The sequence below is a fragment of the Mesobacillus sp. ABV4_180 genome (assembly GCF_056158485.1).
This window is the reverse complement of the sequence record NZ_JBSWTJ010000001.1, coordinates 2,159,600-2,274,942: the sequence shown is the minus strand read 5'-3', so window position 1 is coordinate 2,274,942 and position 115,343 is coordinate 2,159,600. Positions and strand designations below refer to the sequence as shown.

The following is a 115,343-nucleotide window of genomic DNA, read 5'->3' as shown; positions in this document are numbered from 1 at the left end:
CAGATTGTTCGGGTGTATACTGTCCGATTTGGACAGGCTTTTCAGGATTAGTAATGTCAACCGCCCTTACTCCGCCTGCGTAATGAGATAAGTATAATGTGTTGCCTCTAACCTTCGGATCATGGACAGTATTTGCAAAAGTAGCTCCATCTTCCACATTATCAACTAAATCCGTCTTGAATTCACTTAACAGCTTAGGTTTTGTTTTATCCTTGATATCGAAGATCCTTGTGTAACCATAAGCCTGCTCATATCCAGCTTTGGTTGGATTATACACCTCGCGAGTCTCAATCAGTACCGTACCGCCTTTTGCAAGCGTGGCCGAATGCGCAGAGCCCTGCTGTGTTGATGCATATTCTGTCCTTCCTAGGTATTGAGGATTGTCAGGATGGCTGATATCAAAAATAACGGTACCCAAATCCCACATAGAAACATATGCGTACTTGCCTGTCTCATCAACCATTGTACTATGGTTGAATACCGGGCGTGTCTTGCCGTCAGGAGCGGTCCAGTAATAACCGTCGAAATCATCAGGGACTTCCTCCAGTGATCTCGGATCAAATTCCCATAGTTTTTGAGGTTCTGATGGATTGCTGACATCAACAATCTGGAAATCCTTTTCTTCACCATGGCTGTAATAATCGGCATAAGGGTTAGCTGCCAGTACGATTGCCCGGTTATCCTGAACAGTTAAGTATAATTCGTGAGTCCCTCTCGTTTTCTTGGTAACCTCGTAGAATCCAAGCTTTTTAGGCTCAACTGGATTCGTGACATCATAAAGCAAAAATCCACCCTTGGATTCAGGACTATTATTGTTTAACTGCTGTACGCTCACCACCGCAAGGTCACCCTTGAAGGATGGGGTGTTTACACTTTTCACAATGACCTTTTCCTGCCATGTTCCAGGAATGTCATTATTCGCAAACACGGCAACTTCTTTCGGATTGGCTGGATCCTTCATATCAAAGACGCGGACTCCGCCATTGCCTCCGTTCCTCGTGTGCGTTCCCATATAAGCATAACTTTTATGAGCGTATACATCTGCAAAGCTGTTTTGTTTTCCGTCTTCCCTTACCGTCCTCATCTCAGGGGCTGCAGCTTCATGTAAAAACTGAAGGTTCTTGCTCCCTTCCAACACAGGAACCGCGACATTGCTATATCCTGTTCTCTCGCCTTTTTCAAGATTGACATCACCTAGCTCATCATGGGCAAGGACATTGAAAGGAATCGACGAGAGAGATAATGCGCCTGCTAGAATTAAACTGGAGAACATTCGTTTTTTCTTCATTTTTTTGCCTCCTCCTATGTATTGGATATCACTATATCAGAGGTGAAAACTCTCTATCAATTAAAAAACTGTATATTTTGTAAATTCAGTAAATTTAACCTAAGTATGTAATTTTTTGTTAAGTCATTGGTATCTGTTTCGTTAACCAAAATAGGTAAATGTCCACAAATTAATGCTTGGTTGTTTCCATAACTTCCTGTCTAGAAAAACCTAGTCGAAAGTCAGAGAATTTAGTATGATTAAGGAATGTGATTGTTTATTATTACTCTTAAAAATAGATTGAAGCGAGGATTTTACCATGAGTTTATTGAATGTAGAAAACTTGAGCCATACTTTTGGGGATCGTACCCTTTTTAAAGATGTTTCCTTCCGCCTGTTGGCTGAAGACCATGTCGGTTTGGTTGGTGCGAACGGTGTCGGCAAATCGACATTGATGAATATCATTACTGGACAACTGATTCACGATTCCGGGAAAGTTGAATGGACACCTGGAGTTGAGTACGGTTATTTGGACCAGCATACAGTCCTTACGCCTGGAAAAACCATCCGTGATGTGTTGCGAGATGCCTTCCTTCCCCTTTTCAAAAAGGAAGAAGAACTAAATGAAGTTACTGGAAAAATGGCTGATGCCTCACCTGAAGAGCTTGAAAAATTGCTCGAACAGATGGCTGAAATACAGGATGCGCTTGATGCTGGCGGTTTTTACTCACTTGATATCGAAGTCGAAGAAGCAGCAAGAGGCCTTGGGCTTGATGCGATCGGAATAGATCGTGATGTATCTGCATTGAGCGGCGGCCAGCGGACTAAGGTTTTGCTGGCAAAGCTATTGCTGGAAAAACCTAAGGTTCTCCTGCTTGATGAACCAACCAACTACCTTGATGTTGAGCATATCCAGTGGCTGACAAGGTACCTTAAAGAATATCCATACGCATTTATTTTGATTTCACATGATACTGAATTCATGAACCAGGTATCAAATGTAATCTTCCAGTTGGAATTTTCAAAGCTTTCTCGATATACAGCTACGTATGAGAAATTCCTTGAATTGGCAGAAATCAACAAAAACCAGCATATCAACGCTTATGAAAAGCAACAGGACTTTATCAAGAAACAAGAGGATTTTATCGCGAAAAATAAGGCTCGATATTCAACAACAGGCCGTGCAAAAAGCCGCCAGAAACAGCTTGACCGTATGGAAAGAATCGATCGCCCTGAAACAGCATTGAAACCAACATTTGATTTCAAGGAATCTAGGGCAAGCAGCCGCTATGTTTTTGAAGGAAAGGATTTCGAGATTGGCTATACTCACCCGCTGCTGCCGAAATTGTCTGTCACGATTGAGCGCGGCGAGAAGATTGCGATTGTCGGAATGAATGGTGTCGGTAAATCAACCCTATTGAAGACTATGCTTGGTAAAATCCCGGCATTAAGCGGGAAAATCGAACGCGGTGACTTCCTCTATCCTTCCTACTTTGAACAGGAAGTAAAAGCTGGGAGCATTACACCGATTGAGGATGTATGGGCAGAGTTCCCAGGTATGGATCAGCATCAGGTCCGTGCAGCCCTGGCCAGGAGCGGCCTTAAAAATGAGCACATTTCCCGCCCGCTTAACCAGTTGAGCGGTGGAGAACAAGCCAAAGTCCGCCTTACCAAACTGCTCATGCACGAAAGCAACTGGCTGCTTTTCGATGAGCCGACAAACCACCTGGATATTACCGCAAAGGCAGAATTGAAGCGTGCATTAAAAGCCTATAAAGGCACAATCGTCCTCGTCAGCCACGAACCAGACTTTTATGAAGACTGGGTAACAAAAGTCTGGAATGTTGAAGACTGGGCTTCAAAATCCAATTAATTTTCTTGAACCTGTTGGCATTAGTCGACAGGTTTTTTTGATTAAATTCGCTGGACTTCCTGTAGCTGGAAAAGTATAAAAATATATTCCTGCAAAATCTCTTAGAACTTATACCTTAAAAGGATTGAATTTTAAATGGTATTTTTATAGAAAGGTATTGAGTTATTCTCGAGTTATTGATAAATTTTATACAGTCCATAAAAAATATTTATAAGGGTGATGGCAAATGAAAAAATTGATTACAGTATTAAGTTTACTTATGATATTAGCTCTTTCAGCATGTTCCGGAAATGGTGAAGATCAGGTGAAAAATGAGTCAAATCCTGAAACGATTAAAATTGGAGCGATCCCTGACCAAAATGCAGCCGACTTAAACAGGAGCATGGAGGATTTTGCAACAGACTTAGAAGAGAAAACGGGGTTCAATGTTGAGTATGTCCCTTCTGTTGATTATTCTGCCCTTGTTACTGCCTTTGAGCGAGGAGAAATCCATCTTGCATGGTTTGGCGGACTTACGGGTGTTCAGGCAAGAAACCTGGTGCCTGAGGCTGAAGCATTTGCCCAGAGACCAATTGATGAGAAATTCAAATCTGTTTTTATCACTAAAAAAGATGCTGGGATTGAAAGTCTTGAAGATTTAAAAGGAAAGTCCTTTACTTTTGGCAGTGAAAGCTCTACTTCTGGTCATCTGATGCCTCGCTACTTCATGATGGAAGCTGGCATTTCCCCGGATAAAGACCTTGATGGAAAGCCAAACTACTCAGGTTCACATGATAAGACGTATAAACTTGTTGAATCCGGAGCTTTCCAGGCAGGAGCATTGAATATTTCTGTATGGGAAGCTGCTGTTAAGGAAGGCAAGGTTGATGAGTCGAAAGTGAAGGTGTTTTACACAACTCCTGAGTATTACGACTATAACTGGACTGTGAACAAGGTAGATGAAAAAACGAAAACCAAATTGAAAGAAGCGATCCTTTCAATGACATCTGCAGACAATGAAATTATGAATTTGTTGCAAACTGATAAATTCATTGAGACGAAGAATGATAATTATGAAGCAATTGAAAAGGTCGCTAAAGAACTTAAGATCATCAAGTAGGTGGAATTCATGACCGAAATAATAAGCTTAAAACAATTAACAAAAATCTACGAGCGGAAGATAGCATTATCTTCCCTTTCTTTTTCTGTGAAAAAAGGTGAACTGATTGCTCTCATTGGTCCGAGCGGTGCTGGAAAAACCACATTGCTGAATTTGTTGGCATCTATAATTACTCCGGATCGGGGAGAAATTCTGATTGATGGACAGCAGCTGGCCTGGATATCAGATCAAAAGAAAAGAGCGAAAAAAATCGGTATCATCCGCCAACAGTTTGATCTTGTTGGTGAGCTTCCAGTCATCCATAATGTCCTTGCGGGACGGCTTTCGGAATGGAGTTTTACAAAGTCCCTCCTATCTTTGCTAATCCCTCAGGATAAGGATTATGCTCTAAAGGCACTTGATCGAGTCGGTTTGAAGGAAAAATTATATGAGCGAACCTCGGCTCTTTCTGGTGGAGAACAACAGCGCGTTGCACTTGCGAGGCTGCTCGTCCAGAGTCCGGAAATCGTTCTTGCCGATGAGCCGGTTGCATCACTAGATCCCGCACGTGCAGAAGATATCCTTGAGCTGCTGGTTAAAATCGCTTCAGATGAAAATCAGACACTCATAGCCAGTTTGCATTCAGTCAATTATGCTAAAAAGTATTTTGATCGGCTGATTGCCCTTAAAAATGGGGAGATCTTCTTTGATCTCCCGGCATCTTCAGTTACAGAAGACCATATCAATAGCTTGTACAGATTAAAGGAGCAAGCTTTAAATGATTAAAAAGCGGTTGAAAATAGAACTCCATAAGCGCAAAATCCTCTCGATGATTCTTTTGCTGGTGTTTTTATTGAGTCTTTTTTCCGTAGAATGGAATTGGGATTTGGTTCATAGCGGAGGGTTTGAAACCGCAAAACAGATTCTGGGAGCATTCATTAAACCAGCTATATCGCCTGACATCCTGCTGCTGGCTATTGAAGCGAGCTGGACCACGCTGTCCTATGCTGCAGCAGGTATGAGTCTGGCCCTTTTGATTGCTTTTTTCTTTGGTATTCTTGGCTCAGGAATATTGACTTCAAATCCAAAATTGAAAGCTCTGGTTAAAGTGTTCTTCAGGGGACAGCTTGGATTCATGAGAGCAATCCATGAACTTGTTTGGGCATGGCTTTTTGTTGCATCGATTGGCCTCTCTCCTTTTGCGGCCATCTTTGCATTGGCGATTCCGTACGGCGGGATCCTCGGACGTATTTTTGCGGATATGCTGGAGGATGTTCCGCAAGAACAAATAAAAGCGCTTGAAGCAGCGGGTTCTGCGAGGCTTCAAACTTTAATGTATGGTTATCTGCCTATGGTCAGAGCAAGCATTATCAGTTATGCGATGTACCGATTTGAGTGTGCAGTCCGGTCATCAGCTATCATGAGCTTTGTCGGAATAGGCGGACTTGGATATCAGATTCAATTGAGCCTTGATGACCTGCATTATAATGAAGTCTGGACATTTGTGTTCTTTTTGATCGTTATGGTCATCCTGATCGATGCCTGGAGCAATCAATTGAGAAAGAGGCTGGTTTAATGAAGGGACTGCGAAAAATAAGAATAAACTTTGTTACTGCCTCTATTTATGCATTACTCATTCTGACCACAGGATCATGGATATCGATTTTCTTGTTTGAAAGGGCAAGTTTGTACGAGCTTTTCACAGAACAGAATCTTTTATTTGCAGCCAAATTTTTTAAAGGACTTTTGGGTGTTGCTGAAGAAAATCCGGCGTTTTTCGATCCTGCAAGCTGGAAAAATGCCTTTTCTCTTACAATTGAAACGTTGATGATGAGTATAATGGCAACTGGTTTTGCAACGATTGCTGCCCTGATCACCGTTGTTCCTGCAGCCAGGAATGTAGCGGACGGATCCATTACCCTGGCAAAAAAGTGGTATGGGTGGTTATCCTTTGGAATTGTGCGTGGAGGCTATATCTTTTCGCGTGCTGTACCAGAGCTTGTCTGGGCCATGATCATTATCTTCATATTCAAACCTGGAATCTTGCCAGGCGCTATTGCGCTTGCACTTCATAACTTCGGTATATTGGGCAAACTTTGTGCTGAGGTAATCGAGGATTTGGATTCCCGGCCGATACGAAATCTAGCTTCTTGTGGAGCTGGCCGAGTACAGATTTTATTGTATGGTGTCCTGCCTGCTGCGCTTCCCCGCTTTTTGACGTATATATTATACCGCTGGGAAGTGATCATGCGGACGACAATTGTGGTAGGTTTTGTTGGCGCAGGAGGTCTTGGCCAGCAATTCAAGTTGAGCATGAGCTTTTTCCATTACACAGACATTACGCTATTGCTGATCCTTTATTTGATCCTTGTCTTCGCAGCTGATTTCATTTCTGAAAAAGCAAGAAGTTTCATTAAATAAATCCGGCCATTATTTTGGCCGGATTTTTGCTTATAATAAATCAATATTGTTCAACCCGTTTTCCAGAAAGTATTTTTCGTAACGAGCTTTAAGCTGGAAAAGCCGATTGATTTTTTCTTCGATTGTTGCATTGATGTTGACTTCACGTTTCAAATCAATCGTCGCAAGCTTATGCGTCAGCTGATCCCAGAAGACATCCTCCTCATATTCGTCGATAATAGACTCTACCGTTTCTTTAAGGCTTTCTGATAGATAGTAATATTCTTCTTCGGTGTCAAAGTAAATCTCTTCACTTGCTTCAAAATCCCTTGCCAGTGAAAAAATATACTGTTCCAGATCCTCTGCTTTGCTCACTAGCTCCTGATCGGCTTCAGTAAGCCCTAGCGGCCAGTTTCCAAGCTGCATCAATTTTACCAGCGTTAAATATTGTTCTTTCGAAAGGTCAATTCTCATATAACCCTCCCCTTTCATATGCTTGTTTCATGTATATGTAAGGGAAGCCTGTGATTTTCCTAATTATCTTTACGATAAAATAAAAACAGCAAGCAGATGTCCAATGGCTTGCTGGAATCTGTAAAGTATTTAGTTGCCAATTTTGATTGCTTCTCCTATAAGCTGAATATCTTTATAAATCTCACGTTTCAATTTTTCATCCTCGCACTGTGAGTACTCATCAAACAAACGACCCAATTCCTTAATAAATAGTAGATGCTCCTCGACTGCAACCATACAGAGACCCCTTTACACAGAAGATGACCAGTGGCAATTGCTGTACAATTCTATTTCTGTTGACCAGAATATTTACCCGCTATTGTTCTTTTGAAACTACCTAGTAAGGACATTATATGATTTTCCTGTCCCATTTATGACAACCCGTTTGTTTAAGTGACTTCTCTTTATGGTAAGTATTAGAGAGAAAGAAATAATTATCACAGGGGGTAAATAAATGTGGATCCATCGACCTTTTTTTAAATATGCGACCGGGACGATATTAGTTCTTATTGTTATTTTCCTTTTTGGCAAAATCGATTATTTTGTCTGGCCGCTGCAAAACTTCATTATGGCTATATTTTTTCCAGTCCTGATTTCAGGGCTTATCTATTATATCTTAAGAAAACCGGTCAGGTGGCTTGAAGGTTTCATGCCAAAAATCGTCAGTATTTTGCTTGTTTTTGCTATTGTTATTGGCTTATTTTCGACCTTTTTCTATTTTGCCGGCTCCCTTGTCGGAGAACAGATCAGCGGCTTGACGGAAAACTTCCCCGGAAAAGTGGATGAAATAACCGAGGAATCAAAAAAGGTCATTAATGAGAATAAGATAGGTTTCATCAACGCAGATCAAATCAAACAAAAAGCTCTGAATTATCTTAGTACGGTGTCACAGAATCTGGGAGAGAATATTATGACGATATTCTCAGTGCTGACAAGTGTGGCGACGGTCCTGGTTGTCGTTCCGTTCCTCGTGTTCTTCTTTTTAAAGGACGAAGAAAAACTCCGGCCGTATATGATCAAACTAATTCCTAATGAACATGAACAAGAAGGCAACAAAATCCTTAAGGATATCGACCGAACCCTCTTCACCTATGTAACCGGTCAATTCATTATTGCGATTGTGGATGGAATACTAATGTATATTGGTTACAAAATTATTGGACTAGACTATGCACTTATTCTTGCAATCTTCACAATGTTTTTGACAGTCGTTCCATTTCTCGGGCCGATTATTGGTGTAATACCGGCATTGTTTGTTGCACTCGCTACAAGTCCGATGATGATGTTCAAGGTGCTGATCGTCCTTGTCATTGTACAGCAGCTTGAAGGAAATCTTGTCACTCCTCAGGTTATGGGGAAAAAACTCAATATCCATCCTATTACAGTAATCCTGCTCCTGATTGCTGCAGGTTCATTATATGGTTTCATCGGGATTCTCATCGCCATTCCGTTTTATTCTGTAGTAAAAATCATTGTTAAGGATGTTTGGAAATTTTATAAGCTGCGTGAGAAAAGAAATATCATAAATCCTGAAACATGATCACAAGACGGCCAGCATTTTTTGCAGCCGTCTTTTTTTTAGGCTTTTATCGAAAAGGTTTATTGCATTCAAAGAAAAATGATTTTACGGCATACTCCTTTTGGCAAAATTGAATAAAAATTCCTTATTTAGGACATTCTATTTGCGATTTGAAAGATAGGAGGATATGCCAATGAAAAGATTCAGCATACAGCTGCTATTTCTGGTTATGACCGTCCTTATGTTCACTGGATGCGGTACTTATACAGATGAAGGAGCGCAAATTAATACTGTAAATGATAATGGGGTACGGATACAAAATGTTCATGAGGAGCAGCGGTTCAACTCCTATGAGCAAACCTACCGGATGCGAGTAGACGAGGATGCCGAGAAGCAAGTGGAGATGCTAAAGGATGTCCAGGAGGCCACAGTCATTACTGTCCAAAGAAAAGCCTATGCTGCTGTTGTTCTAGTGAATAGGAACACAAATGTTGTTCCTGAAGAAGTCAAAAATAAAATCTCTGAGCAAATCAAATCGACTGATGGTGAAATTTCCGAAGTATATATATCAGCAAATGCTGACTTTGTTGTCAGTATGAAAGACTATAGTGAACAGCTTAAAAACGGACGGCCTATCGTTGGACTGACTGAGGATTTTAATGATGTGGTTGAAAAAGTCTTTCCAGGTTCTCGTTAAGAGTAGTAACTTTTTGAGAGTTAAAATATAATCTGCTAACAGTAAAGGACATCGATAAAATGATCGGTGTCCTTTAACTCTTTTATTAGGAAGGCAATCGGGACTTTCCTTCCCTTTTCATGATCTCATCATCAATCATTTTATCGAGTCGCATAATGCTTTGTCTCGCCCGCTCATTGTCAATTTTTCTGTAATGGTGGTTTCCGCCCTCTTCTTCGTCTTTTTCATCTGCCCATTTCACTACTTGCTGAAGCGGTGTCCGGACAATATCATTCGAAGGCAAAAAGGAGTCAGTGTGGAAAAGGATAGCAAGTGAAGTGGCTTTCGCCTGTACGGGGTTTTCACCTAGCCGGATCAGAAGTTTATGTGCTCGTTCTGCTCCTTTTATTGGATGGATATCGTTCTTCCTGTAAAGCTCGTAATCCCATTTGCCGTTGCGATACCAGGTAAAATGTCCAATATCATGAAGAAAGCCAGCTTTGGCTGCTATATCCACGTCCACTTCATGCTCTTTTGCAAGATGGAAAGCATGGTAGGCTACAGCGATTGCATGGGCCATGCCGGATCGTTTCAAGTATTTCTGGGCAATATGGTGTTCAAAAAGATCCAAAATAGTTACATCCCTCATTTCTTTACCTCCTAAGCTGTTGTGAAATGATATTTTTATGATGGTAACAGAATTTGTCCAAAATTGCACTTGATTTACTCTTTTCTAGATTCTCCTGTAAAAACATACAATATTATATAAAAAGAAACTGGCAAAGGATTGGACAATTCCATTCCTTTGCCAGCGTTACTTAGCTCCAATTTTTCAGTTTTGTGCGTATATCCTCTATTATTTTTATGAGGAAGGTCTTCTCCCCTTTGGCTCCTTTTTGCTTATTCCATTCGTTAAAGCTGGCGACGCTGATCAGAATCGATCCGGCGACTAACAAATATCCCCACCAAGGAAGGTTACCCCAGAATGGCCGGGTCTGCATGACTACATTTAGAAGCAATACGCCTGCACCGACAAAGAAATAGGCTTTTAATCGCAGCCACATTCCTGCCAGCATGGAAATCAGCGAAAGTGAACCGAGGATCAAGGCATCATAGACTGTATTGCTGGCCTGGCCATCCTGTATGAGGATAAGCGAGACGATAATCAATACACCCCATTGGATATATCCTGTGAACCTATCCCATTTTCCTTTAGAAATGTACCTTAAAAAGACTACAAGAGCAACGAATGGAAGGACAAATAATTCCCTTTTCCATAACGCTGGGATCTCGAACTGTTCGACACCAGCATAATAAGGGACAAGCAGGTAGGCCCCTGAGATAAAGGAAAGCATTGTTACTCCATTACCATGAACCCTTCCTCTCTGCAGCCATAAGCCTGCAGAGAGTAGCAGCCCATGGATTATTTGTGCCCAGTATGTTTCGGCATTCAACGTTGCAATTGAAACAAAGAATAGAAATGCTACGATTGTAAAAGAATCCAGGCCTCTTATTCCAGATGCTCCGCCTTTTTCCCAAAGGTTCGGATAAATACGAATTCCAATGATGGTAAGCACGATCCCGAATCCGGCAAGAATGGCAATGTCCCATTGTGCTTCAAGTTGAGCCTGGTAAATGAATTGGATTGTGCCGTAAAATACCATCAATAAAGGAACAAGTGAAAGTAAGTCCCATTTTATTCTGTGAAGCAAAATTAAAATGGCGGCTGCGTAGGCAATAGTAATTCCAAAGTGAATCCAACTATACGGGTAAACTCCCAGAAAGCTCGCAACCCCTAAAAGTGAAAATGGTACAAGGTAATACAATGATCTTTGCTTAAAGACAGCAGGTACCATAAACCAGGTTGCGGCAATCAAAATGCTTGCTGTCAGGAATGCGTAGTGTCCGAAATCCTCGCCAGTAAAAAGAGTGATCCCAGTTTTAACTGCTAAGAATAACGTGGTGAAAGCTGCATATAATAAGAATTTTACTTTCCATTCCTGTTTGACGAAGAAAATTGCAGCAGCATAAATACCTGTTGCAATGAGATAGCTCCACATGGCTTCATCCCGGTACATCATAAAGTTTAGCGCCATAATGGGAGAAAGATAGATATGTGCTAACCAGGCAAAACTTTCTGAGAGCTTTCTCTCCCTTTTGAAAAGCAATGCAGCTGCAACCAGTAACAGCCATCCTCCTCCCGGCATTATGATCGTTTCTGCAGTTGTAATGAAATTAAGGACCTCTTCATTAATTGAATCTACCGTGATGATATACCACGCAAGGCTGATGGCTCCGGTCAAATATGAAATCAGTGGCACCTTAGTCGTCTTATAAAGTAGGACTGACATCATGATTCCGCCAAGCCAAATGAAAGATTCTCCATAAATATTTGCAATCGGCATGGTAAATGTGAATAACAGAGCTGCGGCGTAAAGACCATGCGCAGTGAAAAATGCGGTTTTGAAAAGTGGATCTTTATTCAACTTCCTTAAGGTGAAAGCAATACCTAAGAGAAGATAGCCTGCGATTGCAAAATTTCCAGGAACTCCTAACAGAGTGTTATATAGGATTGACTGCGATCGGACCCATTCCCCAAAAGAAGCAGCTGCCAAACCAACCGAGAGAGCTGCTCCCCATTGAGCAATTAATGGAATCAGCGGCCTGGTGTCAATTCTTGTCATGATATAAAATGCGGAGCCTGTCAACGCCAACATCAGAGCCAGCTCCCACCAGTCCATCATCGCAAAAGCAACTAGAACCATCAAAAGCATGATCGCCATTCCGACATCGCGGGAGCCTGTTCTGATTACCTGAAGATATTTGGATTTGAGCTTCCAGCCTATTAGAATGAATAACACAACGCCAATGAAATAAATTGGCAAGGATAAGTTCTCGAACCCAATCCAGTTTCTTAACTTCTGGACAACTTCTAGCATTGCTGAGGCAAGAAAAAAAGGACTCAGGTAGCGGAAGATGATATTTTTATTTGTATTTGCCAAATAGATGAAGTTCACAGAAATCATCAAATATGCTGCGAACAAAATAAATGATGGAGTCTCCGAACGCAACAGCATTCCTTCGGCAGTGATGTATAGAAAGGCAAGACCCGATACGGCTGCGCTTGTGACCTGAAATGCTTTCTTTAAACCGTATTGGTCTTCTATGAACCTTGGAACCAGCAAAAAGACAAATCCAATTAGTGCATAACCGATAACACTGGCATCAGTATAAATCCAATTATCCAGTATTTGATAAGCGCCATATACGAACATTGCGCTGAACACGAAATGATATTCTTTCCGCCCGTTGACGAAAATCATCGAAAGATAAACTACAGCTGTTAAAATCATATTGAAGCCGTTAAAAACGTGATTTTCATAAAAGAAAAGCATCAATAAAGTAGAAAGCACCAAGTTTGCTTGCGAATAGACAACAAGTTCTTTTGTGAATAGCGGAACATCGCCCTTCTTCTTCAGATGATGGCATGCAGCGATGAGCAGCGTATTAAAGACAATCAATCCAAGGTAAAAGCCGTCTGTTTCAAGTCCTATGGCCCTTAGGAAATAGGACGCGCTTATCGTAGACGAAATATAGGTAAACCATACAAATAACCTGGAAGATAATCTTTTGGCTAATAATGAATAAATCGGTATCAAAATAGAACTGCTGAATGCTCCTAAAATAAAACGGCCCTCACCATAAAATGATAAATATGGACCCAGCAATTCAAACCAACCGAGCGATAATGTGAAGATTGGCAGGAACAAACTTCCCAAGACAATAAATGCAAATGCTGTTTTTTCGATTTTCAAAACACGGTAACTTATATAAGCAATGCCATAAAACAAAGCTGAGACAAGTGCAATCGAACCTGCTTTCATCAAGGGGGTCATCGTCTCCCAATTGCTTGTTGCCACAAAAAGACCGCCAATCAACAGCATGATCACACCGATATTCAGTGACCAGGAAATATTCCGTTCACGGATTTCTTCTGCGGTTTTCTTTGGTCGAACCTTAACGGGACGAGGTTTCGGTTGTGATACAACTGCTTTTTCTCCTACACCATGAATACCCTGAACTGCCATTGAATCTGGCATTTCTTCGTTTGGTTTAATGCCTGCGGGTGGTTCTGTTTTTCTTATTTTGTTTGCTTTTTCATTTTCACGCTCTTCCTTCGCCAACAAATCGAGGAAGTAAGCATTATGAGCTTCAGTTACATTTTCATATTGTTCGGATGTGACATAACCTAATTCTTTCAGATTGTAGAGCTCATTGCGAAAGATCCTTCGCCTTTCTTCTTTAGGAGTAAAACCCATTTTTATCCCCCTGTCCCGATTTAATCCATTTTTATCGTTTAGTGTAATTTTACACCTTTTATAAAATAATTCAATATTAATGTTATTAAACTCAAAAGCGATTTTTCGACAAATTTCTATTCCCAGACTGAAAATACACCTTTATAATAAGGTAGATTATTATGGATGACAGTGTATGAAAGAAACCAATTATAGAAGAATGAGGTTTGCAGAATGGCTGATTTTTTTTTGGTTAATGTTTTTGGGCTTTATGGGGACAACAGCAATTTGGTTTTTGATTAAGGGTAAATACAAAAATAATGTGACAAGGCTTGATTTCGTCATTTCGATTATCACCTGGTTTGGCTTATTTGGCTATGTCACAGAATTGGAGTTGCTTACACCACTACTGTGGAAGATCGTCTTTGTTTTTGGGCTCCTTTGGGATGTGTTGTTTACGATTTTCTTCTCTGAACGGTTTGCGGGGGATTTTGGACTGGAGGAAGATGAACCGTCAATGCCTCTCGCAGCTAAGTTGAGCGGATTGATTTTTATTGCGCCTTTATACTATGGAATCTTCCAATATGCATTTTAAAAAACGGCGGAAGCCGTTTTTTTATTGATCCAATTTTGTTATATTAAAATAATCACCTTATTTTCTAGTATAATATCGGGGTTTTTAGGGACAGAACTGATACTTTTCAAGTTATTTTCCACTCGAATTAGTACCAGATCCTATGAGTTTTTATTAGTGTATTTTCCAGAAAGACAATTAGGTCTATTGGACTAAAAAGGTTAAGTTTTGGGGTTTGTATACACTAAAAAACGCCGACCGAAGGCCAGCGTCATTTCTAAAATTCTATTCAAGCGGATACCTGTAAGCTTTAACCACGATCCCATCCTCAGCGGGTATAAAGTCTAATTCTGGTATCCGTTCAAAACCCATTTTTTCATATAAGCTCATTGCCTTCTTCATAAACTCACCTGTGTGCAAACCGATAAATGGTGCATTCTTCCTTTTAGAGCTTGCGATACATTCATTGATTAAGGCAGATGCCACACCTTTGTTCCGGGCTTTTGGAAGCACGGTGAGCATTCTTATTTCTGGATAATCAACTATCTTTGCAACTCCATTGTAAGCATCCATCTTAGCGGGAAACAATGCTACACTTCCAATGATTTCCCCTGCGGTTTCAGCAACCAGGATCTCTACCCCGATGTTTTCATCAGCCTTCGATAAAATCGCATTTTTCAATGCATACCAATGGTCCTTCGGTATATAACTGGCATGTTCTTCATAGGCCGAAACCCTTTGTTCTCTGATTAATGAGTGCTCTTCAGGTAAAGCTGCACGAATTAACAATAATGCTCACCTCTTCTTTCCATATCAATAATTAATGATAACTAAAATGGAAGACATTAGCCTTAGATTTTTTAGAAAAAATGAAAATATTTAGTAATAAATATTTTAGCAGTATTAAAAAAAACCAGCAGTGAGACTGCTGGTTAACATCTATAGAGGCATCAATGCCACTGTATCTTTTCTCTTAAGGTTTTCAACCATCTGAATCCATTTTTCTGGTTTCTTTTCCAGAACGGAGTAATAGGTTGTAAGAAAGTCTGCGATTAAAGCTGCCGGGAGTTCAAGTGTATTCTCGTCTGTTGGCATGAAGCATAAATCGAGTCCTTCTACAGCTTCCCCGTCATTTTCCCATGATGGATGGACGTATTCAAGGTTCAGGCTCTTATAGCCTAGGTGTGATAATACTTCGCGCCTTACAAATGGGTCCATTGTTTTTACGCCGCCAAAATCATGGTCTGTCTTACGGTATGGGTCATAGATTTCAGCGAACATTCCGAATAACTCGGCCCCATTTTGTCCTGCAAGTTCCTGCAGGTCTTCCATTCTCATATTGGCTAAAAATCGCCCGAGACTTAGTCCAGGTTTCCCGACAATCGTGAAATCGGTCATTGCGATGTTCCAGTCTGGATAGTAGCGGTATTCGGTAACTCCAACTACTTCATCTTCATGTACAGCAACAAAAACCCGGATACCCGGATCTTCGAGTGGTTCTTTCCAGAGGCCGAACTCTAATACTTCCTCTGGAGGAAAAACTTCCTTCATTAGATTATGGAGCTTAGTGAAAAGTGGATCTTCAATGCTATTAACACGAATATATTCCATAAAGTATGCTCCTTTTCGAGTTAGATTTTTTCAGTTTCTTCCCAGTCTGGATAAAGGTCCGTACGTCGGTCGCGCCATGTAGTGACTGAACCACGCTCTCTCACTTCGTATAATAGCTCAAGGTCGAGGTCTGCTGTCACGACCATGTCGTCATTGAGTTCCCCTTCTACCTGAAGGCCTCTAGGAGGGAATGGGATATCATTAGGAGTTATGACTGCAGCCTGGCCGAAGTTTGCCCGCATGAAATCGACTGTAGGCAGAGCACCAACTGTACCTGTCAAAACTACATATACCTGGTTCTCGATTGCGCGTGCATGGCTTGTGTATCGAACGCGATGGAAACCATGGCGGTCATCAGTGCACGATGGGACAAAAATGACATCTGCCCCTTTTGCTTTTGCCATTCTGACTATTTCGGGAAACTCAATATCATAGCAAGTCAAAAGAGCGATCGTGCCCTTTTCTGTATCAAATACCCTGAAATCCTCACCAGCACTCATATTCCATTCATTTACTTCAGTTGGGGTGATATGAAGTTTTGCCTGTTCGACAATCCTTCCGTCTGGATAAAACATGTGTGCTACATTATATAGTTTGCCTTCTCTTGAAATGACATGAGTTCCGCCAATGATATGCATGCCTGTTTCCAGTGCGAAATTCTGGAACAGATTTAAGTACTGTTCTGTAAAACCAGGGAGTTCATTAATGGAAAGCCTCGTACCCTGCTCGCTGCCTATTGAAAGCAATTGAGTTGTGAAAAACTCAGGAAACAACACAAATTCCGATCCATATTCCTGAGCAGTTTTTACATAATGCTCACACTGCTGAGCAAACTCTTCAAACGACCTAATCGTGTGAAGGTGGTATTGGACTGCTGATACTCTCATTTTCATCCATCATTCCCCCTGTATCTATAAAAATGTCATCTTGAATTCAAATCTTCGGAAATACGAAAATTATTATAAAGCATTTTACTTTTTATAGATATATTTTTATGAAAAATAGGCGTGGATTTTTTAGTTGATGGCAAAAGTAAATAATTTATATTCTCTTTAGTGACACTCACTTTAAAATTCTTGTTCCTTTCATCAGTTATTTAGAATATAATCTAATTAGATTTTAATCTAATTAGATTATTGTGTGGAGGTTTCTATGTTACAAACAATGAAGGAAGAATTGTCTTATAGGAAATTGTTCTTTGCAGGGATCATCAATGGAATTGGTGACCGTTTCAGCCAAGTTGCCCTTTTGGCTTTAATCCTGCAAATGACTGGTTCAGGACTCTCGGTTGGGATTACTATGGCGCTTCGGATGATTCCCTTTCTACTTTTCAGCCCTTTGAGCAGCAGCTTTGCAAGAAAAATAGGCAGAAAAAAGATTATGATTATTACAGACCTTTCAAGAGCGGTCATTGCGTTATCTTTTCTGGCAATCAACAGCCCTGATGATATGTGGATTGTCTATGCCGGTTCATTTCTGCTTGCATCGGGAGAAGCAATATACTCACCAGTACGGAAATCCAGCATTCCTGCCATCGTTTCATCTAAGTCCTTAAAGCAAGTCAATGCATGGGAACAGGTATTAATCGGATTTGTATTGGTGATCGGAGCACTAAGCGGAGGTATTGTTTCCTATTTCCTTGGGGCAAAAGCAGCATTTTTGCTTAATATTGCTTCCTTCCTTGCTGCTGGTTGGATTCTATCTACAATTCCTTCCCTTGAAGGAAATGAAAAATCCGTGGACAGAGAATCACAAAATCCGGTTACGAACAGGGAGCTATTGTCTGTTATTTCAGCTTCTTCCTTCTTGTTGATGTTAATGCTGTTCGAGCTTGTGATTCCCTTAATTAATGGCATTGAAAATGTTCTGTTAAGTGTATATGCAGTGCAGACTTTCGCTAAAGCCGATTTGGGGGTCGGTGTCTTCTACAGTGCCCTTGGCTTGGGTTTGATAGCTAGCCCCCTGGTAACAAAGGTGATTAATAGGAGGTTTTTATTATTTTCTTTCCTCTGTATCATCGGTGAAGGCTTGTTTTTGGCAACAATCAGCCAAATTAATATGTTTTGGTTAGCTGCTGTATTATTTGGCATGACAGCTGTTTTCAGTGGAATTGGCAACACGCTGCTTGACACGGTTGCCATGGAAACAATCCCCTCGAAATGGCATGGAATGTATTTCGGCCTGTCAACTATGGTTTCAAACACCTTTATCGGGATCTCTATGTTCATGACGGGTGTAGCCTTGGAATGGTTCAATCCTAGATTGGTAGGCTTGTTCGGAGGTATGATGTACATTATGGCTGGGTCAATTTTCCTGCTCTGGTCTTTAAGAATTAAACTTTCCAAAGAGAGAGCTAAATTGTTCGAGAAAGCAATGTGAAAAAAGAACGAGGGGTGCCTCGTTCTTTTTTGCAGATGGATAAAGCTCCTCTTGTTCACGAATTATCTATAAAATTGCATCCGGTAAAGAAAATATCATATTGCTAGCAGATGATATCAACGTGTTATCGAATTCTATCAATAATTGTTGTTCCCTGTCGATTGGCTGGTAATAAAGGTGTGAATATGTTTACCAATTTGTCGTATGGTCGATTTTCCTTTTTCAGTGTCTTGAAGACCGTCAATCAATACAGCAGCATATGCTCTTTTTTTGCCAAAGCTTATGACCCCGCAATCGTGCTCGACACCCGGCAACTCACCGGTTTTATTGCCGATCGTCAGCTGTGGTTCATTCATAGAATAAGCAGGCAGCTTATCTTTGAATTGCTGGTGAAGGAGAAATGAGTGGAAGATTTCTCTGGAATGTTGATTCAAAGATCCCCCTTCGATACCTTCCTTCAGGCAGACTGCAATATCTGCTGCACATGTGAAATTATCAAGGCCGGATTGTCTGGCCTGGAAATCCAGCATTCTGCGCTGCAAGATAGTGTTTTCCATACCTAAGCTGGAAATACTGGCATTGATTCCTTCTATTCCGATTTTGTCGATCAATAGATTAGTAGCACTATTATCTGAAACAACAATCATAAGGGCAAGAAGGTCGTGTATGGAGTGATTTTTGCCTGACAATACCTGAAGCACGCCAGTGTCGCCAATTCTGGTATCATCCCCTATGGTTACTAATTCGCTTTGCATTAAGGTTCCTTTTTCAATCAGCCTGAGAGCTTCGTATAGTATGGGGAGTTTTATTAAACTTGCAGACTGGTAAACATTCCTGCTGTTGAACTCAATAACTTGTCCATCAATTTCCAAAAACAAACTCGCCCGGCCACTGCACCCGACGAGTTCTTCAGATAATCTGTCTTTTAGTTTTTCTATGTTCAAATTTAGTCAGTCCTTATTTGATATTAACAAGCATCTCGTTTTTATCTTTGCTGGTTAATTGGTCATCATATAAATGGCAAGCGACAAAGTGGTCTTTATCGATTTCCTGCCACATCGGTTTTATTTGAGCGCAAACTTCCATTGCGTGCTGGCATCTTGTCCTGAAGACACAGCCGCTCGGCGGATCCATCGGGCTTGGCAGCTCCCCTTCCAGGATAATGCGCTCTCTTTTATCTTCTACATCAGGGTCCGGGATCGGGATTGCAGAAAGCAAAGCCTGTGTATATGGATGAAGGGGCTTTTTGTATAACTGGTTGCTTGCTGTCAGTTCAACGATATGGCCAAGATACATGACACCGATCCTGTTGCTGATCTGTTTTACCATAGATAGGTCATGGGCAATGAACAGATAGGTCAATCCATTTTCTTCTTGCAGTCTTTTAAGCAGATTTACGACCTGGGCCTGAACAGATACGTCCAGAGCAGAAATCGGCTCATCAGCGATAATGAAATCAGGGTCAAGTGCAAGTGCTCTGGCAATTCCAATCCGTTGCCTCTGTCCTCCACTGAATTCATGAGGATATCGATTTGCGTGGTCACGGTTCAGCCCTACATCCTCCAAAAGCTGATAAATCCGTTCCAGCCGTTCTTTCTTATCAGGATACAGTCCATGGACTTCCATGGGCTCAGAAATGATATCCTTTACTGTTGAGCGTGGGTTTAGTGAAGCATATGGATCCTGGAATATCATCTGCATCTGTTTATGGAACTGAAATCTTTCTTTTTCGGACAAGGAGTGAACATCCTTTCCGTTAAAGATGACCTCTCCGTCTGTACGGTCATAAAGGCCAATCATCGTCCTCCCGGCTGTTGATTTTCCACAGCCAGATTCTCCAACAAGCCCGAATGTCTCGCCTTTAAAAATATCGAAAGAAATGCCATCCACCGCTTTAAGGATTTCATTCTTTCCCATAAAAAAATGTTTTTTAAGATTATTAACTCTCAGTAAAACTTCTTTTTCCATTGTTATTCCTCCGAATCAATCCAGTAGCGTCTTGCTGCACAGAGTTCTTTTTCGTAAACTGTCCCTTCAAGTGCAATGATTTCAATATTCTTTCCTGTATTTGGCGAATGGAGCAGCTTGCCGTCGCCGTAATAAATCCCAACATGATGAATTCGTCCTTTTCCTTCTTCATAAGCGAAGAAGAGTAAATCACCTGGCTGAATAGACGTTAGCTGAACTTTCTCACCCGCAGCAGCCTGTTCATGTGCATCCCTTGGAATGATGTAGCCGCTTGCCTTGCACATATTGTAACTAAAACCTGAACAGTCATAGCCATAACTGCTCATGCCTCCCCATAGATACGGCAGGCCAAGGAATTGTTCTCCTGCAGCTACGATTGACTCACCATTCTTTTTAGGAACTTCCTTTTCTGAAGGAAAGATTACGACATCTTCAGCTCTTAGAATTCCAATCCCTGTCGGTGTTTTGACGCGGATTCGGTCGACTATATCCTCAATTACCGGAAGCATTGTCTGGTAGCTGATTTCCATCAGCTTCTCTTCTTTTTCAGAAAATAGCAAAGTTTTTTTAGCTGTTACGACAGCAACTTCCCCCTGCTTTGTATACCAATCTGTTTGTTGGATCAGCTGTGCCTTAGGAATCCAGCCAGGGTAACCACGCTGGTCTTTTCCGGACGGCTGGTCAGGAACAACTACATGTGCCCAGTCATCCACTTCATCGATTATGAGCACTTCCTGTCCAAATAGAATCTGGGATTGAACAAGATTGTCATCACATAATTTGAGTCTTGGCTCATATGTCAGCTTTTCAAGCCAACTGTCCAAATTAATTGTGCCAGATATAGCGTCTTTATCGATCTCCCTTGCGGATTCAGGTGAAGTCCATAAAGTTGCCACAGGAACATTGATCAACCAGATATTATTGCTTTCCATTAGGTACTCCTCCTTCTAAAAGAACATCTTCTATTCCGAGTCCAGGCTGATCCGGTAATGTAATTTTCCTTCTATTATACCTTATTCCGCCTGTGATGGATTCCGTCGCCAGCATCAGCGGTGCATCGAAATCAAAACGGGTGATGTTTTTCTTGCTTGCGGCGAAATGAGCTGCAGCGGTTATGCCAAGACGAGTTTCGATCATACTGCCGACCATGCACTCAATACCGGATGTTTCAGCCATTTGATTGATAATTTGTGCCTGATAAATACCGCCTGATTTCATAAGTTTAATATTGATCAGGTCTGCGCTTCTTCTTTTGATTACTTCAAAAGCCTGCTTGGGAGAAAATACACTTTCGTCAGCCATGATCAATGTTTCTACCGAATCAGTAACCTGTTTTAAACCATTCAAATCCTCCGCTTTTACGGGCTGCTCAACGAGTTCGATATCCAGGCCAAGATCCTCCATTTTACGGATCGCCAGGATTGCATCCTTTGGTTTCCAGCCCTGATTGGCGTCAAGGCGGATTTTAATATCCTTGCCAATGCGGCTGCGGATTTCCTTGATCCTTGCAATATCAGCAGATATCTCACCGATGCCTACCTTTACTTTAAGGACATTAAAACCGCTGCTAACATAAGCAGCAGCGTCATCGCCCATCTCTTCAGGGCTGTTGACACTGACGGTAAAATCGGTTTCAATTTCGTTCCTGAAGCCACCGAGGAACTGATAGAGCGGGAGTTTGCAATTTTGGGAGATACAGTCGTATAAAGCCATATCCACAGCTGCCTTCGCGCTCGAATTGTTAACCAGGATGCTTTTAATTCCCTGGAAGATAGCTTCATAGTTCAAAAGATTTTTCCTTAATAAGTACGGGGTGATTACTTCATTGATTGCTCCTTCGATGCTAGCCATGCTGTCACCGGTGATGACAAGCGTGGGAGGTGCTTCCCCCCAGCCTGAGATCCCATTGTCACAGGTGATCTTTACGAAAACTGCCTCAGCCACAGTAACTGTGCGAAGTGCTGTTTTGAATGGCTTTGTCAAAGGGACAGCAGTACGGAAGGTCTCGACTTTTTCGATGATCATATCTCTATCTCCTTCGTTTCTATTTAATTCCACTCTCGATAAAAAGGGTTTTATCCTGGGTATTCATTCTTGCTTCAGTTCCGAATGGCACTGCGATATGCGGGGAGCAATGCCCCATTTTGAATCCTTTTAGAGCAGGCCTGTCAGCAAGCTTGATGTAGTGGTCCAGTACTTCTTTAAGAGTTAGTGACAACTCTCTTTCTGGTACACAATTATTGAAATCGCCAACAAGGATTCCGGCCGCTTCCTGCAGCTTGCCGGCCATGTATAGTTGGTTAAGCATCCGGTCAACTGCACGCGGTTCTTCGTTTATGTCTTCGATCAGGAGTATTTTTCCTTTTGTATTGATCTCGAATTGCGTCCCCATCGAGCTCGAAAGAAGTGATAGGTTTCCACCTGCCAATGGCCCTTCAGCTGTTCCGGGAACCATTTCTTCTATTGGGGAAAGTGAATAATTGAGGTCTGTAGGTGAAAATAATTGAAGGAAAGTGTCCTTGGAAATCTGGTTGGCCCCTTCTTTGCCAATATCTGAAGCAAGCATCGGACCGTGAAAGGTTACAAGTCCCGTCTGCTGCCTTATAGACGTGTGCAGAAAAGTAATATCGCTGTATCCCCAGAAAACCTTTGGATGATTCTTGATCATTTCATAGTCAATTGCTGATGCAATGCGAGCCGTACCGTAACCTCCGCCAGCGCAAATAATCCCTTTTACTTCGTCATCAAGGAACATCTCATGTAAATCTGTCAATCTCTCTTCATCATTGCCGGCAAGATAACCATATTCCGCATATAATGATTTTCCTAATTTATACTGCAGCCCTAATTCCTCAATGAATTGTAGCCCGCGTTTAAGATTTTCTTTATTTGGAGGACTTGCTGGCGCAATAACAGCAACCGTATCCCCTTTTTTCAGTCTCTCAGGCTTGATTGTCATGGTGAAGCCGGCTCCTTTCTGGACATTACTAATATTTCAAAAGTGTTGAAATTGAGTTAATGATCGTAGATCACTATAAGAATATGTATTATGTATATTTTTAAAGAGTATGTACTAGTAAAAAAGAGGTGTTCCAAGATGAACACCTCTTTCTTAGAAAATAAAGGTCAATTATTACTTCTTGTCTGCCCACTTCAGCTCAAGATATCCAACTGGATGGCGGACAACTCCTGAAACTGCTTCGTTCTGCAGGTATACCTGGTTGTAGAAATGTACTGTGAAGATTGGTGCTTCTTCGAATAAAAGTTTCTCAGCTTGATACATTAATTCGAATCGCTTAGCTTCGTCTGATTCGTTCTTCGCTTGTTTGATCAGCTCATCGTACTTTGGATTCCCCCATCCAGTACGGTTCATAGAATGTCCAGTCTGGAAGTTTTCAAGGAAGTTGATTGGATCTGCGTAGTCAGCAAGGAAAGAACTGCGCGAAAGCTGGTGCTTTAGAGCTTTCTGTTCCTCTGCGAATACGTTCCATTCCATGTTCGCCAGCATGACTTCTACACCAAGGTTTTCCTTGAACATTTGCTGCAATGCTTCAGCGATTTTTTTGTGAGTATCATCTGTGCTATACGTTAAAGTGATTTCAGGAAGCTTTGTGTAGCCTTCCTCTTCCATACCTTTTTTCAATAATGATTTAGCTTCTTCAACATCTGTCTTGTTAAATTCGCCGTTTGCTTCGCGGAAGTCTTTACCAGAAGGATCCTGGAAACCAGGAGAAACAAATCCGTATGCAGCTTTTTCCTGATTCTTTGTTACAAAGTCAACGATCTTCTGCTGGTCAACAGCAAGAGCGAAAGCTTTACGGATATTGACATTCTGGAACGGTTCCTTTGTAACGTTGAAGCGGTAGAAATAATCCCCAGCCTGGTCTTCAACTTTTACCTTTCCATCCTTGAACAACTTATCAGCCAATTCGGAAGGAACGTCAGAGACATCAAGATCGCCAGCCTGGAACATTTGGTACTCAGTGTTTGTGTCATCAACAATTGCCCACTCTACTTTATCAAGCTTTACATTTTTAGCATCCCAATATTGATCGTTCTTTTCCATGACAAACTTTGTGTCATGTTCCCAGCTTGCCAGGTTGAAAGGACCATTGCCAACGAATGATTCAGCTTCTGCGAACCACTCCGGATTTTCCTTTGCAACTTTTTCATTGATTGGGAAGAATGCCGGATTGGCAATGACACTCAAGAAGTAAGCCTGAGGGCTAGTCAAAGTAACTTCGAAAGTCTTGTCGTCGACTGCTTTTACTTTTACGTTATCTGCAGAACCTTTACCACTGTTGAATTCTTCGCCGCCTTCAATAAAATAGCCAAGGAAAGCTGCAGCAGAACCTGTGGCAGGGTCCAATAGACGCTTCCATGCGAAAACGAAATCATTTGCCGTTAAGTCATCACCATTTGACCATTTTGCATCTTCACGGATGTGGAATGTGTACGTTTTGCCATCTTCAGATACTTCCCACTTTTCAGCTGTTGCTTCTTCTGGCTGGTGTTCAGCATTCAGGCGTGTAAGACCTTCCATCAAATTGTTCAAAGCGCTCCAAGATGCAGAGTCGAAACCGATTGGCGGGTCGAAAGAAGTTGGCTCCTGGCCGTTGTTAAGGTATAGAACCTTTTCTCCGCCTTTTTCTTTTTCCCCATTGTCTTTTCCGTCTGTTTCTTTGCCAGCGTTGTCATTTGCGGTACAAGCCGCCAATGTGAACACAAGCATTGCTGCCATCAGCATTGTCAAAAATTTCTTCACTCTGTTTCCCCCTTATGTTGAATTGATTTTTATATCAAAAAGGCAAAGCCTGATTGAACACTATTTGCTTGCGAGCAGCTTTTGGGCTCTTTCGTCCTGAAGCCAGCAGTCGACTCCATGACTTTTTGAGAGCCTGCTTTGGGCAGGGTATACCCTGTCACAAACCTCCATCGCGTATGGGCAACGAGCTGTGAAAGGACAGCCAGCCGGTGGTGAGAATAAGTCCGGAGGTGTACCGCCGATTGGAATCAGGTCGGCACCATCTACATCCAATCGTGGAACTGAGTTCAACAGCCCCTTCGTGTAGGGATGCTGGGGATTGTAGAAGATCTCTCTCCTGTTCCCTGTCTCGACAACCTTTCCGGCATACATGACCGCTATTCGGTCAGCGACCTGGGCAACAACCCCTAAGTCATGAGTGATAAGGATAATGGAAACTCCTGTTTTTTTCTGGATATCCCGGAACAGTTCAAGAATTTGAGCCTGAATCGTGACGTCCAGCGCGGTGGTTGGTTCATCTGCAATCAATACTTCCGGCTGGCAGACCAATGCCATCGCAATGACAATTCTCTGTCTCATCCCGCCGCTGAATTGGTGCGGATATTGTTTTAATCTTACATGCGGACTTGGGATCCCTACCAGATCAAGCATCTCGATCGCAACTTTTTTTGCCTGTTCTTTTGACACCTTCATGTGCTGCAGGATACCTTCTGTCAGCTGGTCGCCAATCGTCAGGGTTGGATTCAATGCGGTCATCGGATCCTGGAAGATCATGGAGATATCGGAACCGCGAATTTTTCTCATTTCCTGATCCTTTAACTTTGTCAGGTCCTTGCCTTTAAAAAGAATCGATCCTCCATCGAATTTACCAGGCGGTTCCGGAATCAATCTCATGATGCTTTGGGATGTCACGCTTTTTCCGCATCCGGATTCACCTACAATCGCAAGAGTTTCTCCTTTATGTAAATCAAAAGTTACACCGCGTACCGCTTTTACTTCACCGCCATATGTCTTGAATGAAACATGAAGGTCTTTTACTTCAAGTACTTTTTCCATGATGCTTACCTCCTTAGCTTCGGATCGAGTGCATCCTGAAGCCCGTCACCTAAAACGTTAAACGAAAACATCGTCATTGAAATGAAGAATGCTGGGAAGAAAAGCCTCCACCAATCTCCAGACAAAATGACCGGCAATGCATCGCTTGCCATTGATCCCCAGCTTGCCAACGGGGCCTGAATTCCCAGGCCAAGGAAGCTTAGGAAGGCTTCAGCAAAGATCGCCGATGGAACGGAAAGTGTCATTTGGACAATAATCGGTCCCATTGTATTAGGAAGCAGATTTTTCCTGATGATCCTTCCGGTTTTGGTTCCGAATGTTTTAGATGCTAAAACAAATTCATAATTCTTGATTTGGAGTACCTGCCCGCGAACAATCCTTGCCATGCCGATCCAGCCTGTAATCGTCAGAGCGAAAATGATTGTGGCAAGGCTTGGACCCATTACAACACTGATGAGAATTACAACCAGCAAATATGGCAGCCCGTAAAGAACCTCAATGATTCTCATCATGAAATGATCGGTCCTTCCTCCTTTGTAACCAGCAATGCCGCCATAGATGACGCCAATCAGGAAATCGATCAGTGCTGCAGCAATCCCGACAAATAAGGAGATGCGCGCACCATACCATGTCCTTGTAAATACATCCCTTCCAAGCTCATCTGTCCCAAACCAGTGTTCACCTGACGGCGGAAGGTTTTGATCGGATAAAACCTGATGATCTACCGTGTAAGGTGAAATGATCGGCCCGAATATCGCCATGAAAGTCAGACAAGATAAAAAGAATAGACCCATCATTGCAAGCTTGTTTTTCAGGAGCCGTCTCCATGCATCCTGCCAATAGGACAGACTGGGTCTGACAACAGCTTCTGCTTCTGATTCGTTTTTTTGGATAGGAGCGAACCAGTCGTCTGGAATTAAAGATTGTGTTTGTGGTTCCTGATGTTTGCGAAGTGCCATCATTTCCCCTCCTTTTTATGAAGCTTGATCCTTGGGTCGAGAATCCCGTAAGCGAGATCAACAAGGAATAACATCATGATCAGCACCGTACTGTAGAAAATCGTCGTTCCCATGATGACAGGATAATCACGCTGGTTGATGCTTTCTACAAAGTACTTCCCCATTCCAGGAATCGCAAAAATCTTTTCAATGACAAAAGTTCCTGTCAATATACTTGCAGCCAATGAACCAAGGATCGTGACTACAGGAAGCAATGCATTTTTCAGTGCATGTTTGAATACGATTTTCACCGGAGATAAACCTTTTGCTTTTGCAGTCCGTATATAGTCCTGAGTCAGAACTTCTAACATGCTTGATCTAGTAAGACGGGCAATAATAGCCATCGGCCCAGTTGCAAGGGCCAATGTTGGCAGGATCATGTGCTTCGGGCTGGTCCAGGTCGCAACCGGAAGGATCTCCCAGGTAACGGCTAACTGCTGGATCAACAGCGTGGCCATGACGAAGTTTGGCACTGAAATACCGACAACTGCGACGGTCATTGCTAGATAATCAATTAGTCCATTATGTCTTAGTGCTGCAATGATCCCCAAAAGGATACCGGAGAAGATTGCAACGATCAGTGTGACCATACCCAGTTCAAACGAAACAGGGAATCCCCTTCCAAGCATTTCGTTAACTGTCTGTGATGACTTTTTGATCGAAGGGCCAAAGTCGAATGTCGCCACTGACTTTAAATATAAGAAGTATTGCACGTATAACGGTTCATCTAGATGGTAATAGCTTTCCAGGTTCTTCTGTACGGCCTCGCTTGTGGCCCGCTCTTCGTTAAAAGGTGAACCGGGGATCGAGTGCATCAGGAAAAATGTCAATGTAATGATGACGAGCAACGTCACCGCCATCGACCCTAGCCTTTTGATTATGTATTGGAGCATTAACTCACTTCCTTAATATGTCTTTAAGCCAATTCTTCTTGTTGTAATAAAACTTATTAGCAAAAAGTCGTTCTCATTGCCAGTTCAGTCATGACAAGCATAGCTTGATAGGCTTCGAGAATATCCTTCGCCTGGTATCGGACAATGGTCGTACCTTCTTCTATCTCAGTCCCGGGCATCAAATTTGCCCACTCTGCCTGTCCATAGTTTGCAAATTCGATTCTAAGAACTGGATTGTCGGGTGGAGTAAGCGGTTTCACTTTATCCAAATTTTTGATGGCCAGTTCTGTTTTTTCAGCCAGTAGTTCGCCTGCTTTTGCAGGTGTTAAGGATCTTGCTGCAGATCTTGAAATCGATTCTTTTACTACAGCGGTTGTGATATTTGGAATCAAAGCCTCTGCTTCACGTGCTGCTCCATCGTCCCCTGCCACCATGATGACTGGTACTCCATAAAACCCTGCTACATACGCGTTAAATCCGAGTTCGCCAATTTGAACATCATTTATATACATGTGACGGACTCCGAAGATCATGGAATGCGACATTACACCCTTCATCGAAGCTCTTGCATGATAGCCGACGAACACTGCACCTGAAAAGCTTTCATCCAGCCCCTGCACCATTGAATATGGTTTTACATCACCAGTGATCAGCTGTGTATCGGGATGGAGATCCTCAATCAAAAGGTTGTTCATTTTGGAATGGCTGTCATTGACAATGACTTCATTACAACCTGATTCGAATGCCTTTGTGATCACATGGTTGGCTTCCTCTGTCATGATTTTCCGTCCGCGTTCATAGTTATGCCTGGACGAGTCTACATGGGTATGATCAACCAGGCCGGTAATGCCTTCCATGTCTACTGATATGTATATTTTCATTTTATTGCCCCAACTTTCTATAAATAATTATCTTAAAATTATAAATAATAAATCTACCAATCGCAACCTTTTCTCCTAGAAATTTCTGTGGCTTCAAAGAAATAGTAGATTTGGCACTGATATCTAAAACGGTCTGAAAATTATTGTTAGAATAATATTTTAGGTGCAATTAGCACGGTTGGGTGGAAATAAAATGGATTTTCTATTGAAACTTGTTTACTAGGGGGAGTTTATTACAGTTTTTTCAAAATAATGGTTTTAATGATGAATCACTAATAAAAAATGAGCGCCAGATTCAGCGCCCCTGTTCATTAAGTTTATGTTTATCCATCAATTCAATGAAATGAGTAAGTACCCTTGCTGTAAGCCCCCAGATGACCTTTCCGTTAGAGCGGTAAAAGTACTCATTCATCGTTCTTGTCTGCCAGTTGTAATTTTCACCACCAATAATGAGATCGAATGGGAATCCGTCCTCCGGTTCAACCTGAAAATTGATCTTGTAGCTGTCAGGCTGGTTCTTCTTAAAAAAAGATAACGGAACAGTGAATATCTCCCCAACTTCCTCTGCATTCGGGGATATGGTTTTTGGGTCCTTTATTCTTCCCGCAAACGGATAAATGATCGTGCCGAAAGCTGAAACCATATAATCGAGCGGAAAAACATCGGTTATCTCAGTCTCCTCAATGCCAAGCTCTTCAGAAGTTTCTCTGATCGCTGCGTTTTGCGGATCCTCTCCCTGTTCAATCCTACCGCCAGGAAAGCAAACCTCTCCAGGCTGCCTTCTCATGGTGAGGGAACGAACCTCAAACAAAATATGGACCTCATTCTCGATTTCCACAAGCGGGAGAAGAACAGCGAATTTCAGGAATCGGTCATGACCCAGAATTGAGGGTGTACGCCCCAATAAAGCTTCTGATATCTGTTTACTATTCATTATTGGAAATCCACACTCCCTGTATCTGTATGTATCTTAATTGTATTACGAAAAAGAAAAGAAAATAAAGAAAATGAACTTCCTGATTAAAAAAATATCAATATATTGTACAAAATTAAAGCAACGGCACGAATGCCGCTGCTTTTGGAGTTATCAACCTGTTGCTCGTCCCTTGATGGCTTTGTATGCTATTAAAATCAAGCCGATTACTAGGAGAATGTGAATGATGCCACCGGCTATTTCAAAAACAAGACCGAGTAACCAAAGAACCAGCAATATCCCAGCTATTGTCCATAACAAAATGAACATCTCCTTTCGTTATTTTCTTATTTTTAAGTTACCCCTCTGAAAAAATTATTAAACAAGCATGCCTTCATGCAGATTTTTTGATTAGTTTAATGTATATATGCAAAACTAAAGAAATCAACCAGCCTAAAGACAGGAGTATGACATGTCAAATTATAAAATATTGTTTTTAGATATTGATGGAACAATTCTAAAGCCTGATGATACAATCGATGATACGACAAAATCAGCAGTAGCCGAAATGAAGAAGAAAAATATTGAGGTTGTTTTGGCTACAGGTCGTCCAATCCATGAAATCGCGGAAATAGCCGAGGAACTTGAAATTTCCTCATTCATTGGATACAACGGTGCTCTTGCAATATATGAGGGCAAGACTATTTTCGCTGAGCCGATGAAATCGGAGGATGTAAATTACATTCTTGAGATAGCCCGTCAAAATGGCCATGAAGTGGTCTTGTATACTGATTCTAAAAATGTTCTGACTGATCCAGAATCTATATTAGTAAAAGCCTTCCTCCAGCAATTCCATCTCCGACAGAATGCTATGTTCAGCGAAGAAGTCATCAACGATATTTTAGGAATGACGATTATTACTGCTGGAAATCCAGGGGCTAAACTTTACAATTTTAGCGGTGGGATTCATTTGTCACAGGTAAATATTGAAGGAATGCAGCATTGCTTTGATGTCATCAGGGACAGGGTCAATAAAGGAGTCGGTGTGAAATTCCTGCTGGATCGCCTGGGAATTGAACGGGAAAGTTCAATTGCTTTCGGAGACGGGATGAATGATAAAGAAATGCTGTCTTTTGCAGGAGAAGGATTTGCAATGGGTAATGCACATCCTGATTTATTCCAGCATGCAAAACATAGAACGACAAGTGTAACTGATTCAGGAATCTATAATGGTTTAAAGACACTTAGGCTTTTGTAGTGAAACAAGGAACCTCATTTTGGGGTTTCTTTTTTTTAGACACCCTCCTTCTTTGGACAGGTAGCCTGCTCTAAAAGAGACAGTGAAGCCTGATTTTAATATTTTTTTGACAAATAAATTTCATGGACATATCATAGTGATATATCAATCCAATATATTGTATTAAGGAGGCCGTTTCTATGTCTATAGAACATTCGATACTGGCTGTCATTAGCTTTCGCCCAAGTTCAGGCTATGATATCAAGGCAGAGTTTGAACACAAAGCAGCTGGATTATATTGGGGACTTAGCTACGGAAGCCTTTATCCCAAGCTTAAAAAGCTGGAAGATGAAGGGTTTATTGTCACCATTGAAGCTGATACTGAAGGTCGCAAGAAGAAATTATTTGAGTTGACAGGAAAAGGTTGGCTGGAATTGGAAAGCTGGCTGGCTCGAACTCCCGAGCCACCCTTAATTAAGGATGAGTTATTCATGAAAATGGCCGCCTGGCATAATGAGATGGATCTAAGCCTGCTTGCTGACCATTTAACAGCAAGGGAAAAGGAATCGGAAGATCTTTTAAGTTATATCCGGTCCTGGAAGCAAAATAACACCTCCTATATTAACAGCGTTGGAATGCTTGCAATGAGATATGCCGAGCTTAAAATTGAAGCTGAACTGCAATGGATTTCAGAGTCCCTTTCAATGATTAAGAATCAAGACTTGCCAGTTAGCCAGGATCCGAACAAACTTGGTGAAAAACAGATGGAACGCAGGAAGGCTGCATTGAGCACAAATCTATAGGAGGCTGTAATTATGAAGACTGGAATGTTTAAACCATTACAGAACAGAGCTTACCGTTCACTTTTCGGTGCCCAGGTGTTTTCTGATCTGGGAAACTGGCTTGATTTTGTCGCCATACAGGTTATCGTTGCTTACCATTGGGGACTCGGTGAAGCAGCCATTGCATCGGTTATCATAGTCCTTGGTCTGCCCTGGGTTCTCATTGGACCATTCGCAAGTGTATTTGTAGACCGTCTTCCTAAAAAAGTACTGATGATTACCTGCCTTATATTAAGGATTCTTTTTGTGGCAGGCCTATATTTCTCACCTAATCTTTATGTCCTGCTGCTTTTTGTATTCCTTAAGGCGACGGTTGCCGCCTTGTATGATCCGGCAAGACAAAGCTCCATCAGACATACAGTCCCTGATGAGGAGCTTCCAGAGGCAGTGACATTAAGCCAGCTTTCAGTCAATACGATGAAAATCGTCGGACCTGCACTGGGCGGTGGACTGATTGCCCTTTTTGGTGTTAAAAGCCCTTTTATTTTTGAGGCTGCAGGTTTCCTGATTGCAGTATTGTTTTTACTATCCTTGCCTAAGATCGAAACAGAATCAGAAATGACCGAAAGCCCATCCAGGGAAAGGAAATTTTCCAAGGACTTTTCAGAAGGTGTTCGTCATATTTTTTCGGTAAAAATACTTAAGGCTGCAATCCTCCTTTCCTCTATCGCCTTTTTCATTATCTTTCTATACGATGGATTGTTTATTTTTGTAGCACAGCAGCTGGGGTTTGGAAAAGAGGAATTTGGCTGGCTGATCAGCTCTGTTGGGTTTGGGAGTGTAATCGGTGCTTTGCTGCTCGGGAAATGGACTCACTGGAAACTGAAACCGATTCAATTGATGGCAGCGGCTTCAGTTTTGAGTGGGATTTTAATCTTAGCCGTAGGGTTAGGTGCAATTGGCCTTTTGGAATTACCGAAGATTGGGTGGATGGCTGGTGCTTTCCTTCTCGGCCTGCTCGCTACAGCCGAAGGGGTCCCGTATGGCTTTGTCCTTCAATCTGAAACGCCAAAAGAAATGATGGGAAGAGTTTCTGCTGCTGCCATGTCACTGCAGACATTTTCAATGCTGGTCGCTCCGGCTGCCGGTGCCCTTCTGGCACAATGGATCGGGGTATCAGGAGTATTAATTGGTGCAGGCATAGCCACCTTCTGCCTCGGAACTACCGTTTTATTTTTTCGTGCAAAACAAACTGCTAAAACTGCAGGATTTAACAGTATTAGCAGTTAAAATTAGCCGTTGTCATTAATGACAACGGCTTAATTATATTAGTCTTTATTTAACAACTCTTCTCCTGCGATTCCTGGATTAGTCATTTCATATGGATTCAGGATCAGGTCAAGCTCTTCTTCCGTCAGGACATCATATGCAAGGCAAAGCTCACGGACTGATTTACCTGTCAAAATGGCTTCCCTTGCTATCCTTGAAACAGCTTCATATCCAAGATGAGGATTGACAGCAGTAATGATTCCTACGCTTCTTTCGACATCCTTTTCAAGCTTCTCTTTATTGGCTTCGATTCCTGCCAGGCAGTGATCTGTGAACACTTTGAAACCATTGTTCATGATGCTGATTGACTGAATCAGATTGAAAACAAGGACGGGTTCCATCACATTCAATTCCAATTGCCCTGCTTCGGATGCCAAACAGATTGTATGGTCATTGCCGATGACCTGGAATGCAACCTGGTTGATGACCTCTGGCATTACCGGATTTACCTTGCCAGGCATAATTGATGAACCTGGCTGTCTAGCAGGCAGTAAGATTTCGTTAAAGCCGACTCGAGGGCCAGAAGCCATCAGGCGGAGGTCATTCGCAATTTTGGACATATTCATCATGCATACCTTCAAGGCTGCAGAAACTGTTGTATAAGCATCGGTATTTTGAGTCGCATCCACTAAATGTTCAGCATTGGTTAGTGGATACCCGCTGATTTCCGAAAGATGGAGAACAACATTTTTAATGTATTTCGGATTAGCGTTCAAGCCGGTTCCAACTGCTGTCGCTCCCATATTCACTTCATACAGATGGCCGCGTGTATGCTTGATTCTCTCGATGTCTCTTTCGACAACACGAGTATAGGCTTCAAATTCTTGGCCAAGACGAATTGGGACTGCATCCTGAAGATGGGTTCGGCCCATTTTAATGACAGCATCGAATTCTCTTGCCTTCTGGGAGAATACATCACGCATGATGTTCATGGTGTCTAAAAGCTGGTCCAATAATGACAGGACGGATAAATGGATCGCAGTTGGAAAAGCATCGTTAGTCGATTGCGCCATATTGACATGGGAATTCGGGCTAAGAGTGAAATAATCCCCTTTTTTCTCCCCAAGCAGTTCCAAAGCACGGTTTGCGATGACCTCATTTGTATTCATATTAATGGATGTTCCGGCACCGCCCTGAATCGGATCTACTATAAATTGATCGTGCCACTGGCCCTGAATGATTTCGTCTGCGGCTTTTACAATGACATTGCCAAGACCTTCGTATAATCTGCCTGTATCCATATTTGCAAGGGCAGCTGCTTTTTTCACCATTGCCATTGCTTTAATCAGTTCACTATGTATTCTATATCCTGTAATTGGGAAATTCTCAACGGCCCGTAAGGTTTGTATCCCATAATACGCATCCTCTAATACTTCCTTCGTACCCAGAAAATCTTTTTCAACCCGGACTTTTAACTCTGACATTTACTACCCCTCCAAAAGCGTGTGATGTTTTTCAGCATTCATCATTTATGTATATTTCGGGCAAGCCTAATTTCGACATTCCATCCAGATATGATTCTATCCATATCCCCCTTGGATTGCAATCTTCTTTGTACATGACTATTGTAAATCAAATTTCGGAATTCATCACGATAAATCAAATAATTTATTCTTTTGCCCCGAGAATAGGAACCGCAGCTGCAAACCATGTATGATTTCTGTAATTTATGCTGAAACAACACTACTTTTGATAGCTTTTGTCATCATGCAGGAAAATAGGAATATCAATGCTGAATTTATCTGTACACCTATTTTAAAACTATAAAAGAAAGGAAAGTGCATGATGACAGACACTCAATTCATGAAGGCGTACACGATTAAAGAGGTGTCCAAAAAAATAAATGTGCCATCAGGTACGATCAGACAATGGGAAAAGGACCTTGCAGGTCTTCTCGTTGTACCAAGGACGAAGCAAGGCGCAAGATTTTATACGGATATTGAAATTAATCTTTTGATTAAAATAAAACAAATGCGTGATAAGAACTTGAGCAAGGAAATGATTCGCGACCTATTACAACGCCACATTGGCAATGGGCCTGTTTCGGCTGTGGATCCGTTTGAAGGTGAAAATGCATTGACGGTTGAATCAACTGTGCCTGTGCCTTCGTATCCAGTAACCCAGGATGGTCATGAGGCTTTTATGGCTGCAATGGAACAATATAAAGAGGCATTGATTGAAGAAGTCAAAGCTGAAATCAGGAACGGAATACGCAAGGAAGTTTTGGAGGAAGTTAAAAAAGAAATCTCGAAAGGCACTTTTACGACAGTAAAAACCCTTTCAGACTCCATTTATAAATCAGGAGAAAGAACGAGCGAACAATTACAGGTGTTATCAGACACTGTATCAAAAAACTCGGAAGAGAATTCTGAAGCGCTCGGAATGATTTCGACCGAGCTTACGAATGTTTCGAAAGGTACTTCTGAATTGAACAAAAGCATTGCGAAGGTTTCAAAAGGTACTTCCGAATTGAATAATAGCATTGCGAAGGTTTCGAAAGGCACGACTGACATGTTTACCAAGCTTTCAGATAATGTCGTGAAAGCTTCTCAAGGAACAACTGAAAAAATAGCTCAGCTAACGGATAGTATTCAGAAGTCATCAAAAGGGACAACTGAAAAAATCTCGAAACTTTCTGAGAGTGTTGGGAAAGTATCAAAGGGCACTTCTGAAAAGATCAATGCTTTATCCGGAAGCATTTCGAATGTTTCAAAAGGTACTTCCGAACGAATCGCTTCATTGACGGCCAGCCTTACGAAAACTTCAAAAGGAACAAATGACAAGATTGGAAAGCTTGAGAGTACTGTTGAAAAGCTTTCATCAGGCACAAACAAAGAATTATCATTATTGGCAAAACGCCTTAATGAAACGACAGAAACTGTTTCTGAGGAATTTAAAATCCTTGCAGATTATGTATCCAACAGCCGTGAAGCAACAAATCAGGAGCTTACGAACCTGAATGAAGTGCTCAATCAGGAACGAGAATTCCTGGTCCAGGCGTTAAAAAGTGAACGGGAAGAATTCCGCACAGAAATCAGGCAGCGGGATGAAATGTTTAAAGAAATGGTCGATAGCTTCAGGGAAACAGCTGCGTCGAAACATACGAGAAGAAACTGGTGGAAGGTTTGGAAATAGTTTGCCAAAGGTGACATATTACCTTGAAAGTTGTAAATAATATTTACACTTAATACTAAAAAAGCATTGATTCATCGTCCTTGCTTTTCAATAGTCTCCCATTACATCCTGCTATGAAAAACTATGAGAGGAGAGTTTTGAGATGAAAAGCTGGTGTCGATTTCTCATCATGGCCTTGGTGCTCATTTACCTTTCTGCAGCACCAATTGAATCGGTAAAAGCAGAAAAACTTAATGGGTTTTTTAAACCGATAAACATATCTCATCGCGGGGCTTCGGGACATGCTCCTGAACATACTATTACCTCGTATGAACTTGGTGCACTCATGAATGGCGATTATATTGAAATCGATCTCCAAATGACCAAGGACGGGGAACTGATTGCCATGCATGATGAAACTCTTGACCGTACTACCAATAAGAATGGCCAGGTTAAAGAGCTTACTCTAGAAGAAATAAAGAAATTAGATGCAGGATCCTGGTTCAATGAGTCATTCCCAGATAAGGCGAAGCCGGAATATATGGGCCTTCAAGTCCCTACTCTACGTGAAGTGTTAGATAGATTCGGTGATGAAGCCAACTTTTACATCGAAACAAAATCACCTGAAGAATATCCAGGGATCGAAGAAAAGCTGATGGAAATCCTGAAGGAATATAATCTTATAGGCGATCAGCAGCCTTTGGGGAAAGTGCTGATCCAATCATTCAGTATGGAGAGCTTAAAAAAAATCAACAATTTGGATGATTCAATCCCGCTCATCCAGTTATTATCATATTACGCACCTGCAGTCATCACAGATAATGAAGTGAACAAAATAAAAGAGTATGCTGTCGGAATTGGCATGCACTATACTTCCATCAGCCCGGGATACGTAAAAAAGGTCAAGAATTCAGGTTTAATGATTTTCCCTTATACAGTCAATGAAAAAGAAGATATGAAAATGCTGTTGGATTGGGGTGTCACAGGAATGTTCACCAATTACCCTGACAGGCTCACAGAAGTGATCAATAGCAGAGGTTCATGAGAAAAAGCTGCTCTTTCAGGCAGCTTTTTCCATGGGTATTTTTATAGATGTTGATTTCCTGTTACGGAGTTATTGATAAAATGATCTATTGCTTCTTTAAAGATTACCTTTTCCTCCAGGAATGGATAATGGTTGCTTTTTTTAAATACGATCAATTGTGAATTGGGAATGAGTTGACTCATTTCTTTTGAGTATTCAATAGGACATTGGACGTCGTTTTGCCCGCACATAATTAATGTTTTGCATTTTACCCCCTTGAGCTTCCGGGTTACATCAAATATAAGCGCTTCCCTTGAAAAAAAATTTAATCTTTTAGAACATAACTTTTTTGAGATATCTTTATTGAAATATTGATTATACATAGCAGGAGTATTTAGCGATAATTTCGTTCTTTGCTTGGTGAGTTCAAAGCGTTCAGAATCAGACAGATATGGAGTTTTTAATTCCTCTATCAATTCTTGCATCACAGTAAATTTGGGATGAGCGGGATTGTAAATACATCCTGGTGATGATGAATAATCCCGGGCTGCAGCTCCTGCCAGGATTAAACCGCTAAGTGAGTCCGAATATAAAATCCCATATAATACTCCGATCATCCCTCCGGTAGAATGACCGGCGAAAGTCCAGCTTTTGTATCCAAGTGCCTCACGTATTGCTTCCAGGTCAAAGACGGCTTCAATCATACTTAATTGATATGCCTCGAGTGCTTTTGCGGAGTTGCCAGCTTCTCTTAAATTGACCAGAATTACCTGATTCTCATCTGTGAACACATCTGAAAAATAATCGCCGGATGGATTAAATTCAGAATAATGATGCGTTACACAAATAGGCCTGCCTTCTCCTTTAATGAATACTTCAAAATCCCCTCTTGAAGTCTGAATCATTCTTCTCTCCCACATCGTCAATTCAACACCAATCCTTAGAAATTTATTTGAAGTTTGCCTAGTGTAAGATGTCTATTAAGTTCTTTTGGAAATATCGCTGACTTTCTCCCTCTGAAATGTCCAATAAACCCACCTTAATGGACATTCCGCAGATGTTCCCTTACTGAAATGTCCAATAAGTGCATCTTAATGTACATTTTGCAGATGTTCTCTCACTGAAATGTCCAATAAATGTATCTTCATGGACATTCCGCAGATGTTCCCCGACTGAAATGTCCAATAAACCCACATTTATGGACATTTTGCGGATGCTCGCCCACTGAAATGTCCAATAAACGCATCTTAATGGACATTCCGCAGATGTTCCCTTACTGAAATGTCCAATAAACGCATCTTAATGTACATTTCGCAGATGTTCTCTCACTGAAATGTCCAATAAACGCATCTTTATGGACATTTCGCAGGTGTTCCCCGACTAAAATGTCCAATAACACCTTTTTCAAGTTACCCCAACATCAATAAAGTCTATTTTTATATCCATCTTCTAATCTCACTTTTATATCCTCTGCTGAGGTGCCTGGAAGTTTGGAGTGGGCAGCAAGTATTTCTGCACCGGATGGCAAGTTCGCTGGGTCGGGCCATAATTCAGGTTTCCACAGGGCTGAGCGTTTCAATGCTTTTCCGCATTGTATATAGCATTCCTCCACCTCGATTATGATTCCAAGCAACGGATTCTTTCCTCCAGCTGCCATCTTATCCAAAAGCTCTGGGTCCAATGTTAAACTGGCTTTCCCATTAACCCTTAGTGTCTCAGACATGCCTGGAATAAGGAATAACAATCCTACTCGCGGATTCGATAAAATATTTTTGAGCGAATCCATTCTTTTGTTTCCTGGTCGATCGGGAATGACCATTCGGTTTTGATCCAAAATGAGGACGAACCCGGGAGCATCCCCTCTGGGCGATGCGTCACTGTACCCTTCTGCGTCGGAGGTGGATAAGATTAAAAATGGCGACTGGGCAATAAAGTTCTGGCAATGCTCGTCAATAAAATGAATGACTTTACGTTTCGCAAGATCGCTTGGCTCACCGAACATGTCTCTTAATTGTTCAAAACTTGTAATTGTATGATTCATCTCTTCATCTCCCTAAATAATTGTTTTTTACTGGATAGGCGGTCGAATTATGTTCACTGGTGCTTCAGCCGCTGGATGTAAAACCGGGTCAAATAAGGTAAGTAAATAGTCAATCTGTTAACGCTGCAAATTTAAGAGGGAAATTTTTTATGTTAAGATGATATTACCACAATATGGATTACAGGAAATTATCAAATAGAAGGGAGGGTTTTGAATATTAACAAAACAGTGACGTCATTTATCCTTGCATTCATCATAGCTTTTGCCGGAGGTTCATTATTCTCCTATCTATTAATTCCGATACCCTGGCTTCTTGGCCCTATGTCTGGAATCCTTCTTGCCTGCAGAATAAAAAAGATCAGTTTATTCTGGCCAATTTTCTTAAGAGATTCGGCTTTAGTAATCGTCGGTTACTCTATAGGACTTTCATTTACTCGAAGCGCGGTTGTCAGCATAGTTGCCAATCTACCAACAATGCTTTTTTTGACAGTTCTCCTTGTTTTATTTGCCGTCATCGTGGCAAAGGTGATTTCAAAACTTTCGGGGGTGGATTATCCAACGGTCCTGACTGGGAGTATACCAGGCGGTCTTTCTCAGATGATCATTTTTGCAGAAGAATCGAAAGGCATTGATATTACTGTTGTAACTTTCATGCAGGTTTCGCGATTGTTAATGATTGTATTTTTTGTGCCTTTCATTATTTTCGGGCCAGTTCTGAACCTGGAGCATAAGACATTTGAAAGTATCAGCTCTGATCCATCAGCAACTAATACTTTAACTCTGCTATTATTTTTAGCTATATGTATACTTGGAGCTTTTATTGGCAAGAAATGGAGCCTCCCTACTCCATTTTTATTAGGTCCCATCCTCGGCACAGCGATCCTTACTAATGCTGGTTTTTCAGGTCCAACACTCCCTTCCTCAGTCCTGGATGCTTCACAGCTGATGATTGGCGGCTATATAGGTATGCTATTGAAACCTGAAAAATTGAAGCGGAAAACTACAACAATCTTACTTGCGTTATTAAACGGATTCTTGATTGTGTCTGGTTCTTTAGTGCTGAGTTTTATATTTTCAGACGTTTTGGACTACTCAATAGTTACAAGTTTCCTGAGTCTGGCTCCAGGAGGCATGGATCAGATGGGAATCATAGCACATGAGGTAAAAGCTGATTTATCAACGGTTACAGGCTTCCAATTATTGAGGCTTTTTTTTATCTATTTTGCAATCCCTCCTCTGTTAAGGTGGTATTTTAAGCGAAGTTCAAGAAATAAAGAGGAATCTCTTTTAGATTGAGGGGTATATTAATTACATATTTTACTTTGCATGGATGGAGTGACCTTATGAATCAATCAATAAATGCCCTCATTAATAAAGCGAAAAAGACCATCAATCAAGCATATGGCCAAGCGAAAGAGACCATCTATTCGATCACTGGAACATCTTCCGCCTCTGTTCAGCAAATTGCTGATTACATCAGGAATCATCCTGACACTAAAGTCGAGAAAAAACAGTTTTTAGGAATGACCCTATCATTTTATGAACTGGACCTGGGAGAAATGAAATACTATTTGGAAACAAATGATTCGAAAATCCTCCAGATGGATGTTTATTCCCATCATCATAATGTAGTATCATATCGCTCATACAGGGACCAATTATCACTAAATACGCCTGTAAAGTTTCCTGATTTACAGGGCTCAAAATAATTAAAAAAAGAGATTCTGCGAAACTCTAAGCAGAGTCTCTTTTTGTTAAGCAGCTTGTGAACCAGTACGAATTATCTCCGCCCTGACAGTAAATCCCTATCATCAGCCATTGGTGGTTCTTCAAGCCATGAATTTTTAATCATGATATTTGCCCCGTCTTCAGCATACATAGCAATTTCAGGAATGAGCGATGCATACTTGATGCCAATATCCTTTCTCGGGCTGTCGGACATGGCTGCGCCATAATTGCCTATTCCTGCTGCAATCATCGCTGACCCATGGAACATGATGAGTTTATCCGAGAATACTTGTGTGGTAGAGTCAGTAACTGCTGAATCCCAGTACATTGGTGCAGGAATATCAATTTGAGTCAGGATATCACCGAACATATCGACATGCTTTTGAGCGATCGTTTTCCAATGGCTGACGTCAAAACGATTTTATGCAGGCCGATGACATCAGGACGAGTACAGATCCCGATAGCAGCACAGTTGGCTGCCATCCCCAATATTGACATATGCCGCAGATACATCATCACAAATGTATCAGAAAAGAGGCGCGGGGCATTGACATTCACATCTTTCCTGGTAAAACCGATTGGATAAGGAAAACCATCGTTATCGAAGATTTCTTTTAAGATGGCAATATTTTTTTCAGATGCATTTATGGCAAATTGGACTACTTCTTTAACGCTCTCGTCATCTGTATTGGTTAAAAAAAAGCTTAAAACACAAATTGAAATTGTATCATTGATAAATTGTGTCCACATGCTGGACATTTCTGCTGCAGTCAATCGAATCTTGGATTTATCCTCCATCTTTCCACCCCAATAAACTGATGTTATAATTATCATCCCTATCACTTCAGTTTTTATTAGTATAATTAAAATATCTTAGGTATTTATGGTAAAAATGACCTATCTATTTATCAAAATATAGTAGAATAAAGATAGTTTCCTATTAGGAGTGAGTACGCTGAGTGATTTATTCATTTTGATCATGGTTGCCGTTGGTTTATCAGTATCGGCAAATTTATTCAGGTTTTATGTAAGCGCTTTTTTAAATAAAATCATTTTTTCTGTCAGTTCCCTAATTCTTGTTCAAGTCTTTGTTGCATTTTATGGTACATCACTTCTAAAATGGACAATCCTATTGTTTATTGGTCTTTCGGGTTATTCCTTTAAAATAATTGGTGGTTTGATTGCTGCTTTGCTAAGCTTTTTAATTGTTTCTCTGCAGACAGAAGTAAACTTCGTTCTTGATTTGGCTGTTTACTTAGCTATTGGTGGTGGATCTGGCTTTGTTTCGAAATATTTAATCGACAAAAAGAAGGATCACCACAGCTGGATGAATATGCTCATGGACCAATCAAAGCATTTGCAAGTGTTCAGGGAGGTCAGCACGACGATGCAGCGGACGCTCCAGCAGGACCTATTATTGAAGGTGATTCTAACTTCCGTCACAGCGGGTCATGGTTTAGGGTTCAACAGAGCGATGATTTTCCTTTCTTCAAGTGAAACGAAATCATTAAGAGGAATAGTTGGCGTCGGCCCTATGGATGTTGATAGAGGGTATGAAGTATGGGAGAAAATTTCAGAAGATAAATTAAAGTTGCGGGATTTAATCGAACATAATTTTGACAGCAACTTTACAGATCCTGAGCTGAATGACATTCTAAAATCACTGGATATACCATATGATGAACACAATATTTTTGGCAGGGCATTAGCTAACCAGAAGCCTTTGATCGTAAATAGCATCGATGTAAATGACACTTCTCAAGTTCTGATTCATACCCTTTTCAGGACAGATGAATTCGCGGTCATCCCCATGATCAATCAGGGTAAAAATATTGGCATCCTGCTTATTGATAATATCGTCAATAATAGGCCGATTACGTTAATGGACACAGAAAATATTCTTCCGCTTGCCAACCAGGCAGCGATCGCTCTCGACCATGCTATGCTCTATGAGCAGATTGAAGAAATGGCTTTGAGGGACGGCCTGACTGGTCTTTTAAATCAACGGGCGTTCCAGACAATTCTTAATGATCATTTCCCTAATGGAAAAGGAAACCGTGTCCCGCTTTCAATCATTATATTTGATATCGATTTCTTCAAAGTATTCAACGATAAAAATGGCCATCTATTAGGAAATGAAGTATTGATGAAGCTTGCCAGGGTGATTGTTGAATCGTTGAGGCCAGGTGACTTTGCCTTCCGTTTCGGAGGAGAGGAATTTGTAGTTCTCCTGCCCGGCACCAGTTTGGAACAGTCTGAAATCATCGCTGAAAAAATCCGTTTTAATGTACAAAATACAAACTTCCCTGGAGAAGAAACGCAGCCTAATGGCACTTTGACAGTAAGTATTGGGACAGCATGTACTGATCACCCATCCATATCTACTAAAAACGAGTTAATCGATTCAGCTGACAAAGCATTATACAAAGCAAAAAACGCTGGGAAAAATACTGTAGTATCTTTTAAGGAGTTCGTTTGCATTGATTGAGTTGACATTTATCTTAGCTTCCCTGATCTTTTTAATGACAGCCGCCCTGACCAGCAGACCTTTTTACAAACTGTCAAGGAAAAACTATTCGAAGCAGGTTACTGAACGATATGGATTCAGTATTTCAGAATTGAATTATTCATATGACCAAATGATCTATTTTATCTCGCTTCCTACCAGTCTGCCATATGTAAAATCTGCTGAAAAAGAAGACCTGGTGATTGAACAGGACTATTCATCGTATTTTTATCCGGTATTAAAAGGAATCAAAATTACATTAAATAAGAATGGTGAAAAGCTTCACCTCGCCTACCTTCCAATCGGAAACTTTCGCCTCCCCCATCTTGATAAATTACAGCATGAAGGAAACATTGATGAACAAACGTATTTGAAAATTAGTACCAGTAAGCTTCTTCACCCCAGTACTCTAAAAGAAGTTCGTGAAGAGGTATATAAACAACTTCAGGTTGGGCGGTATTAAAATGAAAGAGCCAGCAAAAATATGTTGGCTCTTTTCGTTTGCTATAAATAAAAATCACATAACAATAATAATTAGAAACTAGGTAATATCGATCAAGATTTACAATTGGCCGATGTATTGAAGTTCTTCGGTCTGATAAGTTTCAACCGGGCTCTCGAGAATTTTTTTTACATCCTCCAATGTTCTTTTAAGACTAACAGTTTTGCCTTTCTTCCCGGTAAATTCCTCAGCGACAAAGAAAGGCTGAGTAAGGTAAGCTTCCAGCTTTTCCCCTTGCTTGTAAATCTGGAGTTCTGAAGAGGGAAGGCGATCAAGTCCATGGACATTTACAATTGACCTCAATTCACGATAACGTCGCAGTAATTTCTGAGCTCTTTGTTGAATGCTATGATGTAAGGGATCTAAATAGGAGCCCTCTAGGATGGAAGATGTTGAATAGATTGGGTTTACCGCAGGGTATTGATGGCGGGCTGCAAGGTCGGCATCGAATTGCCATAAAGTGTCAAGTGGTCCATATGGAAGGTCTTCATCGACTGCTTCCCCTTTTAAATCAACCAGTAAGGTAGTTACTTCACGAATTCCCTTTTCTTCAAACTTTTCCTGAAGTGTGTACATTTCACCAGCTACCACATATGATCTGTCGGCCGTCAAAACGAAATCCTTGTCTATACCCGTTTTGATCATCACTTCGATAGTTTCTTGAATTGAATTTGTAACGATATCCACGTCATCGAGAATATCATTAAGTTCGGGATGTCCTTCTTTAGGTTTAATGAGAATGGTTGTGAATCCTTCCCTTTTCAAACGGTATAACATTTCAGCCAGAACAACTAATTGCCCCATACCTGGCCTAGCAATAAGTCCCACTGTTCCTCCCTTCGCAACAGGAGCAAATAAGTCCAATGTCTTTATTCCAGTTTCAATCATTTGCACACTCTCCCCTCTTAAGATTAACTCATCCAAAGTACAGCCAGCGAGATCTGCCAGCGCTACAATAGTACGTACCTCTGCTCGGCCAACAGGTATCTTGCCTGTAGACAAATTGGACACCGTAGCTGGTCTTAAGCCAACAGTTTTGGCTGCGGTTGTTAAATTAGGCACTCTCTTTCTTAATAATGAAACATTTAATCTTAGATTTTCCATTTATACCACCTCCTTACTTTTAACAGTAAATTATTTTACTTTAAAAAGCAATGATTATTTTTACTTTTAAAAGTAAAAATAATTACGCTTGAAAATAAGTGTTAATAAATTGTTAATGGGTAAAATAATTGAATCATCATGAAAGAAATGGGGTTTTAAAGATGATTCCTGTTGGTGTTTCGAACCGGCACATTCATTTGAAGAGAGACGATTTGGAAAAACTATTTGGTGAAGGCTTTGAGTTATCGATTGCCAAGGAGCTCTCTCAGCCAGGAGAATTCGCGGCAAACGAAACTGTCAAGGTGATCGGACCAAAAGGTGAATTCCCTGCTGTCAGGATTCTCGGTCCAGTAAGGAAATTCACTCAGCTGGAAATTTCTAAAACAGATTCATATTCCCTGGGTGTCAAAGCTCCCCTCCGCTCTTCTGGAAATATTCAAGACACCCCGGGAATTAAACTGGTTGGTCCTAGAGGAGAATTAGAAATACAAGAAGGTGTAATTGTGGCAGAGCGCCATATCCATATGACACCTGGAGACGCTGATCATTTTGAGGTTAATGATGGAGAATATGTAAGTATCGAGTCAACGGGTGACAGAAGCTTGATTTTCAACAAAGTCCTAATACGAGTTAAGGAAACATATGCACTGGACATGCACATTGATACCGATGAAGCAAACGCATCAGGATTGAAGACTGGTGACCAGGTAAATATTATAAAATAATATATGGCCGGAGCTGCATATGATAGCAGTCCGGCCATTTTATTGCTTCCAACTCTCTTTAAGCATTTCCCTGAAAAATGTGTTGAGTTTTTCTGTGGGATTGGTCTTTTTTCCTGACAGCTGGTTTGCGTAGCTTGATAAATTCTTGATTTCTGTTTCTATAAATTCATCAAGAGCTGAATTTCGATCTGTATCGATCGTTTTACCTGATTGTTTGAAAGCGAGCAGTTTTAAGGCATCCTCTTTGATTTGGCAATCTGGTATTATTGTTAAAAGTTCTATGAAGTTCACTGGTGGTACAGTTTGTTGTTTTTCAATCCATTTCGCTGCCATGATTGACCGGAGAATATACAAGTATAACTTGATCCTCCCTTTTTCTTTTTTTTGCAAGTCGGTAAAATTTCTCTTTGCCAGATTAAGATGATGGCTGATGTATGGCTTTGGCGAGAAGACTTCTTCCTGTAAGGATCTTAATTTCTCAACCGTTTTTCCCTTGTTTACATATACTGTTTTGGAATTCAGCCATTCCAGCAAGGATGGATTGGATTTCCGAAAAAGCCTTAAGGCCTTCCTCAGTTCCCAGCCGCTTACATCCAAAAGTGGATCGACCGGGATTGAAAGTTCATCATGCTTCGGTATCTCAATAACATCTCTTTCCTGGTCAATCGATAAATACCAATCCTGATTATGTATGTAGATAAAACGGATATCATAATCACTGTTCTTGGAAGCAAAGCCAAGAGATCTGCTTCCCCCGTCACAGGCAAAAAGGATTTTGACTTCATAATCCTCTTCGATTTGTTTTAACGCTTTTTCGATATGATCCTTCACTTCTTGAGTCTCCTTTCTACGAGATTATTTCATAGTTTGCCATCTTTCAAAAAGGGTATTAAAGAATATACACATTTTAAGGAGGTAAACAATATGAATGATGAACAGACTAGAGGCGCATTCGACCAGGTAAAAGGTGAAGCGAAAAAACAATTCGGGAAATTGACGAATAACGAATCGATGGAAGCAGAAGGCCGAATGGACAAAGGAAAAGGCAAATTGAAAGAAACTGCGGGTGATCTTAAAGAAGATGTTTCAAGAGCAATTAATCACTCTTCCAGAGATTAAATTAATATAATCAAAAATCCTTTGCTTAATAGCAAAGGATTTTTTTATGAGATAAAAAGGAATAAATTTCACTTTAAGAATTGTCCAGCTCCAGCCCCTAGCTCCTCGAGTCGCCTCCGCTTATTCTAGTGTTAATCTACATTGTTTTTATTCTTCCCTTTTACAAAACGATAGGCAAGATAAGCGAAATACAATGGTGTTGCAATATAAATCAAGTATGGGAATTGGCCATATGTGCCCTTCCATATGACAAACAGCAAGGATCCAAGAAAGATGGTAACGATGGTGCCGTACTTCGGCAGCGGAACTTCCTTAAAGCTCGGAATCCTGATCCTGCTCACCATGAGGAAGCTCAGTGCGGTAAACACTACAGTCGTAACGATATTTGGAATCAAGTCCCCGAAAAGAGTCAGGATGGCCATGATCCCCCCTGCTGCAGTAATTGGGACACCTATAAAATAATTAAGTGAAGATTTATCTGTGCTGATATTGAACCTTGCCAGACGATATGCCCCGAACAATGGAAATAGTCCAGCGACCATCAGGCCCCAAAGGCCGAATTGATAAAAGTATGTATAATAGACCAGGAATGAAGGAGCTACGCCAAATGTGACAATATCCGCCAGTGAATCGAGCTCTTTTCCCAGCTGGGTATCCGCTTTAAGCATCCTTGCAAGCCTGCCGTCCATACTGTCCAGCATCATGCCGATCAAGATTAAGATGGCCGCATTATTAAATTGGCCATTCGCTGCAAATCCAATTGAAAGAAAACCGCAATATAGATTCCCAAGTGTGAACATATTAGGAATCATCTTTGTAAAACGCATCAGTTGTCATCACTCTCCGAAAAATTTCATCAGTAGATTCTTGTCTATTTTTACACCGCAAATAGGTCAATCATGTTTATTTTATATAAGAATCGCCGAAAATATATATCAACTATACCATAATATCTCATCTGATTAGTGATTAATAAGAAAATTTTAAGGATGCTTGTGAATGATCGGTCTATCATAGAATATCGTATAAAAAAGGACTATTAAAATGATTCATCAAATTGTATACTATTTTGGGGCTGGTGAATTATGATTAATAAAAACATGCGACGGCTTAAATTTCTTCTTATAAAGCTATTCAGGATACAAGGTAATGCTCATAATGTCTCCATAGGTTTTACATTAGGCTTCTTGATTCACTTTATACCTTCATTTGGGATGGGGCCGATCTTGTCAGCTATAGGGGCTAAACTTTTCAAAGGTAACCCGCTGGCTGGTTTTATTAGTGGAGTTGCTCTGATTTGGCTTTTTCCGTTTTTATTTTATTTAAATGTTGTAGTCGGAGAAACATTGTTTCCATATGGGATTTTCCCTTCCGCTGCAGGAATGCCTCCTCATGGTTTTAATTTAGATGCCGGAATGCATATAGGCGCTGCTTTTTTTCTTGGCATGATTGTTAACATCATTCTTTTTGGAATGATTGTGTATTACTTAATCTATACCATCATGAGAAAATATCGTTTAAGCTTTCTCTCGATCATAAAAAAATGGGATGTAAAAAAATAGGAGTGAAAAATCAGATTGATTTTTCACTCCTATTTTTTTGGTTTTGTTTGAATGAATTCAATGATCTCATTTTCCGGCCCACGATAGAAAACGGTACTCCACCCGTTGTCTAACTTATATGGACCTTCGTCAGGAATTAGTTGTTTATTCCTTAACTCAATGATTTTTTCATGAAGGCATTCCACTTCGAAACAAAGATGGACATGTTCAGATAATGGTGCTGCTTGCTTTTTCTGAAGTAGTTCAAGCCTGAAGCCCTCCAATTCGAGAAAGAGAATTTCTTCTCCCTGAAAAATAAGTCTGCAGCATTCCTTAAATCCCAGCATCGTTTCGTAAAAAGCCTTTGATGCAGACAATTCATTTACTTCTATTGCAAAATGATGGAATCGCATTACGTTCATCCCCTATTAGAGAATTAAGTTAATATCGCCAAACTCGTGCCAGAGATATCCTTGTTTTATCGCAATTTCATACGCTTCAAAAAGCTTATGGTCTTCAATGAACGCTGTCAGCATATCTAAATGGCTTGCCTTAGGTTCATGGAAACCCGTGATGATTCCATCTACCAGCTGTAATTTATAATCGGATGTTATATACAAATTTGTCCACCCAGCCAGGGTTGAATTGGCAATCGCAGTTTCCAATGCTCGAACTACGGTTGTACCTACAGCGATTACCCTGCCGCCCGCAGCCTTGGCATTTGTTATGGCAGCCATATCTTCTTTTGAAATCACATACTCCTCATAGTGGTTTTCAGGTGAATGAGGCTCCTCCTCATCAAGCAGATAACTCAGTCCAGTATGAAGCTGGAGAAAGGCAATTTTTACGCCTTTTTGCTGCAGTCTTAATAGGAGCTCCCAGCTGAAAGCTCTGCCAGCTGATGGCATTTCGACTGATCCAGGCTGGCTAGCAAAAACCGTCTGGTAGTATTCCAGGTCCCAAGGATGATTAATATATTCATACCTTACCGGTTCACCTATTGAATAGATAGCTTCGAATAGATCCTTTCCATTTAGGCTGAACTGCATGATTTTAAGAGGAGATTTAAAAACTTCCCCAATAACTTTAGCCTTTAATGTTTCAGAAAACTTAAAACAGTCACCGGGTTTTACATTCGAAGCTACAATCAGAACCTCCCATGTTGAGTCATTCTTTTTTCTCGCAAGCCTTAATTCTACGTCCGTTCCGATCACCTTTCCGTTTCTCTGCCACTCTGCTTTTAAAATGGCCGGAATGGTTCTGCTATTGTTAAGCACAAGGATATCTCCTGACTTTAAATAATCTTCTAATCGGAAAAATTGGTCGTGTCTAACATTCCCAGTAACCCTGTCTAATACCATCATCTTAACCCGATCCCGGCGCAGACCTCGCCTTTCTGGCGGAAGGGAAGCATTAAGAGAAGCTGGAAGATGAAAATCATATGGATTTGCCTTTGTTTCCGTCTGCATCATAATTCCTCCCGACTAAACTCTTGAGCCTGGAACCTTTGTCCGTTAACCCCTTTTGACTCATCTGAAGCCAGGTAAAGAAAGACATCGACAACATCGTTCGGATGTGCTAACTCATAATCACAATCCGGTACCGCAAGAGCATGCATTTCTGTATCCATCTCTCCAGGATCGATCATATTCATTCTTACAGTTGTGCCGCTCAATTCATCTGCCCATGTTTGGGTCATCCCTTCAACTGCGAATTTTGAAATGCCATATGCTCCCCAGCCCGCATATCCTACATGGCCAGCTTCTGAAGTTACATTTATGACTGATCCGTTATTCTGTACCAGCATGACGGGAAGTACCCTACGTGTAACCATAAAAGGGCTCATGCTGTTGACCTTGATCACCTCAGCGAAATCTTCTTCTGGATAGTCAAGTAACAGGGGCATTGGACTTGGTCCCAGTATCGAGGCATTATTGATCAGCACATCAATCCGTCCATAGGTTTCAAGCGTCAAAGCAACGAACTTCTCAACATCACGGGGGATCGATACATCGGCTGTAACCGCCAGGACTTCAGCTCCAAGTGATTCCGCTTCCTTTTTTACTCCATCAAGCTCTTTTGTTCTCCGGGCACAAACAGCCAAATTCGCACCTTCCTTTGCGAATTTTAGCACTAGTGCTTTACCCAGCCCTTGTGTAACCCCAGTAATCATGACAACTTTGTTTTTTACCATTATCAAGTTCCTCCTTCGATTTTCTTCTTGTCTTTATCTTAAGATTTTGAAGAAAACAAAACCTCGTAGAGAAGCTTGATATTAACTACGACTTTAGTCTAAGTTTTGTAGGGTGTATCACCTGATATGGGCAAAAAAAGAAGGCTGCAAGATAGCAGCCTACAAAAATGATTAATTTTGGATCAGGTATACAATTGCTTCATAAGGCTTCAACGAAATGGTTGCCTCATAGTATTTGTTTACTTCGTAATTCGAAATCAAGATTTCGTTTTTCTTGCCTTGCAGTTCTGCAGGCACTTCGAAACGCTGTTCCTCATCAGAGAAGTTCAAAAGGACAAGTAATTTTTGCGACTCCCAAGTTCTTGTATAAACATACATACTTTCATCCTCTGGAACCAGGATATCGTAGCTGCCATGGACTATGATCGGATGTTCTTTTCGCAGCTGGATCAATTTTCGGTAATAGTGGTAGATGGAATTTTCGTCCTCCACAGCTTGTTTTGCATTGATTTCTTGATAATTTGGATTCACTTGAAGCCAAGGAGTGCCATTCGTAAAACCACCATGCTCGGTATTGTCCCACTGGAATGGTGTGCGGGCATTATCCCTTCCTTTTACATAGATAGACTCCATCACCTTAGCAGGATCTTCCCCATTTTGAATCACTTTTTCTTGGTACATATTAAGTGTTTCGATATCTTTATAATCATGAATGGAATCAAAGCGGACGTTTGTCATCCCAATCTCTTCCCCTTGATAGATATAAGGAGTGCCTTTCAGCATATGAAGGAATGTCCCAAGCATCTTGGCTGACTCAAGACGGTACTCCTGATCATTGCCGAAACGGGAAACCATCCTTGGCTGGTCATGGTTATTGAGGTATAAGCTGTTCCAGCCTTCTTCCTCAAGCCCCTTTTGCCATTTTGTGAAATTCTTTTTCAGATCTGTAAGCTTCAATGGTCGTAAATCCCATTTTCCTCCTGGTCCTGAATCGAGATCCACATGTTCAAATTGGAAAATCATATTGACTTCTTTGCGTTCCTCGTCTGTATAAAGTTTGGCCAGTTCTACGCTTGCGCCAGGCATTTCTCCAACAGTCATCGCATCATAATGATCCAGAGCTTCACGGTTCATCTCTTGAAGGTACTCGTGAATCTTTGGTCCATTCATGAAAAATTGGCTGCCGGATGCATACGGCTTGCCTTCTGGATTAGGTGCATCTGGCAGGCCTTCAACCTTTGAAATGAAGTTAATGACATCCATCCGGAAGCCATCAATACCTTTATCCAGCCAGAATTTCATCATATCGTACACTTCCTGGCGAAGCTTCGGATTTTCCCAATTCAGGTCTGGCTGCTTTCTGCTGAATAAGTGGAGGTAGTATTCATCTGTCGTCTCATCATACTGCCATGCTGAGCCGCTGAAGACTGATTCCCAATTGTTTGGCTCTTTTCCATCCTTGCCTGGTCTCCAAATATAATAATCACGATAAGGGTTGCCCTTCGATTTTTTTGATTCAACAAACCAATGGTGTTCATCGGAGCTATGGTTGACGACAAGGTCCATGATCAGCTTCATTTCTCTGTCGTGCATTTCTTTTAAAAGCAGCTCCCAGTCTGCCATTGTTCCGAATTCATCCATGATTTCACGATAATCGCTAATATCGTATCCGTTATCATCATTTGGTGATTTATATACTGGTGACAGCCAGATTACGTCGACCCCAAGCCTTTTTAAATAGTCCAGTCTGGAGATGATACCAGGGATATCGCCGATTCCATCACCATTTGAATCCATGAAGCTGCGAGGGTATATTTGATAAATGACTGATTCTTTCCACCATTGCTTTTTCAAAAAAATCACTCCAAAGTTTAATTGTTTATTTTGAGTAAACGTTTACGTCACAGTTAAAACTATATTTTTTTTACACTTTCCCGCTCTGCCACTGAATGTGGCATTATTCTGCTCTCTACCTTTTTCCCTTGATTCATCATGGAAAAAAGCATTTCTGCAGCTACTGTTCCCATTTGTTCCAATGGCTGTGCAACCGTAGTCAAAGGCGGAATCGACATTTCTGCAATCGGCAGGTTATCATAGCCGATAATGGAGAGGTCCTCTGGTATCTTTATTCCCAGCTTATAAGCGGAGGAAATAGCACCCATGGCCACTGCATCACTGGCAGCAAAAACGGCTGTTAGATCAGGGACTTGTTCCAGGAGCTTTGGCAACCCCACTAAACCATCATTAAAAGAAAAACCTTGTGAATAAACAATATTCTCTTCTGCGAAATTCAGGCCTTTATTCAAAAGAGCTTGTTTAAAACCATCAATTCGCGGCTGCCCGGCAATGATATCGTCCCTATTACCACTGATCATGCCAATGCTGCGATGTCCCATTTTTATTAAAAAATCAGTTGCGGTAAAGGAAGCATGCTTATCGTCAACTTTTACAAATGGCAAAGGATATTGATAGGATTCTGTTGACACGAGGACGACTGGTACATTCATCGTTTCAAGCATTTCATAATATTCCTCAGTAATGATCTCACTGACAAACAGGATTCCATCCACTCTCTTCTCCGCTAAAAGCTGTAAATACTTTATCGTACGCTCGCCGTGGGATGAAGTATTGCAAACAATCACACTTGAATCCTGACGATGGACTTCTTCCTCCACTCCCCTGAGGATTTTTGATGAGAACTGGCTCGAAACCTCCGGGAACAGAATTCCGACTGTATTGGATTTGTTGCTGATCAATCCCCTCGCAAAAGCGTTAGGCTGATAGCCCAATAATTTTACAGCTTGAAGCACCTTTTCTTCCGTTGCTTTTGAAAAGCCGCCTTGTCCATTTAAAACTCTTGATACAGTTGCAATGGAGACATTTGCTTTTTTGGCTACATCTTTAATGGTATAACTCATAATCACCCTAACCTTTTACGTAAACGTTTACGTTGCATTTCAATCATAGTATTGTCTGTGTTTTATATCAAGTATTTCTTTAAATCCTGTCCCCCTCAAATTAATGTTCCTCAGTTTTTTTGAAAACGACTATAAAAAGGTTTATTGTAGGCTGTTGGTGAATTAAATAAAAGCCAGAAAAAACAGATAAGGATGATCGAAAGTGAAAATTGGTTTGTTAAGGCATTTTAAAGTAACACTTGGATATCCAAAGAAGTACGTTACATCTGAAGAGCTACTTAAGTGGCAAGAGGAGTATAATGCATCAGATATAGAAGAAGTAGAAATCGAGCATCATGGTCATAAATGGAGCAGATGTTTTTCAAGTGATATGGAACGTGCACAAAGGACTGCCCGCAAAGCATATGAAGGCAACATTGTTCTCCTTGAGGACTTAAGAGAAATGTCTATTTATCCAATTTTCAAATCAAACATCCGCCTTCCTCTATGGCTTCATGTTACATTAATCCGCATTGCCTGGTTAATAGGACATGATTCACAGAAGGAAAGAAAAAAACAAGTTATAGAGCGGATTAACAGGATTCTCGATCAAGCTATGGAACACGGAGATGATCTGCTGATCGTTGGTCACGGCGGCATCATGATGTTCATGAGAAAGGAATTATTAAAAAGGGGCTTTTCTGGACCGAATTTCAACAGGCCCGAAAACGCCCGCCTCTATGTTTTCGAGAAAGAATAACATTCATTTCGCTGCCGCTGTATGAATTTTACCTTTAATGGAAAAAGTAACGACGAGTTAATCAATACAGGGAGGTATTGCAATGGAGAACACGCACGAATTTGTGGAGAAATTACATGAAAACCAGAGGAAAAATGAGCAGAATAAAAAGCGGCAAGGAAAGGAAAATCCAAGCGACAAGCTTCCGAATAAACAGCACTAAACAGAAAATAGACCGCCATTTAGCGGTCTATTTTCCTGTTTGAAAGGAATTACATGTTGCCTATCTGCTTCTGCGGTTTCTTGACCCGCTTCTATTGTTTATGCCTTTTGTTTGGCGATCCCCGGTGTTAGTACGGCTTCTTTCATTCCCCTGTCTTTCCTGCCGATTACTGTCGGAAGTTTCGCTTCTTGTCCGTCCTGCACGAGTTCTTTCTGGACGATCAGGTCTTACCCTTCTCTTTTCATTTGTGTCGGACTGCTTTGGTCGTGGACCATCCGAGAAATTGCTGCGATCGCGGTTTGATCCGTAACCTTCCTTGTTTCTGCGAGTTGGCATTTCATTTCGGCCTTCTCGGTTTTCTCCTGCCTTCTTTCGCGAGAAAGGTTCTCTGTTCACTTTCTCACCACGGTGGTCTCTTTCTGGCTTTCCTTCTTCACGTCTTCTGGATCTAGTATTCTTTCCCTTGAAATCCCCTGTTCTTTGTTTACGAGTTGTGTCTGTAGCTGACTCGGTGTGTGCCTCAGCTTTTCGAGCATTGCCCACGTTTTTCTTTTCAATTTTCATATTAAGCTCTGATTCAATCATATCCAGGAGGGGCCTGTCTTTTGGTGCGTAATAGGTTACAGCGAGCCCTTCACTGCCTGCACGCCCAGTTCGGCCAATACGATGAATGTAGCTTTCTGTATCGAGCGGAATGTCATAATTGAACACATGCGTGACTCCTTCGACATCAAGTCCTCTGGCTGCTACATCTGTTGCGATCAGATACTGGATCTTCGCTTCCCGGAACTTTTTCATTACCTGCTCTCTTTTTGCCTGGGAAAGGTCACCGTGAAGTTCATCGCAGTTAAAATGCATAGCCTTCAGTGCATCATTCAGCTTACTTACCCTTCTCTTTGTCCGACAAAAAATCACACCCAAAAATGGCTGGTACATCCTGAGTGACTCGATTAAATCATTCTGTTTTGCCCTGTCGGTTGTACTGATGGCAATCTGTTTAATATTTTCAAGCGGTGCCTGGGTTTTCTCGACCTGGATGTACTCTGGTTTGTACATATGCTTCTTGGCAAGCTTTTGTATTTCTTCCGGCATGGTTGCTGAAAAGAGCAACGTTTGCCTTGTTTTAGGAGTCTGTTTAATAATATCCTCTACCTCATGTAAAAAACCGATATGCAGCATCTGGTCTGCTTCATCGAGTACAAGAAAATCAGTTTTTGAAAAATCGACTGTTTCCCTGCGGATATGATCGAGCAATCTTCCAGGTGTCCCGATGACAATATGGATGTTTCGCTTAAGTTTCTTCAGCTGTGCTTCAACGTCCTGTCCGCCATACACTGCGAGAATATTTATGCCCTCAAGCTGCTCGATCAGCTTTTGGATTTCACTAGTGATCTGCAACGCCAGCTCCCTCGTCGGCGTGACAATCAAAGCTTGAATATGCGGACTATTGATATCTATTTTTTCCAGGATTGGCAGCACGAAAGCGAAAGTCTTCCCTGTCCCAGTTTGAGACTGGGCAATCACATCCTTGCCATCCAGCAATAAAGGAATCGCCTTTTCCTGTATAGGTGTTGGTTCTGTAATTCCTTGTATGTTTAATGTTTCAGCGAGCCGTTCATTAATGCCTAAAGATATAAAGTTGTTCAATGTCAATCCCTGCTTTCTTTAATCGGTTGAAAATCAGCTTCAACCATCCTTCTCATTATTGCTTTTTGTTTGGTAAAATATCAAGCTTAATTGCCGTAAGAAGTTCTGAATAGGCAATCCATTTAGACAGGTCGAAGCGAAAAAATCGGAAAAGCTGTCAAAATCATGCCTGGATTTAAACACTTTGAAGTAGATAATCGGAAAAGCTGAATGAATCAAACATCTATACTGAGAAGCTCATAATTACTTGAAGTGAATCAATCGAATCCATTGATGTATTTTCCATCTCGTTGTTTCTCCTCAAATTTCAGGCGTCATGCTCGTTTAAATTGGGCAAAATAATAATATGTAGATTTTCAATTTAGCCTGTGGTACGATTTACTAATTGAAGAATAGGAAGTGATTAGGAATGATCAAGATAGAACTGCCATCACCAGATGTGGTGATTACGAGAAGCAAGAAATTAGGAGAAAAGGTTGAGGCCGTGATCAGCAGCGAATATGGCTTCACAGATTACCACCGGATCCCAAGGGATAAAGGCGGAATCATTTTGTTTTTCAACTCTGACGATGAATTGATGTTTGTCGGCAAAGCGCGTAAATTAAGACCTCGAGTGAAAAAACATTTTGAGGACAATGTTTCTCCAATCAAAAATCATCGTCACGAGGTTAACAAGATTGCTTGCATCACGGTACAAGATCCAGTAGACAGAGAAATCTATGAAACCTTTGCAATCAATACGCTGAAAGCAAAATACAATGTTGAAAAAGTGTTTTTTAACCAGGAGTAAACTCTCAAACATCTTTTGGTTTTGATTCCTCTTCAATAGGAGCTCGGTAACATTGAAGCAAAAGAGAGCCTGAAACATATTTTCAGGCTCTCTTTCTATTTAAACCAACCCTTTTCCTTCGATTGGGTGATTGCTTCTATTCTGTTAGTTACTTGAAGCTTATCCAGGATGGTGGATATATAATTTCGGACGGTGCCGGTTGTGATGCTTAGCTGGCCGGCGATTTCCTTTGTATTTTTACCATCAGCAACCAGTTCGAGAACTTCCATTTCCCTTTCTGTAAGCGGATTTTCTTCGCTGTATACATCATCCATCAATTCAGGTGCATATACACGTCTCCCGCCAATCACACTGCGAATCGAACTGGCCAATTCCTCACTTGGGCTGTCCTTCAATAAATAGCCACTTACACCAGCCTTCAAGGCCCTCTGAAAGTATCCTGACCGGGCAAAGGTGGTCAATATGATGATTTTGCAGCCAAGGCCTTTCAATTCTTCCGCCGCTTCAAGACCAGTCTTGCCAGGCATTTCGATGTCCATGATACAGACATCAGGCTTCAGCTGCTTTGCAATTGCAACTGCCTCCTCCCCGTTGCTCGCCTTTCCTACTACATCCATATCATCTTCAAGACTCAACAGGGAGCCTAATGCCCCCAGCAGCATGCGTTGGTCTTCCGCTATGACAATCCGAATCATATAAGCTCCTCCCTGTCCCCTTGCTTCAGAACTTTAGGTATTTTGATTAAAAGAGTTGTTCCATCCGTTGAATTTAGATCAAGGGTTCCATTCACAAATTCAAGGCGCTCCCTCATACCCTGAAGCCCGCTTCCTTTATATAAATCCTCATCCTTGATATTTCCGACGCCATTATCGCTTACTTCTGCACTTAGTTCTTTTTCGGTTTGCTTTATTTTGATGCTGCAGGCAGACGCCTTGCTGTGCTTTACTACATTAGTCACTGCTTCCTTCAGGCACATGCTCAGTATGTTTTCTGAAAGAAGGGATACGTTGATTATATTGAAATCTTCATCGTTACCGACAAACTTGATTTCTGCCGCTTTCAGAATTTGTTTAATATGCACAAGTTCATCACGGACGCGTATTCCTCTCATTTCAGCTACCATTTTTCTGACCTCATTCAATGCAGTCCTGGCAGTCTGTTGAACATCCTTCAATTCTTCCCTTGCTTGATCAGGATCTTTAATAATTAATTTACGGGCCAAATCACTTTTTAGTCCGATTAATGAGAGCTTTTGGCCTAGTGTGTCATGTAAATCACGGGCAATCCGCTGGCGTTCTTCTAATTTTACCAGTTCTGATATCCGCTTGTTTGCATCTTCGAGTTTCTCTTCAAGCTGTCCTCTCTCATTTTTGTTATAAATGCTGAATGGCAGCAGGATGACACTGATCCAGACAATCACAATGATGGGCAGCTGTCTTATAAAAAAGTCCTCCTGCAGGACGATTTCAAAATTGATGACAATCGAGGTGCCAACAAGGTGAATGAAATACAGCACAAGAAAAGGAATCCGGTCTTTAATATTCCCGATAAAATAGGCAATGAAGAAAGCAAAATAAACATAGCTGAACAAGCTGGCAGATGCTATAGAAATCCCGATCAAAATGCACGTCCAAATGTAAACCGTCCAGCCCCTTGAAACAAATGCCAGCCAGTACACCAGGAAAAACAATAAAGTCAGAATGATGCCGACGACTATGCCGATTGTTGTTGGCAATTGCCAAATGAAATAAAAAGGCAATATTCCGAGAATTGTCCATATGTATGGAGATATCCCTGTACTTCTAAGTGAATTGAAAAACCTCTTGAACATATCAATACCTCTGCTTTATGAATAACTGATTCCATTTTACCATAAGAAAAATGGGACGCTTACAAAAAATCTCCCCTCAATCCAGGGTTCTGTTGCAACCATGGTTAAGGGGAGCGGTAATTAAAGTTCAGGCTTTGTCTGAGCCGTTAATTTGCTGCTATGCTGCATCGATTTCAACTCTTTGAAGCTGATGAATTGCTTCGTTCCTTCATCCCAAAGACGGAATCGCAATGAAGTTAAGCTTGTTGAAAGTGTGATTGTCGGCACATTGTGTAAAGGCTTAGTGTTATTGTGAACCTCTTCAAGCTTATAGTTTGGTACACGTGGGCTTAAATGGTGAACGTGATGGTAGCCGATGTTTCCGGTAATCCACTGGAGTACTTTAGGAAGCTTATAATAAGAGCTCCCTTCAACTGCAGCTTTCACGTATTCCCAATCTTTGTCTGCTTCAAAATAGGAATCCTCGAAAGTATGCTGTACATAGAAAAGCCAGATGCCGAACATTCCTCCGATGAAGAAGATTGGTCCTTCTACCATCACGAATGCCTTCCAGCCAATCGCCCAGATCAGAAGCGCAGAGATTCCAAAAATCAATGCATTTGTCAGGTAGGTGTTCAAGCGCTCTTTCATTCTTGCGCCTTTGCGATTGAAACGATTTGTGATTAAGACGATATAAATTGGCCCCAATACGAACATAACAAGTGGATTGCGGTACATTCTGTATGCAAGCTTTTGCCAGAATGGTGCAGCCAAATATTCATCAACCGTCATGACCCAGATATCTCCTGTGCCGCGCTTGTCCAGATTGCTGCTCGTCGCATGGTGGACCGAATGCTCATGTCCCCACTGACTATATGGGAACATTGTGATAACACCGGTAAGTGTTCCCACTACTTTGTTAGCGGTACGGTTCTTGAAAAATGAATGGTGTGTGCAGTCATGGAAAATGATGAAGATCCTGATCATGAATCCAGCTGCAACAACAGCAATCCCTAGTGTCAGTAAAAAGGAAACGGAAAGGCTTTTATATGCCAGAAACCACAATGCCAAAAATGGGATAACCGTGTTTATAATTTGAATGATACTGTCTTTTGTGTTCGAGTTCTCATAAGGGGCGACCTGTTTTCTGAGTTCTTTTGTGTTGTGTGTTGCCATCTTGATAAAAATTCCCCTTTCGGATTTGTAAGTTACCCAAATTATAAATAAGGGAAATGAATTTGTGCAGTAGCAGGTGTCATATATGACACATGACAAATGTCATGTTTCGATAATTTTTTTACTTCGAAATGCTGATTTAATCAAGTTTTTCAGAATTATGACCAGGTAATATTATTTGTTATTAATTTTTGTTGCTGAATTTTTATTTATTCATTAAGTTTGCCATTCCCTTCCTTTGTCCGATGGTTAACTCTAATCGAATATTCTTCTACCCATTTCAGTCCTGCTCCCAATATAATGTTCGATTCTGAAACAATTTCACGAAATGATGGTGGATATCGATTCGTGCGAATATGTTTCATCAGGTTCCTGTGTATCTGGCTATACTCCATCAGATCACAATGGTTCATCCATTGAATGACTGTTTCACTCCTTAGCATGGCAAGAGGATATGCATATTCGATTAAGTTTAGGAGTCTGAATGCCTCTTCCTTCGTCATTTGCTCACTCCCTGCAAGATAAAATCCACATTCATTCATTTTTTCCACTATGGTTGTAAAGATACATAAGTTCATATTCAAAATGAGATTTTACCTGTAGAATGAAAAAAAAGAGATTTCAGAAGGTGAGATTTTGAAAAATGCAATCGTTACGGGTTCGTCAAGCGGATTTGGGCTGTTAATTGCAATTGAATTAGCTAAATCAGGATATCAAGTAACAGCGACTATGCGCGATGTACAAAAATCAGATGCTTTGCTGAGAGTTGCCGAAGCTGAAAAAGTGTGCAGAAATATTAAAGTACTTCCCCTGGATGTTACGTCAAAGGATTCGATTGATGAATTTGCAAAACATTTGGATCTCCTCTCTTCTGTTGATGTACTGGTGAATAATGCCGGATATGCTCAGGGCGGTTTTTGCGAGGAACTTTCAGTGGATGATTATCGACTTCAATTCGAAACGAATTTTTTTGGAGCCGTGGCAACTGCCAAGGCCGTACTCCCACTTATGCGAGAGCAAAAATCAGGATTGATCATCAATATGAGCAGTATCAGCGGAAAGTTTGGCTTTCCTGGATTGTCTGCCTATTCAGCGTCAAAGCATGCACTTGAGGGTTTTAGTGAGAGCTTAAGGCTTGAACTTAAACCATTTGGAATCGACGTCGTACTAGTCGAGCCTGGCTCCTATAGGACAAATATTTGGCAAAGTGTTGAAAATGTTTCCCTACAAGAAAATTCACCTTATGAATCGTCGATGGCTTCGATATTGAATGAGGTGAAAAGTGGTGAAGCTGCCTATGGAGATCCTCTTGAAGTAGCGAAACTGGTCGCGGGGATTGCTTCTTCCAATAGACAAAGTAAACTTAGGTATCCTGTTGGAAAAGGTGTAAGTCGAACGATTTTTTTAAAGAATCTTCTTTCATGGAAAGTGATTGAGAAAATAGTGATAAATAAGCTGAACAATAAATAAGTTGAATGACTCTTTTCAAACGGAAAGAGTTTTTTTCTTTTAATAAAAGGGTTTTTTTACCACTTTGTAGAATTTTAAGAATTCTGAAAGGAGAATTCTTGTGAAAATAAAATCTCAAACCATTTTGAAGGCAGCACAAAAAACTGGCTATTATCTTCTCTTATTCCTGACATCCATACTAGGGATTGTTTTTTTTCTTTCATTTCACTTGGGCTTTGAATTTAAAGGGGACCATGTAGGTTTTAATATTAAAGTCTTTGTCAAGGAATTCGAGAACAACTTCAGGCAATTCGCAGATTATCAATCCATTCCTTTTTTTGAATTTACTGCAAATCCAATGCTAATTGATAGCTTTAAGCATTCCTATAGTATTTTGGGTGTTTCTCTGGCTAGTGTCGTCATAGCTGGCAGCATCATTGCTTTCATTGTCATGCTTTCCCCTTTTAGGGTAAGAAAAAAGATAAAAGCATTCCTGGACTTATTCGAAGGGCTGCCCGATTTGACGTTTATCTTTATCTTAAATACGATTCACATTTTTTTGTACTGGAAATATGATTATAAGTTATTTACAATGTACGGTTTTGGGTCTAATCGTCCATTTACTTTTCCGGTCATTGTTCTCTCGATTTTACCGGCTATCATCTTTGCTATATTCCTTCTTAAAAGTATGGAAGATGAGGAAGATGAATTGTATATCCATGTGGGTTTTTCAAAAGGACTTTCGAAGCTGTACATTTATTCGGTCCATATGATACGCAATGTACTGCCTGTTTTTATGCTGAAATTCCGGGTTATCCTCTACATGCTTTTATCGAACCTGGTGCTTGTCGAAAATATGTATTTTATTAAAGCTTATACTACATTAATATTTTTTGAGATACTGCGTGGAGACCATGTATTGCCTCTAGTTTATATGCTTGTCCTTTTTATTGTGCCGATTTTATTGTTTGAGGCACTTATTAAACTGTTTATTAAAGTTTTTGTTGTAAGGAACCGGGGGGATATTCAATTATGAAAAAAAATAGCTATAAAAGAACGAAAATCAGTCTGGGTATCCTGCTATTACTATTTTTAGGAAGCGTTTTATATAATTTTGTCGGACCAGATGATTACCGTTCAAACCTTCAGGATATTTATGATGGCAAAGGAGAAATCTTAAAACCCCCTCCCCATCCCCCTAACAATGAATATTTCTTAGGGACAGACCGGGATGGACGCGATAATATATTGCTTATCATTGATGGCATTAAATACACGATAATATTAATTGTTGTCGTATCCTTTCTTAGAGTGGTTATAGGGGCTGTTTTTGGTATTTTCGTTTCCATTTGGGTCCCTGCTTTAAAAGCATTCATTCAAGCTTTTCTTCTGCCCTTTCGATATGTCCCTGTTCTCTTGATTGGGATTTTTTATATGATCGGGATTGCTTGGATGTATAATGATATTTCAATCATCGCGAAGATTGAGTACCAGCTCATCGTTTTATTGATGCTGGGATTTCCGACAATATTCTTCTTCACGACTGATTACATTGAGGAGATAAAAACAAAATCTTTTATAACAAGTGCAATTTTATTGGGTGCCAATAGACGACATATTTTAACCAGGCATGTTATGCCCCACCTAAAACCACAGCTTCCCCTGCTTTTTGTACAGGAAGTAATTCAAACTTTGCAAATTATGCTGGGCTTGGCGATGTTCAGCATCTTCATAGGAGGACCTCATAAAGAAAAAATATTTAATGCTTCACAAACGAAATCGATTACGAATGAGCTTGCCGGCCTAACTGGCCAAAACTTCTGGTGGATGAAGTTCGCACCTTATATTGCACTAAGTTCATTTATCATGCTGATGATTATTTTCGTTCTGATTATTGTGATCAAGAATGAGTTAGTTGCTAATCTAGAAGGTAAAAATGAAGTAATGATTAAAACATCATCAAAAAATAAGCAAAAGCAACGAAAAATGAAACAGCCACCGAATCATAATATTGGCAAAGATCAAAACTTTATTTTGATAAATAACTCCGCAAAGGACGTTTCTTAAATGGTGTCTTAAACGGAGAACCCCCTTTTCAAATGGAAAGGGGGTTTTCCGTTTGTCAGTTAAGCTATTTTTCAGGTCTACTTCGCTGACTTGAGTAAATTCGGGAATTGAATTCAAGGTCAAATATAAAAATTTTCTTATGCATTAACATGACTATATTGCTCGGAATAATAATACTTTAAAGTATAACCTTTGAAGCAACTAGAAAGGATGAACTTCTTATGACGAGATTATTTGGTACAGATCCTTCTTTTTATCCTTCCCCGAGGTCAGCGATGGAAGCACCAAGTGAAAAATTGGCGTATGTAGCGTTGTTGAACCCTGATGCAATTGGGGTGGTTGATTTGGATCCTTCTTCCCGGACTTATGGAGAACTCATCTACAAACTTGACTTACCTGGTGAAGGAAATGATGAACTACATCATTTTGGATGGAACGCCTGCAGCTCAGCACTTTGCCCTACTGCATTTCATCCACAACTTGAAAGAAGATATCTTGTATTGCCCGGCATCCGTTCCTCAAGGATTTATATAGCTGATACGAAACCTGATCCCCGAAAGCCAAAAATAATTAAGACAATTGAACCTGAAGAGATCAAAAAACGGACTGGTTACAGCCGTCTCCATACTGTCCACTGTGGTCCGGAAGGAATATTCATCAGTGCTCTCGGTGCTGCTGATGGAGATGGTGGTCCGGGCGGCATCCTCCTGCTTGACCATTTTAATTTTAATGTATTAGGTGCATGGGAAATGGATCGAGGTCCACAGCATTATGCATACGATTTCTGGTGGCATATAGCCCATGATGTGACCGTATCAAGCGGCTGGGCAACCCCTGATTTATTTGAAAACGGCCTGGATTTAAATGCCCTGATGCAGAAGAAATATGGACACAGCCTCCATTTCTTTGATAGCAGGACGAGAAGCCATATCCAGGAAATAGATTTTGGCGACCATCACCAAATGGTACTTGAATTGAGGCCGGCACACGACCCAAGGAAGACGTATGGATTTGCAAGTGTGGTTATTGATGTTACGAATCTGGCTAGCTCCATATGGGTCTGGTATCGTGAGAATGGCAAGTGGGAAGCAAAAAAAGTTATTGAAATACCTGCTGCAGCAGCTTCGCCTGAAACACTCCCTCCTGCTCTAAAAGATGTCGGGGCGGTGCCCCCACTCGTCACAGATATGGTCCTTTCCCTCGATGACCGATTTTTATATGTGTCCTGCTGGGGAACTGGTGAGTTGATCCAGTATGATGTCAGTGATCCGTTTAATCCGATACTTGTGGACACTGTTAAAATTGGTGGTATAGCCACTCCAGTGCCCCATCCAAATGGAAAATTGATAACTGGCGGTCCGCAAATGGTGGAATTAAGCCGGGATGGCAAGCGCGCTTATTTCACAAATTCATTATATAAAGCCTGGGATGATCAGTTTTATCCAGGTGGAATCAAGGGTGCAATGGTTAAAGTGAATATCAAACCTCAGGGTGGGATGGAAATCGATTCAGATTTCCTTATTGAGTTTGAAGGAATGAGAGCCCATCAGATCAGGCTTGAAGGCGGCGACTGCTCTACAGATACTTTTTGTTATCCGTGAGTCGGGAGTGAATGGATATGGAAACGTTATTTTCTCCTGAAAACCAGATGGCAGCTGCTGCATTATTAGGTGCATTTCATGGAGTGAATCCTGCAATGGGATGGTTATTCGCAGTTTTCCTGGCCATCCATAGAAACCAAAAACGGGTTTTGTTTTATGCAATCATCCCTATTGCCACAGGCCAAATGTTAGGTGACGGAATTGTCATAGCAGCACAATCAGCCGCCCGTTTCCATTTCCCTCTGGCTACTGTCCATTTAGGAATAGCTTTATTTATAATCGCCTATGGGATATATCGGCTTTTTCGGTACTATCGACACTTCAGATGGGCTGGTGGCTTAAACGTAGGTTATGGCCAGCTGATTATCTGGTCTTTCCTGGCTTCTTCGACTCATGGATCGGGTTTATTGTTTGCCCCATTTATTCTAAGTGCAGAAAACATTTTTGACCTTGTTCCGCTATGGATTGTGCATGAAATCGCCATGCTATCTTCGATGACAGTGATTGCCTTGTCAGTTTACCACCTGGGCATTGCGAAGTTTAAGCGGTATCTGGTTAATTTTGAATTAGCCTGGGCAATTTTATTAATTGCTGTAGGTGTCATTCTATTCGTAATGGGCAGTGGTACAGGACAAGAGCATATTCACTGAGAACAAAAAGCGGAAGCGCCTTGTTCAGCCCCGACAAGCGGTGGAGGGGCTGACATTGAAGTCGCTCTTTGACTTCATTGGCAGGACCGAAGCGTCTCGAGGGGCTAGGCGCAGGAGCTGGATTAAGAACACAATATGTTGTTTACCGTAACGAATCATTTTACAAATACCTATACAATAAAAAAGGTGCTGATTTTCTTAATCAGCACCTTTAGTAATTTAATTAGAAAGAGCATTCTTATTAAATAGATTGCTTATTGGATTCAACAGCATCGCCCCAATTGCCTGTATAGCTGTTTTGACAATCACCTGTCCCAGGATGGCTGCAGGGACGGCTTCCCATGGGAGGAAGTTTGCCCCAATCGGGCTTAAACCGATAATGACGAAGATTACTGAATCAAGCAGGCCGCCAACCAAACCGCTGTAGAAAACTCTCCAGCTCATTGGAAGCTTGAGCCTTGTGTAAATTTCAGTATCCGTCGTTTCAGCAACTGCAAAGCTCAATGCTGAAGCAAAAACGATCAATAATGTGTCTCCTAAAATGAATGAAACTAATGCGGATAAGATAAGTGCTGCACCAATGAACATATACGTCTTCGCCCGGCCATATTTATTTTGGACCAAGTCCCTGAAGATGAATGTCGCTCCGATCAGTAAAGTTCCCATTGGTACAATGAACATTCCAAGGTGAAGCGGTGCAAATGCAGCGGTAATGACATTCGCTGTAATGATTGAAATTAAATATAAAAAGATTCTCATATTATTACCTCCTGATTTATCTAAACTCCCCGCTTATTGCCCCAGATGTATGTATGGAGCTGCGGAAGAACTCTGACATTTTTCATTTCCTTGTCTATGATGATCATGTTAATAAGCCTTTCATATTTATCGAGCAAAGAGGACACTAGCTTCTGTTGATCTGGTGTGGTAATGTCATCATTTCCAACCTGCAAATAGAATGGGATTTTTGGATATCGGTGGTGAACAAGCTTAGCATACTCATAATCTGTTTCATCAAAGACAACCACTTTCAGGCTGGTATTTTGGGCAGATTGGCTGCTGTACAACCGATCCACGATGAAATCCAATATTTCAAAGTCTGTTTGCATCCTTGAACTCGGGGGTTTTGGGGAAAGGGTCAGTTCATCAATTTGCAAAAACCAATCCTGCCACCTGCTTCCCTGTGTCTCAAGGCAAACTTTAATATTGTTTTCCCTTAATAAATCCACGAAACTTGATAAATTTTTCAGCAGCGCAGGATTTCCTCCAGAAATGGTGACAAAAGAAAAACCATCACCACCGATTGCTTTCAATTCTGACCAAATTTCCTCTGCTTCCATTTGTCTGACTAATTCTTTGCCAGATCCATCCCATGTAAAAGATGAATCACACCATGCACATGAATAATCACATCCTGCAGTCCTGACGAACATCGTTTTCTGGCCGATGACCATTCCCTCACCCTGGATTGTCGGACCGAATATTTCCATCACAGGAATCTTACTCATTCTCCATCCACTCCCGTCTTGCTTCTGCGAAGCTTGTAGGAGTTTCGTAGAGCTTTACGAATTCAACCCTTGCACCGTTGTATAAATCCTGCCTTTGGTGTAGTGACTCTGCCATTTTCTCATAAATCCAGACCACCATATTTTCAGCAGTTGTGTTCATTGGCGGTAAAGTTTCATTCAAGTAACGATGGTCCAGATGTACTTCTATTTCTGACTTCCAAATGTCCTTTATATCTCCAAAATCCATCATTAACCCGCGTGCATCAACAAACCCACTCAATCCAAATATGACTTTGTACGTATGGCCGTGAAGATTCTTGCATTTACCTTCATAGTCGTGAAGATGATGAGATGCATCGAATGTGAATTCTTTGCTTACTAGAACTCGTTTTGAGTGATATTTCAATTGTTCTCTGCTAATATCCTGATCTATTTTTTGCAGCTGTTCTACAATACGGAATCCGAACATTATAAGTCAGCCCCCTTCAGGAACTCATCCAGCCCTTTTTTTCTTAGATTGCAGGCTGGGCATTCGCCGCACCCGTCTGCAATGATCCCGTTGTAGCATGTCATTGTTTTTGTGCGGACGTACTCAAAAGCGCCAAGCTCATCAGCAAGTTTCCACGTCTCTGCTTTATTCAGCCACATTAATGGAGTATGAACCACAAAGTTTTCGTCCATCGACAGGTTCAATGTAACATTCAAAGACTTAATGAAAACATCCCGGCAATCAGGGTAGCCGCTGAAGTCTGTCTCGCAAACGCCTGTTATGATGTGTTTTGCGTTCACCTGACTCGCCAGAACTCCTGCAAAAGATAAGAATAATAGATTTCGGCCTGGAACAAATGTGGAAGGCAGTCCTCCGTCTTCTCCATCTATTACATCAATATCTTTTCGGGTCAGTGCGTTTGGAGCCAATTGGTTCAGCAGGCTCATATCCAGGACATGGTGCTTCACACCAAGCTCTTTAGCGATTTCTTTTGCACAGTCAATTTCTGTGCTGTGCCTCTGATTATAATCGAAGGTCACTGCTTCCACTTCGGTAAAATTCTCTAATGCCCAGAACAAACACGTTGTGCTATCCTGCCCGCCGCTGAAAACAACAACAGCTTTTTCCTTTTTCATAAGAAAGACTCCTTTATAACGGAAAAAAACAGCACCACTAAGACAGCGGTACTGTTTTCCCTTAGTTTTTTTGAGAGGGTAGCTAGAACCTCTTCCGTAAAAACGGATTATATAATTTTGACTTACCCATTTTATCATACATTTTATAAAAAGGAAGCTTTTCTTAGACCTGTTTCCTAAAGGTTATTGTGGATCAAATTTTGTTATTTAGATAAGGACATCCGCTCAAGCGGATTCCAAAAATGTGAATAAAATGTCAACAGGTTCAATCTACTTAAAAATGGGTCTGTTTAAATATTAATTGAACAGTTTGATGAAAGGTTGAACATAGTCATTCAAATTTTTATTAGACAAGGAGGACAACGATGGATCTAGAGAATTCTTTATCAAGGAACCGCGATTTTGATGATAAGTTTCACCCTGACTTCTACGAATGTGATGAACCCGAGTGCGATAAACACGATTCCCCTTTTGCCCCGAATTATTCCTGTGGAACGGATTCAGAATCTGAATCCCCATCCAATGAGGAACATTTGGAATCCAGTTCACATGGTGATTATTGCAGAAGTTACAAAGATTTTTGCATGCCAATCATCTTCGACCGGAGATTTGATTATTCACACCGTGAAATTTGCAGCAGAAATTTCAGCTTGCGCCTGGGTGGCTTAAGAAACCGTATGGCATCTGCATTAAGGCAATATTTGGGCTGTAAGGTTAAGATCGGATACGAATGTGACAATGAAGTGAAAAGTTTACAAGGCAGAATCAGTTTTGTCGGATCTGATTTTGTGGAAATGAAAAAAGTTGAATTTATTAATGTAAATGAATCCAAAAATCATAAAGGGCATCACAAAAAAGATTATTTCATGATTCCTTTTGACACCATAAATTGGCTTGAACTGGAAAAGGGAAAACGGAATGTTTTATAAAAAAAACGCCTAAGCTTTTGCTTTAGGCGTTTTCAAATTCTAGAATTAGTTTTTTATGATGTAACAAACGTTAGACAATGATATATTCTCGATGCTGCCATCGGCAAGTTCCATTTGAATTTTTTCATTGTGAATCGACTTGATTACTCCTTGGTGATCTCCGTCTATAGTGCTAATTGTAATTTTATCGTCCTCATAAGTTTTAAGGTACATAGACAACTTGATTCGGTAGAAGAGCTGGACCAGATCGGGATCGTTGGCAACAGTTTCACCAAAGTTAAAAGTCAATTCCCTGCGGAAGCATGCATCGATGTCTATCAACGAAGGCTCATGGACAGGCGGAATAAATTTCCTCCTGGTTATGACCACGCACACTTTGCTGAATGGTATAAGAATAATTCGCCCGTTTTTACTAAGCTGAACAAAGTCGCGGCCGGCAAATTCTACTTTCCCCTCAACCATATTTTTGCTGCTCCTTGCTTTCCTTTTTCTCTTCATAAGTTGTTTCTTTTTAATACGCTTTTTTTTCGGTGCTTTTTTTTGCTTTCCCTTTTGGCTCTGTTTTTTTGATGTTGAGTTCCCTTTTGCATCTGCCATTAACATCGGAGTTACTGGTTCAACATCAGCATGCTCTTCCTCTTCATCACTCATTGAGCATCGGATCTTAACCCTTACAGTATGGGATTTCAAACCATCAAATAAAATTCTTCGTCCTGTTTCTGATTGTTCATTGGATAATCCAAGGTCTAAAAGCAGCCGGTTGGCAGCGTCCATTTTCTCCTCTAATTCATGAAGCCGTTCTTCTGATAAACAAGAAGTCGGTGATGGGTACAATGGAGTCTCGATTCTTTCAGGACATCCTTCAGGCGGACAAAAATCATCAATTGGAACCGAGGACGAGCTGCTTTCACGATGTTCAGAGCTTTCAGTGTAAAAATCAGGGCGCTCAATTTTATGTCTTTTTTTCATGATGTCACATCCCTTCTTTCCACGGATACCTTAATCTTTAAGTGGTGGCAAGTCATCTTGAATTTCCTTATGGACTCTGAAGATACCCCACATCCCAAGCTCTAAATGCCAGCGTATGTTTCCTGAGCGGTACAGATAATCTCCAGGGTAATTGTAAATCCCTCCTGCTCCCCCTATCAAAGGCAAATCATCCGTATGGCCAGCCACCATATGTCCGATAAAGGACTGGGTTCGTGAATCCAGGTCTTTCGTGTCAAATTTCCAATAGTGCCCGTGAAGGTGGAATGTGTGAGATCTTCGCCTTTCAGCAGGAATCGTAAGACGAATGACGACAGGCTCTCCAGGATAAGCTTCAAAAACTGGGGTAGCTGGATCGCCGAACACTTCTGATGAGAAAAGTTCATGCAGAACTGGATGTTTTTTGTAACGGTTAATCAATCTCTCGCTCCGATAATTGAACCCGCGTGAACCAAAATCATAGCTGTCCACTTCCTCCAAAACTTCAGTATCCGGGATGACACCATCAATTGGATCGATGATGACCTTGCCATCTTTATCTTCAAGTCTTACGCCATCATGCATGATCATGACGAATTCGCGTGTATCCGGAAGCAGAGGATTCCTCAAGACGACGTTTTCCCCTGTTTTCACTTTTTTAAGCGTATGTGGATCATGGTAAGTTGTATAACGGGGTTCAGCAATGAAAGCCCCGAAGGTTCCGAATGAGCGGTGATTCCGTAAATCTGCCATATCCCACATCGCACAGGTGCCGAATTGACCATCAACAAACCATCTGTACGTAATGGTCTGACCCGGGCCGACTGTCTGATCTGGATTATAGCCTACCGTATCGCCGCTTGAGGTTTTCACATCATAACTCAATAGGCCCGTGTGCAATGAGATGCGCAATGATGGCGGATAGAAGGATTGTTCCTTTACAGGCGGATAAGGATGTATTCCATCAGGGAAAGGGAACAATTCTTTCTTAAGTTTGCTAGTCAAAGTCACTTCTACCAGGTCGCCAACATTTGCGCGGAGCACAAGCGGTACAGGGTTCTTTTTTCCTGACAGGATATCTTCTTCATCTTCCTTTAAAGCGAAAATAATTCCATAAGGGTCGTGATCGCCGTATGAATTGTATTGAATGGATGTCTGGAAAGCTACTACATCAAACTTCTTCACTGGTGCTCCTGGATAGGCATCTGGAGGCATGCTTGACTGCGGATCTGCCAGTTTTGGAGGATGTCCTGTTGGTTTCGGAAGTTTAGTAGTTCGCTTGGGTGGATCGTTTCGATCAGGCAAGGTAATTAAATCGTCGACTTTTTCCTTAAATGCCCGAATCAGACCCCACGTTCCCAGCCACACATCTTCTTCATCCTCGAATGCCCAAAGGTAGTCACCTGATAATGGAATCTCCATTTCAAAAGTGAAGGATTCTGATATGCCGATGTGCTGCTGTGCTTTCATGGAGGATCCTAAATCTGGCCGTTCCTCTTTCCATTTCAAGCCGTGAATATTGAAGCTGTGCGATTCTTCATGCGCCCCCTGCAAGAGTCTTATTCTGATCGGATCTCCTTCGTATGCCCGCAAAATAGGTGTCACAGGATCACCATGTACATAGGAGCTGAAAGAGTATGCTGGATCACAATCTTTCCCCAGTCTGAATTTAAGAGGCTCACATTTATAATTTACCGCGAACACACCTGGGTCATCTTCTGAACCAGGATATTCAGGCGGCTGGATTGGACAGCCATTTTTATCGAACAGCAATGCAAAATCCTGGACAAACAGTGTTTGGTCACGATAATCCGGTATTAGCGGATGCTCGACTGTAATCTGTGTTCCATGGTCGACCTCTTTCCCTGTTTTTGAATCTAGGAATTTGGAGAATCTCGGCTGGATTACACCAGCTCCAAATACACCGTGCTGCTGGTGGGAATTAGGAAACAGGTGGTCATGGAAAAAGAATGCCTTTAACTCAGTATCTGCAAACCATTCATAACGGATCGTCTGCCCTGGTAAAACTGAACTGTCGTAATTCCAGCCGACATTAGCACCATCGCAAACGAGCACATCGAATTTCACAAAATGAATATGAAAGCCATTTTCATATGTCCTCGTTACAAGCTGGAATGCATCTCCATCAAGGATATGCGGCATCCGGTTTGTATAATTGATTCTTATGCAGGTTCCTGCCGGGACGTGGAACACCAGCGGCTCAGGTTCCTTTTTTCCGGAAAGCACATCATCAAGGTCTTCATCAAATACATATAATCTTCCTTTTGGGTCATGCCAGCCCTGTCTGTTATACACAATCGGCATTTCAATTACTGATATATCAAATTCAACAACAACGGGATTATCCATGCATGGTTCAGCAAAGACAGCACCAGGACGTGCATTTGGAATTGCTGCATTTTCCTCTAAAACTGTCATGTCCCGGCCGCCAACAATTCCAAGTGGAGGCCTTGGAGCTTTGTATCCTACCTTCCCTGGGATGAAGTTTGGAAATCCAGGCCTTGCAGGTGTCGGTTTTGGAGGAAGCGGACGGTCCGGTAGTGGTTGGAGGGCTTCAATTTTGACTCCATTTGGATAGCATTGACTTCCATCCTGCAGAGTATCAAATACCCTGTTGATTCCCCACATCCCTGCCCCGAAGTGAGGGTAGAGATGGCAGTGGATTACGACATCGCCTATCGCTCCATGCAAACTTCCAAGACCATACAAAGGCTGGACGGAATAATGGGATTGCGGACTGATCGCTTGTGCATCAAGGATTTCTGCTTCAATATTTTTTGAATCACCAAGCCATTGATGAACATGATAGTGGAATACATGTGTTTCCCGTACTCCTCCATGGATCAGCCTAATAATAGCCGGGTCGCCAACATAACCTCTTAGTATCGGCGTAGCAGGATCACCGAACACCCATGAATCATGATGAACCTCTTCTGCATCACAATCAGGACATACAACTCCCTCTTCTATCAACCTTTTACGATTATTCATAGGTTCATAACGAAGGTTCACACCATGAAATGATTCAGCTTCCTGGTTGGTCATCGGGTTAAGGGGTCTGTTCCCCGTTAAATCCTTCACTTCCATTTCATCATTGAAAAACCAGGCATATTCACGGAATGAAGGCAGGAAAGGGTGGTGGATATCAGCGTAAACACCGCTATTTATTGGTTTGCCCGTCACCGGGTCTGTCCATCTTGACCCGCGTTTTTGGACGAGCAGCGCGCCGAACAAACCTTGGATGCTTGATCCCTGCTCAGTGCTTGACACATTTCCCAAATCAGTAAAATAATAAATTCCTTCCAGGCTGGCATGGATGCGGTAAAGGATTTTTTCTCCTGGTTTAACGGTCGTATCAGGGTTATATCCTGCATCTGCTCCATCTGATGTCAGGACGTTGTAATCTGCTTCTTGAAAATGCATCCCCGCTGAAAATGGCAGCTGGTTCTCAAAAAGAATATCCACAACATCTCCCTCATTTGCCCGGATGGCCAGAGGTTGAACAAGGTCGACGGGTTTGTAAGGGTTTTTGCTGACAAGGTCCTTTATTTTAGACTCATTTTCTTTTAAAACATAAATCCTGCCATTAGGATTATGGTCGCCAAAATTATTGACCACAATTCTCGTCGAAATCGCGACGACGTGAAATTTTCTGTTCATTCATTTCCCCCCTTCAAATATTAAGGAATTAATTGGAAGTGGATGGTTAAACCTTTGAAATAAGCGAATTTGATGTCCTATTCAATTTAAGGAAAAATCTTCTAGTAACACATTCAGGAGAAATCATCTAAATTAGGAATCTTTGGCCCAAGTGCGCGCTCAATGAAAAACACTTCAATATTATGAATGTGAATATACCAGGGCCTGTTTTCTAGCTGTGCGAAGTGTGTTGTTTCTACATCGATCTTTACCGTATCTCCCAGGATTTCCTCAATCTTTCCTATGAAAATATAAGGATAGGAAGGTGACAGGATGAAGACCTTGTGATTGATTCCGTTCCTGAAATGTTCAATAATCGCCTGATCATGAATTTCGTTCACATCTGACATTTTTGAAAAATCGAGTCCCATTATTCAAATACCTCCTTAACTAAGTTATCTATACGAGCGGGAACCTCATAGAGCAGTCTACATCCAGGGAAAAGTGTGCGACTTTTTCAAATGGAATGGAGACAGGAATGGGAAATTGATAAAATGGTGCGTTTAAGAGTTTGATTGTGACTGGTGAGAGAGTTATATGTCCAGGCTCAACCTCTGCGATTTCCCCGCAGAAGATCGGCCGGAAGGTTTGGCCCAGCAAATTAAGCTGTGAGGATTCCGTAACTACCAGAACCTGTTCTCCCATCCTGTCTAAAAAGAGTGCGTATAACTCATCCTGTACTTCACTTACATTCTTTGCTGCTGTTAACGGCGTCAATGATTGGTCGTTCATCGTATTTCACCAATCCTTTCATCAGTTATAAGATACTTCCGAATAAACTTTTGCCGGCCATGTACAATCGTTGTAAAAGCCGCAAAGTGTACATTCGCTTAAGAGATGACCATTCAATATGAACTTCTTCTTTTGGACTCAGGAGAACCATTCCATTATCGGATGTCGACGAAATCCTGCCGATGTGAGTGCCGTCTTCTGTCACTGCCTTGGCCCATAAACCCTCCACACTTCGCAAATTTGTCATTAACGATTCTTCAAAAAACTGCTGAATCAGAACCTCTCTCCTGGCAACGGTTTCACCAAAGTTTGTAATCAATTTCCTTTTCATGTCGTTATCATAAATAAAGTTTTGATGGCTGGTTTCATAATTAGGAACACCAGAAGGAATGTTTGCAGAATCAATGGCATGGTATGGAATCCAAATCCGTTCTTTTAAATTGGTCAGCATCACGAAATCCCGGCCGACAGCAATGACCTTTCCTTTAATCTCCACCGGTTTATCTTCTGATTTTGAGTAAATGATAACTTCCTGATTTCGTTTCATTTTGAAAAATTTTCTTAATAATAATGTTTTCTTCTGTGCAGGTTGAGAGCTTACGACTTTTTGCAAATTGATTTGCTCCAAATATTCCGTTAAAATCCGGTTCTCTTCAAGCGAGGTTGCACCAGGAGGCGAAGTAAAGCAATCTCCTTTTTCATGGATTTGGTCAACTTGCCGGGTTTCTTCCTTCCTATTTTCTAAAAGGACTTTAATATAATCCGAATGGCGCATTCCCGTTTTCAATGTTTCCCCTCCTTTTGAACGAATTTTCCCATTATCTTATGAATCGTATGTGGTAAATGTCATTAATATGGAAATTATTTCAAACACCTCTGCTGATTCATTGAATACATTGAACATTAGAGGTGATGGATCTTGTCAGAATGGATTGTGATTTTTTTTCCAATAAACTTTCTTTCAGCGTATGTTTTGTATATCTACCTTTTCAATCGAAGAAAGCAAATCGGATTTCATTTAGGAATGAACATTTCCATGGTAGCTGGTGGCGGCCTGGCACTGGGTACCGGGATTATATTCATTAATCTGTATCCCTTGTCTTTTTTGGAAGCGACACTGATTTCAGTGATCGTTGGCAGTATAACCGGCATCCTCTTCGGCAATCTTTTTGATTATCAAACCTTACTGACAGGGTATATCAACGGCCTTATGATGGGCATCATGGCCCCGATGGTCGGGGCAGCGGCTTCTGAAGGAGTTCTATTCCTGGTTATGATAGAGGTTTTCATCATCAGTTCCTTTTGCCTGGTTGCCGCGTCTGCGTACAAGACCTAATTGGTGCTTACTGGAGGTGTCAAATGCAGATTATCCTGATTTCAACAACTTTCCTTAATTGCATCTTTGGAACCTGGGTTTACTATGTTCTTCATAGATCAAGGAGTTTGTTTAATGACAGGTTTGGTTTTACAGCTTCTTTTTCCGCGAGCAGTACATTTAGCCTGGTAGCAGCGCTAAACCTGTTTCTGATTTTCCCTGATTACTTTGAGGTGATTGGTGTCTTGAATTTATTGATTGGCATCAGTATAGGATGGCTCTTTGGTTCGCTGCTAAATGCACAATCATTGATTGCAGGAATTTATAGTGGAGGCATAGCAGGAATAATGGGGACAATGATGGGGGCAGTGGTCATGAACCCTGCGATTTGCGGATTGCCAAGTAACATTTTGACGGAGCAGGAGATCATCATCTTCTTTGCATTATTAAGTCTTTGTATCCAGGGAATCTCCTGTCTTTTGCTCATTTTTTCTTTTCGAGCTTAAGTGGGATGAATGGGTAATCTAAATTTCTTTCCATAATAAAAAGCAGCTTACAGCTGCTTTTCTGTATTATTTGCCTATAGAGAATCCTTCGAATAAACGACCGCCAAACGGTTCCAGAACCGAATCGGCCAATTCGATAACCTGTTCTTTTTTGCCAGATTGATAATACAGTTCAAAAGCCTGGACAAAACGGTCAGTAAAAACGGGATCAAATCGTTTCAGTTCCCGGATCATCCATTTGGAACTGCCTATCCAGCGTTGGTTTGTCCTTAACACAAATTCGTGCAATAAATCGGCCAGTGTATTGGCTATAAAGAGTTCCTCTGCCCTATCTTCTGACCCCTGAAAATCATCGAGTGCGTCAGTCAGGAAATATCGTTTCAACTCAACCTCTTGTGGAGTCCAATCAGCTGGACCACTTGTAATAAGCTCTGTGGCTTCATCGATAATTGACTCCAAATACTTACTGTTTCTAATAATCATGCCTTCAGATACCATTCTTGGCAGGCTTGGTCTTGCTCTTTTTACATCACTTTCGAAAAAAGCTTTATAAGAAACTAAATTATGGACAAACACTTCGATTGGCCAATCAAAAGCATATAGGGACTCCCTATAAGCTGTAGTTATTTTTTGATCAAAAATCACGATATCCAGATCAGATGTCTCTGTGGACTCTCCTCTTGTCACACTCCCGGCAAGCAGGGCTGCATCACAATCCGGGAATCTCTCTTCCACAAACTGCCTTGCTGCTTCAAGTGGTCCGCGCTTCATCCCAGTACTTATTTTCCCACCGTCTTTCATCGTATGAAACCTCCTTCTGAATGAAGGATTTGACCAGTGATCCATTCTGCATCTTCACTTGCTAAAAACCTTGCAAGCCTTGCTGCATCCTTCGGGTTTCCTAAGCGGCCGAATGGGAATCTAGGAGACAACTCGTTTTTGATAGCATCATCCATCCACCCAGTGTCGGTAGGTCCCGGGTTAATTGCGTTTACCGTAATTTTCTTGGGAGCTAGCTCCGCCGCCAATGTAATCGTCAATGCATCGATTGCCCCCTTGGTTGTTGCATAGGCTAATTCACCGGGCATCGGTCCTTTAAATTGTCCGGATGTCATGTTAATGATTCTGCCACCACCAGCTTTCTTAAACCTTTTGGCAAACTCTATACTTAGCAGTGTTGTTGCGCGGATATTAATCATGTAGTGAGCGTCAAGGTCAGCTGGTTTTAAAGTAGAATAATCATTGTTGGTGGAATAAGCTGCATTGTTCAATAAAACACTTGGTTCCCCCATCTCCTTTTCAACTGTATCAAATAGCACTGAAGCAGCGGAATCCCGGGTCAAATCCAATTCGATGCATGAAGCCTTTATCCCTTTTGTCAACAGCTCTTCTTTTAGTTTTAAAGGTTCATCCTGAGCGATCCCCCAGGACATTTCCTTGTCATAATTGGACCAGTATGTGAAGAAAATGTCATACCCATTGTCCGCGAGTTCCCGGCATATGGCTGCTCCTAAGCCTTTGATCCTGCTTGCGCCTGTTACGATTGCGATCTTATCATTCATCGTGTAAATCCCCCAAAATTATTACGACCTTTGATTATTATTATTCATTTACCATATATTGTCTATGGTTTTGTTCGTATGTTTCATAAGAACACATGGGTGGTATCCTACATTATGAAGAGTTATCGTCAGGAGGAAATTATGATGGCAATAAAAAAATGGATTTTACCAGCGGGACTAGCAGTTTTGCTTGCAACTGGCTGCAGCAGTGAAGAAGCAGAAAAAGGTGCCAAACAGATTGAAGAAGAAACAAAGAATGCTGCAAAAGCTACAGAGGAAAAATCAAAAGAAGTGGTTGATAAAGTACAAGAGAAGACACCTGGCATCATACAGAACATGAAGGAGAAATACAAGGAAAGTGAACGGGAAATAAAGGATAATACCCTTCAAAAAGGTGATATAGCTACAATCCAGAACGATGCTTATCTGGCACTCACACCTGAAGCCTACGATGAGTTATATCAATTGATTGAAGTAAATGACGTTGAAGGTGTGGATGAAATTGTCAATGATAAACAGGTGCTGGAAGTCAAAAAAGGGACAGAAGCTGAAATTATCGAAAGAGACATTAGGCGAACGAAGGTGAAAATAAAAAACTCTGGTAATGAAGGTTATCTCCCAACATCATTGCTTGAACCGGTAAAATAAAGTTTAAAGACCCTGAATCCAGTTTCAGGGTCTTTATTTTATTACTTTGCTGTGAAAGTATCCGGCATGACAACCGCGACTACCTCACCTCGAGCACATAGTTCTTCACCTGCAAAAACTTCCGTCTCTACCCTGTATTTCTTTGGATGGATTTCATGTACTTTTCCTACTGCCTTTAATGGAATTCCTTGTGGTGTTGGTTTAAGGAAATCGACATGGAGAGATGCCGTCACAAATCTCGGCGGTTCTGCTCCGCCACCAGGTTCATACCCATTTTTACGATGCAGATAAAGCGCCGCAGAACCTGTACCGTGGCAATCCACAAGTGAGCCGATCACTCCGCCATAAACGAAACCTGGCAATGCCATATGTTCCTGTCTTGGGGTGAAAATCGTCACAGTCTTATCTCCGTCCCAGCCAGACCTGAAATGGTGTCCATGCTCATTCATTCTCCCGCATCCATAGCACCACGCAAAGTCCTCCGGGTAATCGTCCTGAATTGCTTTCATAACTTGGTTTTCCATCATTGTCCCCCCACTTTAGTTCCTTTATCTTTTATAACTTCGTCTATTGGAAGGAAAAATCCTTTAATTTTCGTTGAATTAGGAAACGATGGTCAAATTAGTTTATATACCATGAATCTCTCATTTGGATTAGTTTCAGGTAATTTTACTTCACGTGAGAGCTTAAATGGCGTCTGTGTCTCAAGATAGAAAATATAATCCTCAGACGGAAAATATAAGATAATGTCAATCTCTCTTTCCCATTTTTCATATGAAAGCATGATGTTGTTTACAACCTTTATGAAAATTTGCACAGTAAAGGGATTGAAGAAATAAAAGCGATTTTCATTCTGTGCGATCGGATAGTTTTCAGCAAGGATGCAGTGAAAGTGTATTTTGTCATCCCTATTTCTGAAATTCCTTAAATAGCTGTGCTTGTTTTCAAGTGCTTCATGATAAAATATCTCATTCATTTCAATACCAATTACATTAATGTTAAAGCGATTATTCAGATAGAAATTTAACCTGCCTTTACCGCAGCCAAAATCCACGACCCTGTCACGATTACTCAAAAGATATTCACTAAAGAAAATCTCAAGAGCACTATATAGCGTAGGTTCATAGCGATGATAATGAAAAACAGGCATGATCCCTTTCTGCTCACCAGTCGTTTTAATATTCAGCATTCTATCAAATTGTTGCTCGTTCATAGCTGATAACTCCATTCAATATGCGGTCTAAAGGATTAATTAATCATTCTTATTTTTTGGTTTTTTACTTCTCCCATCTGTCTATAAGAACTTGCTTATGCATAAAGGTCGAAGATTTTGATATTCCTTTGAAAATCCTTGTAACTCTTTCATTTTTTCACCACTTTAGGTAAAATTATCCGTACTGATTATAATATTATTTTATTTTAAATCAAGATCTTTCTTATTTTCATTCAGTTCACATTCGAGCACAATTCTCCAATATTTGAGCAATGAAACTACGTTTCAGTTCCCGTTGGAGCTCGATTTTCCTTTGTTCGGGCAATGAAACTATGTTTCAGTTCCCGTTGGAGTTCGTTTTTCCTTTGTTCGGGCAATGAAACTACGTTTCAGTTCCCGTTGGAGCTCGATTTTCCTTTGTTCGGGCAATGAAACTATGTTTCAGTTCCCGTTGGAGTTCGTTTTTCCTTTGTTCGGGCAATGAAACTACGTTTCAGTTCCCGTTGGAGCTCGATTTTCCTTTGTTCGGGCAATGAAACTACGTTTCAGTTCCCGTTGGAGTTCGTTTTTCATTCTTTCGGGCAATGAAACTATTTATACTATTTTACTAGATATATATGGGGGCTAATAGATGTTTTTACAGAAAAACAAGAGGGCGGTAGTCGTTGGCGGGAGTTTTGCTGGTATGCTGGCTGCAAGGGTCCTAACGGAGTTTTTTGAAGAAGTGATATTAATAGAAAAAGACCCTAATAATGCGGACTTCGAGACTAGAAAAGGAATTCCACAAGGAGCCCAGGGACATGTGCTTTTAAAAAGAGGCGAGGAAATTTTAGAAGAATTATTTCCTGGGATTATCGAGGACCTGATCGAGAATGGTTCAAAACAATCGGATTTTGCTTCAGCTATTTCCTGGACTCATCTAGGAAGGAGAAAGATCCGCTTCGATTCTGGGTTGTCCATCATCCAGCAGAGTCGGCCTTTTCTTGATTGGCACGTCCACCAAAGGCTTGAAAAGATTCCTAATCTCCATTTCAAATACGGCTGCAAGGCAAAGAATCTTATATATAGCGAACAAGAAGTTACTGGCATTTTCATCGAAGAACAGAATGATACCATAGTCGAGCTTTGGTCCGATTTAGTAGTAGATGCGTCAGGTGCTAGTGCTTTAGCTTCAAAATGGCTAAAGGATTCTGGCTTCGAGTTACTTCCTATGACAGAGGTAAAAGTCGATTTGTTTTATGCCAATATGACTTATAAAAGCCTTTCACCTGGTGAGTATGATTGGGACAGCCTGCTTCTTTACCCAAACCCAGCTGAATTGGACCGTGGCGGAAGCATTTCGCCGATTGAAGGTGACAGGTATTTAGTTACGCTTCATGGATATGGTACACATAAAATACCAACAAAACCGGCAGATTTCCTGAACTATGCGCAAACACTTGGAGAAACACAGTTATACGATGCGATTAAGGATGGGATTGCTGAATCACCATCGGTTCAAGTATACAAGTTCCCTGCTCTTCGCCGTTTTCATTATGATAAAATAAATCTTCCTTCTGGATTACTTGTCATAGGCGATGCTTTCTGCAGGTTTGACCCGCTGTTCGCTCAAGGGATGACCATTGCTGCAATGGAAGCAAAAGCTTTAAGAAAAGTCCTACTGAAATGCAAGAGTAAAAAACTAGTAACTGAATACTTTCATAAAAAAGTAAACAAGATTATCGAAGTCCCCTGGTTGATTGCCTTAACAGAAGATTTCCGGTTCCGAACAACACACGGCAAAAAGCCTTTCGGACTCTCTATCCTTCAATGGTATGTGAAAAAAGTAGTCAACGCCTGCTCAAAGAATGAAAAAGTTTATAGCCAGTTCATGAAAGTTCTGCATCTGAAATCTCATCCAGCCAGTCTATTCAAACCAGCGAATTTATGGAGTGTACTAAAGGCTGATAAGACTTAAGCTAAATATGAGTCAATGGTTTGTCAACAAGTATGGAAATAATCAATTTTTTTGTGGAACTTGTAATTAAAGGCGAAAAACACGCTTGAAAGAATTTTCAAGCGTGTTTTTTCTGATATCTTACTGGTATAGGAAATTGCCTCCTGCTAAATCTGTTTGTCCTTTGTAGGTAGCGTAGATGTAAACATTGTAATATTGGCCCTTTGTTATAGAAGTTCCATTCTGTAATTTACCGTCCCAAGGAATTGATGTATAACCCGGTTGAACATTTTCAAGTACACCAATATCACCTAAGTATGCTAACGGAGCTCCGGCTTCGTTAGACCTGTAAACAAAAATTTCTGCCGTTTCTGCGCCACTTGGGAATAAGGTGTCAATTTGTAGTTGCCCGTTTTCTAGCTGGCTAACCCCAACATATTCAATGCGAGGATAATCGGGTTCACCTACGAACAAAATCGTTGGTACATCAACAGAAGCTTTGCCATCATTGATTGTAATTGAACCTTCATAATAACCTGGCTCCAACTTACTGGCATCAACTTTTACATTCAGTTTCACTTGTTGAGTTTTGCCAGCGTTCACTTTAAGGTTCTTGCTCGTTGAGACCTTGATAGCATCAGAATGTTCTCCCATGTTAATTTCAAAGCTATAGGTTTTAGTTTTAGAAGAAAGATTCTTAATAGTGAAGTGTTGTCCTTCAACCTGTTTGCCTTTGTTTTTTAGGAAAGTTCCAAATGAATGGCTGCCAGGTACGGCAAGTGTTTCTGTATTGATTGCGTCCATTACACGAATGCTTCCTGCACCCTGCGTATTGTGCGGATACACAATTCCATTAGCATCTTTAAGTTCATCGGCAGTATTCATAAGCGCTGCTTTTACATCATCGACATTCCAATCCGGATGGGCCTGTAATAATAATGCAGCCGTACCCGCTACGTGCGGAGAAGCCATACTCGTTCCTTGATATGCAGCGTAACCATGTGGATTAGATGCATCATGTGTTGGAACAGTACTAGTGATATTCACTCCTGGAGCAGAAACATCTGGCTTGATCATCCAGGTGCCATTCACTGGCCCGCGTGAAGAGAAATCAGCCATTGTTTCTCCTACCTCACGGGAGAAAGCAATCCCAAATGATACCTTATTGTTACCTTTCTCTAATTCAGCTAAAAGTTTTTGGCCATCCTCAAGGGTTGTTTTTATCGTAGGAACAGCCAATCCCGGCACATCTGCATGTTCCCCAGCAACGTTATTATAAATGATCGCCCCTAAAGCACCAGCAGCCTTTGCAGCAGCTGCTTTATCAACAAATGGGTAAGCCCCTCGACTAATCAAAGCGATTTTTCCTTCTACATCTTTGCCTTCGAAGTCCGAAGGTGCTCCAAGTCCTACATGAACAAACTCATACTCATTTCCATTCATCGCTAAAAGTGCCTCATCACTAGGGAACCCTTGTACCTTGGCAGACGGGTATTCAACACATGCTGAAGTAGAAATAGTAGAGTTATAGACATTGTAAGGGAGCTGGGTAGCCCCTACGGAAATAGCATCACGGGATGTACCTGGTGAACCGACTGTCCAGTTCTTAGGGCCAGAGTTTCCGTTCGAGGTTACTGCTACTACCCCTTCAGCCATTGCCCAATCCAGAGCGATGCTTGTAGCATAATCTGGGTCATTTAAGGAGTTGCCAAGAGAGAGGTTCATAACATCGGCACCATCTTCAACTGCCTTCTCAATTCCGGCGATGACATTTTCAGATGTACCACTGCCTCCAGGACCTAGGACGCGATAGGCCAACAGTGTAGCTTCGGGTGCGACTCCTTCGATATTGCCATTAGCTGCAACTGTACCAGAAACATGGGTTCCATGTGCAGTCTCTTCCCCGCGTGGATCGCCTTTTGGAGTTTCCTGTGGGTCATTGTCATTATCGACAAAGTCCCATCCCTTATAATCTCCGAATGCCTGATCCAAATCAGGGTGAGTATAATCTGCTCCTGTATCAATGACGGCTACCGTGATTCCTTTTCCTGTATAGCCTGAATCCCATGCCTTGTCCGCACCAATAAATGGTGCACTTTCAAACATTGCAGGACTAAATTCTTCAGCTGAGATCTGCTTTGCTTCTCCGGTGCTTGTAACAGTATATGTAACGTCCGGATAGACAGCTTTCACGCCGGGAATAGACAATAATGCCGGAACTCCATTTTCTGGCAATTCAACTGAAAAACCTGAAAATACATGGTCATATTCCCTGTTTACCTTTGTTCCTTTGATTGCTTTGGCAATATCGGCTTTTACAAGATTACGAGCTTTTGAGAGATTGGATTTTGTTTGTTTTTTACCTGTATGTTTTGCTTCAAGGAGAGAGGGTTCAGTCAGCTGGACAATTACTTTAGTGCGTTTGCTTGAGGAGAAATCAAAGTTGCCTTTTAGTTCAGCAAGTTGCGGTGCACTTTTAACATTTGCAGCGGGATCAGCACCAGAAGCAGTTCCTGCGGCTGATAGGGCCATTAGTAATGCAGTGCTTGTAAGAAGAGACTTATAAAATTTCTTTTTCATTTTATTCTAACATCCCCTTATTTAAATTTTGGTGCATCCTACATTTTTCACCTCCAGTATTCGCACCTGTTTCAAAATAATAGTAACATTACAAATATTCTGCAAATAGTTCGATTTCCCTTGTGCCAAAAGTCCTGTTTTTTGAAATGTACTGGTTCAGTAATAGATAATACTTTGATTCTCCGGAAAAACCAAGATTTCCCAAGTAGGAATTGCCCCTTTTATTCAAAAGGTGTGTTATCTTTATAGGATAATAATAATCTAGGGTCACTCGACTTTTCTTAGTCACCCCCTTTAGGGAAGGAGAGTAAGAAATGGAGAAAATAAGTGTATTCCTGGATGATTATCGCAAAGTGCCGGATGGTTATGTTCTCGCAGAAACGATTGATGAATGTCTTATTCTTTTGAAGAACTATAAAATCGATCATCTTTCCTTAGACCATGATTTAGAAAGCCATACAAGGAACGGCTTGATGCTTGTTAAAATCATGATTGAAAAAAAGCTGTTTGCCAATCGAATTACGATCCATTCTGCAAATTCAACAGGTGGAAAAGCAATGTATAATTGCTTCAAGAAGGCTCAACAAGATAGCCTTATGCCACTAAAGATAAATATATATTTACGCCCTCTCCCACTTCATAAAAAATAGACCAGTAACAACCTGGTCCATTCGCAGTGCTTATTCAAACAAGTATTTAAATATTACTGGGACCCTTTCTCGCCAAGCCAATTCATTGTGTACTGCCCCTTCAGCAATGGTGAACTCGATGTTACTTACCTTTTCCCTCAACAAATTGTAGACAGATTCATTTGATTCGATGTAGCGTTTGCTTTCGGTCGAATCAGGTGATTCATTTGTTCCGACGTCCAGGTGAAACTTCTCAATTGCCGATAAATCACTTTCCTTAATCAGTTGTTCAATGCCTTCCTGGGCAAACCAGTAGGCTGAGGATACAGCTGCAATTTTTTTGAAAATATGAGGATATTTGCATGCTGCATAAGTTGAAATTAATCCACCCATTGAACTTCCTGCCATTGATGATTCATCTGGATTTGTCCGGTATTTAGAATCTATAAGTGGCTTTAATTCATTGACGATATACTCCATATACTGCTTCCCCTCTCCGCCGATGCCATCAAGATCGGGGGCGAGGATTTTCCTCGTCTCAGAATTGGACCAGGGTGAATATTCATCAAGCCTTTTCAATCCCTCATTACAGTCGATGCCTACGACAATTATTTTTAATTCATTATTATCTAGATAATCGGATATTCCCCACGACATTCCATAGCCAGCATCTTCATCCTTATATAAATTCTGGCCGTCATGCATATATAGTACCGGATATTTTTCGTCTATCTGATAATTGTAGCTGTTTGGCAAATAGACTCTTATCATTCTTTCACGGTTTAAGGGTGTGATATGGACATTAAAATGTTCGAACATGGTTTTCCTCCTGTTTCAATTTCTTGTTAAAAATCATTTAGCTAAAGATTTTTCCACTGCTCCAAGCGCGTGGATCAAAGTAGTATCGAACAATGGCACTCTTATATCTTCTTGCTTGATCAATAAACCAATTTCAGTGCACCCCAGAATGATTCCTTCTGCACCATCCTTAAGTAAATTCTCGATAATGTTAATGAATTTATCTTTAGATGATTCTTGTACTTTTCCAAGGCACAATTCATTGAATATAGTATGGTTTATCAATTCTCGATCATCACTATTAGGGATGAGCATTTCAATATTTTCAGATGCAAATCTTGATTTATAAAAATCCTCCTCCATTGTGTATTTGGTGCCTAACAGACCTACCCTTTTTATCTTATTTTCTTTGATTTTCCAGGCAGTTACGTCTGCAATATGTATGATAGGGAGTTTCGTATAAGCTGCAATCAGATCGATAACTTTATGCATTGTATTGGTGCAAATGATGATTAGTTCTGCCCCTGCTTTTTCTAAACTTAAAGCTGCTTCACCCAATATAGAGCCAGCCTTATTCCAGTTGTTCTCAGCCTGGCATTTTTCGATTATTTCAAAATCCACACTATATAAAATACACTTTGCCGAATGAAGTCCGCCAAGCTTTCTTTTTACTTCTTCATTTATAACCCGGTAATACACAGCTGATGATTCCCAGCTCATTCCGCCAATCAAGCCAATTGTTTTCATGCTCCTTTCTCCTTTGCTTCAAATGGATACTACTTCTACAAAATAATTGTTTTATCCTCTATGAAATAGCTATTTCACCATGAAAATTTCTTTACAGATATATCGGAATAGTTAATAATTAACCAAATAGCAGGATTGTAAGGAGAAAAAATTTGAAGTCCTTTTCAACGTTTAGAAAACAGCTTTTATATAATTATATTTTAGGTTCTACTCTTGCGGTACTTGGAGTTGGCGGTGTTTTCATTTTCTTTACTCTTGCTCTCTCGAAGAATGAGTTCCTGATTATGTCTGCCATTCTAGGAATCTCATTCACTATTATGATTGTATTTGAGTATTATGCATTTTCTAAGGATATTAAGCCTATATCAGTGGTATTTGAGAGCGAACACAGTGATTTGGATTCCTTTCAAAGAGCGTTTAATAGATTGCACCACTTTCCGATTCTGACATTCAGAAGGATAATGGGACCACATTTAATGGGCCTTTCGATTCCTGCGGTAATATTGGCAACTGTATTCATTAAAACGAACCTGTTGAGTATCCCTTATACCTTTGTTTTCTTTGCGATCATCGGAGCCATCCTGGTAGCTGGCATGCATGGAATAATTGAATTTTTTCTGACCATCAAAGCTATACAGCCCTTAGTGTTGGAGCTTTCTGATACTGCAGCCGTCCGTTTTAAAGAAAGTCTGTCTCTAAAAGGCAAAACCGTCATCTCCATTAAACGAAAGTTCCAATTAAGTTTCCTATACATATCCGTCTTTCCGATTTTATTATTCGGACTAGCATCACAGGTGAAACTTGATATAGTCAGAGAATCTGTTCAAAGTTATTGGAACTGGGCCATTTTCATTATTCTTATTGGCCTGGCGTTCGCATATTTTGGGTCCAAATTATTATTTTTGGATGTACAGCAGCCAATAGCCCAACTCCAGGAGTCAATGAAGAATGTACAGGAAGGCAATCTGGCGAAAACCGAGGAATTATACTCGGATGAATTCGTCGGTTTGGTCAGCGGTTTTAACCATATGGTCGAAGCAATCAACGACCGGGACAATCAAAAGCAGCTGATGTTTGAGAGTTTCCTGGAGAGCCTGTCGGCTGCTCTGGATGCCCGTGACCCTTATACAGCTGGACATTCAGCCAGAGTTGCAGCTTATTCCATTTCAATTGGACAACAATATGGGTTAGCAGAATATGAACTTTCATTATTAAAAAAGTCTGCTATTTTGCATGATATCGGGAAAATCGGGATCCCTGACGGTATACTTATGAAAGATGGAAAACTCACAGATGAAGAATTTGCCGAAATAAAAAACCATCCCTTAGTAGGTGCAAATATCATCAGCCAAGTAAAGGGCTTCACTGATATGAATATGGTGATCGAAGGTATTAAGTATCACCATGAACGCTATGATGGAAAGGGTTATCCCACAGGGATTTCTGGGGATTCCATCCCTTTATTTGGGAGAATTATTGCCGTAGCTGATGCGTTTGATGCAATGACCTCGAACAGACCGTACCGAAATGGAATGGTATATGAGAAAGCACTGAAAATAATTGAAGACGGTAAAGGAATCCAATGGGATCCTGAATTTGCGAGTATTTTTGTGGAATTAATGGGTGATCAGGCCAAAAAGGAAATTGCAGTTACATCAGAATTGCGCCAATAAAATTAGATGCTAATTATATCCAAAAAAGAGCAATGCTTCAGCATTGCTCTTTTTGATGAGTTTTAAAATCTCTGGGAATACCAATCCTTCGCAGCCTCTACCTCACTTAGTGTCAACTGGTGTCCGGAATTCTCCCAGTGGATTGATACACTGGCATTTGCGTTTGCCAGCAATGTTTTCAAGTCTTCTGATTCTTGTGCAGGACAGATTGGGTCATTTTTGCCTGCAGCTAAAAATATCTCTATCCCTGACAAATCGGGCAGACTAATTCCTCTTCTTGGTACCATAGGATGGTGGAGGATTGCACCTTTGAGGGCGGCATTAAAGTGGAACAGCAGGCTTGCTGCAATATTCGCACCATTAGAATATCCAACTGCTATGATATTGTCCCGATCAAAACCGTATGTTTGTGCAGCTTCACCGAGGAATTGATTGAGTTCCTGAGTACGGAATACCAGGTCTTCTTCATCAAAAACCCCTTCTGCCAGTCTTTTGAAGAATCTTGGCATCCCATTTTCAAGAACATTTCCCCGGACACTCAATATAGAAGCTTCTTTGTCAATCATGTTTGCCAGAGGAAGCAAATCATTCTCGTTTCCCCCTGTACCATGCAGCAATAATAAAACCGGTTTGGATTCATTCGATCCTTTGTGAAAAATATGCTTCATATGATCACTCCTGACTTTTTTCGTTAATGCGAGAAGGCTTCGAACTATTTAAGTTCTCTAACCTCGATTGGAATCAAAGTTTTTTCGAGCTGTGTTCTGTATTTTTCGTACTGTGCAGGCAGCATGAGCTTTTCCCCTAGCTTGTCATAAGATTCATCAATAGCAAAGCCAGGAGGGTCCGTTGCGATTTCAAACAAGATTTCCCCATGCTCTCTAAAATAGATTGCGTTAAAATAATTCCGGTCCTGAACAGAAGTCACCTGATATCCTCGGGTTTCAATGTGATGTTTCCAATCCAGTTGATCAGTGTCATCCGCAGCTCTCCATGCGATGTGGTGAACTGTTCCTATTCCCATCAGACCCCGTATTCCTGGTGTTGATTTAAGGTCAATGATATTCCCATTCTCACCAGCGGATTTGAATCTGATGAATCCAGCTTCTTCTGCCACTCTTTCAAAACCCATTTCATTTTCCAGTAGTGATGCTGTATCTTTTGGCTTTGAAGAATAAAGCGTTGCCCCAGCAAAGCCCTTTATTGCAACATCTTCTGTTACACCGCCAAAATTCCACTTGTTGGTTTCTCCTTCTGCCCGTTCAACTATTTCTAGCTTTAGCCCATGGACATCTTCAAACAACAGGAAACGCTCGCCGAATCGCTCAGTTATTTTATATGGTATATCGAATCCCTTCAATCTGTTTTCCCAAAAGCTGATAGTTCCTGTAGGCACTGCGTACGAAGTGACACCAACCTGGCCATCACCTATTCTCCCTTTATATGAACCCGACCATGGGAAAAATGTGATGATTGTGCCAGGACTGCCGCTATCGTTGCCAAAATAAAGATGATAGGTTTCCGGGTCATCAAAGTTGACGGTTTGCTTTATTAAGCGAAGACCCAGGACTCCAGCATAGAAATCCACATTCTCCTGCGGGTGTCCGACAATTGCTGATATATGGTGAATACCATGCATCTTCTTTTCCATTATTCACACCTGCCTGGTTTAGTCTGCTTTCAATCATTTTTCAACATATAAAAAATATCTCGAATTCAAGATAATGGTATAACGGAATGGTTTCTATGTCAAGAAAAGCAAGCCAGAACATGCAACCGCCGCTTACTTAATGCAACCATAATCAGCAAATGCATATTTATAATGTATCAAATGACAAAATATAAGCACTGACTGTAACAGCGACAATAATTATAATTGCATCCACCCAAAAATGAAATTCCATAACCAGAATTGTTCCCGTAATCGAAAGCCAAATCATACAGAGACTGAGGATCTTATTTCTGAGCGTAATCCCGTTATTTTCACGAAAATCCTTAATATACCCTCCAAGCCATTTGTTTCTGATCAATATATGATAGAGCCTCTCTGACGACTTCACATAACAGGCTGCGCCCAGCAAAATGAGTGGAGTTGTTGGCAATAGAGGAACCACGATCCCGATTATCCCCACCAGGATGGAGATGGTGCCAATAATAATAAATAAAACTCTGACTGCCGATTTCACTTTCGTCCTCCCTGCAGCTTTTTGGTTTATTAGGTATCTGAATTTCAGCCATAGAGTTTCAATATACCTCAGTGAAAATTCCAGACCTTATTTAACAACAATGACAAAATTATCTAATAATGATGCTTTAATTACAATACCCTTGCCCAAATAAATAAACTGCTGTTCATGTAAAGAACAGCAGTTTATTTTAAAGTGATAGAATGCCTCGTGTAAAAATTGCTATATCTATAGAAAAATTCAACATCTACATTATTGCCTTCCAGTGAAAAAGAATAAATGGTCTTTGAAGGCTGACTCTTTTTTTGATAGTTTATTTCATGTTCTAGTGCAAATTCATCCAAATGAGTTTCTAATTCTTTTTTCTTTATTGTGGCTGGTTTTTGCATTTCGGGATTACCCATTTTTTTTTCTGAAATAAACTGATCTATGCAGGAAACTAAATCGTTCTTGCTTATGTTCATTTTGATGAAAAATCATTCCTTCTCTAGTTATTTATCCATAAAATACCATTAAAAAAAGCCAGAAAAGGATCAAGCATTCCTTGGATCCTTTTCTGACTTATGAATTGGTACTATGCCCATTCATTACAATCAGATCAAAAATATTTATTTAAAAGTTGCTTATGTTCGTGATTAAAATTTGTAAGATTAAGAGTTTTAATCATTACCCTATCCAGTATACTAACACCTTAATGGAAATAAATCAAGAAACTATTTATGGTTTCAAAATAAATAAAGTATAACTTTTATCCTGTTCAAAATTCCAGTCCACAAAAAAGTCGAGGATTTTAGCGTTCAAAAATTGTTCAAGGTGTGTTTTATGCTCATTGATAATCCTCTTCTCCAAATTACGTTTCGCAATTTTTAATGTTTCCTGGAAGCCTAATCGGATAAACTCGTTTTCAAGGCTTATCAGGATTCCATGTCTTGCGATAATCAATGTTCTTTCGTTAAACAGCCTTGAATAGATCCCCTCGGGTTTATTCTCTATTTCATTACCAAGTTCGACCATTTTATTTTCGATTTGATCTTTATTATCAAATGAATGAAGGTCATAGGGCAATTCGTTTTCAAAAATGAACAAAAACATGCCTGATTTGGCTTCAAGGTTCCAATCATAATAAAATTCTTTTATTTTATCACCAGTATTCAATTCGATATATGACTTAATTTCTTCTTCCAGGGTTTCCATCATCAAATCCCTTGTTTTTTGAACATATACACTTTGTTGGTTGGAAATGAGGGTATTTTCCATTGGGGATAAGAAATTGGTGATGTAGACTGAGACAAATGGTTTTGAAATTGTGCAAAACACATTGCCAGGCCCGCGTCCGAAATTTTCTCTTAAAAGCCGGCCGATGTAGCCACTTATTTCTTTTTCTAATACAGCTGTTTCCATAAGATACCTCTCTATGCAATAAACTCCTCTATATTTTCCCTATTTCATCATTTGCAAAACCATTGCCAATACCTATTTAAATTTAGGCATAACGGATAGTATTATGTATTTTTCCAGCAAAAATTATGGGAGTATTAAATCAAGGTTATTTTTTGTAAAAATCTTCATTTTACAACCGATATTAGAATCAGGATGTTAATAATCTTCAGAGGTGTCTGCTATGGATTGTACAATAGAAAGCCTTTCGGATAAAATCGAGATGTTCAGAGAAGAAATGATTAAAACAGGATTGAAAACAGGATTTGGGAGTCCCGAAACGGTTTATCTGAGCCAATTACTGGATGAGCTGATCCTCAAATATCAAGAATTAGTTCATTAATTTCACAGGCTTATCCAACTAGAATTTTTCTAGAAAGGCGTCCATCGTATCCGGGCTATGAAATAAGTATAGTTCAAGAGATATCGAATTTTCATTTTTTAATACAATACCTTCTGATTCCAGCATCATTTTTTGTGTGTGAAACATTTCTTCATCTTTAAAACCCAATTCACCTTTGGAATTAATCACTCTATGCCAAGGCAATTGATATTTATTGGACATCGAGTGAAGAATTCTGACAACCTGTCTTGCTGCACGTGGACTGCCGGCGGCTTTGGCTATTTGGCCATATGTCATGACTTTTCCATATGGGATGTTTTGAATAATCTTGATAACTTCTGCAGTAAATCCTGTCATGATGCACATCCTTTCTTAAGATAAATTTAATATAGCACGCAAATGAATAGCCTGGCTAATGTACAGCCAGGCTTTCTTTATTTCTGTTGGTAAGATTTAAATTTTTTAATAATTGCCCAGCAAACAAGTCCTAAACCCCAATAAATCGGAAACGAATAAACGTGTTTCCAGGTAATCTCTTTATAAATTTTAAGGTAAACCATCGAGGGCTCAGCAATGAAAGCCAAAAAGAGCGATAAAAGCCCGGTTGCAATCAGGAATCTTTTAAAAGAAAACCCGTATCTTTGATACACAAGCATGAAAGGTATGATCACTACGCCGACATCATAAGGATAAAGCTGCGGATTCAAGTAAGGAGTCAGCCTGACAGGATATGTCCACACCATAGCATTGCTGCCGATGGAATCCAGGAAAATGGCTGCTACACCATAAAATAACCCAAACGCAGTGTTTTCGATCAGTATCTTTTTATCAACGACGATCCACCAGATGATTGCCGGGATAATGGACAGGGTTAACAGAAACCACCATTTTGCAGTAAGGAAATTATGTTCAAGCCAATACGCCTTTAATGTTTGGTGATAATTCCGTTCCGCGTCCATTAACTCCTGCATTGAAATGGATTGAAGGATTTGCAGGTGATCAAAAATGAATGGTCCTAATATCCCTGCTGTTTGAGAAAGCATTTAATCACACCCTTTGTATATATGGTGTGATTAAATGCTCTTAATATGTAATCCAAAATAGGTTTAATCTAAATTTTCCCCTTTATTTTTTGAAAAACATGTATTAAATGAGCAGGTTCGGAATTTGTATAAAAGGAATAAACCCCTCTTGTTGTATGGAAATATAGAAATCCTGTTTTTGAGGATATATTCTTAAAGGATATGTCCAGAACATCCTCCAGCTTAAAATTTTCGGAAGCTGTCGTGATTTTGTCAGCGAAAACTTTTATTTTTTCTTCGGTTACTTCATAGATTTGCTCATTATCCTCAATCTTTCTGTTCACCTTCACATAAATATGCGAACAAAGCAAATACAGCTTCCTCCCCTCAATTCAATACCTATTCTTTCCATTTTATTTTACTCATGATGATTACGAGTGACTAATATATTTAACAATAATAACAGGTCATTAGTCAAAGGAGGATTCCTTTTGAAATGCATCGGCGAACTGTTAGACCAGGAAAAATATCGAATCCCCGGCCGGATTGCCATTATTGAAAATCGGGAAACGGTTATGAAGGTATTCGGGCTGACGAATGAAAACTGGCTAAGAGTCTGGAATATTGATTCGCGTATTTTGACACTGTTTTATAAATCGTTTGAAGCTGAATTTGATTGGTTTATCGTTGTCTATGATTATCATGCTTTTTGTGCTGACCAGGAAATCAAAGAAGCAATTATTTGGCATGAATTAGGACATATTGAATTTCCAGTATATGAACAACAGCTGAATCTTGACAGCGAAATCCAATGTGATGGGCTGGCGGTCAAGAATGGACACAAAGAAGGAATTAGAAAAGTGCTCGAGCTCACCTTGAAAATGGCAAGAACACTGAACCATGAGATTCTCACCCACATTACCACAGAACGTCAAATGAAGCTTCTGGGATGAATTTGAACTTCCGGTCTTAACAATTTCAAATTGATTTGAACCAAAATACAACCCGCCAATCCTAAAGGATGACGGGTTATGTCATATCAGCCGGTATTCCTTAATCCAGCAGCAACGCCGCTGATCGTTAACAGCACCTGGGTGAGCAATTCATCATCTGGCTCTTCATCACTGCGAAGTTCTTTGATCAATTCGACCTGGATGAAATTGAGCGGGTCTACATAAGGATTCCGTCTGTGAACTGAATCCTTGATGTTAGGAGTATGGTCCAGAAGCTCTTTGTCCTCTGTAATCAGGAGCAAGATATTCTTGGTCCGTTCGTACTCCTCAACAATATTGCCAAAAATTCTGTCTGCAATGGCTTTGTCTTCAACAAGCGATGTATATTCCTGGGCAGTTGTGATATCTGCCTTCATCAAGGCCATTTGCAGGTTATCTACAGTACTGCGGAAGAATGGCCATTCGGCATACATTTCCTGCATAAGCTTTAAATTCTCTGGCCCTTGCTGAGCGAAATTTTGCAAGCCTGATCCTGCTGCGTACCATGCTGGGAATAATTGCCTGCTTTGTGTCCAGGCGAATACCCATGGGATCGCACGGAGGTTTTCAAACTTGCTGCTGTTTTTACGGCTCATTGGCCTGGAACCGATATTCAGTTCTGCAAGTTCTTTTAATGGAGTTGCCTGATTAAAGTACGTGATAAAATCAGGATCCTCAAATACAAGTGATTGGTACTTTCTTAAAGAAACAGATGAGATTTGCTCAATGGCATCCACCCACCGTTGGTCACGCAGATGGCCTTGTTCTGATTCTTTCAAAACATTTGCAGCAGCTTTCATCATTGTTGATGTAGCCTGCTCGAGGCTTCTGTAGGCGATGTCTTTTAACAAATAGCGTGAAGATAGTACTTCTCCCTGCTCAGTAATTTTGACTCCCTGACCAAGAGTTTCAACTGGCTGTGAAAGAAGACTTCTGTTCAATGGGCCGCCTCCACGTCCTAATGAACCCCCGCGTCCATGGAAAAATTTCAGGCCGATTTGGTACTTCTTCGCCATTTCATTGATTTCAAGCTGGGCTTTGTAAAGCTTCCAGTTAGCTGTCAATGTTCCGCCATCCTTGCTTCCATCTGAGTAACCGAGCATGATTTCCTGCTGGTCTCCCATCCGCTTCAAGTGATTGCGGTATACTGGGAGATTGAATAAAGTTTCCATGATTTTAGGTCCTGCTGTCAAATCATCAATTGTTTCCAGCAATGGTGCTACATTCAGGTCTGTTTCAAAGGTTCCGTCCGCATGGAGACGGTAGATTCCAGCTTCCTTGGCAAGGACAAGCACCTCAAGCAAATCACTCGCAGATTGCGTCATACTTACAAGATAGACGGTGATGGACCGTTTGCCAAACTCATTATGCGCTCGCTTGACCATCGAGAACACTTCAATCATTTCCTGGGTTTCTTTTGAATAATCCTCATGGTGCAAAAGCAATGGGCGTGGGTCTGCAAGCATTTTTGCTAAAAGCTCCTGCTTATCGCCTTCGTCTAATGAAGGATAATCCTGAGTGATTCCGACTTTTTTCAAGATTTCTGCGATTGCCGTTTCATGTTCCCCGCTATGGTTCCGGATATCAAGCGTTGCCAGATGGAAGCCAAACAACTGTACCTGACGAATCAGCTTTTGCAAGGTTTTTAATTCATGATGTTCTGGATGATGCTGATGAATGCTTCTTCTGATCATCAGCAGGTCTTCAAGCAATTCTTCGGAAGATTTATAACCTATGTCAGATTTGCCGGCCTCCTTCAGTCTTTGGATGATGACGGCGAATTTCCTTCTATAGACCTCGGCTTCAACCTTCCACTTCTCATCCTCTGTAAGGTACTTTCCTTCGTCATTTGAGACTGATTCAATTAACTCTCTGCTAACAGCCGCCCGAGTTGCTGAATGGCTGAAGCGCTTCATTAAATCAACTAACACAGCTTTATATTTTTTCAGGACAAGGCGTCTTTGCCTTTGAAGTGTTTCCCAGGTTACGTCGGGAGTCACATTTGGATTGCCGTCCCTGTCGCCGCCGATCCACGAGCCAAATCGAAGGAAATGAGGTACATGCCATTCATGCTCTGGGTAATTGTCTTTTAGGCTTGTCTCTACTTCCTGATGGATTTCTGGCAAGACATCGAATAGAGTTTGGTCAAAATAATAAAGTCCATTTCTGACCTCATCGATGACGGTAGGCTTTCGATCTCTTAGTTCATCTGTTTGCCACAGAACTGAAACCTCATTAAAGAGACTTTCTTCGATCCTTATACGTTCTTTTTTTGACAAAAGAGGATTATCCAGACTCTTCAGGATATCTGCAATCCGTTTTTGAATTTCCAGAATGGAACGTTTCGTAGCTTCCGTCGGATGTGCGGTAATGATTAATTCCAAGGAAATAGTATTGAGTACATTTTGGATGATATCAGAGGTTATATAATTATCTTTTAATGAAAGGATAGCTGCCTCGATTGAACCTGGTTGTGCACTGATCTCAGACTTTAGCAGATAGTCGCGACGTCTGCGGATCCGATGGTTCTGTTCTGCTGCATTGATTAAGTGAAAATAAACAGAAAAAGCGCGGATGATATTTTTTCTCATAGGGACTGACAATCCTGCAATTTCTTCTTTGAGGGCAGGATATGTGTCACGGTCGTTTTCATTCCTTAGCGTTTTGCACATTGCCCGGATTTTTTCTACTTTTTCAAATAACTCCACTCCACCATGGTAGACAAGAATGTCTCCTAGGATGTTTCCAAGCATCTTTACATCACGGCGTAATGGCAAACTGCTGTCGTTCACTTCGATTCCTGATGTCATTTTGTCACCTTCCTAAAACTTGTAAGAATATTTTAAATATTAATATATCACAAAAATGCTGAGAATGTGAAATGTTATGCATTTGGCAGATTCTTAATAAGTAAAAAATGCAGTAAACTCAATTTTAAGTACTGAAAATATATTTTTCCACCGTTTTGCTCTTACAGTCTTCCCTTTGAGACACTATTTCTCTCGATTTTTTATAAAAAGTGATTCTGTACAGAAAAATGGCTTCCCTAATTGGGAAGCCATTTTCAAGCGATTATTCTTTATTTAGCTTGCTTTGACTTTTTTTTCGGGCTTTCCGGTGATGATCAGCTTCAGAGATTTAGCTGCCTTTGTTTTTCCTGCGAAGTTTTCGGCTTCTGCGAACAATATATGATTACCATTATTAAGGTCTAACTCAACTGCATAAGTACCGTCCAATTGAGTTTTTACAGATCTGATTAATGTGAAATCATTTCCATGTTGTTCATAAATATTGACGATTGTTCCAAGCTCAGCCTTTCCTTCGAGTAATGCAGGTTCCCCTTTGACCATTACTTCTTCCTGGTTCCATGTTGGAGCCGCAGGAGCTTCTTGCTCGGCATCCTTCGACCATTGAAGTGCATTTAAGAACAATTGTCGCCCATCCTGAGTCCATCCATATTCAGGTCCGATGATATTCGTAACTGCAAATGAAGACAATAGAAGGTGCATATGTTCCTTGCTCCTGAATTCGTATGCAATTGAATCACCCTTGTTTTCCCCGTTTACAGATAGACTGGAAATCGGAATCCCGGAGTAACCCTTAAAGGTTGAATAAGGGCTCTTCTCATCATGTATTTTTACATTTCCTTCATCATCAGCATTGATGCCAGCGAACAATGGATGTCCCTCTGAAGCATTAACATATACTGCTCCTTCATTATAACCTTGCTGCCCGGCTTCCGGGCTTCCCAGGATATCTTTAAGTCTTTGGATGGAGCCATCAGCCACACCCCATGTCCCAGTAAAGACAAGGCTTGTTTTATGTTCATCGCTTTCTTTTATCAACTGCTCAAACTGTTCTTTTGTTCCTTTATTCGTATTTACAAGTATTACATCATATTTATTGACGCTGCCAAGGATATCCCAGCTCTTTTCCTCCGAATAGAGCTTCTGTCCGTTAAGATACTTTGTTAGTGAGCCATTCACATCCCCGAGCACCGCTGCTTCAAATGCGTTTAGCTCTAGATTGAATTCCTGATTTTCTGTTCCGATCACTACCTCGAAGGTCTGATCCAGATAACCATCCGCTGCAACATTCAAAGTATATTCTCCTGGAAGCAAATTACTAAATTGATAGTAACCATTTTCGTCGCTGTCTGCATCCATCTTGAAATCTGGCTCATCCTTTGGAATCAATGTCAGGGATGCCCCTGGTACAGGCACTTTTCGTTTCATTTCTGCAATCACACCGTTCAAGTCAGAACCTTCGATAGTTTCAAGCGTAAAGTCGAGTTGAACACTGCTGCCAAGTTCCTCAACTTTCGCTTGCTGAATTTGCTCAGCAAACCCTCTTGCCTGGACCTTTACTTCGTAGTCACCAACACCGATGCCAAATTTATACTGTCCATCACTGTTGGTTGTTGTTTTATGGCTGGTCCCCTCGATGGCAACGTAGGCCCCGCCAATTGGTTTGCCCTGGCTGTCCTTGACTATTCCTTTAATCTCTCCCTGGCTGGCAGTCAATGCATAATCAATCGCATTCATATAAATTGTTTTCGCATTTTCTGTCCATCTGTCATTCGGATGTCCATAGTTGCCAATTTGCAGTGCAGATAATAGAATATGGACGCTGTTCGATGAACTGAATTTATAGCCAATCGTGCTGCCCAAATCTCCTTTCGCAGGATTTGTCAAAGTAGCAAGAGTTGTTCCGCTGTAATTTTGATAGACGGAATACTGCACCGCGCCTTTAGGATTTAAAAGGAAAGGTACCACATCTCCCTTGTGTAATCCTTTCAGTATTGGATGGTTTTCGTCTACTCGCAGGTTGATTTCTTTGTCTACATAACTGTTAACCAGGTTTTCCGGATCACCGTATGCATCCCTTAAATCTCCGATCACGCCTCCAAACATGGCAGTGAAGATTATGCTTACTTCGTTTTCATTGGCTTTTTCAACCATTGCTTTGAAGCGGTCATCCTTCATGTAATATGAGGTATCATTGGCGATAAGTAATTTATAATCCGGTAAATTCTCAATTAAGCTTTCGTATTCTGTGTAAGGATAGAAATCAAAGTCATATCCATTCGATTGAAGGAATGGCATGATTCTGTCCTTTTGATATGGATTTGCAAGCACAGCAATTTTTTCGGAAAGCACAAGTGAGAAGTTCACTTCTGTCTCCTGTCCTGTCGCAATTTCTACGTTCTTGTAGAATGGCTTATACCCTGTTGCGATGACTTTTATTTCATAGCTGCCTGCAGGAAGTGTCGCCTGATAGTTGCCTTCCGCATTCGTCTTTACACTCACCGGAGTGCCAATCACCTCTATTTTAGCTTCCGTGACAGGTTTATTCGTTGATGCATCGACAATTTTGCCAGTTAGTAAACCCGAATCGACAGACTCGAGTGGGAAGTTTTTTGTAGCTGCCTCCCCGTTATTAATACTGACTGTAAAATCCTTGGCTGAGTGCCCGAATGCTTCAATTGATAGTGTATATGTTCCAGTCTCGAGGGCGGCAAAGAATTTTCCATTGTCATCTGTCTGATAGCTCTTGCCTGTTTCTTTTACATTGACCGTAGCCTTTAATGGACCGTTTTCATTTTGGACTGTACCGTTTAGTTCACCGACGATCGCCTCTTTCTCATCGAGAGCCCAATTCAGCGCATTAGCCAAAATTCGTTCCCTGGCAGTGTCAAACGAATCATTGGGCTTGAACACATGGCTGATCGTCATATTGGCAAGCAGGATCTCTACTGAATCAGTTGTCCGGCCTTTAAATGCCACCATGCTACCCTTCTCGCCTGTTACTGTATGGGAAAAATCGACAATAGTTTTTCCGGAATAGCCATCAAAGCCATAGTAATAACCAGATTTAGCAGGAATCTCAATGGTTTCCCCAGTTTTAAAACCAGCAGTAAGTGGATGTTCTGCTAATACTGTTCCATTTGCACCTGGCTTATTATTATGTTCAAAAATGGTCTTTGGATCGTTCGTGAATTCCTGAAGGTATCGAATCGAGCCTCGAGCTCCCGCCTGGCCTGTCCAGATGACCGATTTCCTCTTCTCGTCCAAAGCCTTCTGGAATGCCAAAAATACATCCTTTGAAGGAACCACATCTGGTTTATAATCGGAATTTGCAAAAACAACGTCCACTTCATCCAGTTTGTCTATATCCTTGTAATCCAGGTAGATTACCTTGTAGCCTCTTTCCTCGAGGTATTGCTTATAAGTGGTTCCTGAAGCAGTCAGGTCCACGATGACACCCACTGTTGGTGATGGTCTTAATTTTACGTTAAATGAAGCTTTTTGACTGTCAGTAATCTTTATATCTATATCCTGGCGTACATATCCTTCCTTTTCGATCCTTACTGTATAGTCTCCAGGTTCTATTTTTGAAAGATTGTATTGTCCCTGGACATTGGTGACAGCTTCTCTCGGTTTTCCTAAAAGTGAGATTTTTACTCCCTCAACTGCATTTCCATCCTTGAGGTCTTCGACTGTACCAGAAATTGAACCGACATTTTCAGCAACCTCCATTGAAATCGTCTTAGGTTCACTATCCTTTTCAGCCTTCACGGTTATCGTTTTAGGGGCATAGCCAAAAGCATTGATTTCAATTTCATATTCACCAGATAACATGGCGATTGAAAAGCTTCCATCCTCGCCGCTTGAATTTGTTTGGAACGGCTGTCCCTTTACCTTGATATTTGCTTTTAATGGGTTTCCATTTTCATCGAGAATCTTCCCCGTGATGACTGGGAAATGGACATTTGCTGCCCATAGAACTGAGTTGAGGAGAAGTTGTTTTCCCTCATCTGTATAATCCTTCGCTCCATGGTAATAGGCAAATCCATGGCCACTCATCAGCAACTCGACACTTCCTGCTGATCTTGGTTTATACGCCATGCCTAAGCCATGGGTAGTATCCGAACCTTCATGCTTGATTTCCGCCAGCGGATAGCCGCTGTAATCCTTGAAATAACCTACATAGCTGGCAGCAGGTGTCAGAATTTCAATTAGATCGTCTGCTTTTAATTCACTGAAGATTGGATGCTCTTCGAGTACTTTGTACTGTGCAGCTTCGTTTGTTTTCCTTATCGTTTTCAATTCCTTAGGATCTTTTCTGTAATTCACAAGCTCCTTAATGCCACCACCCCAGACCGCATCACCAAAGATCAAGCTGGTTTGTGCTTTATCTGCAGCCTCCATCATCTCATTGGAAATTGCTGAAGAGCTTGGGTCATTAAAGAAGATTACATCAAATTCAGCCATTCTTTTCACCAAATCAGCAGGCTGCACATCCAAGACATTCACACCTAATTCTTTAAATAGAGCCTTGAAGTTTTTATCGGATGAATAGTAATCTCCGACAACTCCTACAGATGGCGTAGTATGAAGCTGGATATCCAAATCGCCTGAATGGCGTGCGACATCGACATTTTGTGAATGGGCGATGTATCCTGCTTTGCTGAATGATACTTCATACACCTCTTCTTCTAACCCCGATACTTGATAACGACCATTCGCTGAAGTCATTACCTCAGTAATAAGATCTCCTGCATCGTTTTTCACTGCAACTTTGACATCCTTTAGTTCCATGCCAGAAATAGAATCCGTGACCAGCCCTGTCAGCAATCCTTTCTCTGATTCGCCAAGAGCAATTTGGACATTTGCAGGTGCTCCTTTACCCACTGTTACAGTTTCCGTTTTTGAACCTAAACCTTTGGAACGGACTTCTAGTTTATAGGCACCTGGATCATGGAATATAGTGAAGCTTCCATTAGCGTCCGTCTGCGTTTTTACTCCAGTTTCCATCACTTCAATATTCGCTTCGACAGGTTCGCCTGATGCGTTGGTTACTGTACCGGAAATTTTTCCGAACTCCGCATCGTAAAGGTAATCAATGCTGTTAAAGAGAATCTGCTGCTGCCCGCGCAGCCAGCCTTTTGCTGATTCCCAAAGGACTGAAGCGTGGCTGGACAATAGTAAATGCGCGCTATCCTCTGATACGGCATTATAAGCGACACCTGATCCCACAAAACCAAGGGCAGTGTTGCCGATTTTGCCTATTGTCCTTCCGGAATACTGATTAAACCATGCAAAGTCAGCATTATTTTCTAATACATTTATTCTGTCTCCAGATTTATATCCTTTGAAAATAGGATGTTCTGCTTCAACCTGAATTCTCACTTCACCGCCATCATAACCATGTCCAAGCTCTTTTGGGTTCTGCAAGAACTCATTCAAATGGTGTATTGATCCATAGTTTGCTCCCCACTGGTCAGTAAAAATGATGCTTACATTATTATCCTTTGCCTTTTCTGCCAATTCCTTAAACTGAGCTGCAGTAGGCTTGATTCCATCTGAACCGTAACCGCCATTTAAGTAGATGACCTTATAACGGCCGAGATCTTCAACCACATCCCAGCCGCGTTCTTCGGCATGGTATCCATTGACATTCAACAGGCTGGTCATTTCACTCTTATAATCGTTAAGAACAGCAATATCGATTGGCTGTAATTCGTAAGTCAGTTCTGATTTTTCACCCGCTTTGATAACGATTTCCACAATTCCTTGTTTATAGCCATTTAAAACAATCGAAGCAGAGTAAGTTCCTTCAAATACTTCTTCTGAGTTAAAAGTTCCATTGCTGTTTGTCTTTCCCTCAACTGGTGAATTCTTAAGTTTGATTTCTGCTCCCTCTACCGGTTCAGCTGTTCGCTTGTCTTTTACCGCTAAGGATAATGAACCCTTTTCTGCATCTTCAAGCTCATAATTTTTCGTATATGGATATCCAGAGGCAAGTTCCACTTTCTCGGTAAATTGCTTTTTGCCGTAGGATGAAATCCTGATTGTATACTCACCTGGTTTATGTTTCAGTAAAAAGCCGCCATTTTCATCTGTGCTGACGCTTTCTCCAGTTTCGGTAACTGTAACTGTTCCCTTGACAGACCCACCCGAGCTATCCTTCAATGAACCTTTTACGATACCAGGAGATTTGTAGCTTAGCACTCCTGACTGATAAGGTACGATGACCTGACCTGTAAGGATTGGGATTCCGGACGTACTATATTCAGGGAGGCTGAAATCTTTCAATCTTTCACCGTTATATATATCAATGATCGAAAGGTTTCCACTTGTGCCTGCAAAGAATAAAAGTCCATTGGCGGAGACAGAGCCGTTGTTGAGTGTTGTACCTACTGAGCGGTTTTCCCAAAGCATTTGTCCGTTTTTAGCGTCGAATGCACGCAAGGAAGGCTGTGCTGCAGAACCGATGACGACGATATTTTCATAGAGGATAGGAGAACCTGCCTGCGTATCTCCTATACCCGCAGCATTCCAGACCTCTTCTCCAGTCTTTGCATCAAGGGCGTAAAGTGTACCTCCTCCAGTGTTAAAATTGGTACCTGCAAGATATAGTGTCCCATTGTCGTATACAGGCTTGGATGCAACACCTTCATTTATCAGCGTTTTGCTCCATACCTCGGAACCATCTTCGATTCTTAGCGCCCTTAGCTTTTGATTATCATAGCTTCCGACAAAAAGCATTCCATCACCAGCACTTGGCCCAAAATAAGTAGGCGCACCAAGTGCGACACTCCATTTCTTTTCGCCAGTTTCTGCATTTAGTGCGTTAAGATGGGCATCATCAGTCAAATTGGACGCAACAAACAGCGTGCCATCAATAAATATTGGTGATTCATAGATTGCCTGTGATCCAACATCAGTCGTCCAAAGAATGCTTCCTGATTTTAAATCCAGGGCATAGATCTTACCGTTTTCTCCGCCTGAAAGATAGACGGTATTTCCTTCGATTGTAGGTGATGATCTGTTCGTACTTCCAATTCTTACTGCCCATTGCTCCTGTCCAGTAGCTGAATCAAGCCCTACCACATATCCGCTGTCAGTGACCAGCACCACTTTGTTATTAGCAGCGGCAGGAGTGGAAAATAGGATTTTCCCTTTGCCTGATAGATCGTAATCCCAGCTTTTTTCGAGTGCATCAAGGTCAATACCGTTTGAGGATACAGCGTTCCGATGAATGTTTCCATTTGCCATTCCCCATTGGTTATTTAGCTCGGTTTGATTTGATTTTACTGTTAAATCGACAGAAGAATCCTGGTTTACCTCAACATCTTTGGCCAAACCGTTTATTCCTTCGCCGGAGACCTGTAGGACATATTTACCCGCAGGAAGATTTTTGATTTCGAATTCACCTTGTGCGTCTGATCGATATGCAGGGAGTGGCGTTCCTTTTACTCTTACGTACGCATAAGGAACTGCATTACCTGATTCATCCGTAATTTTTCCCTTTACTGAAAAAGCCTGGGCAGTCTCCAGGATCCAATTCACCTGAAGAATTTCCCCTCTATTCAACTGTATGGTAGTTTCGAAATCTTTGTATCCGAAAGATGTGATTTTTACTTTATGGCTGCCTTCGCGGATTTTAAGGCTGAAATCCTCATCTTTGTTAATGTCAAAGGATAGAGCTTCATCCTTGATTTCCAATTTACCTGAAAGAGACTTGCCATCCTGATTTTTAAGTGTTCCCTTCAATTCTCCAGCAAACGCAGATTCAGTTACTGCCTGGTAGATATTCATGATTCCGCTGCCATAGGAATCATTAGGCAAGGAACCCATATGCGGTTCGACCCTGGCAGTCTCTTTAAGGGTTTCTTTTACCTGTTCGACTGTAAGGGCTGGATTAGCTTGCAGCAATAATGCAACAGCACCGGTAACATGAGGTGTTGCCATAGAGGTGCCGCTGATCGTATTGTATGTTCCTTCGTTCAGTTTAGCTGGCCATGCTGAATAAATCTTATGGCCAGGAGCTGATATATCTGGTTTAATGATTCTTTTTTCCTCGCCATTTTCATCCTTCCAGAAAACAGGTCCCCGGCTTGAAAAAGATGCAGTCTGATCATAGAGATCGGTTGCCCCAACTGCAAATGTTTCTGGAAAGCTGCCCGGTGATCCGATTGTCTGTGAACCTGGACCATCATTACCGGCTGCAAAGGATGGGAATATTCCTGCCGATAACCATGCTTTTACATCTTCATAGAATTCCAGATTGTAAGTATTTGAATTTCCCCATGAATTGTTGACTACGTGAGGCGCCTTTGACGGGTCCCCGCCAGGTGCCATGAACCATTGGAATGCCTGGTGGATGGCAGATAGCGTTGTAGAACCGCCGTCATTGAAAATCTTAGCAGCAATCCACTCTGCTTCAGGTGCTACTCCGATTGGTTCCCCTGCTCCGCCGCCAACGGCTGTGCCGGCAACATGTGTTCCATGTCCAAATCCATCATTCGGAGTATCATAGCCTTGTCCAGATAGATCGATCCAGGAGTATTGATGGTTGCCATCACGGCCTCGATAGTTTTGCCTTAAGGCTTCATGGTTTCCATCTACTCCAGAGTCCATAATACCGACTACTATTCCTTCACCTTTTATTCCGTATTGTCCCCATACCTTGGTGGCATAGATTTTTTCCAGACCCCACTGTGGAAGTCTTGGAGGATTTTCATCCACCGTAATTTCTGGAAGGCTTAAGGTTTCATCCAGAGTGATATCCCCAATATCCCCCCGCTTTTTTAGTTCTTCAAACGCTTCTTTTGTGACTGAAGCGGAAATGCCGTTAATAATCCATAACGATTCCTTCTTTTTTGCTTTTCCTTTGTTTTCTAAAGAAGTAAGTGCCTGCTGGATACCTTTTTGAGAACTTTGAGCTTTTTCCTTGAGGTGGTCTTGGATGGTTTTAATCTTTTCTGAGCGGTTCTTCTTTTCTTTTACCTGGGGATAGATCTTGTTGAGGTCTGGTTGATCTTTCATTCGTATGATGACATCGACTTCTTTTTGTTTTGAAAATGCCTTTAACAGTGCCGATTCATCATTTATAGCTTCTTTTGAATCCTTCAGCGGTGGTGGTTCGATTCCTAGTCCTTGCAGCAAGTTTGCTAATTCACTTTTCGATTCAGAATCCTTATTTTGTTCGTTTGTGTTACTGGATTTTAATGATTCTTCCCGTTGTTTTTCGAGGATCAATTCTTCTTTAGAAAAGCTTTTTGGTTTTTCAGCTTCTGCAAATGTCTGCTTGGAAGTAAATGAGGTGAACATCATCAATAACACAAGTAAGATAGCCGAAATTTTCCTCACAGTATTCTTCGTCTTCCGTTTCATCTGTTCTTGCACCCCCTAATAATTTGAATAACGAAGGAATACTGCAAAATTTTGTAAAAACCTTTTAATTTATAGAAAATTTATACTATTCTGATAAAAATGATTCCAAAGCATTACTGCATTTGTAAGGAATAGGAAATAAGGATTGGATTTTAGATATGAAAAAAAGACCATATTTGGTCCTTTTTGTAATAGGTTATTTTGATAGCGGTATTACTTTTGCGCCGCATGTTTTTGTGTAAAATTCAATTGGGCCGGCATTTTCGATAATGATTTCCGTATAGCCCTTTCGTTTCATGGCTTCAAGACTTCTGAGCAAAAGTGCCTCTCCTAAACCCTTGGCTCTTATGTTTTTTGCCACTCCCATTGGTCCGAAATACTTCTGTTTCCTGATGTCAAAGGCTGCAAATCCAATAAAGGATCCAGCTGAATCTTCCGCGACGAAAATAGAGGGATTTATTTGTGACAATCCCAGTTTGATAGAGTCAGTCCAACGGGAGCCAAATTCTTCGTCAATGAACAGGAGAAGCCTGGCTGAATCTGCAATACCAGCTTGTCTGATGGTTCTGTATTTTCTTTCATGAGTTATGTATTCAGTTAAATCCAGGCTCAGGTTCCTAGTTACTGTTGCAAAACTTAAAATGGCATCCTGCTGCACCGGGCTTAAAACTTTATCCGTATTTCCAGTGTTAATTAATGCTTTCAGTACATGACCTTCGTTTAAATAGATTTGATTGTAGCTTTTCATATACTTGATGGCTTCTTCGAATACCAATTTTGTAGTGGAGCAGATTGGAATATTGAAAAGTTCATGGTTTATGGTTGCAAACGTAGTATTTTCTGATGAGTGATTAATCAAGTTTCTTATTAAATCTAGTGAGATACCACCCTTTTTCTTTGCCTCTTCGACCTGGAATGATCCGTCATCGAGACATCCAAGCAAAAGGTGTTCTGGCATTAAGCAGGGGCTTTCTGTCCTGTGGCACTCAAACTCAGAAAGCTTGAATGCTTTAGTCAGTTGTTTTGAAATTATTATATTTGGCAAATTCAACTAAGATACCCCCCTATGAGATTGAGTGTTCTTCCTTAACTGAAAACAGTTTTTTAAGCACTTGCCTTTAATTCTTCGTCTTTTTTCTTGATGGATGAGTAGCTATGAAGGGTCATACCGAGCATTACGATGAAAATGCCGATCCAGGATATTAATGACGGAAGCGGCAATGACAGGATGAAAAATTCCCCGGCTAAAGCGAACAGGACCTCCATTGCTTGTGTTGCCTCGACTGCAGCCAGTTTTTGCATGTTCCCTCTGACAAGATCTGTGGCTTTAAAAAACAGGACAGTTGCAACCACCCCAGAGCTTATGGCTACCAAAAGCGACTGTAAGCTTTGGTTCATTGTTGGCGGACCCTCTGCATATAAACCGTATATGGAGAGAATAATCCAAAACGGCAAGCTTGCAAGTGTCATCCCAAGGACACGCTGATAGGCATCCAGACTGCCATTTGTGACATCCATCATTTTGCGGTTTCCAAGCGGGTAAGCAAATGAGGCTATCAGCACAGGGGTGATTCCCAGTATTACGTTTTCAAATGGAATATGCCTGGAATGCTCAATTTGCATAAATAGAATTCCAGATAAAATGATCAAAGACATCCAGAGACCTTTAAAAGGAATCTTCCCCCGTACATTTACCACACCATTTTTAGTTTTGATTGTTTCAAAGAATAGCGGGCTAAGCAATGCACCTGAAATGATGGTAATTTGCCAGGTTCCTGCTATTAGCCAGCCAGACGAATAGGCAGCGGCATATGTTAATGGAGCATAGAACATTACAAATCCGACAAAGCTCCAGATGAACCAGGAGACTGGATTCGACTTCATGACCAGGAATAACTGCCTTAACCCTTTTCGAGCCGCAACGATAACTAACAGGAACGGAACCATGAATATATATCTGAGTGAGGCACTCCAAATCCAGCTTCCGCCTGTCAATTCCATTGACTGGTTAAGGACAAAAGTAAAGGCAAAAAAGAATGCTGCTAATATTCCTAAAAAAATGGGTCCCATCCGCTCACTCCCCCATTAATAAAGTTTCATTAAAAATCTTTGTAACTGCTTTTATACTGTGCCGATTTTTTATTGCGGGTTCTTGACAGCCGGTGCTATTTCTTCAATTTTATTTGTCCAAATAATACCCTCGAAATGATCCGGGAGACGTTCCAAATCTTCCTTAGAGTCAAAGCCGGAAGAAAAACCGCTGCCATTTCCTCCGACAATAATTGTCCTTGTACCCTTTCGGTCCATTCTGTCAACAAATTTTTCAGGCCAGCCCCAAAGCCAGGGTCCGATTTTCTCGGGAATGTGTAATTGAGTATTTTTGCAACTTCCAGGTACATACCCTGACCAACCGACTGCTATGTACGGAAGTAAACAGCCTTTTAATGTCTCTTTTGACATCACTTTCATATCAGGCATTTTATCCTTTAATGTAGCAATGGGCTCATCCCCACCGTAGACAGCTATGTAATCAAGGGTTTCATTTGGATAGCTTTTCAGATAATCTGCTAAAAGCCGGCCTTCCTCAGGATCATTGCTTTTTATATGGATCAATAATTCCTTGCTGCTAAAAGCCTGCAATATTTCATCCAATGTAGGCATCATGCCGATGCCCTTTCCACGGAATGGAAATGTCTTGCCATCATCAGCTGTATACCCATATCCGACGTCAAGAGCCTTTAATTCTTCAACACTATGCTCCCTTGTAACACCTTTCCCATTGGTCCGGCAATCAAGTGTCCAGTCATGGAAAACAATAAAGTCCCCATCTGTGGTAGGATGAACATCCAGTTCAACGATATCAGCTCCTTTTTCAAAAGCTGCTTCCATCGAAGGAATCGTATTTTCCAAGTAGTCATGTTCCGGTACATGGATTCGTTCCGCCGTACAACTTTCTCCCGTAACCCCTTCCAAATCAAATGTTTGCGCCATCCCTCTATGAGCCAGCAGCTGTGGCTGATGACTGCCTGATGGGAATAATGAGGTATTGTTCATGAATATTATTAAAATCAATATAAACAATAAGGTAAACTTTTTATACTTAAAGTACTTCATGAAATCCTCCAATTTTTTTATCAATATACTAACCATCATAATGTCTCAGTCCTGGATTTTCCATAAAAAACATCAATAAAAAACACCCTGGAATCCAAAGTCCAGGGTGTAGATCAGTTAGATTTGTTTTTGTTCAAAGCTTACTTCATTTGGTTTTTCATATGTTACGTAGGTACCGGCGATAAAGTCGTGAATCGCTCTTTTATCCTGGCGCAGCCCTACCATAAAAGCGCTGACGATGACACCTATGCCCAGTGTTAAGAGATAAACAATGGCTGCGACAAAAGTGCGCATGAACATTGTACCAAAGCCAAGCTTATCACCATTTACTTTTGCGATTCGTACACCGACGATTTTTTTGCCTATTGTATATCCTGACCATATGACAGGAACAATCAGTGTGTAAAGAAAGTTAACTGATTGGCTGAAGGCATTTTCATCTGCACTCCCTGTTACGAGGTAACTGATAAGTGATATTGGTATACCGATAATTAATCCGTCTAAAATTGCTGCCCCAAGCCTTACCCAAAAACCTGCAGGTCTGTTCATTGTTAATCCTCCTGGGTTGTTTTATTTTAAAATATCTGCAATTTCCTGCTCGCCAGTCTGTAGTGCTTGCATTCTTGCAGTCATTCCTGAATAGTCTTCCATTTGTGGATCTGCTCCCAATTCTATCAATAGTTTTACAGCTTCAAGCTGGCCGCTGAATATAGCATAAGTCAATGCAGTATAGCCAGCGCTCATTTCTTGATAGTTTGGATCCCCTCCTGCTTGGTGAAGAAGGTTAATGATTGAAGTGTTTCCTGTTTCCGCAGCAGTCATGAAGGGGGTCATGCCATAATCTGATTCGAAGTTAGGGTCGGCATTAAGATTAAGCAGCAGCTTTATCATTTGCTCATTCCCGTCTTTTACGGCCCAATCGAGAGGAGTATAGCCTTGATAATCGATGGTATGAACATCTTCTCCATCTTCGATCAGTTTTTTTACCTTTTGCAAATCTCCGGAAATAACAGCATGAATCAGTGGAGAAACTTCATTTTCTCCTTCCAAATCATTATCTTCAGTTAAGAAAGTCGAATTGATGATGTTATAAACATAGTAGCCTCCTGCCCAGGCAGTACCGATAAGCATAACGGAAACAAAGCCGAATATTAGCAAAGCTTTGGATTTTTTATGAGAAATGAATACTTGATCGGTTTCACCAAAAAAAGAGCTAATTTCATTAATTCTTTTCGGCAGCGGCGGATGTGTTGATAATACCTCCGCAAGCCAGATAAAAAATCCTTTCTCATGATTGATTTGGTCGAGATATTCAGCCTTATTCACTTTTCCATACAATCTTTTGCCAACTGCCAGCAATGTCAGGCTATTCTTCGCAGCGGCAAAATTCCCTGTATAGTATGCCGCATAACGGTCACATGTATATTCGCAAGCTCGCAGATACATTTCAGCTATACCAGGAATCCACATGGAGGGCAAAATGAACAGCATTTTCCCAAGGTGTTTGCGTTTAATGTGAGCCAATTCATGCGCTAAAACAAAGCTGACTTCATCCTCCGCATTTTGTTCCACAAGTTCGAAAATTTCAGAATAAACAACCATCATATTTCTCCCGAAAAAACGGGTGGCAAAAGCGTTCAGGACTCCACCTGATTGAATGACGTATATATCTGGAATTTGCTTAATTTCCATCCTCTCACAAAGCCCTGTCACTGTCTGTTGAATTAATGGGAACTGATTTGCCCCAATCTTCACTCCGTTTAGCCTGATATGTCCAATCATAAGGGCATGCAGTAATAATGAAATCATTAAGAATGCTGCAAGGATAAAAAGTCCGACAAATGAAAAAGCAAAAATGAGGTAAGACACAATACTAATACTTAGTACGGTCCAGAAATATTTATTCTCATTTTTATGAATCAATTCTTTCTGTGAGTATGTTTGTTCTGACACCTATTTAATTCTCCTTATATATAATTAAGATGATTATATGGAAAATTAATAAATTGGTATAGATGAGTTTTATAGGAATTAAGTCCTTAATTTGTCAGGAAGGTATCTAAATTTGCAAATTAAAAAAGGGTCGTAAAGACCCCCTAGTTTCATTTTTTAAGAAAAAATTTTGGTTTTCTCATAAAGGTGGTTTTTTCAACATTCTGCTTCTTATTTTGATACTGCTCAATAATATCATTCAACCGTTCTAGTTGAAATGCATAATCATAGATGGCAGATCCGATTATGACGAGTCTGAGCTTGTGCTCTCTTTCAATAGTCGCATCCTCTATGATCGACTGGAGAAATTGACCGCTTCCCATTAATATTTCTTCCGCTTCTATTTCCTTTACTTTTCCAGAATATTTCAAGAGGATCATCTCGTGATATTGGATCAGTTCTTCAAGGTGGTGGTCGAACTCTCTAGTCTCCTGGTCATCAGGCCGGCTTTGGAAGAAATGGTCCTCAATAATATCAAGCAGTTTTGCCCCTTGCTGAAGACAGGCGAGCATTTGCTTAAATACCACGATTTCCCTTACGTCAAGCGGTTTAACTTTTGATATTTTCTCCCTTTCTTCATCAACGATTTTATAAAAATCCTCCAGTTTTACTAAATTCTTTTTAAATTGAATCCACTCATTCTGGAAGGTCTTTTCTGTCAATTCATTCGAAATGGCTGTCCTGATCAGCAGTGACATGATGCTGAAGCTGGCGTTCATTTTTTCTATGAAATTCTTATTAAAGTTTGGAGGTGAGATAATAAGGTTTACAAGGAAGGCAGAACCCATTCCCACCAGGACAATGATGAATTTATTTCCGGCTGCTACAATACCTTCAAATTCATGTGAACTCATCATAACCAAAACTGTAATTAGCGTTAAGGAAATTGACCCTTCCATCTTAAGCTTTAAACTTATAATAATTACAATGACCATAACAAGCCCTATTACAATGGGATTATTGCCGAACAGATAGATGGAACTGATGGCTATGACTGCCCCGAGGGTATTTGCCTGGAATTGCTCCAAAACCTGTTTCCAGGAGCGGTAGATGGATGGCTGAATCGTGAAAGTTGCTGCAATCGCGGCAAAGACTGGGGGCTCCAATCCCAGCCATTTTGTTATATATAAGGCAAGCACGACAGCAAGCCCAGTTTTCAAGACCCGCGGCCCTAGTGTAATCATTAAATCCCCTACTCTCTTGAAAATCCTTCTATTTTTTTCGGTTGCTAAGATAATCAAACACATCCCCATCATATCCGAAAAGAGCTCTGATTATAAAGAGAGATGATTTTTCAGGGCTAAAAAAGGGTATCATCCCCAGTAGCGGGAAATAATATTCGAGCAGCTTGTACAAAAGGTGGGAATCGAATGATCAATCTAGACAGAAATCATGATCCTAAAAGAAATGCGGAACTAATATCAACATTATCGGGTAAGAGTTTAAACATAAATGAATTGGTACATGAAACGAATGCTTTATTCCAGGAAGCAAGTGCGGATTACACTTCTATTCAATATAAAAATTCAGCTGCCATTTCCTCCTATTTCACTAACTTCAAGTCGACACTCAGGAAGCTTGTACAGACAAAGTCAGCATTTGACGATGCTGAAGATTTTGATACTGTTGTTGATCAAAACGGGAATATATATCCGGAGTGGATGGAGTTATTGATCGATGAATACAATCAATTATTGCAGGAAATCGATCGTGAAGTACATCTCGAGGATTTTGGTGCAGTCGGAGATGGAAAAACGGATTGTACAGAAGCTTTCCGCATGGCATTCGGCAAAGGACGAGTAAAAGTATATGTTCCAGAAGGAGTTTTCGTTACAAAAGGAATCAGGCTTCCTTCATGGACAAGCCTTGTTGGGGCAGGCAAAGGAAGAACCATCATTAAGCTTAGCGATACAGCACCAAAAGGAACAAGACTTGTCACAAACCGGAATCACCGCACAGGAAACCGCAATATATATGTTAAAGGAATGACACTTGATTGGAATGTTGAACGTCTGGGGAATACGGATAAAACGAGCACCTGGGGAAATCATTCCAGCTGCCTGCTGTATGCGAACGTGAAATTTGGCTGGGTGAAGGATGTAGAAGGCGCCAATCCCGGGCTTCATTGCTTTGATATTTCCTCTCCCCTCTACAATTATTATGGTGATGGCTACCGTGCAAGGGGCGGCAGTGAATATGTCTGGCTCGATAATCTGACAGGTTATGGTTTTGGTGATGATGGGATTACAACCCACCATAGCGACAATATTTTCATATCAAATTGCCATATGTGCGACCCAAGCGGAAAAGCGCATAAAAAAGGGTTTTCAAATTCCAATGGGATCGAAATCGACGATGGCTCGCGGAATGTATGGCTGTGGAACAATTCATCTGCCAGATGTTTTGGAGGTGTAGAAGTCAAGGCCCATCATACGTCTTCTGCAGCCAATAATGTTGTTATTATTGGCCACCTTTCAGTGAATGATAATCGGTCCTATAATTTCAGGCATATTGGCCATCATAAGGAAAATGACCCTGAATCCAAGACAGCAATCAACTTAAGAGCTGCCAATATTGTATCAGTTAAGCCAATCCATACTGATTTATATGCCAATTCTTCTCCAAGGGCAATGGTTGTATCAGCATATAAAAATGTTGCAGTAAATCATTTTACGGTGATTGGCGACCCTGCATACAATTATGAGGGTGAGCCAGTAGTCGCCATCCAGTATCGTTCGAGAAATATCATATTAAAAAATGTCCAAGTCAGCGGGTTCACAAGTGCTGGTCACGATATAAAGGTATTTGGAGGCGGAAACCATGCTGACAATGTAAAGCTTCGCAATGTTTTTGTCAATCATTCTGCGCCAAAATCAATCCATATAGGTGCAGGTGTTGAAAAGGCGGTGGTGAGCGATGTCTTTGCTGAGGCTGTTAATGGGAAGGCAGTGGTCGAAGTGGCTGAAACCAAACCACAGATAACAGATATTCACGCGAAAGGATTTAAGGTGCCAGTAGCAGTGCTGCATCAAAAAAGCAATACAATCGTTTAATGAATGTACTATGAAATCAGGCGGCCTCTAATTTGAGGCCGCCTGATTGCTTATCGTAGTAAACTGCATTAAGAGAGCACCCATTTACGGATTGCAAGCGCCACTCCACTTTCGGTATTAGGTCCCGTAATAAAGTCTGCAGCTTGCTTGACTGTTTCCTGTGCATTCCCCATAGCAACTCCGAGCCCAGATTCCGTGATCATGGCGATATCATTTAAACTGTCCCCTACTGCCATGACATTATCCATTGATATGCCAAGAAGTTCGCAAACCTTTTCCAGGCCTCTTGCCTTATTAATTCCCAGAGCGTTTACTTCTATGTTTTTAAGGCTTGAGTTGCTGATTTCAAATAAGCCTTTCTCTTTTAACTCATTCAAGACACTTTCTCGGATTTCATCTTCTTCTATATGGAAACCAAACTTTAACCACTCCTGAGACAGGAGGTCTTCTGGCATATTGTTGTTCCAGTTGTTTTCACTGCTGATGGCCCAAAATTTAGCATTGTGTTTTTTTGATAAGTCATACATCCATTGAATGTGAGCTGTATCGACTGGATTGCGGAGCACGAGTTCTCCGTTGGGTCCCCATATTTCACCGCCATTAACTGTTACCAGATACGAAGACAGTTCTAGCGAAATGACATAATCCCGCGCTGTTTTTAGGCTTCGGCCTGTACTGAGAACTACATGGACACCTTTTTTCTCCGCCTCTTTGATTGCCTCCTTGTTTTCTGCTGATACTTCATGATGTTCATTCAAAAGTGTACCATCCATATCAA

General features: G+C 41.0%; 108 protein-coding genes and 1 riboswitch (2 of these 109 running past the window's edge). Of the genes, 39 read left to right on the top strand and 69 right to left on the bottom strand.

Features of this window, described 5'->3' with window-relative positions; all coding sequences use genetic code 11:
- Nucleotides 1-1,288, bottom strand: partial view of an LVIVD repeat-containing protein gene (locus ACXAEA_RS11625; protein ID WP_475096040.1) — the 5' portion only. It extends 119 nt beyond the left edge of the window; only the first 1,288 of its 1,407 coding nucleotides appear in the window; its start codon is at nt 1,286-1,288; the stop codon falls past the left edge of the window.
- Nucleotides 1,289-1,586: 298 nt separating this feature from the next.
- Here ACXAEA_RS11625 and ACXAEA_RS11620 point away from each other — a divergent pair, with 298 nt between their 5' ends.
- From ACXAEA_RS11620 to ACXAEA_RS11600, 5 genes are all read left to right on the top strand, one after another.
- Nucleotides 1,587-3,140, top strand: a complete 1,554-nt coding sequence (locus ACXAEA_RS11620) for an ABC-F family ATP-binding cassette domain-containing protein (protein WP_475096039.1) — start codon at nt 1,587-1,589, stop codon at nt 3,138-3,140.
- Between the two features lie 226 nt (nt 3,141-3,366).
- A complete protein-coding gene (locus tag ACXAEA_RS11615) occupies nt 3,367-4,239 on the top strand; it encodes a putative selenate ABC transporter substrate-binding protein (RefSeq protein WP_475096038.1) in 873 nt (290 codons plus the stop codon).
- Between the two features lie 9 nt (nt 4,240-4,248).
- Entirely contained in the window at nt 4,249-5,004 is a 756-nt protein-coding gene (locus ACXAEA_RS11610) for a phosphonate ABC transporter ATP-binding protein (protein ID WP_475096037.1), read from the top strand.
- Entirely contained in the window at nt 4,997-5,794 is a 798-nt protein-coding gene (locus ACXAEA_RS11605) for a PhnE/PtxC family ABC transporter permease (RefSeq protein ID WP_475096036.1), read from the top strand. Before ACXAEA_RS11610 ends, ACXAEA_RS11605 begins: the two co-directional genes overlap by 8 nt.
- Complete coding sequence (locus ACXAEA_RS11600; RefSeq protein ID WP_475096035.1) at nt 5,794-6,639, top strand: PhnE/PtxC family ABC transporter permease; 846 nt, start codon at nt 5,794-5,796, stop codon at nt 6,637-6,639. Before ACXAEA_RS11605 ends, ACXAEA_RS11600 begins: the two co-directional genes overlap by 1 nt.
- Before the next feature lie 30 nt (nt 6,640-6,669).
- Here the strand turns inward: ACXAEA_RS11600 and ACXAEA_RS11595 are convergent, their stop codons facing one another.
- Nucleotides 6,670-7,092: a hypothetical protein gene (locus ACXAEA_RS11595; protein ID WP_475096034.1), complete on the bottom strand. Its 423-nt coding sequence runs from the start codon at nt 7,090-7,092 to the stop codon at nt 6,670-6,672.
- Nucleotides 7,093-7,221: 129 nt separating this feature from the next.
- Nucleotides 7,222-7,368 (bottom strand): hypothetical protein, encoded by a 147-nt coding sequence (locus tag ACXAEA_RS11590; protein WP_475096033.1) that lies wholly within the window; start codon nt 7,366-7,368, stop codon nt 7,222-7,224.
- 217 nt (nt 7,369-7,585) lie between these two features.
- On the opposite strand from ACXAEA_RS11590, the gene ACXAEA_RS11585 reads away from it, so the two are divergent.
- Together ACXAEA_RS11585 and ACXAEA_RS11580 are read left to right on the top strand one after the other, a co-directional pair.
- Nucleotides 7,586-8,671 (top strand): AI-2E family transporter, encoded by a 1,086-nt coding sequence (locus tag ACXAEA_RS11585; protein WP_475096032.1) that lies wholly within the window; start codon nt 7,586-7,588, stop codon nt 8,669-8,671.
- Nucleotides 8,672-8,843: 172 nt separating this feature from the next.
- Nucleotides 8,844-9,347, top strand: a complete 504-nt coding sequence (locus ACXAEA_RS11580; RefSeq protein ID WP_475096031.1) for a YhcN/YlaJ family sporulation lipoprotein — start codon at nt 8,844-8,846, stop codon at nt 9,345-9,347.
- A gap of 85 nt (nt 9,348-9,432) precedes the next feature.
- Here the strand turns inward: ACXAEA_RS11580 and ACXAEA_RS11575 are convergent, their stop codons facing one another.
- Nucleotides 9,433-9,975 (bottom strand): HD domain-containing protein, encoded by a 543-nt coding sequence (locus ACXAEA_RS11575; protein ID WP_475096030.1) that lies wholly within the window; start codon nt 9,973-9,975, stop codon nt 9,433-9,435.
- A gap of 169 nt (nt 9,976-10,144) precedes the next feature.
- The gene (locus tag ACXAEA_RS11570) at nt 10,145-13,645 is read right to left on the bottom strand and encodes a hypothetical protein (protein ID WP_475096029.1); all 3,501 of its coding nucleotides are present in this window, start codon (nt 13,643-13,645) and stop codon (nt 10,145-10,147) included.
- 175 nt (nt 13,646-13,820) lie between these two features.
- Between ACXAEA_RS11570 and ACXAEA_RS11565 the strand changes: the two genes are divergently transcribed.
- Nucleotides 13,821-14,219, top strand: a complete 399-nt coding sequence (locus ACXAEA_RS11565) for a hypothetical protein (protein ID WP_475096028.1) — start codon at nt 13,821-13,823, stop codon at nt 14,217-14,219.
- Between the two features lie 264 nt (nt 14,220-14,483).
- Here the strand turns inward: ACXAEA_RS11565 and ACXAEA_RS11560 are convergent, their stop codons facing one another.
- The 3 genes from ACXAEA_RS11560 to ACXAEA_RS11550 form a co-directional block, all read right to left on the bottom strand.
- Entirely contained in the window at nt 14,484-14,987 is a 504-nt protein-coding gene (locus ACXAEA_RS11560; protein ID WP_475096027.1) for a GNAT family N-acetyltransferase, read from the bottom strand.
- Between the two features lie 150 nt (nt 14,988-15,137).
- The gene (locus ACXAEA_RS11555) at nt 15,138-15,809 is read right to left on the bottom strand and encodes a GNAT family N-acetyltransferase (protein WP_475096026.1); all 672 of its coding nucleotides are present in this window, start codon (nt 15,807-15,809) and stop codon (nt 15,138-15,140) included.
- A 20-nt stretch (nt 15,810-15,829) separates the two neighbouring features.
- On the bottom strand, nt 15,830-16,702 hold the full coding sequence (locus tag ACXAEA_RS11550; RefSeq protein ID WP_475096025.1) for a carbon-nitrogen hydrolase family protein: 873 nt from the start codon (nt 16,700-16,702) through the stop codon (nt 15,830-15,832).
- A 259-nt stretch (nt 16,703-16,961) separates the two neighbouring features.
- Here ACXAEA_RS11550 and ACXAEA_RS11545 point away from each other — a divergent pair, with 259 nt between their 5' ends.
- A complete protein-coding gene (locus tag ACXAEA_RS11545) occupies nt 16,962-18,188 on the top strand; it encodes an MFS transporter (protein ID WP_475096024.1) in 1,227 nt (408 codons plus the stop codon).
- A gap of 137 nt (nt 18,189-18,325) precedes the next feature.
- On the opposite strand, the gene ACXAEA_RS11540 is transcribed toward ACXAEA_RS11545, so the two are convergent.
- The 12 genes from ACXAEA_RS11540 to ACXAEA_RS11485 all read right to left on the bottom strand — a co-directional run bounded on the left by ACXAEA_RS11540 (nt 18,326) and on the right by ACXAEA_RS11485 (nt 29,983).
- The gene (locus ACXAEA_RS11540) at nt 18,326-19,132 is read right to left on the bottom strand and encodes a serine hydrolase (RefSeq protein ID WP_475096023.1); all 807 of its coding nucleotides are present in this window, start codon (nt 19,130-19,132) and stop codon (nt 18,326-18,328) included.
- A 13-nt stretch (nt 19,133-19,145) separates the two neighbouring features.
- A complete protein-coding gene (locus ACXAEA_RS11535) occupies nt 19,146-20,156 on the bottom strand; it encodes an ABC transporter ATP-binding protein (RefSeq protein WP_475096022.1) in 1,011 nt (336 codons plus the stop codon).
- A gap of 2 nt (nt 20,157-20,158) precedes the next feature.
- Nucleotides 20,159-21,088 (bottom strand): C40 family peptidase, encoded by a 930-nt coding sequence (locus ACXAEA_RS11530; protein ID WP_475096021.1) that lies wholly within the window; start codon nt 21,086-21,088, stop codon nt 20,159-20,161.
- Complete coding sequence (locus ACXAEA_RS11525) at nt 21,075-22,181, bottom strand: mandelate racemase/muconate lactonizing enzyme family protein (protein ID WP_475096020.1); 1,107 nt, start codon at nt 22,179-22,181, stop codon at nt 21,075-21,077. The genes ACXAEA_RS11530 and ACXAEA_RS11525 overlap by 14 nt, the downstream gene beginning before the upstream one ends.
- A gap of 19 nt (nt 22,182-22,200) precedes the next feature.
- Entirely contained in the window at nt 22,201-23,115 is a 915-nt protein-coding gene (locus tag ACXAEA_RS11520) for a S66 peptidase family protein (RefSeq protein WP_475096019.1), read from the bottom strand.
- A gap of 174 nt (nt 23,116-23,289) precedes the next feature.
- Nucleotides 23,290-24,903: a peptide ABC transporter substrate-binding protein gene (locus ACXAEA_RS11515; protein ID WP_475098122.1), complete on the bottom strand. Its 1,614-nt coding sequence runs from the start codon at nt 24,901-24,903 to the stop codon at nt 23,290-23,292.
- A 78-nt stretch (nt 24,904-24,981) separates the two neighbouring features.
- Nucleotides 24,982-25,977, bottom strand: coding sequence for an ABC transporter ATP-binding protein (locus ACXAEA_RS11510; protein WP_475096018.1), 996 nt, complete (start codon nt 25,975-25,977; stop codon nt 24,982-24,984).
- 5 nt (nt 25,978-25,982) lie between these two features.
- Nucleotides 25,983-26,936, bottom strand: coding sequence for an ABC transporter permease (locus tag ACXAEA_RS11505; RefSeq protein WP_475096017.1), 954 nt, complete (start codon nt 26,934-26,936; stop codon nt 25,983-25,985).
- Complete coding sequence (locus ACXAEA_RS11500; protein WP_475096016.1) at nt 26,936-27,868, bottom strand: ABC transporter permease; 933 nt, start codon at nt 27,866-27,868, stop codon at nt 26,936-26,938. Before ACXAEA_RS11500 ends, ACXAEA_RS11505 begins: the two co-directional genes overlap by 1 nt.
- Nucleotides 27,869-27,924: 56 nt before the next feature.
- The gene (locus ACXAEA_RS11495; protein WP_475096015.1) at nt 27,925-28,749 is read right to left on the bottom strand and encodes a M55 family metallopeptidase; all 825 of its coding nucleotides are present in this window, start codon (nt 28,747-28,749) and stop codon (nt 27,925-27,927) included.
- A gap of 295 nt (nt 28,750-29,044) precedes the next feature.
- Nucleotides 29,045-29,683, bottom strand: coding sequence for an NUDIX hydrolase (locus tag ACXAEA_RS11490; RefSeq protein WP_475096014.1), 639 nt, complete (start codon nt 29,681-29,683; stop codon nt 29,045-29,047).
- 153 nt (nt 29,684-29,836) lie between these two features.
- Complete coding sequence (locus ACXAEA_RS11485) at nt 29,837-29,983, bottom strand: lmo0937 family membrane protein (protein WP_475096013.1); 147 nt, start codon at nt 29,981-29,983, stop codon at nt 29,837-29,839.
- Between the two features lie 151 nt (nt 29,984-30,134).
- On the opposite strand from ACXAEA_RS11485, the gene ACXAEA_RS11480 reads away from it, so the two are divergent.
- The 3 genes from ACXAEA_RS11480 (at nt 30,135) to ACXAEA_RS11470 (ending at nt 32,971) form a co-directional block, all read left to right on the top strand.
- Complete coding sequence (locus ACXAEA_RS11480) at nt 30,135-30,920, top strand: HAD family hydrolase (protein WP_475096012.1); 786 nt, start codon at nt 30,135-30,137, stop codon at nt 30,918-30,920.
- Nucleotides 30,921-31,099: 179 nt separating this feature from the next.
- Nucleotides 31,100-31,702, top strand: coding sequence for a PadR family transcriptional regulator (locus ACXAEA_RS11475; RefSeq protein WP_475096011.1), 603 nt, complete (start codon nt 31,100-31,102; stop codon nt 31,700-31,702).
- Nucleotides 31,703-31,714: 12 nt separating this feature from the next.
- The gene (locus tag ACXAEA_RS11470; protein ID WP_475096010.1) at nt 31,715-32,971 is read left to right on the top strand and encodes an MFS transporter; all 1,257 of its coding nucleotides are present in this window, start codon (nt 31,715-31,717) and stop codon (nt 32,969-32,971) included.
- 38 nt (nt 32,972-33,009) lie between these two features.
- Here the strand turns inward: ACXAEA_RS11470 and aspA are convergent, their stop codons facing one another.
- On the bottom strand, nt 33,010-34,434 hold the full coding sequence (gene aspA, locus ACXAEA_RS11465; protein ID WP_475096009.1) for an aspartate ammonia-lyase: 1,425 nt from the start codon (nt 34,432-34,434) through the stop codon (nt 33,010-33,012).
- Nucleotides 34,435-34,795: 361 nt separating this feature from the next.
- Between aspA and ACXAEA_RS11460 the strand changes: the two genes are divergently transcribed.
- Complete coding sequence (locus ACXAEA_RS11460; RefSeq protein WP_475096008.1) at nt 34,796-36,145, top strand: MerR family transcriptional regulator; 1,350 nt, start codon at nt 34,796-34,798, stop codon at nt 36,143-36,145.
- A 142-nt stretch (nt 36,146-36,287) separates the two neighbouring features.
- The gene (locus ACXAEA_RS11455) at nt 36,288-37,169 is read left to right on the top strand and encodes a glycerophosphodiester phosphodiesterase (protein ID WP_475096007.1); all 882 of its coding nucleotides are present in this window, start codon (nt 36,288-36,290) and stop codon (nt 37,167-37,169) included.
- A gap of 41 nt (nt 37,170-37,210) precedes the next feature.
- Here ACXAEA_RS11455 and ACXAEA_RS11450 read toward each other — a convergent pair whose 3' ends face one another.
- Both ACXAEA_RS11450 and ACXAEA_RS11445 read right to left on the bottom strand, forming a co-directional pair.
- Nucleotides 37,211-38,068 (bottom strand): alpha/beta fold hydrolase, encoded by an 858-nt coding sequence (locus tag ACXAEA_RS11450; protein ID WP_475096006.1) that lies wholly within the window; start codon nt 38,066-38,068, stop codon nt 37,211-37,213.
- Nucleotides 38,069-38,568: 500 nt separating this feature from the next.
- Nucleotides 38,569-39,189, bottom strand: coding sequence for a pyridoxamine 5'-phosphate oxidase family protein (locus tag ACXAEA_RS11445; protein ID WP_475096005.1), 621 nt, complete (start codon nt 39,187-39,189; stop codon nt 38,569-38,571).
- A gap of 210 nt (nt 39,190-39,399) precedes the next feature.
- On the opposite strand from ACXAEA_RS11445, the gene ACXAEA_RS11440 reads away from it, so the two are divergent.
- Nucleotides 39,400-40,485, top strand: coding sequence for an AbrB family transcriptional regulator (locus tag ACXAEA_RS11440; RefSeq protein ID WP_475096004.1), 1,086 nt, complete (start codon nt 39,400-39,402; stop codon nt 40,483-40,485).
- Nucleotides 40,486-40,532: 47 nt separating this feature from the next.
- Nucleotides 40,533-40,898 (top strand): hypothetical protein, encoded by a 366-nt coding sequence (locus tag ACXAEA_RS11435; protein WP_475096003.1) that lies wholly within the window; start codon nt 40,533-40,535, stop codon nt 40,896-40,898.
- A 71-nt stretch (nt 40,899-40,969) separates the two neighbouring features.
- On the opposite strand, the gene ACXAEA_RS11430 is transcribed toward ACXAEA_RS11435, so the two are convergent.
- Together ACXAEA_RS11430 and ACXAEA_RS11425 are read right to left on the bottom strand one after the other, a co-directional pair.
- Nucleotides 40,970-41,287 (bottom strand): DUF3231 family protein, encoded by a 318-nt coding sequence (locus ACXAEA_RS11430; RefSeq protein ID WP_475096002.1) that lies wholly within the window; start codon nt 41,285-41,287, stop codon nt 40,970-40,972.
- The gene (locus tag ACXAEA_RS11425; protein WP_475096001.1) at nt 41,269-41,715 is read right to left on the bottom strand and encodes a DUF3231 family protein; all 447 of its coding nucleotides are present in this window, start codon (nt 41,713-41,715) and stop codon (nt 41,269-41,271) included. The genes ACXAEA_RS11430 and ACXAEA_RS11425 overlap by 19 nt, the downstream gene beginning before the upstream one ends.
- Nucleotides 41,716-42,049: 334 nt before the next feature.
- On the opposite strand from ACXAEA_RS11425, the gene ACXAEA_RS11420 reads away from it, so the two are divergent.
- Together ACXAEA_RS11420 and ACXAEA_RS11415 are read left to right on the top strand one after the other, a co-directional pair.
- Nucleotides 42,050-43,405: a sensor domain-containing diguanylate cyclase gene (locus ACXAEA_RS11420; protein WP_475096000.1), complete on the top strand. Its 1,356-nt coding sequence runs from the start codon at nt 42,050-42,052 to the stop codon at nt 43,403-43,405.
- Nucleotides 43,398-43,886, top strand: a complete 489-nt coding sequence (locus tag ACXAEA_RS11415; RefSeq protein WP_475095999.1) for a hypothetical protein — start codon at nt 43,398-43,400, stop codon at nt 43,884-43,886. The genes ACXAEA_RS11420 and ACXAEA_RS11415 overlap by 8 nt, the downstream gene beginning before the upstream one ends.
- A 99-nt stretch (nt 43,887-43,985) precedes the next feature.
- On the opposite strand, the gene ACXAEA_RS11410 is transcribed toward ACXAEA_RS11415, so the two are convergent.
- On the bottom strand, nt 43,986-45,029 hold the full coding sequence (locus ACXAEA_RS11410) for an ATP synthase beta subunit C-terminal domain-containing protein (RefSeq protein ID WP_475095998.1): 1,044 nt from the start codon (nt 45,027-45,029) through the stop codon (nt 43,986-43,988).
- Nucleotides 45,030-45,190: 161 nt separating this feature from the next.
- On the opposite strand from ACXAEA_RS11410, the gene pduL reads away from it, so the two are divergent.
- The gene (pduL, locus tag ACXAEA_RS11405; RefSeq protein WP_475098121.1) at nt 45,191-45,754 is read left to right on the top strand and encodes a phosphate propanoyltransferase; all 564 of its coding nucleotides are present in this window, start codon (nt 45,191-45,193) and stop codon (nt 45,752-45,754) included.
- A 39-nt stretch (nt 45,755-45,793) separates the two neighbouring features.
- On the opposite strand, the gene ACXAEA_RS11400 is transcribed toward pduL, so the two are convergent.
- Nucleotides 45,794-46,585 carry a nucleotidyltransferase domain-containing protein gene (locus tag ACXAEA_RS11400; RefSeq protein ID WP_475095997.1) on the bottom strand — a complete coding sequence of 264 codons (792 nt, stop codon included), beginning with the start codon at nt 46,583-46,585 and terminating at the stop codon, nt 45,794-45,796.
- A 93-nt stretch (nt 46,586-46,678) separates the two neighbouring features.
- Between ACXAEA_RS11400 and ACXAEA_RS11395 the strand changes: the two genes are divergently transcribed.
- Nucleotides 46,679-46,873: a CsbD family protein gene (locus ACXAEA_RS11395; protein WP_475095996.1), complete on the top strand. Its 195-nt coding sequence runs from the start codon at nt 46,679-46,681 to the stop codon at nt 46,871-46,873.
- Between the two features lie 131 nt (nt 46,874-47,004).
- Here ACXAEA_RS11395 and pssA read toward each other — a convergent pair whose 3' ends face one another.
- Complete coding sequence (gene pssA / locus ACXAEA_RS11390) at nt 47,005-47,700, bottom strand: CDP-diacylglycerol--serine O-phosphatidyltransferase (RefSeq protein WP_475095995.1); 696 nt, start codon at nt 47,698-47,700, stop codon at nt 47,005-47,007.
- A gap of 258 nt (nt 47,701-47,958) precedes the next feature.
- On the opposite strand from pssA, the gene ACXAEA_RS11385 reads away from it, so the two are divergent.
- The gene (locus tag ACXAEA_RS11385) at nt 47,959-48,435 is read left to right on the top strand and encodes a DUF2062 domain-containing protein (RefSeq protein WP_475095994.1); all 477 of its coding nucleotides are present in this window, start codon (nt 47,959-47,961) and stop codon (nt 48,433-48,435) included.
- 29 nt (nt 48,436-48,464) lie between these two features.
- Here ACXAEA_RS11385 and ACXAEA_RS11380 read toward each other — a convergent pair whose 3' ends face one another.
- From ACXAEA_RS11380 to ACXAEA_RS11360, 5 genes are all read right to left on the bottom strand, one after another.
- Nucleotides 48,465-48,827, bottom strand: coding sequence for a VOC family protein (locus tag ACXAEA_RS11380; RefSeq protein ID WP_475095993.1), 363 nt, complete (start codon nt 48,825-48,827; stop codon nt 48,465-48,467).
- A gap of 15 nt (nt 48,828-48,842) precedes the next feature.
- Nucleotides 48,843-49,886, bottom strand: coding sequence for an S-adenosylmethionine:tRNA ribosyltransferase-isomerase (locus ACXAEA_RS11375; RefSeq protein WP_475095992.1), 1,044 nt, complete (start codon nt 49,884-49,886; stop codon nt 48,843-48,845).
- Nucleotides 49,883-50,608, bottom strand: coding sequence for an SDR family NAD(P)-dependent oxidoreductase (locus ACXAEA_RS11370; protein ID WP_475095991.1), 726 nt, complete (start codon nt 50,606-50,608; stop codon nt 49,883-49,885). The genes ACXAEA_RS11375 and ACXAEA_RS11370 overlap by 4 nt, the downstream gene beginning before the upstream one ends.
- Before the next feature lie 171 nt (nt 50,609-50,779).
- A complete protein-coding gene (locus ACXAEA_RS11365) occupies nt 50,780-52,462 on the bottom strand; it encodes a glycoside hydrolase family 13 protein (protein ID WP_475095990.1) in 1,683 nt (560 codons plus the stop codon).
- Between the two features lie 59 nt (nt 52,463-52,521).
- On the bottom strand, nt 52,522-53,526 hold the full coding sequence (locus tag ACXAEA_RS11360; RefSeq protein WP_475095989.1) for a LacI family DNA-binding transcriptional regulator: 1,005 nt from the start codon (nt 53,524-53,526) through the stop codon (nt 52,522-52,524).
- A gap of 202 nt (nt 53,527-53,728) precedes the next feature.
- Here ACXAEA_RS11360 and ACXAEA_RS11355 point away from each other — a divergent pair, with 202 nt between their 5' ends.
- Complete coding sequence (locus tag ACXAEA_RS11355; RefSeq protein WP_475095988.1) at nt 53,729-54,265, top strand: histidine phosphatase family protein; 537 nt, start codon at nt 53,729-53,731, stop codon at nt 54,263-54,265.
- Between the two features lie 82 nt (nt 54,266-54,347).
- Nucleotides 54,348-54,467, top strand: coding sequence for a DUF4023 domain-containing protein (locus tag ACXAEA_RS11350; protein WP_125481111.1), 120 nt, complete (start codon nt 54,348-54,350; stop codon nt 54,465-54,467).
- A 60-nt stretch (nt 54,468-54,527) separates the two neighbouring features.
- Here the strand turns inward: ACXAEA_RS11350 and ACXAEA_RS11345 are convergent, their stop codons facing one another.
- Entirely contained in the window at nt 54,528-56,114 is a 1,587-nt protein-coding gene (locus tag ACXAEA_RS11345; RefSeq protein WP_475095987.1) for a DEAD/DEAH box helicase, read from the bottom strand.
- Between the two features lie 409 nt (nt 56,115-56,523).
- Here ACXAEA_RS11345 and ACXAEA_RS11340 point away from each other — a divergent pair, with 409 nt between their 5' ends.
- Complete coding sequence (locus tag ACXAEA_RS11340) at nt 56,524-56,904, top strand: nucleotide excision repair endonuclease (protein WP_475095986.1); 381 nt, start codon at nt 56,524-56,526, stop codon at nt 56,902-56,904.
- A 95-nt stretch (nt 56,905-56,999) separates the two neighbouring features.
- On the opposite strand, the gene ACXAEA_RS11335 is transcribed toward ACXAEA_RS11340, so the two are convergent.
- The 4 genes from ACXAEA_RS11335 to ACXAEA_RS11320 all read right to left on the bottom strand — a co-directional run bounded on the left by ACXAEA_RS11335 (nt 57,000) and on the right by ACXAEA_RS11320 (nt 60,393).
- Nucleotides 57,000-57,599 carry a response regulator gene (locus ACXAEA_RS11335; RefSeq protein WP_475095985.1) on the bottom strand — a complete coding sequence of 200 codons (600 nt, stop codon included), beginning with the start codon at nt 57,597-57,599 and terminating at the stop codon, nt 57,000-57,002.
- On the bottom strand, nt 57,596-58,735 hold the full coding sequence (locus ACXAEA_RS11330) for a sensor histidine kinase (protein WP_475095984.1): 1,140 nt from the start codon (nt 58,733-58,735) through the stop codon (nt 57,596-57,598). The genes ACXAEA_RS11335 and ACXAEA_RS11330 overlap by 4 nt, the downstream gene beginning before the upstream one ends.
- Before the next feature lie 120 nt (nt 58,736-58,855).
- Nucleotides 58,856-59,890, bottom strand: a complete 1,035-nt coding sequence (gene desA, locus ACXAEA_RS11325) for a Delta(5) desaturase DesA (protein ID WP_475095983.1) — start codon at nt 59,888-59,890, stop codon at nt 58,856-58,858.
- 209 nt (nt 59,891-60,099) lie between these two features.
- Nucleotides 60,100-60,393 carry a hypothetical protein gene (locus ACXAEA_RS11320; protein ID WP_475095982.1) on the bottom strand — a complete coding sequence of 98 codons (294 nt, stop codon included), beginning with the start codon at nt 60,391-60,393 and terminating at the stop codon, nt 60,100-60,102.
- A gap of 133 nt (nt 60,394-60,526) precedes the next feature.
- On the opposite strand from ACXAEA_RS11320, the gene ACXAEA_RS11315 reads away from it, so the two are divergent.
- The 5 genes from ACXAEA_RS11315 (at nt 60,527) to ACXAEA_RS11295 (ending at nt 65,657) form a co-directional block, all read left to right on the top strand.
- Nucleotides 60,527-61,360: an SDR family oxidoreductase gene (locus ACXAEA_RS11315; RefSeq protein ID WP_475095981.1), complete on the top strand. Its 834-nt coding sequence runs from the start codon at nt 60,527-60,529 to the stop codon at nt 61,358-61,360.
- 100 nt (nt 61,361-61,460) lie between these two features.
- On the top strand, nt 61,461-62,375 hold the full coding sequence (locus ACXAEA_RS11310; protein ID WP_475095980.1) for an ABC transporter permease subunit: 915 nt from the start codon (nt 61,461-61,463) through the stop codon (nt 62,373-62,375).
- Complete coding sequence (locus tag ACXAEA_RS11305; protein WP_475095979.1) at nt 62,372-63,406, top strand: ABC transporter permease subunit; 1,035 nt, start codon at nt 62,372-62,374, stop codon at nt 63,404-63,406. Before ACXAEA_RS11310 ends, ACXAEA_RS11305 begins: the two co-directional genes overlap by 4 nt.
- A gap of 221 nt (nt 63,407-63,627) precedes the next feature.
- Nucleotides 63,628-65,007 carry a selenium-binding protein SBP56-related protein gene (locus ACXAEA_RS11300; RefSeq protein ID WP_475095978.1) on the top strand — a complete coding sequence of 460 codons (1,380 nt, stop codon included), beginning with the start codon at nt 63,628-63,630 and terminating at the stop codon, nt 65,005-65,007.
- A 17-nt stretch (nt 65,008-65,024) separates the two neighbouring features.
- Nucleotides 65,025-65,657 carry a hypothetical protein gene (locus ACXAEA_RS11295; RefSeq protein WP_475095977.1) on the top strand — a complete coding sequence of 211 codons (633 nt, stop codon included), beginning with the start codon at nt 65,025-65,027 and terminating at the stop codon, nt 65,655-65,657.
- A gap of 219 nt (nt 65,658-65,876) precedes the next feature.
- Here ACXAEA_RS11295 and ACXAEA_RS11290 read toward each other — a convergent pair whose 3' ends face one another.
- Genes ACXAEA_RS11290 through queC form a run of 4 tightly spaced genes read right to left on the bottom strand, consistent with a single transcriptional unit; the run spans nt 65,877 to nt 68,290 of the window.
- Entirely contained in the window at nt 65,877-66,416 is a 540-nt protein-coding gene (locus ACXAEA_RS11290) for a VUT family protein (protein WP_475095976.1), read from the bottom strand.
- Nucleotides 66,417-66,436: 20 nt separating this feature from the next.
- The gene (gene queE, locus ACXAEA_RS11285; RefSeq protein WP_475095975.1) at nt 66,437-67,165 is read right to left on the bottom strand and encodes a 7-carboxy-7-deazaguanine synthase QueE; all 729 of its coding nucleotides are present in this window, start codon (nt 67,163-67,165) and stop codon (nt 66,437-66,439) included.
- Entirely contained in the window at nt 67,158-67,634 is a 477-nt protein-coding gene (gene queD, locus ACXAEA_RS11280) for a 6-carboxytetrahydropterin synthase QueD (protein ID WP_475095974.1), read from the bottom strand. Before queD ends, queE begins: the two co-directional genes overlap by 8 nt.
- Complete coding sequence (queC, locus tag ACXAEA_RS11275; protein WP_475095973.1) at nt 67,634-68,290, bottom strand: 7-cyano-7-deazaguanine synthase QueC; 657 nt, start codon at nt 68,288-68,290, stop codon at nt 67,634-67,636. Before queC ends, queD begins: the two co-directional genes overlap by 1 nt.
- A 55-nt stretch (nt 68,291-68,345) precedes the next feature.
- A riboswitch (PreQ1 riboswitch) is annotated at nt 68,346-68,388 on the bottom strand.
- A 267-nt stretch (nt 68,389-68,655) separates the two neighbouring features.
- On the opposite strand from queC, the gene ACXAEA_RS11270 reads away from it, so the two are divergent.
- Nucleotides 68,656-69,219 (top strand): hypothetical protein, encoded by a 564-nt coding sequence (locus tag ACXAEA_RS11270; RefSeq protein WP_475095972.1) that lies wholly within the window; start codon nt 68,656-68,658, stop codon nt 69,217-69,219.
- A 45-nt stretch (nt 69,220-69,264) separates the two neighbouring features.
- Here ACXAEA_RS11270 and ACXAEA_RS11265 read toward each other — a convergent pair whose 3' ends face one another.
- The 5 genes from ACXAEA_RS11265 to ACXAEA_RS11245 form a co-directional block, all read right to left on the bottom strand.
- Complete coding sequence (locus tag ACXAEA_RS11265) at nt 69,265-70,188, bottom strand: hypothetical protein (protein WP_475095971.1); 924 nt, start codon at nt 70,186-70,188, stop codon at nt 69,265-69,267.
- Nucleotides 70,189-70,218: 30 nt separating this feature from the next.
- The gene (locus tag ACXAEA_RS11260) at nt 70,219-73,866 is read right to left on the bottom strand and encodes a multicopper oxidase domain-containing protein (protein ID WP_475095970.1); all 3,648 of its coding nucleotides are present in this window, start codon (nt 73,864-73,866) and stop codon (nt 70,219-70,221) included.
- 113 nt (nt 73,867-73,979) lie between these two features.
- The gene (locus tag ACXAEA_RS11255) at nt 73,980-74,276 is read right to left on the bottom strand and encodes a hypothetical protein (protein ID WP_475095969.1); all 297 of its coding nucleotides are present in this window, start codon (nt 74,274-74,276) and stop codon (nt 73,980-73,982) included.
- A 28-nt stretch (nt 74,277-74,304) separates the two neighbouring features.
- Nucleotides 74,305-74,637, bottom strand: a complete 333-nt coding sequence (locus ACXAEA_RS11250) for a hypothetical protein (RefSeq protein ID WP_475095968.1) — start codon at nt 74,635-74,637, stop codon at nt 74,305-74,307.
- A gap of 25 nt (nt 74,638-74,662) precedes the next feature.
- Complete coding sequence (locus ACXAEA_RS11245; protein ID WP_475095967.1) at nt 74,663-75,424, bottom strand: hypothetical protein; 762 nt, start codon at nt 75,422-75,424, stop codon at nt 74,663-74,665.
- 132 nt (nt 75,425-75,556) lie between these two features.
- Here ACXAEA_RS11245 and ACXAEA_RS11240 point away from each other — a divergent pair, with 132 nt between their 5' ends.
- Entirely contained in the window at nt 75,557-75,973 is a 417-nt protein-coding gene (locus ACXAEA_RS11240; protein WP_475095966.1) for a hypothetical protein, read from the top strand.
- A 23-nt stretch (nt 75,974-75,996) separates the two neighbouring features.
- Nucleotides 75,997-76,458 carry a hypothetical protein gene (locus ACXAEA_RS11235; protein ID WP_475095965.1) on the top strand — a complete coding sequence of 154 codons (462 nt, stop codon included), beginning with the start codon at nt 75,997-75,999 and terminating at the stop codon, nt 76,456-76,458.
- A gap of 66 nt (nt 76,459-76,524) precedes the next feature.
- Here the strand turns inward: ACXAEA_RS11235 and ACXAEA_RS11230 are convergent, their stop codons facing one another.
- Both ACXAEA_RS11230 and ACXAEA_RS11225 read right to left on the bottom strand, forming a co-directional pair.
- Nucleotides 76,525-77,259: a nucleotidyltransferase domain-containing protein gene (locus tag ACXAEA_RS11230; RefSeq protein ID WP_475095964.1), complete on the bottom strand. Its 735-nt coding sequence runs from the start codon at nt 77,257-77,259 to the stop codon at nt 76,525-76,527.
- Nucleotides 77,256-78,020, bottom strand: a complete 765-nt coding sequence (locus tag ACXAEA_RS11225) for an SDR family oxidoreductase (protein WP_475095963.1) — start codon at nt 78,018-78,020, stop codon at nt 77,256-77,258. The genes ACXAEA_RS11230 and ACXAEA_RS11225 overlap by 4 nt, the downstream gene beginning before the upstream one ends.
- 141 nt (nt 78,021-78,161) lie before the next feature.
- Here ACXAEA_RS11225 and ACXAEA_RS11220 point away from each other — a divergent pair, with 141 nt between their 5' ends.
- On the top strand, nt 78,162-78,668 hold the full coding sequence (locus ACXAEA_RS11220; protein ID WP_475095962.1) for an SH3 domain-containing protein: 507 nt from the start codon (nt 78,162-78,164) through the stop codon (nt 78,666-78,668).
- 41 nt (nt 78,669-78,709) lie between these two features.
- On the opposite strand, the gene ACXAEA_RS11215 is transcribed toward ACXAEA_RS11220, so the two are convergent.
- Nucleotides 78,710-79,192 carry a PaaI family thioesterase gene (locus tag ACXAEA_RS11215; RefSeq protein ID WP_475095961.1) on the bottom strand — a complete coding sequence of 161 codons (483 nt, stop codon included), beginning with the start codon at nt 79,190-79,192 and terminating at the stop codon, nt 78,710-78,712.
- Nucleotides 79,193-79,284: 92 nt separating this feature from the next.
- Nucleotides 79,285-79,881: a class I SAM-dependent methyltransferase gene (locus tag ACXAEA_RS11210; RefSeq protein ID WP_475095960.1), complete on the bottom strand. Its 597-nt coding sequence runs from the start codon at nt 79,879-79,881 to the stop codon at nt 79,285-79,287.
- Nucleotides 79,882-80,512: 631 nt separating this feature from the next.
- Between ACXAEA_RS11210 and ACXAEA_RS11205 the strand changes: the two genes are divergently transcribed.
- On the top strand, nt 80,513-81,838 hold the full coding sequence (locus ACXAEA_RS11205; RefSeq protein WP_475095959.1) for an FAD-dependent oxidoreductase: 1,326 nt from the start codon (nt 80,513-80,515) through the stop codon (nt 81,836-81,838).
- 120 nt (nt 81,839-81,958) lie between these two features.
- On the opposite strand, the gene ACXAEA_RS11200 is transcribed toward ACXAEA_RS11205, so the two are convergent.
- On the bottom strand, nt 81,959-84,397 hold the full coding sequence (locus ACXAEA_RS11200; protein WP_475095958.1) for a S8 family serine peptidase: 2,439 nt from the start codon (nt 84,395-84,397) through the stop codon (nt 81,959-81,961).
- 314 nt (nt 84,398-84,711) lie between these two features.
- Between ACXAEA_RS11200 and ACXAEA_RS11195 the strand changes: the two genes are divergently transcribed.
- Entirely contained in the window at nt 84,712-85,047 is a 336-nt protein-coding gene (locus tag ACXAEA_RS11195) for a cyclic-phosphate processing receiver domain-containing protein (RefSeq protein ID WP_475095957.1), read from the top strand.
- A 30-nt stretch (nt 85,048-85,077) separates the two neighbouring features.
- Here ACXAEA_RS11195 and ACXAEA_RS11190 read toward each other — a convergent pair whose 3' ends face one another.
- Together ACXAEA_RS11190 and ACXAEA_RS11185 are read right to left on the bottom strand one after the other, a co-directional pair.
- Nucleotides 85,078-85,845, bottom strand: coding sequence for an alpha/beta hydrolase (locus ACXAEA_RS11190; RefSeq protein WP_475095956.1), 768 nt, complete (start codon nt 85,843-85,845; stop codon nt 85,078-85,080).
- A gap of 33 nt (nt 85,846-85,878) precedes the next feature.
- Nucleotides 85,879-86,571, bottom strand: a complete 693-nt coding sequence (locus ACXAEA_RS11185) for an aspartate/glutamate racemase family protein (RefSeq protein ID WP_475095955.1) — start codon at nt 86,569-86,571, stop codon at nt 85,879-85,881.
- Nucleotides 86,572-86,723: 152 nt separating this feature from the next.
- Between ACXAEA_RS11185 and ACXAEA_RS11180 the strand changes: the two genes are divergently transcribed.
- Nucleotides 86,724-88,244, top strand: coding sequence for an HD domain-containing phosphohydrolase (locus ACXAEA_RS11180; protein ID WP_475095954.1), 1,521 nt, complete (start codon nt 86,724-86,726; stop codon nt 88,242-88,244).
- 62 nt (nt 88,245-88,306) lie between these two features.
- On the opposite strand, the gene ACXAEA_RS11175 is transcribed toward ACXAEA_RS11180, so the two are convergent.
- The 4 genes from ACXAEA_RS11175 to ACXAEA_RS11160 form a co-directional block, all read right to left on the bottom strand.
- Nucleotides 88,307-88,912 carry an alpha/beta hydrolase gene (locus ACXAEA_RS11175; protein WP_475095952.1) on the bottom strand — a complete coding sequence of 202 codons (606 nt, stop codon included), beginning with the start codon at nt 88,910-88,912 and terminating at the stop codon, nt 88,307-88,309.
- Nucleotides 88,913-88,956: 44 nt separating this feature from the next.
- Entirely contained in the window at nt 88,957-89,895 is a 939-nt protein-coding gene (locus tag ACXAEA_RS11170) for a ring-cleaving dioxygenase (RefSeq protein ID WP_475095951.1), read from the bottom strand.
- Between the two features lie 166 nt (nt 89,896-90,061).
- Complete coding sequence (locus ACXAEA_RS11165) at nt 90,062-90,430, bottom strand: YbaN family protein (protein ID WP_475095950.1); 369 nt, start codon at nt 90,428-90,430, stop codon at nt 90,062-90,064.
- A 717-nt stretch (nt 90,431-91,147) separates the two neighbouring features.
- Complete coding sequence (locus tag ACXAEA_RS11160; protein ID WP_475095949.1) at nt 91,148-91,831, bottom strand: Na-translocating system protein MpsC family protein; 684 nt, start codon at nt 91,829-91,831, stop codon at nt 91,148-91,150.
- 220 nt (nt 91,832-92,051) lie between these two features.
- On the opposite strand from ACXAEA_RS11160, the gene ACXAEA_RS11155 reads away from it, so the two are divergent.
- The gene (locus ACXAEA_RS11155; protein ID WP_475095948.1) at nt 92,052-92,210 is read left to right on the top strand and encodes a Spo0E family sporulation regulatory protein-aspartic acid phosphatase; all 159 of its coding nucleotides are present in this window, start codon (nt 92,052-92,054) and stop codon (nt 92,208-92,210) included.
- Between the two features lie 18 nt (nt 92,211-92,228).
- Here ACXAEA_RS11155 and ACXAEA_RS11150 read toward each other — a convergent pair whose 3' ends face one another.
- Entirely contained in the window at nt 92,229-92,567 is a 339-nt protein-coding gene (locus ACXAEA_RS11150; protein ID WP_475095947.1) for an MGMT family protein, read from the bottom strand.
- Nucleotides 92,568-92,644: 77 nt separating this feature from the next.
- Complete coding sequence (locus ACXAEA_RS11145) at nt 92,645-93,253, bottom strand: CBO0543 family protein (RefSeq protein ID WP_475095946.1); 609 nt, start codon at nt 93,251-93,253, stop codon at nt 92,645-92,647.
- 470 nt (nt 93,254-93,723) lie between these two features.
- Between ACXAEA_RS11145 and ACXAEA_RS11140 the strand changes: the two genes are divergently transcribed.
- A complete protein-coding gene (locus ACXAEA_RS11140; protein ID WP_475095945.1) occupies nt 93,724-94,185 on the top strand; it encodes a hypothetical protein in 462 nt (153 codons plus the stop codon).
- 86 nt (nt 94,186-94,271) lie between these two features.
- On the opposite strand, the gene ppc is transcribed toward ACXAEA_RS11140, so the two are convergent.
- The 8 genes from ppc to ACXAEA_RS11100 all read right to left on the bottom strand — a co-directional run bounded on the left by ppc (nt 94,272) and on the right by ACXAEA_RS11100 (nt 112,696).
- A complete protein-coding gene (gene ppc, locus ACXAEA_RS11135) occupies nt 94,272-97,034 on the bottom strand; it encodes a phosphoenolpyruvate carboxylase (protein ID WP_475095944.1) in 2,763 nt (920 codons plus the stop codon).
- Nucleotides 97,035-97,307: 273 nt separating this feature from the next.
- Complete coding sequence (locus ACXAEA_RS11130; RefSeq protein ID WP_475095943.1) at nt 97,308-106,406, bottom strand: carboxypeptidase regulatory-like domain-containing protein; 9,099 nt, start codon at nt 106,404-106,406, stop codon at nt 97,308-97,310.
- Nucleotides 106,407-106,602: 196 nt separating this feature from the next.
- Nucleotides 106,603-107,457, bottom strand: a complete 855-nt coding sequence (locus ACXAEA_RS11125; RefSeq protein ID WP_475095942.1) for a GNAT family N-acetyltransferase — start codon at nt 107,455-107,457, stop codon at nt 106,603-106,605.
- A 53-nt stretch (nt 107,458-107,510) separates the two neighbouring features.
- Nucleotides 107,511-108,476: a DMT family transporter gene (locus tag ACXAEA_RS11120; RefSeq protein WP_475095941.1), complete on the bottom strand. Its 966-nt coding sequence runs from the start codon at nt 108,474-108,476 to the stop codon at nt 107,511-107,513.
- A gap of 69 nt (nt 108,477-108,545) precedes the next feature.
- Nucleotides 108,546-109,532, bottom strand: a complete 987-nt coding sequence (locus ACXAEA_RS11115) for a glycerophosphodiester phosphodiesterase family protein (RefSeq protein WP_475098120.1) — start codon at nt 109,530-109,532, stop codon at nt 108,546-108,548.
- 105 nt (nt 109,533-109,637) lie between these two features.
- Nucleotides 109,638-110,069, bottom strand: a complete 432-nt coding sequence (locus tag ACXAEA_RS11110; RefSeq protein WP_475095940.1) for an RDD family protein — start codon at nt 110,067-110,069, stop codon at nt 109,638-109,640.
- Nucleotides 110,070-110,090: 21 nt separating this feature from the next.
- The gene (locus ACXAEA_RS11105; RefSeq protein ID WP_475095939.1) at nt 110,091-111,473 is read right to left on the bottom strand and encodes a M48 family metallopeptidase; all 1,383 of its coding nucleotides are present in this window, start codon (nt 111,471-111,473) and stop codon (nt 110,091-110,093) included.
- Between the two features lie 149 nt (nt 111,474-111,622).
- Nucleotides 111,623-112,696 (bottom strand): FUSC family protein, encoded by a 1,074-nt coding sequence (locus tag ACXAEA_RS11100; protein ID WP_475095938.1) that lies wholly within the window; start codon nt 112,694-112,696, stop codon nt 111,623-111,625.
- Nucleotides 112,697-112,882: 186 nt separating this feature from the next.
- On the opposite strand from ACXAEA_RS11100, the gene ACXAEA_RS11095 reads away from it, so the two are divergent.
- The gene (locus ACXAEA_RS11095) at nt 112,883-114,565 is read left to right on the top strand and encodes a glycosyl hydrolase family 28-related protein (protein ID WP_475095937.1); all 1,683 of its coding nucleotides are present in this window, start codon (nt 112,883-112,885) and stop codon (nt 114,563-114,565) included.
- A gap of 68 nt (nt 114,566-114,633) precedes the next feature.
- Here ACXAEA_RS11095 and ACXAEA_RS11090 read toward each other — a convergent pair whose 3' ends face one another.
- Nucleotides 114,634-115,343: the 3' portion of a Cof-type HAD-IIB family hydrolase gene (locus ACXAEA_RS11090; protein ID WP_475095936.1), read on the bottom strand. It continues 37 nt past the right edge of the window; the window shows 710 of its 747 coding nt (coding positions 38-747); its start codon lies beyond the right edge, outside the window — the gene reads right to left on this strand; it ends in the stop codon at nt 114,634-114,636.

Bases quoted from the DNA above. Each gene is read 5' to 3' on its own strand.
- ACXAEA_RS11620 (WP_475096039.1), top strand. From the start codon at position 1,587: ATGAGTTTATTGAATGTAGAAAACTTGAGCCATACTTTTGGGGATCGT.
- ACXAEA_RS11615 (WP_475096038.1), top strand. From the start codon at position 3,367: ATGAAAAAATTGATTACAGTATTAAGTTTACTTATGATATTAGCTCTT.
- ACXAEA_RS11610 (WP_475096037.1), top strand. From the start codon at position 4,249: ATGACCGAAATAATAAGCTTAAAACAATTAACAAAAATCTACGAGCGG.
- ACXAEA_RS11605 (WP_475096036.1), top strand. From the start codon at position 4,997: ATGATTAAAAAGCGGTTGAAAATAGAACTCCATAAGCGCAAAATCCTC.
- ACXAEA_RS11600 (WP_475096035.1), top strand. From the start codon at position 5,794: ATGAAGGGACTGCGAAAAATAAGAATAAACTTTGTTACTGCCTCTATT.
- ACXAEA_RS11595 (WP_475096034.1), bottom strand. From the start codon at position 7,092: ATGAGAATTGACCTTTCGAAAGAACAATATTTAACGCTGGTAAAATTG.
- ACXAEA_RS11590 (WP_475096033.1), bottom strand. From the start codon at position 7,368: ATGGTTGCAGTCGAGGAGCATCTACTATTTATTAAGGAATTGGGTCGT.
- ACXAEA_RS11585 (WP_475096032.1), top strand. From the start codon at position 7,586: ATGTGGATCCATCGACCTTTTTTTAAATATGCGACCGGGACGATATTA.
- ACXAEA_RS11580 (WP_475096031.1), top strand. From the start codon at position 8,844: ATGAAAAGATTCAGCATACAGCTGCTATTTCTGGTTATGACCGTCCTT.
- ACXAEA_RS11575 (WP_475096030.1), bottom strand. From the start codon at position 9,975: ATGAGGGATGTAACTATTTTGGATCTTTTTGAACACCATATTGCCCAG.
- ACXAEA_RS11570 (WP_475096029.1), bottom strand. From the start codon at position 13,645: ATGGGTTTTACTCCTAAAGAAGAAAGGCGAAGGATCTTTCGCAATGAG.
- ACXAEA_RS11565 (WP_475096028.1), top strand. From the start codon at position 13,821: ATGAAAGAAACCAATTATAGAAGAATGAGGTTTGCAGAATGGCTGATT.
- ACXAEA_RS11555 (WP_475096026.1), bottom strand. From the start codon at position 15,809: ATGGAATATATTCGTGTTAATAGCATTGAAGATCCACTTTTCACTAAG.
- ACXAEA_RS11550 (WP_475096025.1), bottom strand. From the start codon at position 16,702: ATGAAAATGAGAGTATCAGCAGTCCAATACCACCTTCACACGATTAGG.
- ACXAEA_RS11545 (WP_475096024.1), top strand. From the start codon at position 16,962: ATGTTACAAACAATGAAGGAAGAATTGTCTTATAGGAAATTGTTCTTT.
- ACXAEA_RS11535 (WP_475096022.1), bottom strand. From the start codon at position 20,156: ATGGAAAAAGAAGTTTTACTGAGAGTTAATAATCTTAAAAAACATTTT.
- ACXAEA_RS11530 (WP_475096021.1), bottom strand. From the start codon at position 21,088: ATGGAAAGCAATAATATCTGGTTGATCAATGTTCCTGTGGCAACTTTA.
- ACXAEA_RS11525 (WP_475096020.1), bottom strand. From the start codon at position 22,181: ATGATCATCGAAAAAGTCGAGACCTTCCGTACTGCTGTCCCTTTGACA.
- ACXAEA_RS11520 (WP_475096019.1), bottom strand. From the start codon at position 23,115: ATGACAATCAAGCCTGAGAGACTGAAAAAAGGGGATACGGTTGCTGTT.
- ACXAEA_RS11515 (WP_475098122.1), bottom strand. From the start codon at position 24,903: ATGCTGATGGCAGCAATGCTTGTGTTCACATTGGCGGCTTGTACCGCA.
- ACXAEA_RS11510 (WP_475096018.1), bottom strand. From the start codon at position 25,977: ATGGAAAAAGTACTTGAAGTAAAAGACCTTCATGTTTCATTCAAGACA.
- ACXAEA_RS11505 (WP_475096017.1), bottom strand. From the start codon at position 26,936: ATGGCACTTCGCAAACATCAGGAACCACAAACACAATCTTTAATTCCA.
- ACXAEA_RS11500 (WP_475096016.1), bottom strand. From the start codon at position 27,868: ATGCTCCAATACATAATCAAAAGGCTAGGGTCGATGGCGGTGACGTTG.
- ACXAEA_RS11495 (WP_475096015.1), bottom strand. From the start codon at position 28,749: ATGAAAATATACATATCAGTAGACATGGAAGGCATTACCGGCCTGGTT.
- ACXAEA_RS11490 (WP_475096014.1), bottom strand. From the start codon at position 29,683: ATGAATAGTAAACAGATATCAGAAGCTTTATTGGGGCGTACACCCTCA.
- ACXAEA_RS11480 (WP_475096012.1), top strand. From the start codon at position 30,135: ATGTCAAATTATAAAATATTGTTTTTAGATATTGATGGAACAATTCTA.
- ACXAEA_RS11475 (WP_475096011.1), top strand. From the start codon at position 31,100: ATGTCTATAGAACATTCGATACTGGCTGTCATTAGCTTTCGCCCAAGT.
- ACXAEA_RS11470 (WP_475096010.1), top strand. From the start codon at position 31,715: ATGAAGACTGGAATGTTTAAACCATTACAGAACAGAGCTTACCGTTCA.
- aspA (WP_475096009.1), bottom strand. From the start codon at position 34,434: ATGTCAGAGTTAAAAGTCCGGGTTGAAAAAGATTTTCTGGGTACGAAG.
- ACXAEA_RS11460 (WP_475096008.1), top strand. From the start codon at position 34,796: ATGACAGACACTCAATTCATGAAGGCGTACACGATTAAAGAGGTGTCC.
- ACXAEA_RS11455 (WP_475096007.1), top strand. From the start codon at position 36,288: ATGAAAAGCTGGTGTCGATTTCTCATCATGGCCTTGGTGCTCATTTAC.
- ACXAEA_RS11450 (WP_475096006.1), bottom strand. From the start codon at position 38,068: ATGTGGGAGAGAAGAATGATTCAGACTTCAAGAGGGGATTTTGAAGTA.
- ACXAEA_RS11445 (WP_475096005.1), bottom strand. From the start codon at position 39,189: ATGAATCATACAATTACAAGTTTTGAACAATTAAGAGACATGTTCGGT.
- ACXAEA_RS11435 (WP_475096003.1), top strand. From the start codon at position 40,533: ATGAATCAATCAATAAATGCCCTCATTAATAAAGCGAAAAAGACCATC.
- ACXAEA_RS11430 (WP_475096002.1), bottom strand. From the start codon at position 41,287: ATGTTCGGTGATATCCTGACTCAAATTGATATTCCTGCACCAATGTAC.
- ACXAEA_RS11425 (WP_475096001.1), bottom strand. From the start codon at position 41,715: ATGGAGGATAAATCCAAGATTCGATTGACTGCAGCAGAAATGTCCAGC.
- ACXAEA_RS11410 (WP_475095998.1), bottom strand. From the start codon at position 45,029: ATGGAAAATCTAAGATTAAATGTTTCATTATTAAGAAAGAGAGTGCCT.
- pduL (WP_475098121.1), top strand. From the start codon at position 45,191: ATGATTCCTGTTGGTGTTTCGAACCGGCACATTCATTTGAAGAGAGAC.
- ACXAEA_RS11395 (WP_475095996.1), top strand. From the start codon at position 46,679: ATGAATGATGAACAGACTAGAGGCGCATTCGACCAGGTAAAAGGTGAA.
- pssA (WP_475095995.1), bottom strand. From the start codon at position 47,700: ATGCGTTTTACAAAGATGATTCCTAATATGTTCACACTTGGGAATCTA.
- ACXAEA_RS11385 (WP_475095994.1), top strand. From the start codon at position 47,959: ATGATTAATAAAAACATGCGACGGCTTAAATTTCTTCTTATAAAGCTA.
- ACXAEA_RS11380 (WP_475095993.1), bottom strand. From the start codon at position 48,827: ATGCGATTCCATCATTTTGCAATAGAAGTAAATGAATTGTCTGCATCA.
- ACXAEA_RS11375 (WP_475095992.1), bottom strand. From the start codon at position 49,886: ATGATGCAGACGGAAACAAAGGCAAATCCATATGATTTTCATCTTCCA.
- ACXAEA_RS11370 (WP_475095991.1), bottom strand. From the start codon at position 50,608: ATGGTAAAAAACAAAGTTGTCATGATTACTGGGGTTACACAAGGGCTG.
- ACXAEA_RS11360 (WP_475095989.1), bottom strand. From the start codon at position 53,526: ATGAGTTATACCATTAAAGATGTAGCCAAAAAAGCAAATGTCTCCATT.
- ACXAEA_RS11350 (WP_125481111.1), top strand. From the start codon at position 54,348: ATGGAGAACACGCACGAATTTGTGGAGAAATTACATGAAAACCAGAGG.
- ACXAEA_RS11340 (WP_475095986.1), top strand. From the start codon at position 56,524: ATGATCAAGATAGAACTGCCATCACCAGATGTGGTGATTACGAGAAGC.
- ACXAEA_RS11335 (WP_475095985.1), bottom strand. From the start codon at position 57,599: ATGATTCGGATTGTCATAGCGGAAGACCAACGCATGCTGCTGGGGGCA.
- ACXAEA_RS11330 (WP_475095984.1), bottom strand. From the start codon at position 58,735: ATGTTCAAGAGGTTTTTCAATTCACTTAGAAGTACAGGGATATCTCCA.
- desA (WP_475095983.1), bottom strand. From the start codon at position 59,890: ATGGCAACACACAACACAAAAGAACTCAGAAAACAGGTCGCCCCTTAT.
- ACXAEA_RS11320 (WP_475095982.1), bottom strand. From the start codon at position 60,393: ATGACGAAGGAAGAGGCATTCAGACTCCTAAACTTAATCGAATATGCA.
- ACXAEA_RS11305 (WP_475095979.1), top strand. From the start codon at position 62,372: ATGAAAAAAAATAGCTATAAAAGAACGAAAATCAGTCTGGGTATCCTG.
- ACXAEA_RS11300 (WP_475095978.1), top strand. From the start codon at position 63,628: ATGACGAGATTATTTGGTACAGATCCTTCTTTTTATCCTTCCCCGAGG.
- ACXAEA_RS11295 (WP_475095977.1), top strand. From the start codon at position 65,025: ATGGAAACGTTATTTTCTCCTGAAAACCAGATGGCAGCTGCTGCATTA.
- ACXAEA_RS11290 (WP_475095976.1), bottom strand. From the start codon at position 66,416: ATGAGAATCTTTTTATATTTAATTTCAATCATTACAGCGAATGTCATT.
- queE (WP_475095975.1), bottom strand. From the start codon at position 67,165: ATGAGTAAGATTCCTGTGATGGAAATATTCGGTCCGACAATCCAGGGT.
- queD (WP_475095974.1), bottom strand. From the start codon at position 67,634: ATGTTCGGATTCCGTATTGTAGAACAGCTGCAAAAAATAGATCAGGAT.
- queC (WP_475095973.1), bottom strand. From the start codon at position 68,290: ATGAAAAAGGAAAAAGCTGTTGTTGTTTTCAGCGGCGGGCAGGATAGC.
- ACXAEA_RS11270 (WP_475095972.1), top strand. From the start codon at position 68,656: ATGGATCTAGAGAATTCTTTATCAAGGAACCGCGATTTTGATGATAAG.
- ACXAEA_RS11265 (WP_475095971.1), bottom strand. From the start codon at position 70,188: ATGAAAAAAAGACATAAAATTGAGCGCCCTGATTTTTACACTGAAAGC.
- ACXAEA_RS11260 (WP_475095970.1), bottom strand. From the start codon at position 73,866: ATGAACAGAAAATTTCACGTCGTCGCGATTTCGACGAGAATTGTGGTC.
- ACXAEA_RS11255 (WP_475095969.1), bottom strand. From the start codon at position 74,276: ATGGGACTCGATTTTTCAAAAATGTCAGATGTGAACGAAATTCATGAT.
- ACXAEA_RS11250 (WP_475095968.1), bottom strand. From the start codon at position 74,637: ATGAACGACCAATCATTGACGCCGTTAACAGCAGCAAAGAATGTAAGT.
- ACXAEA_RS11235 (WP_475095965.1), top strand. From the start codon at position 75,997: ATGCAGATTATCCTGATTTCAACAACTTTCCTTAATTGCATCTTTGGA.
- ACXAEA_RS11230 (WP_475095964.1), bottom strand. From the start codon at position 77,259: ATGAAAGACGGTGGGAAAATAAGTACTGGGATGAAGCGCGGACCACTT.
- ACXAEA_RS11225 (WP_475095963.1), bottom strand. From the start codon at position 78,020: ATGAATGATAAGATCGCAATCGTAACAGGCGCAAGCAGGATCAAAGGC.
- ACXAEA_RS11220 (WP_475095962.1), top strand. From the start codon at position 78,162: ATGATGGCAATAAAAAAATGGATTTTACCAGCGGGACTAGCAGTTTTG.
- ACXAEA_RS11215 (WP_475095961.1), bottom strand. From the start codon at position 79,192: ATGGAAAACCAAGTTATGAAAGCAATTCAGGACGATTACCCGGAGGAC.
- ACXAEA_RS11210 (WP_475095960.1), bottom strand. From the start codon at position 79,881: ATGAACGAGCAACAATTTGATAGAATGCTGAATATTAAAACGACTGGT.
- ACXAEA_RS11205 (WP_475095959.1), top strand. From the start codon at position 80,513: ATGTTTTTACAGAAAAACAAGAGGGCGGTAGTCGTTGGCGGGAGTTTT.
- ACXAEA_RS11200 (WP_475095958.1), bottom strand. From the start codon at position 84,397: ATGAAAAAGAAATTTTATAAGTCTCTTCTTACAAGCACTGCATTACTA.
- ACXAEA_RS11195 (WP_475095957.1), top strand. From the start codon at position 84,712: ATGGAGAAAATAAGTGTATTCCTGGATGATTATCGCAAAGTGCCGGAT.
- ACXAEA_RS11190 (WP_475095956.1), bottom strand. From the start codon at position 85,845: ATGTTCGAACATTTTAATGTCCATATCACACCCTTAAACCGTGAAAGA.
- ACXAEA_RS11185 (WP_475095955.1), bottom strand. From the start codon at position 86,571: ATGAAAACAATTGGCTTGATTGGCGGAATGAGCTGGGAATCATCAGCT.
- ACXAEA_RS11175 (WP_475095952.1), bottom strand. From the start codon at position 88,912: ATGAAGCATATTTTTCACAAAGGATCGAATGAATCCAAACCGGTTTTA.
- ACXAEA_RS11170 (WP_475095951.1), bottom strand. From the start codon at position 89,895: ATGGAAAAGAAGATGCATGGTATTCACCATATATCAGCAATTGTCGGA.
- ACXAEA_RS11160 (WP_475095949.1), bottom strand. From the start codon at position 91,831: ATGGAAACAGCTGTATTAGAAAAAGAAATAAGTGGCTACATCGGCCGG.
- ACXAEA_RS11155 (WP_475095948.1), top strand. From the start codon at position 92,052: ATGGATTGTACAATAGAAAGCCTTTCGGATAAAATCGAGATGTTCAGA.
- ACXAEA_RS11150 (WP_475095947.1), bottom strand. From the start codon at position 92,567: ATGACAGGATTTACTGCAGAAGTTATCAAGATTATTCAAAACATCCCA.
- ACXAEA_RS11145 (WP_475095946.1), bottom strand. From the start codon at position 93,253: ATGCTTTCTCAAACAGCAGGGATATTAGGACCATTCATTTTTGATCAC.
- ppc (WP_475095944.1), bottom strand. From the start codon at position 97,034: ATGACATCAGGAATCGAAGTGAACGACAGCAGTTTGCCATTACGCCGT.
- ACXAEA_RS11130 (WP_475095943.1), bottom strand. From the start codon at position 106,406: ATGAAACGGAAGACGAAGAATACTGTGAGGAAAATTTCGGCTATCTTA.
- ACXAEA_RS11120 (WP_475095941.1), bottom strand. From the start codon at position 108,476: ATGGGACCCATTTTTTTAGGAATATTAGCAGCATTCTTTTTTGCCTTT.
- ACXAEA_RS11110 (WP_475095940.1), bottom strand. From the start codon at position 110,069: ATGAACAGACCTGCAGGTTTTTGGGTAAGGCTTGGGGCAGCAATTTTA.
- ACXAEA_RS11100 (WP_475095938.1), bottom strand. From the start codon at position 112,696: ATGATTACACTAGGGCCGCGGGTCTTGAAAACTGGGCTTGCTGTCGTG.
- ACXAEA_RS11095 (WP_475095937.1), top strand. From the start codon at position 112,883: ATGATCAATCTAGACAGAAATCATGATCCTAAAAGAAATGCGGAACTA.